A 109,055-nucleotide genomic window follows, 5' to 3' on the forward strand; every position below is an offset into this window, starting at 1 on the left:
ACGAACTCAACCCATAGGTCATCACTTGATGAGATGGAGAAACTTGCGCCGCGTGTTCTTGAATGCGCGAAACAAATTGCTACGGCCTCGGAAACATGGCGTTTTCCGGAGCACAACTAAAACCACTAAGGAGCCATGCATGTCTGGTCTTAAGCTTTCAAATATTATTAAAAAGTACGGCAAAGTAGAAGTCATACACGGTGTCGATTTAGATATTGATGATGGTGAATTTGTGGTTTTTGTTGGCCCGTCTGGTTGTGGTAAATCAACACTTCTTAGAATGATTGCTGGCCTGGAAGAAACAACAGGCGGTCAAATCGATATCGGCGGTAACGACGTTACACATGCTGATCCCGCAGAGCGTGGCATTGCCATGGTTTTCCAAACATATGCACTTTATCCGCATATGACCGTGGCAGAAAATATGGGCTTTGGTCTTCGTATGAACAAAGTGCCTAAGGATGTCATTGATGAGAAAGTGGCAAAAGCGGCGGCGATCTTGAAGCTTGAAGAATATATGGACCGTAAACCAAAAGCGATGTCTGGTGGTCAAAGACAAAGAGTAGCCATTGGTCGCGCAATTGTTCGTGGACCGGAAGTGTTTTTATTTGATGAGCCTTTGTCAAACCTGGATGCCGAGCTTCGGCTCGAGATGCGCGTCGAAATTGCCCGCCTTCATCGTGAACTTGGTACAACCATGATTTATGTGACCCATGATCAGGTTGAAGCGATGACGCTTGCTGATAAAATTGTTGTTTTGCGTGATGGTCTTATTGAGCAAGTTGGTGCACCGCTTGAACTCTACGAAAATCCTTGCAACCAGTTTGTGGCCGGTTTTATAGGTTCACCTGCAATGAATTTTGTTAGCGGTGAACTGAAAGCTGGAAGTGTAACAGCGGAAGCGTTAGCTGGAGCTAAACTGTCTCCAAAGTTTAAAGATGCCATCGCTGATGGGTCTGTTACAATAGGTATACGTCCAGAGCACATTGAAACTACTGACAAGCCAGGTAACTTAAGCGTTGATCTCGTTGAAGAACTTGGCGGCGTATCGTTTATCTATCTTTCGACCCAGTCGGGAGAAAAGATCATCGCGGAAAAGAACGGTCGAGCGAATGTCAAACTTGGTGATAGCGCCGGCGTTTCTTTTGATGAAAAAGATGTTCTTTACTTTGAAACTTCAACTGGTAAGCGTCTGTACTAAACGGTTTCATTTTAAGCACTATTGTTCAGATTATGAAAGGACAGGCGTATTTTATGTTAGATGATCGCAAAGACACAAGCCTAGACAGGGGCGAAGACACGTGGATTGCGGTTGATTGGGGTACCAGTAATTTACGTGTTTGGCTGATGTCATACAGGCAGGTGGTCGACGCAAAAACAGCAGATACAGGCATGAGTTCACTTGAACCTTGCGAATTTGAAGCCGCATTGCTTGAGTTGATTTCGGATTGGCTTGATGATCATTCAGGTACCAGAATGCAAATTGTTGCTTGTGGGATGGTCGGCGCACGGCAGGGGTGGATAGAAGCACCTTATGTGCAAGTCCCTTGCAATCCTGTTGCAAGTAAAATTGTTCAACCCAAGACACATAATCAACGTTTGGATGTGAATATATTATCTGGTCTCAGCCAAATGGACCCTCCCGATGTTATGCGCGGCGAAGAAACTCAGATTGCAGGTTTTATATCAGGTCGTGAAGACGTGTCGGGTATTCTATGTATGCCAGGAACGCACAGTAAATGGATTTGTCTTAATCGGGGTATGGTCGAACAATTTACGACAGCTTTAACTGGTGAGCTTTATTCGCTGATCTGTGAGCATTCTGTCCTAAAAACGCTGACAGATAAAAAAAGTGCCGATGCAGATGAATTTGCGAAAGGCATAGCAAGGGCTGTTCATGCGCCAGATATGGTTTTGAATAGTATTTTTTCCTTACGCGCTCGTGCTGTTTTGCAGGGAGCAAATCAAATTGAAACAGCTGCTTTTCTTTCCGGCTTATTGATTGGTTCTGAGATCGTATCGATTATGAAGAACATGCCGTCAGGAAAGCTCTATTTATTAGGGGCTGGCAAGTTAGGCGAGCTTTACAGTCAGGCTCTTCATATCCTTGGTCATGATTTTGAAAAGATAAATGTGACCGAACTCACGCTTAAAGGTCTAATTCAAGCGCGAGAAACTCTTACAAAGGTAAAATAATGTCAAGAAATTTGATCGCGATTTTGCGCGGTGTTGAAAATCATGAAGTGTTAGAAATCTGCCAAGAATTGGTAGCAATCGGGTTTAATAAGATTGAAGTTCCACTCAATTCACCGAATGCTTTGAAAAGTATTGAAATATTATCAAATGCCTTTGATGATGATATCATGATTGGTGCAGGCACTGTGTTAAGCGCCGATGATGTTCTCAACGTAAAGAAAGCAGGTGGTACTTTGATTGTCTCACCTGATTGTAACCCTGATGTGATTGATGCAACGATAGCAAACGGTATGGAAAGTTGGCCAGGTGTCGCAACTGCGACAGAAGCGTTTACTGCCATTCGTCACGGTGCAACAGGTTTGAAATTATTCCCCGGTTTTGCACTTAAGCCAGAAGGTCTCTCCGCACTAAAAGCAGTACTGCCGAAACATGTGCCTGTTTATGCGGTGGGTGGTGCAGGTCCGTCTAACTTTGCGGAATGGGTCAAGGCTGGTGCCTCAGGCTTTGGTCTTGGTTCAGCGCTTTATCAGGCAGGATTATCTGCGGGTGAAGTTGCCGCACGTGGCAAAGATATTCTTGAAGCTTACGACAAGGCATTTCAAAACTAACCCTTCCAGACACTCGTAAGATATATTATCCCTCTGACGGTCAGAGGTTTTTGTGCTGGTAATTTTTGTGACATACAAAAAGGGCGCTCTGTTTGATGATAACAGAGCGCCCTTAATATGTCGGTTCCTTTAAAATTGAGTCAGCAAGTATAAAGAAATGACTGACTCAGATAAGTGTTTAGTACATGGAACCTATGTCGCTTAGTAATGGTTGCATACTACTGGCTCATCCAAGCTGGCAGCCAAAGCACCAACTGAGGGAAGATCAATAGTAGGACCAGGCCGGTCAGCTGTACTAGCATGAACTGCATCATACCAAGATAGATGTCCTTAAGATCCCAGTTCGGTACAACCCCCTTCAAGAAGTAGGCCGAGAGAGCAACAGGCGGACTGAGCCAAGCTGTTTGCAGGTTCACCGCCACAAGGATGCCGAACCAGACCATCAGATCATAGCGATCTAGCCCATGCAGATCCAACGCTTGAACCACAGGTAACAGGATTGGAACAACGATTAGAACAATCGGAACCCATTCCAGTGGCCAGCCAAGCAAAAAGATCAGCGCCATCACCAGCAAGAGCATGATATATGGCGACAGATCCGTGCCAAGCAATATATCAGTCAACAATTGCGGTGTACCTAGTGAACTGAACTGTGCACCAAAGAAGTTGGATGCGGCCACGAGGAACATAATCAACACTGTTAGTTCCAGTGTTTTGATCATGCTATCAAAGAAGCCCTTGATGGTGAACTTTCGGTACCCGATGGACAGCAGAATCGCTCCAAAGGCACCCATTGCCGCAGCTTCTGCAGGTGTCGCAAAACCAAGTAGAATTGAACCAAGCGCAAACGAGATCAGGATCGTTGGCGGCATTAGCCCTGCAAAGAACTCATCCCAAAGCGGTGCAAAGTAGAATTTTTCCTCCGCCTCTTGGCTATAAATATGACGCCCCAAGAAAGCCAACAGCAGAATGAACGCGGCCATCACAATTGACATAACGGACAGGCTGCCATCATCACCACGGTTCGCAAAGACCATGTATAGGTGGAACAGAACCGCCACAGGCAGAGCTATGCGCAGTATAGGTAATTTGCGATAGGCCTGATAAGCAACCGCCAGCACGATCAACAGCGCAAGCAATCCACCAAATGGGATCACGCTAAACGTTCCGCCAATACCAAGGCCAAAGACCCTGCATATTGTCAAAACGCCCAGACAGATTAAAGCAACCTCTGCACCATAGAATTTGGACGTTTCAGGCTGATCTTCTTCCGAAAGGATAGGCCCCAAACTAGGGTTCAGCCAGCACCGTCCAAGCGTGTACAACAGATACAAGGCTGCGAGCATCGCACCGGGAACAAACGCCGCCCGGAATAAATCAAGCGTGGATACCTCAAGCACTGGTCCCAGCACGATTAGCATGATCGACGGTGGAATCAGAATACCCAAGGTTCCGCCGGCTGTAATGGTCCCTGCAGCTAGTTTCACATCATAGCCGGCGCGGCTCATCGTGGCACCCGCCATAATACCAAGCATGGTCACAGATGCACCAACAATACCTGTCGCTGCCGCAAAGATCGTAGACACGATCAACACGGCAATGAACAAAGCACCACGCACGCGTGACATGATCATTTGGATGGACGAGAATAGTCGCTCCATCAGGCCCGCATTTTCCATTACGATCCCCATCAGCACGAACAATGGCACCGCCATAAGTTGATCGTTTAGCATTGAAGAGTTAGTTTGGAGAGTGAAAATAAATGTCGTTTTCAAGAAGCTATCACCCCAGATCCCGAACACAAATGCCAAGAAGACAAGGGTAAACGCGATTGGGAAGCCGATGAAGATCACAAACAACATTGCAGCAAGCATGATGAGACCGATGATAGGCTTATCCAGAGACGATTTGGCTTTTGTTAAAGCCTCGAACCATTCACCACCAGGTACCATTTGTGGTTCAAACACTGCGAGCACGAGCCAAACTAAACCGATGAGATAAATTGGCAATAGTCTTACAAAGATGCGCTCTCGCTCTTTTCCCATTTTGTGGAACGCTCGGAAGATCTCAGGCAAACCCTGCAACAGCAATAGTGCACCACCAATTGGCATTGCTATACGCGCAGGCCACAATAGAGGGCCCCATGCACTATCCACTTGGTTTGTTTCTCCGTTAATGAAGGCTTTCCACCAAAATTCAGACGCCACCCATGTAAAGAAAATCATGGAAGGAATAAAGAACAGCAAATACAGGGAAGCATCGACTGTGGCCTGAGTTTTGTCCGACCAATTCCGATAAAGAAAATCAGCGCGGATATGTACGCCGCGCATTAGGCCATAGCCAGCCCCTGCCATCCAAAGGACACCCGCGATCATTCGACTCATGTCATAAGCGATCAATGTGGGTCCCAAGCCAAGGGCATCAGATATCCAGCCCAAGCCAGCATTCGTCAAAATTGAGTCACCATTACGAGAGAACACCTCCCAGACCACAATAGCGATTAAGGGCACCAACATCAGAGCAATTAGCTGACCCGCGCGATGGTTAATAACATCAATGACAGCTGTAATAGGGCGCTGCCAAGATGTCATATCCTCAGGTGTTTCCCCTGGCTCTTCTGCGCGACGTTCTGCAATCAGCTCGTCGGCAATTTCAAGATCTTCCGGATTTGGTTCCTCTGCGGCCATGTCTACACTCCCTCCCGTGGTAAGTCTTCAGATCTAAGATTTATTTGATCTGAGGTTTCCTTTTCGAAAAGGATCTTAATCCCTTTCGAAAAAGAAACACGAGGCCCTCAAAAGGGCCTCGCGAAACTATGTGAAAGTATTATTTCAATGTGTCAGCGTGGGCTTTGCCTAAGCTAGCATTTGATGCTTGTGCGCCAGCCCAAAATGGAACAGCGATATCAGCAAAATCTTTCTGCGACTGCCATACTTCAGCGAAGAATTCATTTTCGTCAGCTGCAGCTTGCAGAGATTTCTTCGCAGCAGCCATGTATTCTGTGAAATAATCAGCTGGTGTATCTTCAAGAATAACGCCATGGTTATCTGTCAAGTCTTTTAGAGCTTTACCATTTTCATAAATACGGTAAGACATAGACTTTGACAAAGACGCATTAGCAGCAACTTCAAGAGCTTTTTTCTCGATGTCAGTCAAACCGTCATAAAAATCACCGTTCACGTACAAATCAGCGTTCACAACAACTTGGTGTAGACCTTGCAAGTAGTAGTGCTTTAGAACCTTTTGGAAACCAAACACACTGTCAGGTTTTGGGCAACACCATTCAGCCGCGTCAATTGTGCCTTTTTCCAGAGCTGGTAGAATATCACCACCACCCATAGCAACAGCAGGAACACCGACTTCAGCGTAAGCGGCGCCAACCATTCCTGGAGGTGCGCGGAAACGCATTTTACGGAAGTCATCCATAGATGCGATTGGTTTTGGGAACCAACCTAGAGCTTCCGGGCCAACTGGTTGTAGCATGAAGCCTTTTACATTTACGCCCATTTCATCCCATAAACGGTCATAAAGCTCTTTACCACCGCCAAACTGGAACCAAGATAAGAATGCGATGTTGTCCATTCCAACACCAGCACCAGCAACTGGTGCACCAAACAGGTTGGCTGCAACGTGCTTACCACCCCAATAGTGGGTCCATGCAAAGCCACCTTCTACTAGGCCAGCATCAACTGCATCCATGATGTCGCGTGGGCCTACAACAGCACCAGCTGGCAGAACCTCAATCTTAAGCGAACCATTTGTTAATTCTGAAACATCGTCACCAAATGCTTTCAACATTACAACTTCGTCGGCTGTTGTTGGCAACACTGATTGAACGCGGATAACTTTCTCTGCCAAGGCAGAAGAAGCCATTAAAGTTAGGCCGACAGCTGTTGCTGCGATACCTTTAGTAAGTTTGGATAAATTCATTGATTTATTCCTCCCAATGTTACGCCTTCTCCCTAAGTCTACGGCCAAGACACGAAGGCATCTCTCTCAGCCTGATTTGGCAGTTCAATTATGTCTTAATTGAACTACAATTTCCACCATTAAATAATTGATTATTTTATCTTTTTAAGAAATAATCACAATTTAAAGGATACCTAACAAATGACCGACCCCGTTCGGTGCATCAAATATTCCACGTTTCATCATTTCGCCCGCTACATAGAGCAGAACGATAAGGCCCAGCCATGAAATCCAGGGGTACTTTGCAAGTAATTTCATAATAAGTGTGGCAGCAAATGCCATGAGGATAATTGCCAGACCAAGACCAAACACGAGCGTTGTAGTATTTCCATCTGCAATTGCTGCAACCGCAAGAACATTATCAAGTGACATCGAAACGTCAGCGATCGTGATGGAGACAAGTGCCGAGAACATTGTACGGCGCGGCGCGCCAGTATATCCTGCCTCCAGATTGTCTGCGATTTCCATCGCGTCTTCTGCTTCTTCAGATTGTCCTTCTCTGATTTCTTTGAAAAGGGTCCAGCATACCCAAAATAGCAGCAAGGCACCAATAAACAATATGCCCGGAACATCAAGAAGGCTGGTTGCAATAACTGCAAAAACGATACGCATAACAGCAGCAATAATCATGCCATAAAGAATTGCTTTCTTACGCAATTCCGGCGAAAGGCCAGCTGCCGCCATTCCAATGACCAAGGCATTGTCGCCTGATAAGATCAAATCAGCAATAATAATTTGACTGTAATCAATGATAAGTTCAAGCATTCGCAGCGTCCTCTAAAATCATGTCAGAAACTTTTTCACCAATCATAATGCATGGAGCATTCGTGTTGCCCGACATGATTTGGGGCATGATGGATGCATCGGCTACACGTAAACCTTTAATACCGCGGACACGAAGTCGTGCATCAACAACAGACAACTTGTCGCTTTCGGGACCCATTTTGCATGTTCCGGTTGGGTGATAAATTGTAACAGCGGTATTGCGAGCCCAATTGAGCGTGCCTTCATAATCGTCAAATGCGACTTCTTTACCGGGGGAAAATTCTTCAGTCACATGAGATTTCAACGGTTCGAAATCCGCAATTTTGCGAGCAATTTGAATGCCTTTTACAATGGTATCTTGGTCAAGTTGTGTCGCAAGATAATTCGGATGAATTTCCGGGTGGTCGCGATAATCGGCAGACTTAAGCTGTAAGTGACCTGCGCTTTCAGGCCGCATTTGCAGTACAGAAGCTGTAAAGGCTGAGAACTTATGTGGCCCATCAGCAGGATTAGTTGCACTAAATGGCTGAATATGGAATTGGATATCCGGTGTCGATAATGATGGATCTGTTTTTAAAAAACCAGTGCCAAGGCTTGCTGCCATTGCCATAGGGCCTGTCCGCTTAAGTGCGTATTCAAGAGCAATCATACCTTGTTTAAAGATGTTGTTTGTCTCGATGTTGATTGTCGATAGATCGGTCTTGAAAACAGGTCGTGCTTGCAAATGATCTTGCAGGTTTTTGCCAACCCCCTTGAGTTCAATTCTTGTCTCAATCCCAACGGCCGAAAGTTCCTCGCTTGCCCCAATGCCAGATAACATCAAAATTTGTGGAGAACCGATTGCTCCGGCGGATAAAATTACCTCTCGTCGTGCCTTGATGGTTTTTTTCTTGCCACGAGTAACTGCAGCTACACCTGTTGCACGTCCGTCTTCGATGATAACTTTTTCAACTTGGGTATTGGTAATAATTTCAAGATTCGAGCGATTTCGTGCAGGTTTAAGATATGCAACAGCTGAACTGCAACGTTTGCCATTGACCATGGTCAGTTGGAAATAACCAACACCTTCTTGATCGCCGCTATTATAATCTGAATTCTTTTTATAACCGGCAGCTTCTGCCGCATCGACCCATTTATCGACAACGTCACGTTTTAAACGAGTTGGCGAAACAGATAGAGGGCCGTTTTCACCACGGTCTTTATTTTTTTGCTCGCCAATCCACGATTCAGAGCGTTTAAAAAATGGGAGTACATCGTCCCAGGCCCAACCCTCGTTTCCTAGCTGACGCCAATGATTATAGTCTTCGGCCTGTCCGCGTACATACAAAAGTCCATTAATGGAACTAGAGCCACCCAACACTTTACCGCGGGGCCATGGGATGGATCGTCCATTAATACCAGGGTCATTTTCAGTTTTATAGCGCCAATCAGTATTTGGGTTGTTCATAGTTTTGAAATACCCAACTGGTATGTGGATCCATGGGTTCGTATCGCGACCACCTGCCTCAATCATAGCAACAGTATATTTACCATTTTCGGAAAGTCGGCTCGCAACTGCACATCCAGCGGAACCAGCACCTATAACAACGTAATCAAATTCCAAAAAACCCTCCAACGGTGAAAAATGAGACTTTTTGTCTTGTTTTTCATTATTTTTTACTTTATAGCCTTTTCATGGAGGATGTAAAGAGGGAGATAGGAAGGTGAACGAGGAAAATCGAATTCCGACGAATTTACGCACGCTTATGATTTTGGAAATCATGGGACGGAGCGAAAGTGCGATGACACCAACACAGATTAATGCTGAGTTAGGCTTGCCAAAACAAACAGTTCATCGTCTTTGTACGACGTTGGAGAATGAGGGTTATCTCGTGCGTGAGGCTGACGGTAAGCGTTTGCGCCCTTCAAGAAAACTTCGCTTAATTGCAAATGGTTTGCTGCATGCATCACGTTTTCATATTACTCGTCATCAGATTCTGGTGGATGTTGCAAATAAGGTGCAAGAAACTGTGAACATGGTCGTGCCTGAAGAAACAGGCATGAATTATATTGATCGTGTGGAAACCGATTGGCCATTTCGTATCCAGCTACCTGTTGGATCAAACGTGCCTTTTCATTGCACGGCAAGTGGTAAGACCTTTATGGCGAGTATGCCTAAATCAAAACGTGAACAATTTGTTGCTGGATTAAAGCTAAAAAAATGGACTGATAAAACACATCAGACTGCTGCGTCTTTGTTGGAGGATTTAAAGCAAACACGCAAGCGTGGATATGCCATCGATGATGAGGAGTTTATGGATGACATGGTCGCTATCGCAGTACCTGTCACGGATGCAAAAGGGCGTTTTGTTGCATCGCTTGCTTTCCATGGACCGATACAGAGAATATCAATTGATGAGATGATATCCCGAAAGCAGCATTTATTCGATGGGGCCGTGGCGCTTTCTACAGCGCTTTTCGATGATTAAATTGATCTGATGCTAAGGCTTGAGAACAATTTTTGGCGCGCAAACATTGCCAGCGAGAATATCCTCAAAGGCAGATTGCCCGTCACTTAAGTTGCGAAATTCAACCCAGTCGAGTGACCCTAAACCACCATTAAAGATTGCTTCGGCTGTCTCGCAAAAATGTTCGTGTGTATAGGTATAACAGCCAATGAATGAAATCTCTTGCAGAGTCATGCGTCTGATATCAAGGCCATCTTGACTGTCGCCTAAACCAATATGGGCAATCACACCGCCTGGTTTGGCAACACGGCAGGCCATCTCCCGTGTCGGCTTGATGCCAACACCATCAATAATCAAGTCAAAACATTGATCTTCGGTTAGTCCAGCAGGCGCAACAACTTTGAAATCAGTCTTTTCAGTTATAAAGTTACGACGTTTTTCATTTGCTTCGACAATAACTACATCCTGGTAGCCATTTGCTTTTAGACTCAAGGCTGCCCCCAAACCAATTGCGCCGCCGCCGATAGCTAGTGCGCTCGTGTTTTCATGTGAGGATGTTAGAACGCGTTCTGCCAAGCGAACTGCATGCCAACCGCAGGCAATCGGTTCGCATAATGCAGCTTGATCGAATGAAACATTGTCTGGAATTTCGACGAGGTTTTGCATAGGCATAGATATGTATTCTGCGAAAGCACCCTCGCGTGGTGGCATAGAAATGATCTGCCTGTTAGCGCAAATATTTCCGCGTCCATTTTTACAATTATCGCAGGTGCCGCAAGTCACAAGCGGGTTAACGGTTACGCGCTTGCCACTATCGGGGCCGGATACAATCGTTCCAGCCGCTTCATGACCCAGGATTAATGGGGCGGGACGTCGTTCATCGTGGCCAAGAAAAGCATGCATATCTGACCCACACAGACCAACACTTTCGACCTTAATGAGAACGTCGTTGTCAACGGTTTCAGGGTTTGGCGTTTCACGATATTCAAGTGTTTTTTCGCTCGTATAGACTAGTGCCTTCATTTTGCGGTAAATCCCCCATCAACCATCAGTATTTGCCCGGTTATATATGCTGAAGCATCAGAACTTAAGAAGAGGACTGGGCCGTCAAGGTCAGCCATTTCGCCATTGCGGCCAATGCATGTTTGTTCCGCATTGCGGTTAGCTCGTTCGGGATCGTCAAAAACCTTTGCAGTCAATTCTGTTTTAAAAAAACCAGGTCCAATCGCATTCGTATTGATACCATCTTTTGACCAAGCTTCAGACATTGCGCGGGTCATCTGTGCAACAGCACCTTTCGCTGATCCATAAGAAATACCATTTGGAAATGCGCGAAAACTTTGTAGGGACGCAAAATTTATGATGCGGCCCCAGCCTTTTGCTTTCATAGCTGGCACAAGTTTCTGACTGAGGAAAAATGGCGCAGCTAAGTTTACGGACTGTGTTAAGTCCCAAATTTCTTCAGTAACTTCATCCGCAGATGTGCGGGTGTTAATGCCCGCACCATTTATTAATATATCAGGTGCTCCAAATGGTTTGGAAACAAGTTGTGCTAGTTCCCCCATTCTGCATTTGTCAGACAGATCAAACGCAAGAGATGCGGTCTGTCCGTCGGTTTCATTTTCCCAAGCTTCAAGTTGGTCTGCCCTGCGTGCGACGCCTACTACTTTGGCACCGCGATTAGCAAGCATTGTTGCCGTATGACGACAAATGCCTGAGCTTGCTCCTGTTATGCAGACAACTTTGCCTGAAACATCAAACAATTGATCGCTTGTGTTCACAACTATTCCTCAGACGTAAGGTCAAACGTTTCGTTCGGGAAGTATTTCGCCAAGCGGATGTCAGCAGTACGAGCATGCCCTTCCATACCTTCAAGACGAGATATGCGTGCCGTTGCTTCGGCAACTGGCTTTGCACCTTCACGTGTTGCTTGCTGCCATGTCACGATTTTCATGTATTTATGAACAGACAAACCACCAGTGTAACTTGCAGCACCTGATGTTGGAAGCACATGGTTTGTGCCTGACGCTTTATCCCCAAATGCAACTGTTGTTTCTTCACCAAGGAAGAGTGAACCATAACATGCAAGGCGATCAAGCCACCAAGGGAGATCCTGCGCTTGAACAGTTAAGTGCTCGGGGGCATATTCATCACTTGTTGCGGCCATTTCTTCGCGGTTATCGCAAACGATCACCTCGGCATAATCACGCCAAGCTGCTTCTGCGTTTTTGCTATTGAGTTCAGGAAGGTCAGCGATAAGCGGTGGTACAAGTTCCATCACTTTTTCTGCAAGCGCCTTATCATCGGTCACGAGCCAAACTGGTGAATTGTAACCATGCTCTGCTTGTCCAACGAGATCAGCCGCAACAATGTCAGCATCCGCAGTCGCATCCGCCAAAATGAGACTGTCGGTAGGACCTGCAAACATATCAATGCCAACGCGGCCGAACAGAATGCGTTTTGCTTCGGCTACAAACTGGTTGCCTGGACCGACCAGAATGTCAGCTTTTGGCAAGTCAAACAATCCAAAAGTCATCGACGCAATTGCCTGAATTCCACCCATTGCCAGAATTGTATCTGCACCACATAGGTCTGCCGCATAGACAATTGCAGGTGCTATACCAACGCCTGGGCGAGGGGGGGAGCATGCCATAATATGATCAACACCGGCAACTTTTGCTGTTGTAACTGTCATAATGGCCGATGCAATGTGGCTATATCGACCACCTGGAATATAACAACCAGCAGCTTGAACTGGAATACTTTTTTGCCCTGCGGTTAAGCCAGGAACAACTTCAATAGAAATATCTTTAAGTGTTTCTTTTTGTGCTTCAGCAAACTTCTTTACATTCGCATGGGCAAACTGGATATCGCGCTTAAGTTTTTCTGGTACCAGCGCTGACGCAGCATCAATATCTGCACGGTTTAGTTTAAGCGTACCTTCATATTTATCGAATTTTTTGGCATATTCGAGTGCAGTTTTATCACCGCCTTTTTCGATATCATCCAATACCTGTTGAACAGTTGCGCGAACGTCACCTGCGTCGCTTGATGATGTTAGATCTGCTTTCTTTAAATATGTACGTGCCATTTTTATCTCTATCTGTAAAATTTGTCTGGCTAAATGTAAGCGCTTACATTTTGCTTGGCAAGTCTTTTTTTATAAGTTACATGTTTATTGTGAAAATGAAGGGGAATCCTGTTGAGAGGTAATGATTTACCGAAACTGGAAGATGTGGCGCGATTGGCTGGTGTATCAACCGCAACCGTTTCGCGTTGTCTTAATTCGCCTGGTCAGGTTGTTTCTAAAACGCGTGAGAAGGTTTTAAATGCAGTTAATGAGTTAGGTTATCTTCCAAACTCTAATGCAAGAGCTCTTGCTGCAAATCGTTCGAATATCATTGGTGCGATTATTCCAACCATGGAAAATTCTATTTTTGCGAGCGGCCTGCAGGCCTTTCAAGAGGTTTTAAATGGTGCAGGATTTGATTTGCTTGTCGCAAGCTCCTCCTATGATCAGGGAACTGAAGAAAAACAAATTCGATCACTGGTATCGCGGGGGGCAGAAGGACTTTTCCTAATCGGGACGGACAGAAGTTCTGCAATTTACGATTTTCTGAATGAAAGAAATGTCCCTTTTGTTGTTTCGTGGAGCCATCATTCATCAGGCAAGCGAAGAGAAGCCGGGCATTTTGTTGGATTTGATAATAGCGCGGCCATGCAAGAAATGACGGAAAAAGTTATATCATTTGGTCACCGTCGTGTCGCTTTAATTTCAGGCATATTAAAGAATAATAACCGCTCTGTTGAACGCGTTGCTGGATATACAAAAGCAGTTGAAGATGCTAATTTGCCGGTTCATGTTTATGAGAGCCCATTTGATTTTGATGCGGCTACAGAAGTTTTCAAATCGATCATGAAGGACGTAGATCCACCAACAGCCGTGGTTTGCAACAACGATGTTTTGGCTGCTGCGTCAGTCTTGGCTGCAAAGGCGTTGGGTCTGCGTGTGCCAGAAGATATATCCATTACTGGATTTGACGATATCCAGCTTGCATCTGTTGTTGAGCCTCATTTAACAACCGTTCGTGTTCCTCACCGAAGAATGGGTGCAGATGCAGCTAAGTCGCTAATAAGACAAATTTCCAATGATGCTGGTTTTGAAAATATCAAACTTGAGACACGCATAGTCGAGCGCGCATCATTAGCTCAGCCTCGCGCGCATGTAATTAAAATCTAGAGGCCCAATTCGGTTGCTATCTTTGTAAGCATGACGGCATTTCCGCCACCTGTTTTTTCTCGGATTGACATGCGATGGCTTTCAACTGTTCGTACCGAAATTTTCATACTATCTGCAATTTGTTTATTGGGCATGCCTTTCGATATCGCAGATAAGACCTGTTTTTCTCTGTTGGTAAGCCCGTAGTCAGACTGACCAGATCGCCCATTTGCGTTGCTATTCATGCTTTGTGATAGTGATTTGCTAAGCTTTGGTCCAAGATATGTCGCACCTGCTGACGCCATCGCAATCGCGTTGAGCATTTCCGCTTTAGATGCATCTTTGAGCACGAAGCCATTTGCACCAATGCGTAATGCCTCTTGCACGTATTCTTCATTGTCGTAGACGGAGAGGAACAAGATCTTTATGTCGGGCATGTCTTGTCGGATGATTTTAGCTGCTTCTAGCCCGTTAAGCTCGGGCATAGAAATATCCAGAAGTAACAGATCAGGTTCATATAGTCCGCACAATTCAACGGCTTCGCGCCCGTTCTTGGCTTCGCCAACAAGATCGATATTTGCCTCGTTCACAAGCCGCGAATGAATACCCTCACGAACAAGGTCGTGATCGTCAGCAATAATGAGTCTGATTTTCTGAGAGTTCATTGAAATACTATGTTCGCTCCCCACAACAATAGTGCCGTCACCATACATCACTTTTCCGTTTGCTCCAACTTCTTATCAATTGGAATCCCTATTTCAATGATCAGGCCGCTGGGAGTGGCATTTTTGAAACTTATTGTGCCCCCTATGGCGTCAATCCGCTCCTGCATATTGCGTATGCCGAGGCCAGAACCTGTTGGAGGCCATTTGGTGTGGTGGCTAATTCCGACACCATTATCTTCAAGCAATAACAAGAATCTTGAACGTTCTCGCTTCAAGGAGATGTTTATTTCTGTCGCCTTTGAATGACGATCGGCATTGGTTAAGGCCTCTTGGATGACCCGATAAACGGCAATACGTGTTTCATCGGTTATTAGTTTCTTAGGTTGTTTTGCATTCACATGGACTGAAATGCCTGTCTGTTTGGAATATTCTGCACCCAAACTTTTAACGGCTGAAACAAGGCCCATATCATCAAGAACGGAAGGTCGAAGCGCCATCGAGATTCGGCGAACTTCGTTGATTGTATCGTCGATTGTCTGAATAGACTTATCGAGTGGTTCGCGCACACCAACGCTTTTTGCTTTTGATACAGCGGCTTCAAGTCCGTATCGTGCTGAAACAAGTAACTGGCTGATACCATCATGTAACTCATGTGCCACCCGTTTTCGTTCTTCTTCCTGCACGTCGACAATTCTAGCTGTTAGTAATCGTAATCGTTCATCGGCAAAGCGTTGTTCACTAACTCTGGCCAGAGTCAAAATAATCGCTGTCAAGATAAGTGAGCCGAGTGCGAGTAATAAGATAATAAGTCGCGTTTCTCCGATTCTAATTTCCGTTTGATCTTGGATTTTCCTAATTTGATCAGATACGTCATCAAGATAAATACCAGTGCCCAACATCCAGTCCCATTTGGGTAGATAGACTGAGAATCCGAGTTTATCGACATATTCACCGCTGGAAGGTTTCTTCCATGTGTAGGTATAGGCATCGCCCGTTTTGGCACGTGCTATGAGGTCCTTGATTACGGTTTTGCCATTTTCATCGCGCAAACCTATCCAATTGCTGCCGATGAGGTGGGTATGCCGCGGGTTGACAATATTGGTTCCATTTCCATCATAAATATAGAAATAATTATCTTCACCAAAAGTCATCTTGCGAACAATTCGGCGTGCTTCATATTGGGCCTTGCGTTCCGACTTGAGATAGGAGCCGTAACTAGGAGTAAGAGCATTTTTTGCCAATGCGACATAATTTAGAAGTTCGGCTTGTTTTTGCTCTAGATAAAACTCTTCAATGGCTTTGGCCTGTGATTGCGCCAGACGGGATGCCAGAACATCGATAATATAGGTTGAGGCTAATGCAATTAAGATTGTTGGCAATACGGTGATGACAAGAAGTTTTGTTTTAAAATTCATAACCCATTCCAAAATATGAACGCATTTTATCAAGTTACATTGGCATAACTATAACAAATTTCCAAAAAATCCGTAGTTCTACCGATGTGAAGCGGTAGTAACACGTGTTGTTCTTTATTTCTTACATTTGTAAGGAGTGAGACAGGGTATCAAAACGGTGCTCTGGTTTTTTATGTTCTTGGGAGGACCTAATGGAACGTCGTAAATTTCTAAAAGGCGCAGCACTTGCTGGTGCCGCTACAACTCTTGCCGCACCTGCTGTTGCGCAAGGCAAAACCGAAATGGTTATCGTATCAACTTGGCCACGGGATTTCCCTGGTCTTGGGCTTCCAGCTCAGCGTCTAGCCGCACGCATTTCCGAACTGACTGATGGTCGTATTGATACACAGTACTTTGCTGCCGGTGAGCGTGTTGGCGCGTTTGATTCGTTCGATGAAGTCGCGTCCGGTAATGCGCAAGCGTATATTGGCGCTGATTACTACTGGAAAGGTAAGCACCCAGGTTGGGCTCCGTTTACTGCTATTCCGTTCGGCATGACTTACACAGAGATCGATGCATGGATTAAATATGCTGGTGGTCAAGAGCTTTGGGATGAGTTGGCAGGCGAATTTGGCCTTAAAAACTTTGCTATGGGTAATACTGGCGTTCAAATGGGCGGTTGGTTCAATAAAGAAATCAACTCACCTGACGACCTTAAAGGTCTTAAAATGCGTATTCCTGGTCTTGGTGGCGACGTTATGTCTAAATTGGGCGCGTCTCCTGTTTCACTTCCAGGTGGTCAGATTTATGAAAACCTTGTTTCCGGTGCGATTGACGCGACTGAGTGGGTTGGTCCATTCAATGATTACTTCATGAAGTTCTACGAAGCGGCTAAATATTATTACTGGCCTGGTATGCACGAACCAGGTGCTCAGCTTGCGCTTGGTATGAATGCGTCTTGGTGGGCTGGTCTGTCTAAAAATGATCAAGCTATCATTGAAGCAGCATGTAACGAAGAGAACGCGCGCACAATGGCAGAAACAAATGCCAATAATGGTGCATATCTCAACCGCTTGATCAACGATCATGGTGTCCAGCTTCGTGAATTCAACGATGACGTCTATGAAGCCTTTGGTGAAGCCGCTCAGGAAGTTATTGAAGAAGCACGCGATCATTCTCCACTATCTGCAAAAATTTACGATGCAGTGGTTGAAAAACGTGACGAGCTTGGTGCTTGGACATCCCTATCTGATATGGCTTACGTTCAAAAACGTAATGCTGTTCTTAATCAGTAGAATCAAGGTTTTAACGTAACCTTTGGTGAGGCGGATATCTGCCTCACCCTTTTATGCATGAGAAATGCATATGACGAATCAGGGGACCCATAATGGTTGATCAAGCGGCAACGCCTGAAGGCAGTGCTTCGGCGGGCAATGATGCGGTGAACAATACTTCATTTGTAATGTCTGATAGAGCTTCAATGCTTATTCGCCTTTTTGGGTGGACAAATCTGGCAATTATGCTCGTTTACCTCATTAACAATTTTCTATCAAATGGTGCAGGTTTCCCTGGCGCAGGTCTTGGCTTTGCGACAGGTGGAGATCTTGGCGCCGAGTTCTTTCAGTTTGCGCTATATCCTATCGCAATTGGTGTAACATTTGCTTATGTGCTGGTTTGCCGCCAAACATCATTACGAACCGATAGCTTTACCGTCTCATCACTCAATGCCTTCTTTATTAGAGCTGCATTCTGGGCAGTGCTTTTTGTCGGGCTTGCAGACACGTTAATTTCATTTTTGCGGATTGAGGGTTTCTTGGATGTATTCGTGAGTGAACAATTCTCTAAGGATCTCGGGCGGGCCCAATTTCGCGGCCCTTATGTGCATGTTCCCCTTATTGGTCTGGGCGTTGTCATGGCTTTTTTCACACGTACACTTGGTTTTCATTGGCTCGCTCTTCTCATAGTGGTGGCTGAGCTTCTGATTGTGTTCTCGCGGTTTATTTTTTCTTATGAACAGGCCTTTATGTCTGATCTTGTTCGTTTTTGGTATGGGGCACTTTTCCTTTTTGCCAGTGCCTATACATTGCTGGAAGAAGGCCATGTGCGAGTGGATATTTTCTACGCCGGATTTGAGGAGAAATCTAAAGGCTATGTAAACGCTTATGGTTCGGTTTTCCTAGGCATATCATTATGTTGGATTATCCTGTTTGTCGGCATGGATAATAAGGCATCAATTATTAACAGCCCATTGTTTAATTTCGAAACATCGCAATCGGGTTTTGGGCTTTACGTAAAATACCTTATGGCCGCATTCTTAAGTGTCTTCGCCATATCAATGATGATTCAATTTGTGTCCTATCTCTTCGGGGCTGTAGCAGATATACGCGGTGAAGCGGGCAAACATATGCCTAAACCATCAGACGCGCATTAGAGGAAGTTATTATGGAACTGTTTTTTCTCTTTCTCCTTGTCGTACTTATGGCAATTGCTTTGGGTGTCGGCTACCCGGTGGCCTTTGCCCTGCCTGGCTCATCCATCATCACAATCTTGCTGGCTGCGGGTGCCGGATATTTGTTTCTGGGCGATAGCGATATTTTCTTCGCGCAGGGTGGTCCCGCGCAATGGCTAAGTGCCGGTGTAACCAACCTTCGCGGGGTCTATTGGGAACCCGAACGAGACACCCTCATTGCCATTCCGCTGTTCATCTTTATGGGTATTATGCTTCAGCGTTCAAAAATCGCGGAAGACTTGCTCATCACAATGGCCAGACTTTTTGGTCCTGTGCCAGGTGGCCTCGGTATTTCAGTCGTTTTTGTGGGTGCATTGCTTGCTGCAACAACTGGTATTGTAGGCGCGACAGTAGTTGCAATGGGCCTTATCTCCCTGCCTGCAATGTTACGTAATAATTATTCGCAGCCTCTTGCCACAGGTACGATTGCGGCATCAGGAACATTAGGTCAGATCATCCCACCCTCTATTGTGTTGATTATTCTTGCCGACCAATTATCCAGTGCTGCGGATCAAGCTGGTACTGCGCGCAAAGCGCTCTTTAAAGATGCGACAGGCGAATTGTCTATGCCGTCAATTTTTGATGTCGTATCCACAAGCGCCGGCGAAATGTTCTTAGGTGCATTTGTTCCGGGCATTGTGCTTGTCGTGCTCTATATGGCCTATATTTTGATTTATGCATTTTTCAATCCAAAAGCGGCACCGCCAGTTGCTTCTGAAGGGAAGATTGACGGTGCGTTTTTAGTCAAAGTGGTCTTGACCCTGGTTCCTCCACTTCTTCTGATTTTCCTTGTTCTTGGTTCAATCATTGGCGGTATTGCAACGGTGAATCAAGCAGGCGCAATCGGTGCAGGCGGCGCACTCATAATGGCGGGTTATCGTCTCAGAGAAGGGCACTCCCGCGCCTATTATCCAGCATTGTTGGCCATTGCCTCGTTAGTTCTCATCACAATTACGCTTTCGCTCTACAATACCAATGTGAAAAGCATTAATTCAGCCGAAGACCAATTTGGTATCGCGCTCGCAATCATTGGTACAACTGGTCTGATTACAGCCCTTGTTTGGAGTGGTATTCGAGCACTCAAAATTGAAAATACGCTTCATGGCGTTATGATTGAAACAGCGAAAACGACATCACTTGTTTTCATTATTCTGCTTGGTGCGGCCATTCTGACAGCTGCCTTCCGCGCATTTGGTGGAGAGCATTTGGTTAAAGAGTTTCTCGAAGGATTGCCGGGTGGTTTTTGGACAAAATTCCTCATCGTCATGGCTGTGATTTTCGTCCTTGGTTTCTTTCTTGATTTCATTGAAATTGCTGTTGTTGTGGTACCAATTGTTGCGCCGATTTTGTTGGCTGATCCAGAGGCAAATGTGACTGCTGTCTGGTTGGGCGTGATGATTGGTCTGAACATTCAAACATCATTCCTCACACCGCCATTTGGGTTTGCGCTGTTTTATCTGCGAGGCGTTGCGCCGGCTGTGGTTAAAACGATCAATATGTATAAGGGAGTGATCCCATTCATCTTGTTGCAATTATCTGCTCTAGCCATTGTTGGCGCTGTGCCACAATTGGTAAATTACCTGCCAAATAGAGTGTCGTTGCTTTCGGAAAATTCCCCGCCCCCGCGCAACCCAAAACTGGGTTATTGTGTTGATAATTATCTGGTCAAAGAATTCGCAACAAACAAGGCTGGTTTGCTGCAAAATATTTCGATGGCGCGTAATATTGATTTATCCACATTGCCATCTGGTATGAGCAAAGATTTGGCTAAAAGTTTTGACAGTGCTGAGCAATCATTTGCACTTCTAGACGGCGCTATCGCAGCAGAGCAGGTTGTGCTTGATGCGTCTGATGCCTATCGTCCCGATCATCATTTTGTACGGGAAGTCGAACGCGATATCAGGCGTTTGGAAACTCATAAGGCCGAACTTGAGACTGAGTTAAGCCGTTTGCCTGAAGGTTCTGAAAAGCGAGCAGTGGCCATCAACCAAAAGCTAGAGAACATCGATAAAGATATTACTGAGCTTACAGCTAAAATTCCATCGGATTGGGAAGGAAAGTTTGAAACTTATAGCAAGCTACGAAAAACAGTAACTTCTGAAAGAGGTAAATTCTATCGTGCGTCTCAGGAAGGTTATGAGCCGGTGGTTGAGATGATGAATGTACTAAATTCGACAGATGCATTTAATGAGCTAAAAGATGAACTCTACGCGGCATCAGCACAAATTGAAGATAATCAACCTGTCGATATGGTAGAGCCTTTAGCTGCCCTTGCTAAAAAGTTTGGCGATGTTGCGGGTGCTGATAAAGTAAAATCAGCTATCTCCAAAGCCCGCCGCGCTATTAAGGCTAGAAAACCAAATAAAGAAAAGGCGCTTAAAGAGATTGCAAAAGCAGTTAAGCTTTATGATGAGCAGATTGAATGGCGTAAAGCAGGCGTGACGAATATTTTGCCGAAATTGGGCGAATATGAGCAATCAATTCGTCATAATATTGGTATTCGCCAGCAACCAAAATTGACAAGAGAGCAAGCGTTATCTGTGGCAGGTTGTCTGTCTGATCATCGCGATATTTCGTTGAACTTCTAAGAACCTGATTGGAAGGTATCTTCTTTAGATTAGTCTTTGTAGTTAAGTGATTAATCGAGTTCAGCGATGTCGCCCATAAGATATCGTGCGCCTGCACCTTTCTTTGCAGCGCGATCTTCAGCGTTGTAAAGTTTGCATTTGTCGAGTGATAGGCATCCACAACCAATGCAGCCGTCGAGTTTATCTCTCAATTGAATGAGGCTTTCAATTTTTGCGTCTATATTAGTGCGAAAGTTCTCACTCATTTCGGCCCAGTCTTTAGCGGTGGGTGTTCGCTGATTTGGCAGTCTGTTAAGCTGTTCTCGGATTTGATCGAGTGAAAATCCTAAATCTTGTGCGATTATTACAAATGAAAGACGACGTATGTCAGATCGTAGAAATCGCCTCTGTCCTCCATTATTTCTTTCAGAGTGTACCAATCCTTGTTCTTCATAGTAGCGAATGGCAGATACTGCCAAGCCAGTTCTCGCAGCTATTGCACCAATAGCCAAAGTTGTCTCAATTTTCTTCTTCATGGGGCTAAATAACCTCTTGACCTCAAGTTAACTTGAGAGATTACCATGCCTTCGATCAACATTAAAGAAGGAAAGATTACAATGACAATTGCGGAAAAAGTGCAAAATGAAACCTATCTTGAACATATCAATGTGACGGTGATCGATGTTGAAAAGACGGCAGAGACATATTGTAAATTATTTGGCTGGAAAGTTCGTTGGAAAGGAGATTCTATACATGGAGGAACATCGATTCATGTTGGAGGCGAGGGCAGTTACTTAGCTATTTATGAAAATGGCAACTCAAAAGGTTCAACAGAAGATACCTACCATCGTTACAATGGATTAAACCACATAGGTGTTGTTGTTGATGATCTTGACGATGTGGAGAAACGAATAGTTGATTTGGGCTATATCACCACGTCTCACGCCGATTATGAACCTGGTCGCCGTTTCTACTTTGATGATGAGAATGGCATAGAGATTGAGGTCATTAGTTATAACTAGATGAGTGATAGTGGAGGATTTCTTGGCTCGTAAGAAAGGGTGGTACTCAGGATTTTCTTAAGCATCGGAAATATTGGATTTTCCTATCCCATTAAAAATACTAGATTTTTGGTATTTTTATTGGGGTCCAAGATTAATCTTCTTTTTACTCATTTCAACGAAGCTTACTTAAACAATAAGTACAAATGTATTTGATGAACGAGTATAAATTTGTCTGAGAAGAACAATTTTCCAATGTTCCGAGCGTTAGTGATTAGCAGCTCGGATATCGATCAAGAGCTATATCAGGAACAATTGCGTTCTCTGAACATAGACAGCTGCGCGACTGAATGTTTAGCTGAAGCTCAAAAGGTAATAAACGTGGTCGCGGAAAAAAATATATCAGTAGATTTGATTGTGATTGACTGTGAACAGATTGAATCTATGCACGAAAAATTTGTCGCTGATTTAAGGAAACACTTGAGTTTTAAAAATACAGTAATTCTGCAGGCAACTGATGGCAACGCGACTGAAAGCCAGATCTTTTCTATTTCCAAGAATGTTGACGCGACATTCACTAGACCGATATCGCCATCTCTGTTTGAAGATAAAATCGTAGAACTTCTCAATATTCAGATGGCTGGTTCAGATGATCTACCTGAGGAAGAAACATCGAATTTCGGTCTTGATATTCTCATTGCTGAGGATAACGAGGTAAATCAAATCGTTTTTACTGAAGTATTAAATGATCTGGGAGCAAACTTTAAAATTGCTGGAAACGGGCAGGAAGCTGTTGAGCTTTGGAAGACGCATAATCCTGCCATCGTTTTGATGGATGTTTCTATGCCAGTGATGAGCGGACATGAAGCTACGAAAGCGATCCGTGCAATTGAAGAAGAAAATGACCTTCGACATACGCCCATTTGCGCGATTACTGCACATGCGTTGAAGGGTGATAAAGAAGATTGTTTCGCCGCCGGTATGGATGACTATCTATCTAAGCCCGTTAGCCCGGATATGATGGCAGCAAAAATTGGTAGTCTACTTCCAAAATCGCATCCATTAAATAAAACATTTGCGGTAGGAGAAGCAGCCTAAACTGCAGGTGATCATGCTTAAGCTAACAATTTTACTCCTCTAATCATATCTCGTTTGCCAGCATATCCTTGGTATTTTTTGATGGTAAATCCGGCGGCTTGCAGATTTCGGCGTACCCAGCCAGCAGCTGTATAGCTCGCCAATGTACCATTGGAATTGGTGTGATCCGATACGGCTTGCATGAGATTTTTATTCCACATGGCATGATTTCTGGCTGGTGAAAATCCATCAAGATACCAAGCATCTGCACGCAGGTCTGTTTGATGGATTATCTCATTCACATCACCAACATGCAGATGAAGGCTAATGTCTGGCTTAAATTGAAAAACTTGATACATCTCGAATGAAGAAGGCCAAATGTTCAGAAGTCTTTGTTTTTCTGCTTCTATTTCTGGCCATACCGCAAGCGCTTTATCAATCTCATTGCTCATCATGGGAAAAAGTTCAAAACTATGAAATTCAAGCTTGGCACCATCAGGTGCAAGGGTGTGGAACAGGCGAGTTGTTTCCAAAAAATTCAACCCCGTTCCGAAACCCAATTCGGCGATGACAAATGATTGTTCAGATGTAAAACGGGTTTGAAGGTCATTTCCATTTATAAAAACGTGGTTGCATTCTAAGCGGCCGTCGGTTTTTGAATAAAAATAGTCGCCAAATTGTGTGGAATAGGGCATATCACCCTCACGCCATTCAATTTCGTTTTTAATCTCTTCTTTTACTTCAAGGTTCTTATTCATGAGTTCAGGCGATAACGTTGGTTTTATTGATCGTCAAACAGAATTTGATGTTCTTGTGGTTGGTGGTGGTATTATTGGTTGCTGGACTGCCTATAAAGCCGGAAAACGCGGATTAAAAACATTGCTGATTGATCAAGACGAGGTCGGCGCAGGAGGAAGTGGTGGTGTCCTTGGCGCACTCATGCCACATATGCCTGAACGCTGGGATGGCAAGAAACAGTTCCAATTCGAGGCATTGCACGCGCTGCCAGAGGAAATTAAACTGCTGGAAGATGAAACATCGCTCTCATGTGGTTATAATAGGTGTGGCCGTGTTGCTCCTATTATGAATGATACAAAACGCGGGCAAATGGCGGGCCATCTGCCAAATGCGGAAAAACATTGGCTTGGCGTTTATGAATGGAAAATTCTGAACAAGTCACCGATTGACAATTGGCCAATTGCATCCAAGGCAGAGCATGGCGTTGTTTATGATACGCTGTCAGCGCGTGTTAATCCTCGTAGGATTTTGGCCGCGCTCAAGCAGGCTATTTTACAAGATAGCATGATTACACTTCGTGAAAATATTGGATTGTTGAAATATGATGAAACGGTATGCCGGGCGACATTGAGTGATCTATCAGAGATCAAATTCTCGCATATTGTTTTGGCAGCTGGTACCAACACATTTGGCTTCGTTGCGCCGTCATTGTCCGTACCAGTACTTGCATTGGGTAAACCCATAAAGGGGCAGGCGGCAATATTAAAGGCTGATCTTGATCCAACTTGGCCAATTATGTTCGATATGGGGCTTTACGTTATAGTTCATAAAGATGGTCATGTTGCCGTTGGAAGTACGAGCGAAATAGAATTTGATGACCCTATGAGCACTGATCAGCAGTTGGAAACGCTCATAAAGCGGGCGAGAGAGTTTTGCCCGCAGCTAAAAGATGCGGATGTGATGGAACGTTGGGCGGGCTTGCGACCACGAGCGATAGGGCGAGATCCTCTTATCGATCATATGCCTAAAGCAAAAAATGTTATTGTTGCAACAAGCGGCTTTAAAATTACTTTTGGTGTTGCGCACAAAATGGCAGATGTCGCGATTGAGCATATTTTGGATGAGAAAAGGACCGAAGTGCCTGAGAGTTTTCGAATTCCGGCCCATCTTGCCAAAGCTAGAAAGCAAGCAAGAAGGGCAGAAATATAAGACAAATTGTCTTTGAAAATTCAGCCACGTGGCAGTACATCCGTGCTCACGCAGCTTGCTCAGAACTATGTTCTAAGTGTCTTATTGTTACTACACTTAGTTAACAGTTTCTTGACAATCAAGGGAAGGTTTCACAAGTTATTGAAAGTATTGAGTTAAAATTTGTATTGGATGCAATATTTTAGCTGTGAATGTTCGAGATATTAAGAAATTCAGCGTCTAAATCAACAGATGAGTGTTTTCCAACAGCCTCAAAATGAGTTTGGCACCACTCTTTCGCTACGCCTCTGCCGCGATCTCGCAAGTCAGTCAAAAACGGCCAACTAATATCATATTTCGTCGCAACACTGAGATCATCAAGCGCATCATCTGAGTGTATTGAATGGACATAAACATCACGAATATTATTATGATATTCGTCTTTGAGCCAATGTTCCTGCACAAGTTTGCTCGCAAATTTGATAGCACGTAATTCACTGATAAGCGAACTATTGAAAGAAATCTCGTTGAGGCGGTTCATGATTTCAGGTGCGGTTTTTGGAATGCTCTCACGTCGCATCGGGTTGATGTGCACGATCAGAACATCTCGACTTTCGCATTTATAAAAGAATGGAAATAAAGCTGGATTGCCAATAAACCCACCATCCCAATATGCTTCACCATCTATTTCGACAGCCTTATACAGGCTCGGCAGACAGGCAGATGCCATGACAGCATCGAGACTGATATCAGACGTTTCAAAAATACGAGCTTTGCCTGTTTTAACGTTTGTTGCGTTGATAAACAGTTTCACATCTGTGCAGCATCGAAGCCGTTCGAAATCAACGCACTTTTCCAATAAATCGCGTAGTGGGTTGAAATCAAAAGGGTTAAGTTCATAGGGTGACATGGTTCGGGTCAATGTATCGAGCGCATTGTAAGTGGCTGCAACCATGGGACCAGTGCCGCCGAAGGAGGCACCAATCATTTTCTTCCAAGGTTCCATCATGTCGCCGAAAGGAGATGTCCCGGCTTCGCTCATAGCTTTCCAAAACTCGTCTAGCTTGGCTCGAGCGCCGTCGTGACCGCCAACTTGTAGACCGTAGGCTAGAAGAACAGAGTTGACCGCGCCTGCACTGGTGCCAGAAAGGCCATCGAGTTTTATTCTGCCATCTTCAAGCAAGTAGTCAAGCACACCCCAGGTGAAAGCTCCGTGAGCGCCACCACCTTGGAGGGCAAGGTTAATTGTTTTTGTCTGGGGCGTGGCCTTTGCCATTATTGTGCAGACCAACCGCCGTCAACAGGCAGGGCTGTACCTGTGATTTGGGCCGCATCATCGGACGTAAGATAAAGTGCAAGTGCAGCAACTTGATCAATTTGCACAAACTGTTTCGTGGCTTGAGCTTTGAGGATCACATTTTTGATCACCTCTTCTTCGCTCATTCCGCGAGCCTTTGCCGTGTCAGCAATTTGCCCCGTTACAAGCGGTGTTTCAACATAACCCGGACACACCGCATTTGCAGTCACGCCATGCTCTGCACCTTCAAGCGCGAGCGTTTTAGTAAGGCCCAAAATACCATGTTTGGCTGTCACATAGGCACTCTTATAAGGAGAGGCGATGAGACTATGTACCGACCCAATGTTGATAATCCGCCCAAAACCACGCTTCTTCATTCCGCCAAATGCGGCACGCGTGGTGTGAAATGCGCTCGACATATTGATCGCAATAATCGCGTCCCACTTGCTGGTTGGAAAATCTTCAACTTTTTCAACAAATTGTATGCCCGCATTGTTGACAATAATATCAACTTGACCAAACTTTTCTTCGGTCGATTTCACCAAATCTTCAATCTGATCAGGCTTCATCATATTCGCATCATGGAAAACAGTCTGGCCAGAACCCAGCGCATCGACCTCAGCGCGTACTGGTTCATTTTCTTCTGCGCTACCAAGTCCATTGATAACGACGTTCATGCCAGCTTTGGCAAATGCTTTCGCAATGCCTAGACCAATGCCACTGGTTGAACCAGTGATGATTGCAGTTTTTGTCATCTTGATACCTTTGCCTGCTAAGTAAATTTATATTGCGTTGCACAATTACTAGATAAAGCTCGTTATGGAAAGTGATAAATCTAGTTCGTGATCAAATGGTGATCACATTAATGTAGCTTGTTGTGTTTCCCGTAAGGTCTTATAAACAAGCAAAATTACGAATCGCGATGGTAATAATTGCGCGAATAACAAAAGGTTAAAATATTGTTTAGATCTTTTTTTCCAAGTCCGATTATATTCTTTTCATCGGTAGTCGTTTGGACGGCTGTTGCCATTATAATTTGGTTCGGATTTTTATCCGACTTTGTGCCAATGCTTGAATATTTGGAGGAGTTTGTTCCTCAAGCAGTTGAAGGTGAACGTCCACCATTTCTAACGGTGGATAAGCTTTCAATATACATCTATATTCTTGTGGCAGGCTTCGGGTTTACCTTGATTTGGTTTTTCATTGAACGCAATAAATGGTATGTATGGTCCGTCTTTGGTTCGACGGTTATCATCTTAGTCACCTATTATAGCGTTCAAATCTCTGTTTATTTCAACGGTTGGTTTGGTAACTTCTTTGACCTTATTCAAAAAGCTTTGACAGAACCTAACTCAGTAAAACTCTCAGTGTATTATGGCGAGTTAATAACAGTTGTACCAATTCTTATCGTCAGCATATCAGTTCTCATTTTACTTTCATTTTTTGTGAACCATTATGTATTTCGCTGGCGTACTGCAATGAATGATTATTATATGGAAAACTGGCCAAAGCTTCGCCACGTTGAGGGTGCGGCCCAGCGTGTGCAGGAAGATACGATGCGATTTGCCAGTATTGTTGAGGGGTTAGGTGTGGCCTTTGTGCGATCTATGATGACTTTAATTGCATTTTTGCCATTACTTTATAGTCTATCTCAGAAAGTTACAGAGCTGCCTTTCTTTGGTAGAGTAGATGGTTCTATGGTTTATGTGGCTATTATGTCGGCATTGTTGGGTACTGTGTTATTAGCTGTAGTAGGCATAAAGTTGCCTGGGCTTGAATTTAATAATCAGAAAGTTGAAGCGGCCTATCGTAAAGAGCTAGTTTATGGTGAAGATAGTGGTGATCATGCACAACCACAAACTGTTAAAGAGCTATTTGCTGCGGTCAGGAAAAACTACTTCAAACTTTACTTCAATTATTTGTACTTTAATTTAGCACGCTATGCGTATCTGCAAGGCTCTAACTTTATACCACTTGCCGTACTTGGGCCAACTATTGTGTCAGGTGCAATTACATTTGGTGTATTCCAACAGATAAGAGATGCATTTGATCGAGTGGAAGAGAGCTTTAAGTTCTTTGCAAATTCATGGACAACGATTGTTGACCTTATTTCAATTTACAAACGTTTGAGTGCATTCGAAAGTATCATTTATCAGGATGAAGTTGCGTCACACGATGATGCGCCCCAAAACGCCTAACCATTTTTATCTGACGTATTCTTGAGGCGTGAAAGCGCCTCTTGATATGTGATGCAGTCAACATCTGGCTTGTTGCACACATCTATCGCAAAGCGCTCAAGCGCACGCCAGTAGGCGCCCGCATTCATTTCGACAAAGTGATAACCAATTTGAAACGGTATGCGGTCGCCATTATATTGCTTTTCAAATGCTGCATTAAATGCATTTAAAGTGCGTGTTTCAAATTCCGTTGAGTGCGCGGCATTTTCCTCGGCCTTGGAATGTCTTACATATAGGTTGTAATCCATTGCAATAATAGGACGTTTTGAAGGCCCTTCCGGGATGAGGGGAAGCGCAAATTCCACAACATCCTTAGCCATGTTTGGTATTTTTGGTCCGCGTGATACGGTGCTGGCATCGTAGGCAAAGCCATTACTTTTGAGTGCTTTGAACAGGCCGTTGCCGACAGATAAATAAGGCGCACGAAACCCTTTAATCTCGTCTTTGACAAACTTTTTCCATCCAATGGGTTCAAGATGCGCTAATCCGTTGCGCGACCATGCAGAAGATAAGATATCGTTAAACTGCGCAAGCTCTGAAGACCATTGATCAGCACTCCAGTTCGCACCATCAAAATGCCCGCAAGTATGATTTCCTATCTCATGTCCAAAATTACGAGCAGCCCAAACGTGCTCAAGTCGTGTGGTAACGTCTTCAACAGAAGGAGCAAAACCAATATTGGATGTGCCTCTGGTCCTGCCTGGTGCTTTGTAAATGCCTTTGGCATCGCGCTTTTGCATATAAAACACACAGGAGAGAAAGTAGGTGAATTTTGCTGAACTTTGTTCTGCGATGTGTAGGCTTTTCTCCCATAATTTGTTGTCATGAGCGCCATCAAACGAGATCAAAATGATCTGGTTTTCTTTTGCATAAACAGGCTCGCTTTGGAAGCCAAACGCTAAACTCATGCTACATATACATGATAATAGGGGTAAGTTTTTGGTCAAAAAAATCTTTCAGATGGACGACCTCAATGAGGTGAGGTTGTCGCATAATTTTGTTATCTGTTGTGCATATATCAAACTAGAAATTATGGCAAACCTATGACTTGAGCTTGGATTCCCTATACATTTTCCGCACAAGTTACGCAGCGTTCCGCCATTGGGTCAATCTCAAGCCGTTTATCAGGAATTTCTTCGCCGCAATTGACGCAATAGCCATATTCATCTTCGTTCATTCTGCGATGAGCCATTTCAATACGCACGAGGTCGCGTGTGCGGTTGCGTTCCTGCGCTTGTGCCATGGCCTGCTGCTGCATAGAATCCATCCGCGATAAACGGCCGACCGAATTTTGATCAAGGATAACAGGTTCGCGAAATTCTGCCGACAGTTTAGAAAACGCCTCGAGTTCTTTTTGTACTCCATCCAGACGCATCTTGGCTTTTTTAATATCGATGGCCATGCTTGTGTCTCTCCCAAACGCCTGCAAATTAAACGTAATGTGATCATTTTACCGCATTTCTGGCGTTTAAGCACGTTAATGCCGCTCTTTTATCAAAAAGCTCTTTTAACTTTTCCAAAATCGTTTAGAAGGCGGCATAATCAATATTTTAAATAGAAGACGATCTTATCATGAGTAGTGAAGACGACAATTTTATTCGCGAAGTCAATGAAGAGCTACGTTCCGATGCTGCAACGGCCATTTGGAAGAAATACGGCAAGTTCATTATTGGTGGTGCTGTGGCCATCGTTGTCGGTGTGGCAGGCAATGTTGCTTATAAGGAATATACTGCCAATCAAGCCGCTGCATCAGGTGATATCTTCCTAGAAGCACTAACTGCTGCGCGAGAAGGTCGACAAGATGAAGCTATTGAAGGTTTTGATAAGCTTGAAGCAGAGGGATACGGTGCCTATCCTTTGATGGCTAAGCTCCGTGCCGCAACAGTGTTGGCCGATAAAGGCGACGCCAGTTCTGCGATTGCAGCCTTTCAGGCTGTATCTGGCGACAATGGTGTGCCAAAAGCGTTGCAAGATATCGCAAAAATTAGAGCTGCCTATCTGCTTGTTGATCACGGATCGTACGATGATGTATCGCGTGAAGTTGAGGTTTTAACCGATACAGAAAATGCAATGCGCCATTCTGCTCGTGAGGCGCTTGGATTAGCTGCCTATAAAGCAAATGATTTTGCCCGCGCAAAAGAGTGGATGCAGCTAATTGTTGATGATCGTCGTTCTCCGCAGCAGATGAGTTCGCGCGCGCAAGTTATTCTCGATCTTATTGCTGGTCGCAGCGCAGCATCGTAATTAAGCAATTAAATACCCAAACAGATATCTAAAATGATATGTGGGGCATGATTGGATGCACAAATGAGTTTCACACTAGCTATCGTTGGTCGCCCAAATGTGGGTAAGTCAACATTATTTAACCGTTTGGCAGGCAAAAAGCTGGCGCTTGTTGACGATACGCCCGGCGTTACGCGTGACCGGAGACCGGGCGATGCGAAACTTGTAGATCTTCATTTCCAGATGATTGATACAGCGGGCTTGGAAGAATCCGGCCCTGATACGCTTGAAGGCCGCATGCGCGCGCAAACTGAAGCTGCGATTGATGAAGCAGATATTGCGCTTTTTTTGGTCGACGCAAAAATGGGTATCACTCCTGCAGATGAAACGCTCGCAAAGCTTTTGCGCAAGCGTGGTAAGAAGGTGGTCTTGGTCGCCAATAAATCCGAGGCTAGGGGAGCTGAATCCGGCCTGCTTGATGCGTATCGCTTAGGCCTCGGTGAACCATGCCCAATTTCTGCCGAACATGGTGAAGGCCTGCTCGATCTACGTGATGCAATTGTCGACGCTGTGGGAGAAGATGTCGCATTTGATGATGACGAAGAGGATTTCGACGAAGCTGAAACCGATGTCGATGTGTACGATGATGACTTTGAAGATGATGAGGAAGAGCTCGAGATTGATACGAGTAAGCCACTTCGTGTCGCAGTTGTTGGTCGTCCAAATGCCGGGAAATCTACGCTGATCAACGAGTTTTTAGGTCAGGACAGACTGCTTACCGGACCGGAAGCTGGCATAACGCGCGATTCTATTTCTGTCGAATGGGAATGGAACGATCGCAAGATCAAGATGTTTGACACTGCTGGTATGCGTAAGCGTGCTCGGGTTCAAGAAAAGCTTGAGAAACTTTCAGTTGCAGATGCATTGCGTGCAATCCGGTTTGCAGAAGTTGTTGTCGTTGTCCTCGACGCAACAATTCCTTTTGAGAAACAGGACTTGCATATTGCTGATCTGATTATCAAAGAAGGCCGTGCATGTGTGATTGCGATAAATAAATGGGATTTGGTGGAAAATCGCCAAGAGCATTTGAAATATCTGCATGAAGAAACAAGACGTCTTTTGCCGCAAGTGCGCGGAATACTGGCTGTGCCAATTTCCGGTCAGATGGGCAATGGGCTCGACAAGCTTATGCAAGCAGTGATCGATACCCATAGAATATGGAACCGTCGTATTCCAACCGCACGGTTGAACCGTTGGTTGAATATAACAACGGCGCAGCATCCGCCACCGGCAGTATCGGGCCGCCGTTTGAAATTGAAATATATGACACAGGTTAAATCACGCCCACCTGGTTTTATGATCTCCTGTACTCGCCCAGATTCTTTGCCAACATCTTATTCACGTTATTTGATCAATAAAATGCGTGAAGATTTTGATATGCCGGCCATTCCGATCCGCATACATTATCGATCTGGTGATAATCCGTTTGAAGGTCGCCGACGCCGGCGTTAATTTAAATGGGTGAGATTATCCATTTAGGCTTTTTCTTCATTCTTTAAAAGGATAAGAAGCGCGATTGTTGTAATGGCAACGCCAACACTTATTTTTAGGTCTGGCAGACCATTACCAATCACCCACTCCCATAAAATCACCCAACTTGGGACAAGATATGTGTAAGCCATGACTTTTGCAGAGGGAAGGCGTAATGCTGCAAATTGTGTCAGAAAAAATGTCAGCGATGTTGTAATAAGCACGAGATAGGTAAAAATGAGCCAGAATCTTGCCGGAAGTTCTAACCAGTTCGTATCAAGAATATTTTGATAGCTATAGATTATAAGAGCAATAGCACCTCCTACCATAACGCCAAATGTCGAAACAGTGACAGGTTCGCCTCGGTTTAGTTTTCGAAACAGTACAGTATAAAGCGCATGCGCGGCTGCGCCAAAGAAAAAGATAAATTCTCCCAAACCAAGATCAAATTTCACAAACGCGTTCAGATCAGCTTTAAAAATTACCCATAAAGCTCCAAAAGCACCGATAGCGAGTGCCAAGGCCATGCGTTTTGTCATAGCTTGTCTAAGTAGTGCATAGCCGAAGATAGCCGTCATGAGCGGAATTAGTGTGGCGACTGCGCTTGTCGAAACCGGTGCCGTTATTTTCAATGCTTCAAACATGGCGACGAAATAGACAGAGAAAACCGCACCCAATAATAAAAAACGCCATGGTGCTGCAAAATGTCTGCGTTTTGCCTTGCCATTTAGTGTGATGATACATCCCATAAATATTGCGGCAGCTACAAAGCGTACCGCCGTAAGTGCATCTGGTAAAACAACGTTTGCAATTTCTGATCCAAGACTAAAAGATCCAGCGATGCAGAAAGACATAAGGAGCATAGCGAGATGGCCGTGGAGTTGTGATTTTGGCATGGGCTACTTTTGTTTAGTAAGGTTCTGAAGTTTGGATCATATGTTATTGCTAATATATCTCAAATACCCACTAATTTAGGTATCTCCCGCATGGATAAAAATTTTGTCGCACCATGAGATATCAAATCATTTGCATTAGTATCCGCTGCATAGCCTAAACATTTCATATCAGCACGCTTTGCTGCCAATGCTCCTGTTGGACTGTCTTCGATGACAATACACTCGGAAACATCTTCACGCATCTGACCCGCTGCATGTAAAAAAAGCCCCGGGTCTGGTTTCCAAACACCCACATCGTGTGCTGAATAGATGTATTCATCAAAATGACTTAGTAGCCCGCTTGCACCGAGCATGATCTCCATTTTTTTTCGGCTTCCATTGGAAGCGACGCAGATCTTTATTTGTTCTGCTTTGATTTGTTTTAAAGCATCCTCGATGCCATCTATAAGTGGAACACCCTGTTCGAGGCGTGTGAAAATCTCATAATAGATTTCGTCTAGCCAGTGGTCAGGTAATGATGCACCAAGTTTTTGTGCTGCATTGCCAATTTCAGACATTTTTCCTGCACCGAGTTTGTCGCGACAGTCAATCGGACTGATCTCTAAGCCGTATTTTGCAAAGTTCGCGGATAAGACTTCGCAATGCGCCATCACGCTGTCTACCAGCACACCATCGCAATCAAATATAATGAGATTAGGAGTTGTCTTTGTCACGTATCTATTCCGTACCTGAGGCTTGCTTTGACAGATGATGCTCACGATATAGTGTGTAAATACCGGATGTGCTGATTATTGCTGCTCCAACCCATGTCCAAATATCGGGCAGATCATTAAATATAACATAGCCATACATCGTACCCCAGATGATCAGACTATAATGAACAGGGGCTACAATTACAGCTTCGGTGAACTCCAGAGCCTTGATAATGCAGATTTCCGCAGCGGCTGCGATGATTGCCAATCCAACAAAAATCAAAACTGCCTGACCTGTTTGAGGCGTTTTCCACACAATTGGTAGTGCTGTTGACAGTATCGCGCCACTGACAAGAGCCGTGTAAGCAATGGTTGTCGTTGTCTTATCATCACTCAATGCACGTGATAGAATCTGCCGTGTGGCAAATAACCCAGCGGCGATAAGAACCAAAAATACGGCCGGATGGACAGCATCAGCACCTGGGCGTATAACAACAAGTGTGCCTAGAAATCCAATAATGACAGCCGTCCAACGCCTGATGCCAACCTTCTCGCCTAAAAAGAGTGCGCCCATGATGGTGACCATAAACGGTGCAACAAAGCTAACGGCAACCGCATCCGCCAATGGCACATAGGCGACTGCGAAAATAAATATCGTCCCAGAACCAGCAGCCGCTGCGCCTCGTGTGATTTGAAGACGTGGATGGGTTGAACGGAAAACAGATAAACCTCGGAAGGCAATTAGAATGACAACGCCTCCCATAAGGCCTGCCTGTCTTGACCACATGATTTGAACTGCGTGGAAGTCTGCAGTCAGGTATTTCGCGAGCATATCGCCTGCCGAAAATAAAAACATTCCGACTGCCATAAATATAAGCCCACGGGTCGCGCTGGATCGTGGTTTAGTTTTAGAAACTGGATTAATAACTGTATCGCTGATTTTGATGTCGGACATATGTTAAATTGATGCGCCTTTATTTTAAGAAGAGCAATTGTTTTTTTAAATCCCGACGAAAATTCCTGAACTTGGAAATTAATCCGTTCAATCGTGACTGCGAAAGCCTCGCTTTGGTCATAATTATCATCGCTTATCAAATTGGGGAGCGGCATATTAACTTTCCATCAAGGTTAACCGATTATGATCCATTTCAGTAAAGTAAAGCGTATTTGTATCTGTTGGAGTAGTGTGTTGCGTAAGAATAGTTCTTTGGCGAGCCGGGTGTTGGCACGCATAAGCGCCGTAGTTGCGCCTGTCTTATTCGGTCTAGCCGGATTTATGATGTCCCCCACAGTTGTTGCAAATTCTGATACAGCATCAATCCTGGCGCAGATGTCTGGTAAAGGTGATCGCTGGAAAATGCACATCACGTCAGCCCCCGCAGGTGCAATTCAAAAAGCTGAGATGGCGTTTGCTGATCCTATTTTGACCGGTTCAACCGTTCCCGCCGCTAGCCTAAGTCTTGGTAATGGTGAGACAGTTTCTTTTAACGCCAAAATTGGTATTTCTGAAATTACTCCTGACGAAAAGCGTGTGACACGACATCTGAAAAAAGGCCGGGTGATGGCGGTATCTCCATCGCAACCACCTAAGAATTTTTCTGCCGGATCGATCATAGGAGAGCAAAGTTCGCTTCAGCTCCCGAGAGAGAGTAAAGATGTTACAATGATTTTTGAAAAATCAAAAATCCAAGGGCGCGAGATTGAAATTGCCTCTGCCTTCTACAAGAAGGGAAAGCCCAAAGTCTCCAAAAACGTGCCTAAAATACTTAGGTCACTTATAACCAATAATAATGCAGACATTCTAGCAACTGCCTATGCTCCGCCTCCGGCGGATTATGCGCGTGAAACGCCCTTTGCTTCCATCTTAACTGAGAAAGCTAAGCGTGGTCGTTTTATTCCACCAATCGAAAAAGGTGATCACGCCTGGGCTGCCAAGCCGCTCCCCGCGCGGGTTTTTGCTGCAAGTGAGCAGCGTTGCCTTGCCGCAGGGATATATTTTGAAGCCCGCGGTGAACCCATAAGAGGGCAGGCAGCCGTTGCTCAGGTGATTCTCAATCGCGTTAGAAACCCGACCTATCCAAATACAATTTGCGGCGTTGTGTATCAAAACAAGAGCTGGCGCAATCGGTGTCAATTCTCGTTTGCGTGTGACGGTATTCGCGACCGCGTAAAATCACCCAAACTATGGAATCAGGCCGAAGAGGTTGCGCTTGCCACAACGGCTGGCAAAATCTGGTTCAAAGAAGTTGGCTCTTCCACACATTATCATGCGACATATGTCCGTCCAAGATGGGCAAAATCTATGCGCCGCGTTGGAAAAATAGGTTTACACATCTTTTATGTGACCTATGGCGGTGGTTGGAGTTAGATTCTCCACCCTCAAGTCTCTGATTTACTGTGTAACACTGTCGCAATTTCCATCTCGTTTAGCAGCTTTGAGCTAATAAAAATACGTCAATCGGTTAAGTCTTTGATTTATAAAACTTAATCTTTTGTGTTTTTGGTCGCTACAACGGCTTGACTATAAGCACTTGTAAAACTATGTTGCGGCGAAATTCGACAATAGCCTTACGGGCTGTTTTTCGCATGTTCAATAATAAGGGAATGTGGTTTTATGGGCTACTTCTTTGGAGATGCAGGCAGACGTAAAGTGAGGTCAAATGGTAGATAGTCTTGAGACCCGTCGCCAGAAGCTGGAAGACAAACTTGCAGCTAAAAAACTGGATGATGAAAACGAGGCAGCTGATAAATCAGAAGAGCGACAGGGCTATGGCCTTGCTATTAAGCTCTCAAGCGAATTTATAGCTGCAATATTTGTTGGTGCTCTTTTAGGTTATCTGCTGGATACATATGCAGGCACTGCGCCATGGGGAATGATTGTATTTCTTCTTTTGGGTTTTGCCGCAGGTGTATTGAATGTTTTACGCTCCATTGGAGCGGTGGAAAAACCTAAAGTGGGTTATTCCAAAAAAGAAGATTAATGCCTTAGAGGCAAATGTATTTAGACCGGTTAAACCCGGAAAATGAGGAGAAACAAACGTGGCTAACGATCCTATCAGCCAGTTCCAGCTTTCAAGACTTGTTCCGATCGAGATTGGTGGCATGGATTTTTCCTTCACGAATTCTTCATTGTTTATGGTTGCAACAACAGTTGTCGCTGCTGGATTCTTGATGGCAACAACAGCTAACCGTGGATTAATTCCAACGCGCTTGCAGTCCATCTCTGAAATGGCTTACGAGTTTGTTGCTTCAATGCTGCGAGATGGCGCTGGATCGCAAGGTATGCGTTTCTTCCCACTTGTCTTTTCATTGTTTATGTTCGTTCTTATTGCCAACTTAATTGGCATGTTCCCTTATTTCTTCACAGTCACAAGCCATCTAATTGTAACCTTCGCACTTGCTATGCTCGTCATCGGCACTGTTGTTGTCTACGGCTTTATGAAGCACGGTTTGGGCTTTTTAAAATTATTTGTGCCATCGGGGATCCCTGGGGTCCTTATGCCATTGGTCGTTATGATTGAGGTTATTTCTTTCCTCTCACGTCCGATTAGCCTTTCTGTTCGTTTGTTTGCGAATATGTTGGCCGGCCACATCACTTTAAAAGTGTTTGCTGGATTTATCGTTGCTATGGGTGCTCAAGGCGCACTTGGCTTCATGGGTGCTGCACTGCCATTGTTTATGACGGTTGCACTTACAGGTTTGGAATTCTTAGTAGCTTTCTTGCAGGCTTATGTCTTTGCGGTACTGACTTGTATGTACCTCAATGATGCTTTGCACCCTAGTCACTAAGTTGAAGTTGCAGATAGGCATGTCGCTTATTTGAAAATATTTGAATGAATAACATAATTTCTAAGGAGTTTAATTATGGAAGCAGAAGCAGCTAAATACATCGGCGCAGGTATTGCATGTCTAGGCATGGGTGGCGCAGGTATCGGTCTTGGTAACATCTTTGGTAGCTACCTCTCTGGTGCACTTCGCAATCCTTCAGCAGCTGATGGTCAATTCGGTCGTTTGATCTTTGGTTTTGCTGTGACAGAAGCTTTGGGCATTTTCTCATTGCTTGTTGCACTTCTTCTTCTTTTCGCTGTTTAATATTTAAGCGAATAGAAAATGTTTGGTCGCGTGGGGCATTTGCCCCCGATGATCACACTATTTGGAGGTGAGATATGTTTGTGACCGCCGCACATGCGGAGTCCAATACGACTCAAAACGCAAATACTGAAGTTGCTGGTCACGGCGAAGGTGGCGGAGGTTCGTTTCCTCCGTTTGATCCTGGTCTATACCCATCACAGCTTTTATGGTTAGCAATTACGTTTGGTATTTTTTACCTGCTAATTTCCAAAGTTATTTCACCACGTATTGGTGGGATTTTGGAAACACGCCATGACCGTATTGCAGAAGATTTAGATGAAGCCAATCGGCTTAAAGACGAATCTGACGCAGCTGTGGCTGCATATGAGCAAGAACTAGCTGAAGCTCGTCAAAAAGCATCAGATATTGCTGCTAGCTCTCGTGAGAAGGCTAAGTCAGAATCTGAAGCTGAGCGTGCAAAACACGAAGCAGCGTTGAATAAGCGTCTAGCTGAAAGTGAAGCACATGTTGCTGACGTTAAAGCGAAAGCATTAGCCGAAGTCGACGGCATTGCTGGTGATACAGCTCAAGCTGTTGTTGAGCAATTACTAGGTGCAAAGCTAACCAAAGCAGAAGTTTCTGCAGCGGTTCGTAGCGCAGCTAAATAGGAGATAAGATTATGCATATCGATGCTACATTTTTCGCATTTGTCGGTCTTATCATATTCCTAGGCATAATTTTTAAGGCTGGAGTTCCGGCAAAAATTACAGCTGCTTTGGACGGCAGAGCGGATAAAATTCGCGATGAACTTGAAGAAGCTAAACGTTTGCGTGAAGAAGCCCAGCAGTTAATGGCTGAATATCAGCGTAAGCGCAAAGAAGCCGAAGAAGAAGCCAAGGACATTCTGGAGATTGCAAAACGAGAAGCTGATTCTATGAAGGATGAAGCTCGTCGCAAGTCCGAAGAGTATGTTGTCCGTCGTCAGGCAATGGCAGAACAAAAAATTGCTCAAGCTGAAAATGATGCTGTTGCAGAGGTTCGTTCTACAGCTGTTGAAGTTGCAATTTCTGCTGCTGAAAAGTTGATGAGCGATAAGATTACAACGCGAAATCATTCAGATCTTTTCAAGGCTTCGTTAAGCGAAGTTAAAGAGCGCATGAACTAGCGTTTATATATTTGAATTTTGAAAGCCCGCTGATATGTTCTCAGCGGGTTTTTTATTTTGGAGATCAAGATGCCGCATATAGTTTTAGAATATTGGTCGGATTCTATTGATGACGATCAACTAAATAATGCGCTAGAAAGCTGTTTTGATACGTGCATAGAGTTTGATTGCATCCGCCCTAAAGCTTTAAAACTGCGTGCGCATGCCATCCTAAATGCTTATTATGGAAATCAGGCTGATAGCTTTGTGCATGTAACGGCTCATCTTTTGAAGGGGCGATCGACTGAAAGAAAATCGGCTATCTCAAAAGCTATTCTGGACAGCGTGATGAAGTCTTTGCCGCAAATCGATACATTCAGTGTTGATGTTCTGGAGATAGATGGTGACGTGTATCACAAGAATAAGTGACGTAAGCTCAATCTTTGCGAAGAGGGCGAAATGTCATTCTGTGAAGGATTGATGCGCCATGCTCTTTGATTGCTTGTTTGTGTATCTTCGTTCCATAACCTGCATGTCTCTCAAATTTGTATTCAGGTAATGTAGTGGCAGCTTGTTCCATCATATGGTCTCTGGTGACCTTGGCGATGATAGATGCTGCGGCTATTGATATCGAGCGCGCATCGCCTTTAATGAGAGCGTCAGCAGGTATGGATAGTTTTGGTGGAATATCTCTTCCGTCCACAAGTGCATAATTCGCAGTAACCGCTAGCGCATTTAGTGCCCGTCGCATTGCATCTAATGAAGCTTTCCTGATGTCCGTTTGATCAATAGTTTGTGCACAGTTTGAGCAGATAGCAACGGTTGCAGTATCAAGTATCTGAAAGAAGAGCGCTTCACGTTTTTTATGCGAAAGCTTTTTACTGTCATTAAGCCCTTCGGGGATATTATTTTCATCAAGGATGACTGCAGCGGCAACAACAGGACCTGCCAATGGGCCGCGTCCTGCCTCATCAAGTCCAGCTACTGGCCAAATACCACGCGTCTTAAGATCTAGCTCAAATTGGAAGTTTGGCTTCTCTGGCATATCAAAAAGACTATCTCTTGTTTTTGGTTTAATTTTTTGAGGCATCGAATCGGGTGAGTATTACAATCTGTAAGGGGACAATTGCATACCCACCCGATCTCTCGCAAGGTCCACAGCCAGCGGCTAAGATGACTGTGGTGCAGATCACTCAGGGGACAGAGAACGATCTGCTTGGCGCATCGGTTTGTTCTCATGAGGCGGTGGAGAGAATAAACCCGTATGATGCGCAAGGGGACGCGTAAATTAGAAGAGTTTAAGTTGAGTGTTTTCCCCTTCAGGCGCGGTAAAAAGATCGGTACGCGGTGTAGAAAATCGCTTAGAAAGCCCCAGACGTTTGCATGTCATTTCAAATCGGCGTTTGATCTGCCACGCATAAGGACCATTCCCCCGCATACGTGAGCCGAACTCCGCATCATAATCTTTTCCGCCCCGCATAGATCGAATAAGCGACATGACGTGACGGTACCGATCTGGATAATGACGTAATAACCAATCTCTGAAAAGAGGACTAACCTCACGTGGCAAGCGAAGAAGGATATAGCTAGCCTGCTCGACACCCACACTGTGAGCGCTATCCAAAATGCGCTCAATCTCAAAATCAGTCAGACCGGGTATAACCGGAGCGATCATAATTGATGTGGGAATACCAGCCTTCTTCAAAGTATCTAACGCTTCGAGACGTTTTGTCGGTGTTGAAGCTCGCGGTTCCATAGCACGTGCTAACTTGCGGTCAATTGTGGTAATCGACAAAGCCACTTTTACCAGCCCATCTTGCGCCATTTGAGATAAGATATCGATATCACGTAAAACCAATGCAGATTTCGTAACTATACCAATAGGGTGCTTTGCTTCTGCAAGGACTTCCAAAATCTGACGCATGATCCGCATTTTGCGTTCTATGGGTTGATAAGGGTCTGTATTCGTTCCTATCGCAATGCTCTTGGGTATGTAGTTATCTTTCGCAAGTTCTCGCTTTAAAAGCCGTGCCGCATCTGGTTTGGCAAAGAGTTTGGATTCAAAATCCAGACCAGAGGAAAGACCAACATGGGCGTGAGAAGGACGAGCGAAACAATAAATACAGCCATGTTCGCAACCTCTATAAGGATTTATAGAGCGGTCAAATGGAATATCAGGTGATGTATTGCGTGTGATGACACTGCGTGCCCGTTCAACCTGTACGTCGGTTTTAAAAGGTTCAAGTTGTTCCAGTGTTTCCCATCCATCATCAAAACCATGGCGGGACTGAATTTCATAACGTCCGCTTGGGTTAAGGCCTGCGGCACGACCACGGCGGCGGGTCTTGTCCACCTTAATGCTCTGGTCAGCCAATAGTTGCCGCGTGACATCAGCGTGATTATAGCCCGGTGACATATCCTGATTGTGGTTGTTCATTTTGTTCTCCCGGCGCATGATTTTTTGATTCCGCCTGTTGAATATATTCCTAACATGGAAAATAGAACATATCAAGAACAAAGTGCAGATTATATTCTATGGATTTTCATCCTGTCATCAGTTAGAACGCAGCTATGATCTCTGTGTTTGTTCAATGCCATAACCAAGAAGCTGAGCTTGCTCGGACTCTAAGTGCGCTTATCTCTGGTGCTGTTGAAGGTCTAATATCTGATGTGACGATACTGGATTTGGGATCAAGTGATGGAAGTTCCATAGTTGCAGACGCTGCGGGCTGTAATTTCTGTAGTTTAGCTCAGCTTGATCATGCCGTTCAGAAAATGAGAGGTGAGTGGGCTTTGTTAATTGAGCCTGGAGCACGTCCTGCGATAGGTTGGATTGATGTATTGGGTGAACATATAGCAACGTCTGATGCGAGTGCGCGGTTCTGCGCATCTAAAACTTATAAACTTCCCATTATGAAACGTATATTTGGACCTAAGACCCGACTACAACATGGTGTAATCGTTCCGAAACATAAATTCCTTGGAAGAGCGGTATCTGCTCCGGATTTGGAGCAGCTTGTGAAAGGTCTAAGAACCATCAGGCTGGAATGCGAAATGGTGCCAGCTGCTTATTTGAAGGTGGCAGTTTAGAGTTGCTTATGAGCCAGCACCGCGTTTTAAATGCTCATCAAGGCGCGGCATAATTTCTACGAAATTGCAGGGCAAATGACGGTAGTCGAATTGCTTCTCTAGAATGCCATCCCACGCATCTTTGCAAGCACCTGGCGAACCTGGAAGAACGAACACAAAAGTACTATTGATTAGACCAGCCGTGGCACGAGATTGGATAGTCGATGTGCCGATCTTTGTCTCTGAGAGATTGTGGAACAGGGTTGAAAACCCGTCCATCCGTTTTTCAAACAATGGTTCCAGTGCATCAGGTGTAACGTCTCGTCCGGTAAAACCGGTTCCGCCAGTGGTTATAATGGCGTCAATGTCGTCCTTTTTACACCAAGACAAGACGCGAGCAGCTATCTTATCCTTATCATCGGTAACAATGTCCCGATTGATAAGTGTGTGACCTGTTTTTGCGATACGATCTACGAGTGTTTGACCTGACCTGTCGTCATCAATCTTTCGCGTATCTGAGATCGTTAGAACGGCAAATTTAACCGGAATAAAAGATCGTGTTTCATCTATGCGTGACATTATGAACCTCTTAAGGGTGTGGCGGTGGTAAACCAATTTGGGTATTGAGATTTGACCAGGTGGTAAGCCACCTGCGCGTTGTCCATATCTTTATATATAGCAAAACAACTAGCACCTGAACCTGACATACGATGGAATAGAGGCTTTGTTGAACATAATGCATCAAGGCATTGCTCGATCTCTGGCGCCACGTCTATTGCAGGCTCTTGTAGATCATTTCGGTAGCCATTTAATACTGAAAGAAAATCATCCAAACCGCATGGCACTTCAACATGATCAAAACCCGGATTTGATTTTGATTTGAGTTTTGAAAAAATTCCAGGCGTTGAAACTTCAATCAGAGGGTTCGCAAGAACCAACGCAAATTGTGGAAGGTTTGAGACCACATCAATTTCTTCGCCGATGCCTTTCGCAATCAATGGAATGCTACTGAGGCACATCGGAACATCCGCTCCAAGTTTGAGCGCAATGGCGGTTAAGTCAGTTTCGGCAATATCCAACTGCCAAATTTTTATCAGTAATCGCAATGTCGCCGCAGCATCCGCCGAACCACCACCAAGACCTGAAGCGACAGGAAGGTTTTTTTCACATGTAAGAGCTATAGGGGGTGTGCTAATGCCATGTGCAAGAGCAAAATCTGCAAGAGCAGTACGCGCTTTATAAATGAGATTATCTGAGGGTTCGCAGGCGTTCATCTCCGTAGAAAATGGGCCAGTTATTGAAAGGTTATTCTTATCGGAAATTGATCCGCTAATTCGATCACCAAATTTAGTGAACACAACAAGGCTTTCTAAAAGGTGAAAGCCATCGGCACGTTGGCCAGTCACATGAAGTGCGAGGTTGACCTTTGCTGGTGCATCTTCAAATAAAACCTTATTAGCCATCGTTGGCAGCAGTTTTGTCCGTTAAGCCCTCTTTGAGCTTTCGTTTTAAGATAGGCACTTGGCTTTCGTCGAAGTCCGCCATTGAAAGTAGTGCACGTTCCCACTGAAATTTTGCTTCAATCTTGCGTCCAACCTGCCAAAAGGCATCGCCTAAATGATCATTGATGGTTGGATCAGCAGGGCGAAGTTCAACTGCACGCTCGAGTTCACGCGTCGCCTCTTCATATTTTCCTTGGCGATAGTAGGCCCAGCCGAGAGAATCCACTATATAGCCGTCGTTCGGACGAAGATCGACGGCAGCCTTGATCATATCTATACCTTCCTCGAGTTTGATATTCATATCAACCCAAGAATAGCCCAAGTAATTCATGACGCTTGGTTGGTTTGGCGAAAGCTCGAGTGATCGTAAGAAAGCTTTCTCAGCTTTGTCCCAAACCTTTAAGCGCTCGTAACCAATACCCAATTGATAAAAGAGATTCCAATGGGTGCGATCATGAATTGGTCCAACGGCCTTAATTGCGTTCTCATAATTATCAACAACGGCTTGATAATTCTTCTCGCGCGATAAAATATTACCATAACCAAGATAGGCGCGGATATCGTTTGGATAAGCTTTAATGAGCTCCGATATATGCGCAAGGGCTTCCTCGACTTGGCCCACATCAGCAAGATTGAGGCCTAGCTGTAACTCTGAAAGCCGTTTCATAGGTGAGTTGTCCGGTACAGTGCGGTAAATAGCAATTGCTTTGTCCGACTGTCCTAGTTGTTCTTTTAACTCCGCAAGCATAACCAAGGCAGCTGCATTTTTGACATCAAGTGCGCGGGCGAATTGAAGATACAGAGCGACAATATCTTCATTACCTTCACGGTTCAGTGCAGCGCCAATTGTATAAAGGGCAAAGGATGCACCAGATTGGGCATTAGCGACAGAATAAGGGGTTTCAATATCTTGTTCTATTTTCTTTTTAAGCGCATCAGCTGGTGCAAATGCTGCGCGGATAGTATCGGTTAAAACAGCAAGTGCTTCATCTTTCTTACCATCCTGATTGTGCAAAGTAGCTAGAGCCATAACCCCTTGAAGGTAAGTATCGGGCGCGATTTGAATTGCATCTTGATTTGCGATTAAGGAACCAAAATATGTCTTCGCCGCTTCATAGTCGCCAGAGGCTGCTGCCATCATACCAAGATTGAAGTCTTGAAATGCCGAATACCATGTTGGTCCTTCAAGGCCTTTAACCTGAGCAATGGCTTCCTTTACTTTATTATCACCAAATTTGGCCCACGCAGAAAGAAGTTGGTTGATTAATTTATCGACCGGATTAGTCTCTTCGAGATCTAAAAATTTATCTGCTCGACGATATTCACGCTTTTGTATTGATCTAACGGCTAGCGCACGTTCGGCCAGCATAGCAACTTCGGCATCATCCTTTAAGGTTTCTGCAAGACCGCTTGCTGTTTCAAAGTCGCCGGAAATAATAAGTGTTGTAAACAGTCTTCGTTTTGCTTCGCGATTTTCAGGGTCAAATTCTAACGCACGGTTATAAAAATCAATTGCGTTTTCGATGTCACTATCTGAATCCGCTATTTGGCCCGATAGATATGCGCCTGTAAATGAAGGAATATCTGCCGCAACAAGGTCAACGACCTCTTTTTCACTCTTGGCCGCACGCACATCGTTGAAAGAAATTGTCGTGGCGGCGGATGCCATCAGAACCATCAGTGACAGCGATATGGAGGAGCGAAGCAATTTGTTGCGCATAAACGAAGCCTTTATTAACTCAATGATTCGACATTGTTACCAAACGTGATGGCGATATTATGCACAAATCATGGAGTTTTGAAGGTCATATCGCAATTGATTTCAAGAAAATGCAACTTTCTTCAAACAATAAGTCGCGCGAGAATGGCAACATCAACGATTTATTTTCAAAATGTCGGCCACTATCAGCGAAATTGATTAGCTAACGCGGCTAAGACAGAAATCAACAACTTCTAAAAGTGCTGCTTTTTCGGGCGTGTCGGGCAATGGCGCTAATGCATCCCGTGCTTTAGCACTATAAAGTTCAGCGCGTGCAATTGTGTCTGTTATACCGGAATATTTTGCAATCAACCCAGTTGCGCGTTCTAGTGCAGCATCATCAGTGTTGTCATCTTCAATCGCACTTTTCCAAAATGCACGTTCTTCATCATTGCCTCTGCGATAGGCGAGAATAACGGGAAGTGTAATTTTGCCTTCGCGGAAATCATCACCAGTATTCTTACCCAGATCTTTTGCTGAACCGCCATAATCAAGCGCATCATCTATCATTTGAAATGCAAGGCCAAGATTTGTACCAAATGACTTAAGCGCATCGCGCTCAGCCTTAGGGCTCTCAGCAATGATTGGGCCAACTTCGGCTGCAGCGGAAAATAAAGCTGCGGTCTTTGCGTGAATAACTTCTAGATAATCATCTTCAGTCGTTTCCATATTCTTTGCTATAGAGAGTTGTAGCACTTCTCCCTCGGCAATAACGGAAGCAGCTGAAGATAGAACATCCAGCGCGTCGAGCGAGCCGACTTCAACCATCATTTTAAACGCCTGACCGAGCAGAAAGTCACCAACAAGTACACTCGCTTGGTTGCCCCATATCATGCGAGCGGTAGATTTTCCTCGTCGCATGTCGCTTTCGTCTACCACATCATCGTGCAAAAGGGTTGCTGTATGCATGAACTCGACGCTCGTGGCCAAACGAATATGACCTTCGCCTTTATATCCAAGCATATTAGCGGCAGCGATTGTAAGCATTGGGCGCAAGCGCTTGCCGCCCGACGAGATCAGATGTTCAGCGACTTCAGGAATCATCTCAACGTCTGACCCTGCTTTGGATAGAATCAACTTATTGACCAAATCCATGTCAGGTTTTGTTAAATCAACAAGCGGTTTAACTGATGCTTTAGAGTTTTTCTTCTCTTCCAGTGAAATTACGACGCCCAACTGATTGATCTCCTGCGAAATATAATTAGGTTGAAACATAATTGCCTAGCTAACATGGGGCAAGTGGCGAATTGGCGCGGTTCATATCAATTCACCATAAAAATATAACATCTTCGCGAGAAGTCATGACAGTTGAGAATTGGGGGCGCCATTTTGGACGAATTAATGAGAACGAATAATGCCGTTACACTTTCATTGGCGCAAACCCTTCTGAAAGATGCGGATATCATATTTTTGCTTGCCGACGAGAATATGAGTATTTTGGAGGGATCAATTGGTCTTCTGCCAAAACGTTTATTGGTCGATTCTGATGAAATTGTGCGCGCGCGCCGTTTAATGAGCGATGCAGGTCTGGGCAATGAGCTGCGAGATAAAAAATAACGATGCCCGAAGCAGAGATAAGTGAACTCCCCCAATCTACAATTGATGCCTTTCACAACGGCAAGTTTTATATCGAGCAACCAAAAGGTGTTGGCCATCGATCAGGTATCGATGCGATGTTGCTTGGTGCGACAGTTCCACTTGATGCGACAGGAAAATTAGCAGATTTAGGTGCAGGAGCTGGCGCGGCTGGACTAAGCGTAGCCTCGCGGTCAGGCGTTGAAACAGTTCTGGTTGAAAAAACGGAGATCATGTCTGACTTCGCTCGGCGCACTCTAGCGCTCGATCAAAACAGAGACTTTGCCCAGCAATGTTCGGTCCTAAACGCTGATGTTGAATTATCGGGGTTAGCTCGTTTGAGTGCTGGATTGTTAGATAATCATTTTGACTTTGTGATCATGAACCCACCTTTTAACGAGACTGCAGACCGGACAACACCCGATGCACTGAAAGCAACCGCCCATGCGATGTCAGACAATATGTTTGAGAAATGGATTAAAACTGCCGCAGCAATTTTAAAAGCAAGAGGGCAATTGTCATTGATTGCGCGACCTTCTTCGTTGCAAAATATTTTGAATGCTTGCGAAGGGCGCTTTGGTCAACTTGAAATCACCAATGTTTTTCCGAGGTCTGATGGTGATGCAATTAGAGTTCTAGTTACAGGTGTGAAATCTAGCAGAGCAAGACTAACGCTCCGTCCGCCGCTAATTATGCATGAGCAGGCCGATGGGACAAGCTCGGGCAAAGGCGTTTATACTCAAGCTGCTGACGATCTCATAAATGGGCGTAAATTTTTGTAAAGATGCAACAAGTGCATTGTTTTTGGTGTAAAAACACCTAAATGAGGTGCAAGATTTAAATTATGGAGCTTAAGGCATGCGCCGATTGAAAAAACTACTACCAAAAAAGTTTCGCAGCGAAAATGTAGAAATCCCTGTGGTTCGACTACACGGCGCAATTATGTCAGGTGGTAACCAATTCAGCCGGAACCTTAATTTGGCATCTGTTGCCACTCTTCTCGATAAAGCCTTTTCGGATAAAAAAGCACCTGCTGTTGCCTTTAGCATTAATTCGCCTGGTGGTTCGCCTGTTCAGTCGCGTATGATTTACAGCCGTATTCGCCAGTTGGCAGAAGAAAAAGACAAAAAAGTTTTGATGTTTGTTGAAGATGTAGCGGCATCCGGCGGCTATATGATTGCCTGTGCTGGTGACGAGATTTATGTCGACCCATCATCAATTGTCGGTTCCATTGGTGTTATCTCTGGTGGGTTTGGTTTTCCAGAACTTTTGAAAAAAATCGGTGTTGAACGACGTGTTTATACCGCAGGCAAAAACAAATCGACGCTTGATCCTTTCCAGCCTGAAAAGAAAGCCGACATTGAACGATTAAAAAAATTACAGCTCGAAATTCACGATGTCTTTATCGACATGGTGAAAACCTCTCGTGGCGACAAGTTAGTGGATACAGTTGATCTATTTACGGGTGAGTTTTGGACTGGAATAGAAGGTAAAGAGCGAGGTCTTGTAGATGATATTGGTGATCTACGGTCCGTCTTGAAAGACAAGTTTGGTGAAAAAACGGAAATGAACCTCATCAGCGCGAAACGAGGCATTTTTGGTGGGCGCCCCACACCCGGAATTTCAGGTTTAACGAGTATGAATGGTGAGATGATTGCTGCCGGCTTGTCGCAAGGCTTCGCTACAACTGTGGAAGAGCGTGCATTGTGGGCGCAATACGGCCTGTAGAAATAGAAAAAGGGGAGGGTTATGAACGGAATTATACTACTTGGTGCTCTTAGTTTGATCGGATATTGGGGGTATAAAAACCTGACCAAAACAGCCGAAAAGGTCTCAAAACGTGTAAAAGAGGCCGAAAATGAGCGAAGAACGGGTGCTCAGGGTACACTTATTCAAGATCCTGAGACAGGCGAATATCGTGTGAAACGAGAAGATGAATAAGGTTTATTTTGATAATGCGTCATTTTGGCGCAATTTTCTGTGACTAATTGCAAATATTTCTTCCTACTTCCCAATATGTCTTGCTGGCCACAGGCTGAGTTCTAAACTGCAATTAGCTCAGCAGTGGGGTGCTGTTGGCAAAAAAAGCAGGGAACAGAAATCATGGCAGACAATTCAATAGGGACGGCTGAACAGCTTAAAGATCCCAATTATACGCCGCCGCTGGCAAAGGCGATACCGCTTGGTATTCAACATGTGCTTGCGATGTTTGCAAGTAACGTAACGCCAGCAATAATCGTCGCAGGTGCAGCCGGTATTGGTTTTGGATCAGACCAAGGTGCGCTTGGTTTTCCAGATATGACATATATGATCCAGATGTCTATGTTGTTTGCAGGTGTTGCGACGCTTATTCAAACGATCGGCATGGGGCCTGTTGGCGCTAAGTTACCAATTGTTCAAGGCACGAGTTTTGCATTTCTACCGGTGATGATCCCAGCGGTGGTCGGCGCCGGTACTGCGGGGCTGGCTGGGTTATTTACCGGTGTGTTAATCGGCGGACTATTTCACTTTTGTATAGGTTTCTTTATCGGTCGCATTCGTTTTGCACTGCCGCCACTTGTAACAGGTCTTATTGTTTTGATGATTGGTTTGGCATTGATTAAAGTCGGTATTCAATACGCGGCCGGTGGCGTTCCGGCCATGGGTAAATTGGCCGCTGCAAAAGCCGCTGGTGGAGACATAAGCGGCATGACATTTGGTTCGCTTTCAATGTGGATCCCGGCTCTGGTTGTTATCATTGTCACACTAGCCTTGAAGTTTTTCACGAAAGGTATGACGGCAGTTGCCGCGGTTCTTGTCGGTATTATTGTTGGTTACATTGTCGCCTATATGATGGGCCAGGTGAGTTTCGGTAATGTTGGTAAAGCAGCAGCTTTTGGCCTTCCAAACCCATTTAAGTATGGATTTGAGATTAATTGGGCAATTATCATCGGCATGATTTTAATGTCATTTATTTCCGCAATAGAAACTGTTGGCGATGTTTCTGGTATCACAAAAGGTGGTGCAGGACGTGAGGCAACGGATAAGGAAATTCAAGGCGCAACGTTTGCAGATGGTCTGGGTACAGCCGTCGCTGGTGTATTCGGTGGTTTGCCTAATACATCTTTCTCGCAAAATGTCGGTTTGATATCGATGACAGGAATTATGAGCCGTCATGTTGTGACTATCGGTGGAATTTTCCTTATTATCTGTGGTCTTTTGCCAATTGTTGGCGCGTCAATCAATACGATACCAATTAATGTTCTTGGTGGCGGTGTTATTGTTATGTTTGGTATGGTTGCGGCGGCCGGTTTAAATATGTTGTCTGACGTTGTCTGGACACGCAGAAATATGGTGATCCTTGCAACCGCCCTGTCCGTCGGTTTGGGTCTTCAATTGGTGCCGGACGCACTGATCCATATGCCTAAGACCATGCAAATACTACTTACATCTGGTTTGTTACCTGCGGCAGTGATTGCAATTGTTCTTAATTTGGTCATTCCAGAAGACGCTGAGTAAACCTAAGAAATCTAAGTAAAAAGGCCGGGCTTAATGTCCGGCCTTTTTGGTTTTCATCTTGACCGCAAGCCTTGCTCATGCGAATGAGCGACAACGAATATTCATTGATTAAGATTGATTATGACCACACCAGCTAAAGACCATATGGACCCGAAACGCTCTTTTCAGGGCCTGATTTTGACGCTTCATAATTATTGGGCAGATTATGGCTGTGTGATCTTGCAACCGTACGATATGGAAGTTGGCGCTGGAACATTCCACCCGGCAACAACGTTGCGTGCACTTGGTCCCAAACCTTGGAATGCCGCATACGTTCAACCATCGCGCCGCCCAACTGATGGGCGCTATGGCGAAAACCCAAACCGTTTGCAGCATTTTTACCAGTATCAGGTGATCTTAAAGCCAAACCCTTCCAACTTGCAGGAATTATATCTTGGCTCGCTTGAGGCTATTGGCCTTGACCCGTTGGTTCATGATGTGCGCTTTGTAGAAGATGATTGGGAAAGTCCGACACTTGGCGCTTGGGGTCTTGGTTGGGAGTGCTGGTGCGATGGTATGGAAGTCTCGCAATTCACGTATTTTCAGCAGGTCTGTGGTATTGAGTGCACGCCCGTTGCTGGCGAGTTGACTTATGGTATCGAGCGCTTAGCGATGTATGTTCAAGGCGTTGATAATGTTTATGATTTGAATTTCAATGGCCGTGAAGGTGATGACAAAGTTACCTATGGCGAGGTGTTCCTTCAAGCTGAACAAGAGTATTCGCGCTATAACTTTGAATATGCCAATACTGCCATGTTGCTAAGGCACTTTGAAGATGCTGAAGGCGAGTGCGAAGCACTTCTTAAGGCTGGCGATCCAGGTGAAACTGGCAATCTGCACAAATGCGTTATGCCAGCTTATGACCAATGCATCAAAGCATCGCACGTGTTTAATCTGCTCGATGCACGAGGCGTGATTTCAGTAACTGAACGTCAGAGTTATATACTGCGTGTACGCAACCTATCCCGCCAGTGTGGTGAAGCTTTCTTGCAGACCGATGCTGGTGGTGCATTGGTTAAAGCTTAAGTCAAAGATCGAAACGACTCATTTTTATTTGATTTGCGAAAATTCATAAGAACATTATCCTGTCTAGAAAGGATAATGGGAGTTCGTCATGAAGCTTGGAAATTTTTCAACCAGTCTTGTCGTCAAAGACATAAAGATATCTATTAAGTTTTATCAAAACATTGGTTTTGATATTTTCCACGATCAATCTCAACAGGGCTGGGCAATTATGAAAAACCAATCCTGTGTGATTGGGTTGTTTCAAGGTATGTTTGAGAAAAACATTCTTACGTTTAACCCCGGTTGGGATGCGGATGGGCAAGCGGTGCCTGATTACACCGATATTCGGGATATCCAGAAAGAGTTAAAATCCAAAGGCATCAAAATTGCTGAAGAAGTGGACGAAAACACATCTGGTCCAGCAAGTTTTGTCGTTGAGGATCCGGATGGTAATCCGATTATGTTTGATCAGCACGTATAGTAGCACTTATCCAATTTATAAATTTCATGCCGAAAGAGGAGCTGTTTTGTTTTTGGGTGACATCTGATCGAACTCTTGTTAAATGCTGGCATAGGTAAAATAACCAGCGGCGAGAATGTAATGGCAAAAGCAAAGCTCATATCTCAGGCACCTGTCCTTATTGTTTCGGACTTTAAAAAAAGTGTTGCCTACTGGCAGGATAAAATTGGGTTTGACGCCCGTCTTTGGGGCGAACCCGCGGATTTCGCAATTTTGCGTCGCGATGCCTGTTTTCTGATGCTAAGCCAAAAGCCTGAAGATCGTAAAACAGAACCAAATTGGCAAATCGTGGAAGATATGTGGAACGCCTATTTCTGGGTGGATGATGCAAAATCACTCTATGAAGAACTAACTGCAAGCGGAGCGGAAATAGACTATCACTTGCATGAAAAGCCCTACGGTGTATTAGAGTTCGGGATTCAAGATCCAGATGGTCATGATATTGGCTTTGGCCAAGATTTAAATGCCTAAAGCACATAACACAAACAAGATTTCGAGTTAACTTAAATGCCTGATTTATTACTAGAACTTCGCTCTGAAGAAATTCCTGCTCGTATGCAGCGTAAAGCAGCTGGCGATTTAAAGAAACTCGTGACTGATGCGCTTGTTGATGCTGGCCTGACTTATGAAGCCGCACGTGAATATTGGACGCCTCGTCGTTTGACGCTTGATGTGCGCGGTGTAACGGCAAAGTCTGCGGATATTCGCGAAGAACGCAAAGGCCCACGTGTCGATGCCCCTGAAAAAGCTATCGAAGGATTCCTGCGTGGAGCGGGACTGTCGTCTGTTGAGGATGCGCAGGTTCAATCAGATCCTAAGAAAGGCGAATTTTATGTTGCGGTGATTGAGAAACCCGGTCGTAAAGCAGAAGACATTATTGCCGATGTTATGCCAGCAATTATTAAAAATTTTCCTTGGCCGAAATCTATGCGTTGGGGTGAGGCTTCCAGCCGTGCTGGCGCGCTAAAATGGGTTCGCCCTTTGCAGAGTATCATATGTACATTTGGTCCAGAAACAGAAGAGCCAGAAGTTATTGAATTTGAAATTAGTGGTATCAAATCAAGTAACCTAACATATGGCCACCGTTTCCATGCATCAGAAGCGATTGAAGTCAGACGTTTTGACGATTATGTATCGGCACTGGAAAAAGCCAAAGTGATTTTGGATGCTGATCGTCGCAAGGAAATCATCAAATCCGATGCGCAAAATCTTGCTTTTGCATCTGGCTTTGAGCTTGTCGAAGATGAGGGTCTGCTAGATGAAGTTTCAGGACTTGTGGAATGGCCCGTTGTCTTGATGGGTGAATTTGAAGAAGAATTTTTGGCAATTCCCGATGAAGTCATCCGCCTGACGATTAAAACAAACCAGAAGTGCTTTGTATTGCGTGGCAAAGACGGGGCGCTTGCAAACCGCTTTATTCTGATATCAAACATCGAAGCGGCAGATGGAGGCAAAGAAATTGCCTATGGCAATGGAAAAGTTGTTCGCGCCAGATTATCAGATGCACTTTATTTCTGGCAAACTGATCAGAAGGATCTACCTGATTTAGCAGAGATTGCAAATTCTGCTGATAAATTTGATCTTGATATGAAGAAGCCTCTTGATCAGCGCATGGCGCGTTTGGATTGGTTAAACGTGACGTTCCACGCCAAAATTGGTTCTCAAGGTGCACGCGTTGAACGTATTGCAGCACTGGCTGAACAACTTGCAAATATAACTGGAGCGGATGTTATTGAAGTTAAGCGCGCTGCATATTTGGCAAAGGCTGATTTGCAGACTGAGGCTGTATTTGAGTTCACCGAACTTCAAGGTCTTATGGGCCGTCGTTATGCTGAATTACAAGGCGAGACACCATCTGTTGCTGCTGCCATTGAAGAGCACTACAAGCCACAAGGTCCATCAGATGCTGTACCAACGAACCCTGTCGCTGCTACGATTGCGTTGGCTGATAAACTCGATACGCTTGTCGGATTTTGGGCAATTGATGAAAAGCCAACGGGATCAAAGGACCCTTATGCGCTTCGACGCGCAGCGCTTGGCGTCATCCGTATAATTCTTGAAAATCACCTTCGTGTTGATTTACGTAGTTTTATAAAAACAACACCGGATTTACTCTCGTTTTTCCATGATCGTTTAAAAATTTATCTTCGCGACAAAGGTGCTCGACACGATCTAATTGATGCAGTTCTGACGGATAATTCTGGTGATTTGGTTTCTTTAACCAACAGGCTTGTTGCGCTTGCAGACTTGGTCGAAAGTGATGCAGGTAAAGACTTACTTGCAGGTTATCGCCGCGCGACAAATATACTAGCTGCCGAAGAGAAAAAGGGCATGGTGATTTCCGATGCTATTGATGAAAAACTCTTTGAGGGTGATGCGGAAGCTAACCTTAACAGCGCGGTGATTGCTGCACAAAAAACCTCATCTTTAGCACTTGATAAGGAAGATTATGCTGCGGCAATGACAGCGCTTGGTGCGCTAAGAGCGCCAATTGATGATTTCTTTGATAATATTTTGGTGAATGTCGATGATGAAACCATTCGCAAAAACCGTCTCGCTTTGCTTGCACAGATTAGAAATAGTATTTTGCTTGTTGCGGACTTTTCAAAGATATCAGGCTAGCTCGAAGTTAATTTAATCGAAGCTCAAGAGTAGTTGCATCAAATTCAGTTGATTTTTGTGGTACAATTTCTTTTGTCTCATCTACCGATGCCATAACGGGGTCTGTATCCGTCGTGTTTAAGACGGCTAAACCTTCGGTGCTGTCTTGTTCAGAGTTAGCTCTTCTAGGTCCAATAATATTAGTATCCAGCATTTTTTGATCCCCGATTGAGGCAACTGCTTCTGTATCAAGAGGTGTTGGCAAAGGCGTTATATCAAGAGGGCCCTCAACCAACGCAGAAAAACGCTTGTCATTTGGATTGGACGGCATGTGAATATAAGAAACAGGGCTGCCACCAAGCCAATTTTCGGTGCGATAAATTTTTAGGTTTTCGCCAACTTTTCGAACATCCAAAATTTGAGAACCTTGCTCCAGCACGACTTCCTCAACTTCAACCTCTGGTTCGCACTTCGGACATCCAAATATGATCATGCTCCCTTTATTGGTCTCAAGCAAAGGTTTCTTCTCGTCTGCGTGTGAGTATGACGCTATGGAAGCGAGTAAAACTAAACTGATAGCAAGTTGCCTGATCATGATAAAATCCACCGAAAACAAAATTGTTCTCGGTGATAATATCAGAGCGAAGTTAGAGCTTGGTGAGCAGACGTGGTAAATTAATACTTAATCATGTTGGCAAAATGCGACCTTACTTCTGCAAACGTTCAATGGCGCGCCAGCCTATATCTCTACGATAAAAACCTTCAGGCCAATCAATCAAGGACACTGCGTTATAAGCCTTTTCATGTGCTTCGAGAATATTATTACCGGTGGCTGTGATGTTTAAAACACGTCCGCCATTTGCGATAAGCTTTCCCTCTTTTATGGCTGTACCAGCATGGAAAACCTTAACGTCTGGATCGTTTATTTTTTCAAGCCCAGTAATTACAGAACCCTTTTTGGGAGAAGTTGGATAACCATCTGCCGCCATAACGACCGTTAGCGCAACACGATCATCCCATGATGCTTTTTTACCCGCAAGCGTTCCATCGGCTGTGGCTTTTAGAAGTGGTAATAGATCGCTCTGTAAGCGCAGCATTAGGAGTTGGCATTCTGGATCACCGAAACGAACGTTATATTCGATAAGTTCAGGGCCCTTTTGAGTTATCATAAGGCCCGCAAAAAACACGCCCTTAAAAGGATGGCCATCTTTTGCCATACCGTCGATGGTAGGTTGAATAATTTCATCCATTGTACGCTGGATCATCTCATCGGTCATGATAGGGGCAGGAGAATAGGCACCCATTCCGCCAGTATTAGGACCTGTGTCACCTTCGCCAACACGTTTATGATCTTGTGCATCAATGAGGGGCAGCGCATTCTTGCCGTCACATAAAACAAAAAAGCTTGCCTCTTCGCCGTCGAGATATTCTTCGACAACGACTTCCGCACCAGCTTGGCCAAAGGCTCCTTCAAAGCAATCGTCGATAGCGGCAAGTGCTTCATCCATTTTCATTGCAACCGTCACACCTTTGCCCGCAGCCAAGCCATCCGCTTTGATCACAATCGGAGCGCCTTGTTTCGTTGCATAGGCTTTGGCAGAGGTAGCATCATTAAAGCGTTCATATGCACCCGTTGGAATTGCATATTTCTTGCAAAGGTCTTTGGTAAAACCTTTTGAACCTTCAAGTTGGGAGGCCGCCTTACTGGAGCCAAAAACGCTGATGCCAGCGGCATCCAGTGGATCGGTAATACCGTCTACTAACGGGCCTTCTGGCCCAATTACAACAAGGTTGATATCTTGTAACTTGCAAAAGGCAACGACTGACTGGTGATCGCTAACATCTAGTGCAACAGCTTCACCATGTTCGTTCATGCCCGGATTTCCGGGAGACACAAATAACTTGGTCAAAAGAGGTGATTGGGCAATCTTCCAAGCAAGAGCATGTTCGCGTCCGCCAGAGCCGATGAGGAGTACATTCATAGCCAAGATCCCAGTATTGTGTTGATGTTGTTCTTGCCTAGAGTTTGCAAAGCTTTCGGTCAAGAGCGCGTTAAAATTACCCACTGACCATTGATGAAAAGATATGATAGATGTGGGTAATCACGCGGTTGAATTATTTAGAAAAGATGGCCTCAAACTATGAATGATGAAGCTCTTGCAAGTGGCAAAGTTGCCGATGCCCCATCTGATAACTGGGTCTATAAACTATTACCCCAAAAAGCATGGCCCTATGCGCAGTTAGCGCGATGGGACCGCCCAATAGGGTGGCAACTATTATTGTGGCCTTGCTTATGGTCCGCTACGCTCGCAGCAAGCGTTTTGGTAAAATCTAATCCAGATTTTCATCTACTCATTCAGGCACTTGTCTTCCATTGTTTACTCTTTACCGTTGGCGCGATTGCCATGCGTGGTGCTGGCTGTACATTTAATGATTTGGTTGATCATAAGCTTGATGCGAAGGTTGAACGCACTCGCTCTCGGCCATTACCCGCTGGCCGCATAAGCCGTAAACAGACGAGATTATTTATATTTGCGCAAGTCATAGTTGGTGCGTTGGTTGTTTTACAGTTCAATTGGTTTACAATTTTTCTGTCTATCGCTTCGCTTGTAATTGTAGCGATTTACCCTTTTGCAAAACGCTTTACCGACTGGCCCCAGTTCGTCTTAGGTCTTGCATTTTCATGGGGTGCCCTTGTTGGTTGGGCCGCTGTTTTTGAAGAAGTGAGTTGGACTTCTATTAGTCTTTATATTGCCGCAGTTTGTTGGACTGTTGGCTATGATACGATCTATGCACATCAGGATAGAGATGACGATGCTCTTATTGGAGTGCGTTCCACCGCAAGGTTGTTTGGTGATAAAACTAAATCATGGCTCATGGTATTATATGGGCTAACGCTTTTGTTTCTTACTCTGTCATTTATGTCCGCAGGTGTGGGGCCGGTGGTTTATTTGGGTTTGCTCGTGGCTTCTATTTTATTTATTTGGCAAATTAGAGTGTTGGATATTGATGATGGAGATCAGTGCCTTGCATTGTTTAAGTCCAATAGCAAAATTGGATTGGCAATTTTTTTAAGCCTGCTCGCAGGCTTATTTTTATCGTGAGCATTCTGTAATGAAATTAGGCATCTTATTCGTCGCTACATCCGCAACGCTTGCAGGTACATTGGGCACATTTGGCACCGTTTTGTTCGATGCAGGTTTTTCTGGTTTTCAAGTTGCTTCTATTCGTATGCTAATTACATGTGTCGTCCTTTTGGCAGTCTATCCCGTTGTTTTTCATGGTTGCTTTGCAATTATGAGAGATAATTGGAAACTATTGCTACCTCATTCAATCGCTGTTGTATTTGGTTTCAGTATGCTGTTTTTTATTGCAACAGAATATCTAGGCGTGACGCTCGCGGTAGCACTTCTATATACTGCACCCATTTGGGTGATGATTCTGGCCAGTTTTTTTCTCGGTGAGATATCCGGTCTTGTTAAATGGGCACTGGTTTTTTGTTCTGTTGCAGGTGTTGCATTTGTTCTGAACACCCAAGGACAAGAGATAAAACTTTCGCTTCTCGGCCTTTGCTTTGGTTTCGGATCTGCCATTGGGTACGCAATTTTTGCAGTTTTGGGTAAGATCGCTTTACGGACAATAAGCGCGAAAAATCTTCTGTTTTCAGCGCTTACCTTTGCAATACCCTTGCTTTTGCTTTTCCCATCCACATGGCAAGGCTTGGAACAATTATCTCAATCAAGAGATTTAAATGTTTGGGGCTCATTCGTTGCGGTTAGTTTGCTTGGTACACTTCTGATGAATGTTCTTTATATGAATGGTCTGACCAGAATTAATGCATCGACGGCGACAGTCATTACAACCATAGAGCCTCTGGTTGCAACCTTCTTAGCTGTTTTCATCGTCCAAGAAATACTAGCGCCCTCACAATATTTTGGTGTCCTGCTTATTATTGTCAGCGCGACACTTATTGGAATATTAGATGGGCGCATAAAAAAAGAGAGCAAGAATTAATCTTTGCTCTCTTTTATGGCTTTATGTATCGGGAGGTTGATACACTTTAAGCGCGTGCGATGATCTCTCTACCTGAAATCTGCATGCGACAACCCAGATCTCCTGTTTTGCGACGAAGAAGAAAACGTGGGCGGCGTTTTGCTGATGATGTATTTCTACGGCGCTCATTTGTTGTATGAGTTGCCTTGGCACGTTCTTCGGGAGCTGCATTTGTGCGAGCCATATCTTCATCAAGAGGGCGAGCAACACCATCGGCCTCGACCAAAAGCATCGGTATATTGTAAGCTTCTGACCAGGCGCGCCAGTCATCAGCTATGTTATATAATTCTGTATCAACAAGAAGGGGAATGCAAAGGTCCGCATCATCATGGTGAAGTTCGAGCGTAACTGTTGATTGCCCGGTACCATCATCAATTGCGCGAGCGGCAATACCTCTAAACTGTGTTGTTGGAAGTGCGACAGAGATGGGCAGATCTGACTTTTCCAATATTCTATCTATCACAGCGCCACGTTCACTTAATGTAACGTGGATGTCTTTCTTCGAGCCAGCCGATTTAAAGCTGAAACGGTGCGGGAATTGTCCCGGCAAAATTCTAAAATCAAAACTAGCCCATTCGGGCTTTCTTATAGTCGTCGCCATTATATTCGCCTCTTAAACTCTTGAGCGCCCGTTTTCGGATCTTCTCATTAACTGGAGCTTTTGCTCTCTCGTTGATATGCAATTTACATGAGAGCAGTTTGAGACCACTTAAATTTCAAGGTTAAGAAATTCTGAGTTTTCAAGATGGTTATCAAAAGTAAACCAAGGGCTTAGACTTTTATTTACTTTATGAGGCAGGACTATATTAACGCTGCAAAACCTTGTTCGGATTCATAATGCCGTTGGGGTCAAAAGTGCGCTTAATGCCCTGCATTAGCTCGATTTCGATGGGCGCGCGTATCGCCGCAAGTTCGTCTCTTTTAAGCTGTCCAATACCGTGTTCGGCTGAAATTGAGCCGTTCATTTGCAGAACAATATCGTGAACGATCTTATTCATAGCTGCCCAATGAGACAAAAATTCTTGTTTGTCCGCGTTAACAGGCTGAGAAATATTATAGTGAATGTTACCGTCACCCATGTGGCCAAAGGCACAAATTCGGATTCCTGACATATATTTAGAGACTGCATCGGAGGCTGTTTCTAAAAAATCAGGAACCTTTGCAATCGGAACTGAAACATCATGTTTGATTGAGCCACCTTCTGGCTTCTGAGCCTCCGACATAGACTCGCGCATATTCCAAAAAGCTTGTTTTTGGCCCTCGCTTTCCGCCATTGCACCGTCTTTAGCAAAGCCTTTCTCATAGCCCTCCATAAAAAAAGCTTCTGCAAGATCACGTGCAGCTTTTTCTGATTGGCCGGATGATATCTCAACCAGCACATACCAAGGGTGAGGATCGCTAAGTGGATCTCGGCAACCATCTATATGTTTGATGGTAATTTCAACACCAAAACGCGGCATAAGTTCAAAGCCCGTCAGTGATGGACCGCAAAGTCTACGCGCAATATTAAACAATTCCAGTGCTGCTGATGGACTATCAAGACCGACATACATAACCTCGCGGCCAATAGGTTGCGGAACAAGTTTTAAAACGGCGGCCGTGATAATGCCTAATGTGCCTTCGGCCCCAATAAAAAGATCACGCAGATCATAGCCGGTGTTGTCCTTCTTAAGACGCCTTAGCCCATTCCAAATTTTCCCATTGGGTAGAACAACTTCCAGCCCCATGCACAATTCACGAGAATTACCGTAGGCTAATACGCCTGTGCCACCCGCATTGGAGGAAAGATTGCCCCCGATTTGACATGTGCCTTCTGAGCCAAGCGAAAGTGGGAAAAGAAGATCGTGTTCTTCTGCTGCAGCTTGTGCGTTGGCAAGAACAGTTCCCGCTTCAACCACCATGACACTGCCTAAAACATCAACTTCGCGGATTTTATTCATGCGCGAAAGTGAGATGATTATGTCGCCATCAGGAACTTGCCCACCGACAAGGCCAGTATTGCCACCTTGCGGAACGACGGAAATTTTGTGTTCGTTTGCAAGCTTCACTATCGCGCTAACCTCAACTGTTGAGCCGGGCTTGAGTAAAAGCGGCGAATTGCCATGATATAGACCGCGGTTCTCAACCAAGTGTGGTGCGATATCATCCTGATTGGTTACAGCATTATTTACACCAACAATATCGCGAAATTGTTCGATCAGTTCAGATGAAAGTTCCATTAGCTTTGGTTTTCTAATCTCGTGGTGCCGCAGCACGTTTTAAACGGTCATTGATGGCTTCGCCCAATCCATCATTCGGGATTGGGGCAACAGCTATCATATCCGCCTCGACTTTATCAGCCATGATCATCATATCAAACAGATTGTGTGCTGCTTCTTTTAAATTGCCCGAGGTGCTGAGGTTGAATTGCGCACGCGCAACATCAGCATCTATGATTTTCACGTCACCAAATGTAATGAGCACGTCTTCGGGTGATACAGCGTTCACGTTCAATCGCATCTTAGCATTCGGAGCATAATGTGATTGGAGCATCCCGGGAGCCTCTATGTCTACATTCTCGTCTAAGCGCATCAGGGGTTTACCGACGACATTTTCTATATCGGTTGCAGAAATACCCCCCGGACGCAAAAGATATACATCATCCCCCATAACTTTGATAATTGTGGATTCAACACCAAGTTCGCATGCCCCTTGATCGAGGATAAGTTCTATTTTTTGTCCCAGATCATCCTGCACGTGCTGTGCAGTTGTTGGGCTTATTTTACCGGAAGAATTTGCGCTCGGCGCTGCCAATGGTTTTCCAAATTTAGCGATCAGTTTTGATGCAGAACCTTTGGGAACACGAATGCCAACAGTATCAAGACCAGCTGTTGCAAGTTTGTGAATGCCGCTGTCTGCTTTAAGTGTTAATATGATAGTGAGCGCACCCGGCCAGAAAGTTTTGGCCAACTTAAGCGAAAGAGCATCAAATTCGGCATATCTCTTCGCCATGATAAGATCCGACATATGGCAGATGAGTGGGTTGAATTGTGGTCGACCCTTGGTTTCATATATCGATGTGATGGCCTCAGGGTTTGTTGCATCTGCCGCAAGCCCGTAGACGGTTTCAGTCGGCATGGCAATTGGCTTGCCACGTTGCAGGAGCTCGATAGCTTTTTGCAGTGCGCTGTTTTTATTATCAGTTAGCGATAGAATGCGTGCCATTATTTGCGCTCTAACAATGCCACGACCTCCACATGCGCGGAGAATAGAAATTGGTCAATTGCAGTAATTGATTTGATTTTAAATCCCCCGCCTGTCAAGATTGTCAGGTCGCGTGCCAGCGTAATAGGATTGCATGATACTGCTGCGATCTTCTTCACAACCGAACGCGCGAGTTGTTTGGCCTGTGTTTCGGCACCAGCGCGCGGTGGATCAAATACAACACCTTGGAAGTGCTTCAATTCATCTCGCATGAGCGGGCGGCGGGCTAGATCACGTCGTTCGGTTGTGATTTGTTTTAGGCCTTGTTGAATTCGAAATGCATTGTCAATTGTATTGAGCGCGGCTCCGCTCATCTCTACCGCATGTACCTGACTCTTTTTCGCCAATGGAAAAGTAAATGTGCCGCAGCCAGAAAACAGATCAGCGACCTTTTTCGAGCTTTTAAGATGTTTGCTTACGATATCCACCATCAACAATTCGGCGCGTTTGCTGGCTTGCAAAAATGAACCGGATGGAGGGTATACCGTAATATCGCCGAAACTTGTGGTGAGTGCTTCGGTTTCAACTAAAGTTTGATCATTGAAGGCAAGTCTTTTGATTACCCTACCTGCAACTACCTTCTTGATGACAGCTTGAATCTCACTCTCGCCAATTCTTGTTTCAGCTGAAACGGCAATATCGAGACCATTATCCAAAGAGGTGATCGTTAAATGTGCTGGTTTTGAATGAAGTGTAAGTATTCGTGCAACATCATTAATGTGGGATAGGTGGTCGACAATTCTTCTTGAGGCAACAGGGCATTCTTCAATCGCAATAAGATGATTGCTTGCGGCCTTGTGATATCCCAGCTCTGTACCTTTATTTGTCTTATTAGCTGTCAGAGTAACACGTCGTCGTTCACCCACCTGGCAATCGCTTATCATTTCAATTGGTGTGTCGATGTCAGCTTTTTGGAGTGCATCCTTTACAATGCTTAGCTTCCAGTCTGAGTAAGTTTCTGCATTCATATGTTGGGTTGCGCATCCACCACATTCACCAAAATGCTTGCAGATAGGAGTTACACGTGATGGACTTGCATCCAGTATTTGCAATACGTCGCCGCGAGAATTTGAAACATTTGCCGATACATGTTCCCCTTTAAGTGTAAATGGGATGTAGATTGGACCTTGATCATTTTGCGCAATTCCGTCACCACGAACGCCCAGGTGATCAATTGTAAGTTCTACTGTAGTCAAATTTTGACGCCCCCGATAAGAAACTCTCTATTACCATCTCCACCTAAAATGGGAGACGGGATAACGTCTAATGCAGACCAATTGGGCTGCGCGTCAAGCCACAGACGTAAATCTTCTGCTATTTTCTCCGCCAAGGTGGGGTCTTTTAGAAGTCCACCCTTTCCAATTGCATCTTTTCCAGCCTCAAATTGTGGTTTGATGAGCAAAATTGCGACGGCTCCACTCTTGGCTAGAGATAGGGCAGGCGGCAGTGCCAGTTTTAAAGATATAAAACTCACGTCGCTGACCACAATATCTATCTGATGCCCAGTAAGGTGTTCAATACCAAGTTCACGCGCGTTGAGCCCATCATATTGTGTAATAGACGGGTGATTAACTAATGATGCGTGCAGTTGGTTATGTCCGACATCGACAGCAATGACGTGTTTTGCATCTTGTTCCAGGAGCACTTGCGTAAAGCCACCTGTAGATGCCCCGATATCAATCGCTGTTTTGTCTGCAACGTCAAAGCCATAATATTCAAGGCCAGCTTTTAGTTTAAGCGCTGCTCGGGATACATATGTGCTTGCGGGATCATCAACGTTGATATCGGCATCGTTGCCAACTTTCTGTCCTGCTTTTTTTGCCGTATTTCCGTTTATGGACACCGCACCGCGAGAAATAGCATCGCTTGCCCGTGCGCGCGTTTGATAATAACCGAGTTCGACAAGTCTTTGATCAAGTCGCATGACGCTTCCTCTTATGAGGCGGTATTAAGCTCCAGAGAGCGGCAGAATTTTCCGCTCTGCACCCAATGCTTTAAAGGCGGTATCTATGATACCCGCACGATCAAGACCTGCTTTGAGATACATATCTTCAGGCTTAGCTTGGTCCATATAGATATCAGGCATAACAAGGGGACGGAATTTAAGACCGTGATCGAGCAAGCCTTCATGAGATAGGAAATGCGACACATGTGAGCCGAAGCCGCCAACAGCTCCTTCTTCGATTGTAATTAAAACTTCGTGTTCTTTTGCAAGCCTGCGAATAAGGTCATGGTCCAAAGGTTTTGCAAACCGTGCGTCGACTACAGTTGTTGATAGTCCGGCTGCATCTAAATCTTCAGCTGCCAATACGCAATCTGCCAAACGAGTGCCAAAAGATAGTAGCGCAACTTTTGTACCCTCTTTGACGACGCGGCCTTTACCGATTTGAAGAATTTGCCCACGATCAGGCATTTCCACACCAACGCCCTCGCCACGCGGAAAGCGGAATGAGATCGGACCTTCATCATATTCCGCAGCGGTACGCGTCATATGCATAAGCTCTGCTTCGTCACTCGCTGCCATGACAACCATGTTGGGAAGCGTTGCAAGGTAAGTTGTATCAAAGCTACCTGCGTGAGTTGGGCCGTCTGCACCAACAAATCCAGCGCGGTCAATAGGAAAGCGCACTGGTAGGTTTTGGATCGCTACGTCATGCACGACTTGGTCATAAGCGCGTTGCAAGAAGGTTGAATAAAGTGCAACGAAAGGCTTTAAACCTTCGCTTGCCATGCCGGCCGCAAATGTCACAGCATGCTGTTCGGCGATGCCCACATCAAAACAACGTGACGGATATTCAGCAAGAAATTTGTCCAAGCCTGTACCAGATGGCATTGCTGCAGTAACGGCGACGATCTTTTCATCAATCCCACCTTCTTGCACGAGTGATTTTGCAAATACGCTGGTGTAGGATGGTGCATTTGGTATCGACTTGCTTTGTGTCCCAGTTATGACATCAAATTTGCTGACGCCATGATATTTATCACTTGCTGCCTCGGCAGGTGCGTAGCCTTTGCCTTTTTGTGTCATAACATGAATAATGACTGGCCCATTTGAATGATCCCGAACATTACGCAAAACAGGAAGAAGATGTTCCAGGTTATGCCCGTCAATTGGACCTATATGATAAAAGCCAAGCTCTTCGAACATTGTACCACCGGTGACATAGCCACGCGCATGTTCAACAGCTCGTGTGATAGCACGATCGATCGTTTGTCCAAGATAGGCGGTCATTTTTTTACCGATATCGCGCATGCCCAAATAAGCACGGCCTGACGCGAGGCGGGCGAGGTACGCACTCATGGCACCTGTGGGTTGGGCAATCGACATGTCGTTATCATTAAGAATGACAATGAGACGAGCATCTAATGAACCCGCATTGTTTAATGCTTCATAGGCCATACCGGCGCTCATAGAACCGTCACCGATGACGGCAATTACATTGCGTGGATCGTCCTGAATTTCACTTGCGACCGCCATGCCGAGGCCCGCAGAAATAGATGTTGATGAGTGGGCTGCGCCAAACGGATCATATTCACTTTCAGCACGTTTGGTAAATCCCGATAAACCTTCTTCCTGACGAAGCGTGCGGATACGATCACGACGACCTGTTAGAATTTTATGTGGATAGCATTGGTGCCCGACATCAAAAATCAAACGATCATGCGGTGTGTTAAAAACTTTATGAATTGCCAACGTTAGCTCAACAACGCCGAGACCTGCCCCAAGGTGCCCACCCGTTTGGGAAACGGCGTCGATCATTTCAGCGCGAAGCTCTTCAGCCAGTTGCGGAAGATCAGCATCTTCAATGTGCTCAAGGTCATCGGGTTCGAGAACTTTATCCAGAAGTGGTGTTTTAGGCGGTTGTTTCACAAATATTCCTCACATCTAGATAAGGCCTAAAGGTTCAGCCTTGTTCTGTAAATAGGAATTCATAGATGAACGTTGCGTCAAATCAGCTTACGAACCCAGATTAACAACAAAAAGGGGAGTAAAAGAGGCCTTTTATTGATTATTCAGCATCCAAAGGCTCTGTACCCTGCGGTGCGCCAGATTTATCAAGTCGAATTTTTTCAATTCGTTTTTCCGCAGCATCAAGTAGCTTCTTGCTGTGCTTTTTTAAAGCTTCACCGCGTTCGTAAATCTCGATTGATTTCTCAAGCTCAACATTGCCGCTCTCAAGTTTGGTGACAATGTTCTCAAGTTCAGAGACGGCTTGTTCAAAACTCATCTGTTCGATGTCTGAATTATTTTCGCTCATATCAACCTCTCATCAAACGATAGATGTGTGCCCCTGCCGACTCGGCAAGACCGAGAAGATCATACCCCCCTTCAAGCACGCTGACGAGACGATTATTGGCAGTTTTTTCAGCTATATCCATGATTTTCCCTGTAGCCCAGTCAAAATCATCGGCAACAAGATTAATTTGCGCCAGTGGATCGCGGTGATGTGCATCAAATCCAGCAGAAATCAAGATAAGATCCGCACCTGCTTCTTCTAATGCTGGCAATATGCGCGTCTTAAACGCTTCACGGAAATGATCGCTCCCATCATTGGCTGACAGCGGAGCGTTGGTTATATTACCTTTACCTGTCTCGCCTTTTGCACCTGTTCCCGGAAAAAGCGGCATTTGGTGTGTCGAACAATATATGACGCTCGCATCATCATAGAAAATATCTTGAGTTCCATTCCCATGGTGAACATCAAAATCTACAATAGCAACGCGTTCGGCACCATGTTTTTGTTGTGCATGACGAGCGGCAATCGCGACTTGATTGAATAGGCAAAACCCCATGGCAGTATCACGCTCCGCGTGATGGCCCGGTGGACGCGTTGCAACAAATGCGTTATCCGTCTTCTGTTCAAAAACGTCATCAACCGCTTTCATCGCACCACCAATTGCGGTGAGGGCAGCTTCATAGCTAAACGGTGACATGGTAGTCTCGCCGTCTATTTTAATGATACCGGTTTCTGGAACTGCATTCTGAACTTTTTTTAAATGATGCTCTGGATGTGCCAGTAATACAGCGTCTGGAGACGCCGCCTTTGCCTCGCAAGTGACAAGAGTTTGAAAGTTTTCATGTTCAAAAAGCTGTTCAAGTGCACGCAATCGATCAGGGCGTTCGGGATGGCCGACGGGGACAATATGCTCAAGGCAAATTGGATTTTTGAAAAGTTCAGTTGTCATACAACCTTATCCATACGCGTTGAGCCATATAATTCCATATGCGACCAATATTAAGTTTCGACAATTTCAGTTTCAGAAATCTTAATACCAAATCCCTCTAAACCGACATAATGCCGTTCTTTTGATGCTAGCAGGCGAATAGACGTTGTGCCAAGATCTTTTAAGATTTGTGCGCCAAGGCCAATTTCAAGCCATTCTTCTTCGCGGCTTTGCGCTTCTGCGTGGGCTTCTTCACCGGAAACTTCCAGTCTCCGCGATGCTTCTTTACCAACACCAACTGAACCTTCACGAAGATAAACTACGATCCCGCGATCATGCTCAGAAATTTTCTTCATGATGTCTTGAAGAGGTGGCTTTCCTCCAAATACATCTTCTGCAACAGATTCAAGATGTAGTCTGACAGGTATATCCACACCATCGCGAATGTCGCCAAAGACAACAGCCAGATGTTGCATTGGGTCCCACGGCAAAGAATAAGAATGTGCTGTTGCCGGACCGTTCGCTGTTTCTATTGTAAAGCTTTCATTGCGAACAATAAGCGTTTCTTGTCTTTGGCGGTAGGCAATTAGATCCGCAACAGATACTTCTTTTAGTCCATTTTTTGCAGCAAAATCACTAACTTGTACGCCGCGCATAACAGAGCCGTCATCATTAACGAGTTCGCAAATAACTCCGACCGGTGGCAGATCTGCCAGTTTGCATAGATCAACAGCGGCTTCGGTGTGTCCGGAACGCATGAGAACGCCACCTTCTCGCGCGACAAGCGGAAAAATGTGACCCGGTCGGACGAAATCTACGGCACCAGAGTTCGGGTTTGCCAAATTTCTTACCGTTAATGTGCGATCCTCAGCAGAAATTCCTGTCGTTGTCCCATGTTTATAATCAACAGAAACAGTAAAAGCCGTCGAATGCGGTGCATCATTCTCAGCGACCATTGCATTCAGGTTGAGCCGTTTAGCTTCCGAGCGCGGCATAGGCGTGCAGACAATACCCGATGTGTGGCGAACAATGAAACCCATATTTTCCGGTGTACAATGGACGGCAGCCATAATGAGGTCACCCTCATTCTCGCGGTCATTATCATCTGTAACAACAACCATCTCTCCACTTTCAATTGCACGGATAGCTTCGACGACTCGAGTTTGATCATATGACATTGAACGCTTATTCCTATCTTCTAATCTAAAGTTCTAGATTGCCGTTAAGTCGACCAGTTTGGCCTCGATCTCGTAAGTAATGATCTGCAATCGCACATGCAACCATGGCTTCTCCAATTGGCACAGCGCGGATGCCAACGCACGGATCATGTCGTCCTTTGGTGCGAACATCAACTTCATTACCGTCTTTGTCTATGCTTTTTCGTGTCGATAAGATTGATGATGTTGGTTTGACTGCAAAGCGAGCAACAACAGGCATACCCGTTGAAATTCCGCCTAAAATTCCACCAGCATTATTAGACAAAAATTCAGGCTTGCCATTCTCTCCGATGCGCATTTCATCGGCATTTTCTTCGCCAGTTATTCTTGCTGCTTCAAAACCATTTCCAATTTCAACGCCTTTCACCGCGTTGATGGACATTAGATTTGCCGCGATATCGGTATCAAGTTTTGCGTAAATGGGGGCGCCAAGTCCGACAGGGACATTTTCTGCGACAACTTCAATAATTGCACCGACAGATGATCCTTTTTTACGAATATCATCTAGATATTCTTCCCATATGGGGACGATATCTTTATCAGGTGCAAAAAAAGGATTGTTGTCAACTTCAGACCAATCCCAATTATCGCGATTAATGGCTTTGTCGCCAATCTGGACAAGTGCTGCGCGAACACTAAGATTGGGAACGACGCGACGCGCAAGGCCACCAGCAGCTACGCGAGTTGCTGTTTCTCGGGCTGATGAACGTCCACCACCCCGATAATCACGTAAGCCATACTTCTCATCATAGGTGTAATCTGCATGGCCAGGGCGATACCGTTTCGAAATTTCAGAATAATCTTTTGAGCGTTGATCTGTATTTTGAATTTCAAGTGAGATAGGTGTGCCAGTTGAGATAAATGAACCATCTTCCTGCGGTAGAACACCTGAGAGAACGCGTACTTCATCGGCTTCGCGTCGTTGGGTCACAAAACGAGATTGACCAGGTTTGCGTTTATCAAGCCAGTGTTGCAATTCTTCGGTAGTGAAGTGAATGCCGGGAGGACAGCCATCAACAACACAACCAATGGCAATGCCATGGCTTTCGCCCCAGGTTGTTACTCTAAATAGATGTCCAAATGTGTTGTGAGACATGAAGTTATACAATTCTGTTTGTAAAAGTTTGGTCTGTTAAATGAAACCTCGACCGAGTTAAAATAGATCTGAGTGATCTTTTAGGTTAATTTATCTGATTGTGGAATAGCTGCGCATGTAATTTCATTCATCCAGCATGAATTTTAAATCCATTCCGCATTTGTGCCTTTGATGCTCAAAAATTCATCTTGAGGTATTTGAGTAATCGCAGCATTGTGACCGAAAACTTCACCTTTGATTTGCAACATCACGCGCATCACACCCCCATGGCAAACACAAATTGTAGGTTTTTGAAATTCTTCAAACACAGGCGTAATCCGTTCAGCTAAGCTGGCATAACTTTCTGCACGTTCACCTGGGGGCGTAAATGTCCATTTATTCGCCTCCCGTTGAGCGTAAAGTTCAGGAAATTTTTGCTCCAGTTCATATGCAGTATGACCTTCCCAATCGCCGAAATTAATTTCGGTTAAGCGCTTATCTATTCGATAATCTGCTTTTGGCAACTCCAATTCAGATCGAATGATCTCCATTGTTTCACGCGCACGACCTAACGGGCTGCACACGAAATCAAACTTAGAACTATTTCCCCTTAGAATTTCATTCAGCTTCTTACCATTCCTTAAGGCTTGGCCTCTACCGATATCATTTAGTGGAATATCCATACTGCCTTGGAAACGGGCTTGCGCGTTGAAATCGGTTTGGCCGTGTCGAATTATATATAGTGACATTTAATAACTCTGATATATTGCAACTTTAAGTTTTTCAGACAGTAAAAAGGGGCCCGAAGGCCCCTTGAAAACTCGGTCATTTAGACTGTACTAATGTCGGGCGCATCAACTGCTTTCATACCAACGGTGTGATAACCGGAATCGACGTGATGAACTTCGCCTGTTACCGCAGATGATAGATCCGACAATAAATAAAGTGCCGAGCTTCCAACTTCTTCAATTGTTACGGTGCGCTTAAGTGGCGAGTTATATTCGTTCCATTTCAGGATATAACGGAAATCGCCAATGCCAGAAGCTGCTAGTGTTTTAATTGGGCCGGCAGAAAGAGCATTCACGCGGACATTGCTGCTACCTAAATCAACGGCTAAGTAACGAACACTCGCCTCAAGCGCAGCTTTTGCAACACCCATAACATTATAATGCGGCATAACACGCTCAGCGCCATAATAGGTCAGGGTCAGCATCGAGCCACCATCAGCCATCAGTTTTTCTGCACGCTGAGCTACGGCGGTGAATGAGTAGACGGAGATGTCCATCGTTTTCATAAAATTATCGTGGCTTGTGTTTACATAACGGCCAGTGAGTTCGTCTTTATCAGAGAAAGCAATGGCATGAACAAGAAAATCAATCTTGCCCCATTCTGCTTCTAATTTGGCAAAAACATCATCAATAGTGCTTTCGTCCGTGACATCGCAATGTCCCGCAACAATTGCGCCCAGTTCATCAGCTAGCGGTTCGACCCGTTTTTTAAGAGCTTCGCCCTGATATGTTAGCGCTAATTCCGCGCCAGCGTCTGCGCAAGCCTTTGCGATACCCCATGCAATTGACCTGTTATTGGCAACGCCCATAACCAAGCCGCGTTTGCCTTTCATAAGGCCATTTGTATCTGTCATTTAGTTATCCTCGTGCTTCAATGATGAAACCATGCAATATAAAAATGGCTATGACACAGCAAGGCCATGCATTCAAGCGTTGAAGCAGTTTCATTATGCCTTGCTAAGTGTTTAAGCTAAAAAAGTGACTATGGTTTTCCTGAAAGTACTTAGAATTTGATGTTTTCTATACAAACCAGCTTTTACGGGTCGATTTAAGGATTGTTTTTAAGTCTTCGTTTTGTCGTTCAGGTAAAAGGATGCAAACATTTGCACATAGATCGCCCCTTTCTCCATTCAAACTCGGTAAACCTCGGTTTGGAATACGGATTACATGATTTGAGCTTGTCCATTCGGGCAATTGAAATGTTGCCGGTCCTTCGGGTGTTTGTGCTACAACTTCACCACCGAGAACTGCATCAGCAAGATCAACAGCGAGGTGCGTATGTAGTTCACCATTTCGTATCCAAAATTTTTCGTTCGGACGATAGCGCACTTTCACAATTATATCACCAGGAATCTCTCCTTTTCGGCAATCTCCCATGCCAGCCAGGCGTACTTCGCCACCATCAGGCGTTCCAGCGGGAATATGAACTTTTACGCCATTTTTGCGCTCTGGTTGAACAGGAAGCGTAACACCTGTAAATATATCTGCCAGTTCGACATCGAGAATGAAGTTTCGGTCTGGAGCCTGTGTTGTTGATTTTTCTCTGTGCCGTTCAAATTTTGTAAATGCGCTATCAAGTGCTGAGATGGCTTCATGTTGGTAGTTTTTTTCACGTTCAGCTGCAATTTTTCTTGCTTTCGCTTCAAATGCAACACGTTCTTCTTCTGTACCAAATATTTGGCCAATCATGTCACCAAAAGAGGCATTTGCAAATGGATTTTCAGTTTCATTGCGACGTTGTTCTGTTGAAGGTTTCGTCGCAGATGCTTGCTTTGAAGCCGCTGATGTAGTGTTTGTATTTACACTAGCTTTCTGCTTTTTCTCAGTTTTTTCGTCGTCACTGGCCGCTGTTTTTGATTTTGCAAACGGATTAAAACCTTGATTTACAAAAGTATGTTTCTTCTTACGTCGACCATTCGCGTCAATTTTTCCACCATCGAAAAGTTTTCGACGCGGACCATCTGTTAAGAGTTGGTAGGCATTATTAATCTCGGAGAAAACTTCAGCAGCTTTCGGGTCAGACGGGTTTTGATCAGGGTGCCAAATCTTTGCCAACTTGCGATAGGCGGTTTTGATATCATCGTCTTTTGCAGACTTATTAATACCCAATACAGAATAGGGGCTACGCATTACTCATACCTTTAACTAACTACAGAGCTAAGTTAGCAAGTAGATATTAACCACAAGTATATGAGAGATGCTCAATAGTAATTATGCGAAATCAGGGAGACGTTGCTTTATGCTTAAATGACGGGATAGAAACTGTGAAGCTTCCAGCCTCCATTAGATGTGCTGCAACTAACACCTTTGTAACTCGATACACCTTCAAAGCTTAGTCGAGTTGATTTGAAGTGTTTGCAGACGCCATTGCCGGATGCTTTTTCGGATAAATAGGAGATCTCACCCTGGCTACCAGTTACATTATTAGACCAAAAGAGGGGTGAAATATTTGAGTTATCTACTGAAGCTAAAGTATCAATATTAAATGGTTTTGCCTTTGATACTGCGTGCTGAATGCTCATCGCATCGGCTAAAATTTCATCTGAAAGATCAAGATCCTGCAAAGCAGCTATCGAATAATTACCAATTTGTTGTGTTGCCTGGACTGTAGGTCCAACCGAACTCATACAGCCTCCAAGTGCGAATACGCTCACTATGAAACACAATTTTGCGACAAGACGGCACATTGTACTTTTAGTGGAAATACTGGATTCTACGGCGAGACTCATTCAACAAACCTAAAAAACAAATGAACTTGTTAAGCAATTGGAAAGCATTATGACTGAGAAAATGTTAACAAATAATGACTTCACACAATCTGATGACCCGTTTGAGCTGTTCGCAACGTGGATGGCCGATGCAAAAGCAAGCGAGCCGAATGACCCAAATGCGATGTCGGTCGCAACAGTAGATGAAGACGGCATGCCAAATGTGAGAATTTTGTTGCTCAAGGATTTCAGTGTTGATGGCTTTACATTCTACACCAATTTCGAAAGCACCAAAGGGTTAGAGCTGCTTGCCTCAAAAAAGGCATCTCTTTGTTTTCATTGGAAAAGTCTGCGTCGTCAAGTGCGTATCCGTGGTGGTGTTACGCAAGTATCGGAAGCCGAGGCAGATGAGTATTATAACTCTCGACCAAGAGGTAGCCGGGTAGGAGCTTGGGCATCAGCACAGTCGCGAGAGTTATCCGAACGTAGTGAATTGGAAGGTCTTGTTAACCAGTTTACCGAGAAGTTTGGTGATGGTGATATCCCCCGTCCTTCACATTGGTCTGGCTTTAGACTAACACCGCTTTCGATTGAGTTTTGGCATGATCGTCCATATCGGCTGCATGACCGGATTGTGTTTGAAAGAGCAGCAAGTTCTGACGATTGGACGACAAAGCGCCTTTTTCCATAACGGTTATCCAGCCTTCATAAGCTTAAACGGAATGCCAGAAGCTAGTGCTTTAACATATCGGCTTCGCTGATAATATCCGTTGAGTGAAATGCGTTTGAGTGCGAATAGGTTTTGACAGGCGGTTTGATCAAGCACATTTGGCTCAGTGGTAACAGATAAATCAAAACCCGAGTTGCGCGCCTTCTCAAATTCTCTTTTGCCTGCATTTTCTAGTTTTCCATAAGGGAAAGCGAAATGGGGAGCAGGCATGCCCGTTATTGTTTCAATGTGGTCTTTTGAAAACGCCATCTCAAAACCAAGTTTCTGATCATTTACCAGTGCCAAATTGGCGTGACTGATAGTGTGCGCGCCAATGTCTGCCAATGGTTCTTTAGATAGGTTTCGCAATTCTTCATCTGTTAAAATGAGAGCATTGGTAATATTTTGAGCATTAATTCCGTGCTCAGAAGCGAGTTGATCCAATCTTTCGACAGCAGCACTATGCTCTAGCATTGTCATATCTTGAGATATTTGCTCGAATGCGGCATATTTTTGCGCAGCCGATTTTACTTCAAAACGACGTTCGCCCTTACCAATGTCGTAGTTGAGTTCATCAACTTTCATCAATAATTCAGCGGTTGTTTCCCACCACATGGTATGGGAACGCTCAACGAAACCACTACAGGCAAATACCGTGAAAGGTACATTGTGCTTTTTAAACACCGGCAACGCATATTCGAGATTATTTTTATATCCATCATCAAGAGTAAAAAACATCGCAGGTTGGCGAGGGTTTGGGTCTTTTAAATAGGTCTTTAAATTGTTTAGTGAGTGAGCGCGGTAATTCTTTGCTTTCAATGCCAGAATTGTTTTTTCCAAAAAATCCGGGGTCACGCTCAAATGCGCACTTGGGTTAAACAATGGGTCAGGTGTGGGTTCAACCCGGTGCATCGTGAAAATAGCGCCAATGCCTGATAATTCAGACATCATACCTAAGCTATTGATCCCGGAAATTGTTTCCAAACCAGCTTGAATCATTGCCTTTTTCATTGATCTGCGAAGAGCTATCGCAAGGGGTTTGTTCATTTCATATGGCCTTGAGCTAAGATACTCGCGATAATAAATGAATTCTATTAAGTTAGATTGAATTTGAAACGCATTTACGCTTTATATTGCAGAACCTGTCTTTGTAGTTAAAATCGAGTAAATCATTTTCATGCCAGATGTACCTGTAAAATCAAGATTAGTCTTTAACTTTCAAGGGTTTGAAGCGAGTGCGGGTGAGAAGATGCTTGGTCGTGTGGTGTATTGCGCAAAAAAAACAAGTGAAGTTTGGGGTATTTCGACGGAACAAAAAAAGCAAAACCAGCATTTAGATGAGCATTTCGTTGAATGCGATTTAGAAATCATAGGAGAAAAATGGCAGGTTAATACCCGTGTTATCCAGTTTTCATTTGGTGATATTGTTGCGCCGTATTTGGATGGTTTCATAGTTGGGAATATGTTGAAAAATGTTCCAAAATATCTGGCGTTTTTCTTTGATGGAACGGTTTTTAGATACTTCAAACAAAGTAAACTTTATGGTGGTTTTGCACTCTTCCCAATTATAATGATGATACTCTTTGCCGGTCTGTCGTATGGTGCTACCTCCTCGCTTGTGGGCATGCTTAATTTTGATGACCAGATACAAACCGTTTCCATTACCATCCTTTCCATCATTCTGTTTTTTGTATTTTGCAAATGGCCTGGCGATAGGTTGCTTTTCCCACTAACAATAGGACATTGGGGATATGCAAGAGATATGGCTGTCGGTGCCAATGAGGATATCGAAAAACGCTACGAGATTTTCGCGCAGGTGGTGTCCCGTGAACTGACAATAAGCCAGCACGATGAAGTGGTTTTTGCTGGGCACAGTTTCGGTGCGGTTTGGGTGCCCATAGTTTTGGCAAAAGTTCTAGATCAAAATCCATCTTTATTGGAAGGGCGACGCGTTACTTTCTTGAGCATGGGTGGAAGTCTGCTGAGTACTGCATTGGTTCCAAAGGCGTCGTTTTTTAGAGAAAAGATAAGCAAGCTTCTTAAATTAGAGGAGCTGTTTTGGCATGATTATCAATGCAAAGATGATCCTGTTTGCTTCTATAAATCTGATATGTTCAAAGCTTTAGGATTAGGTGCTCCTGAGGGAGGATATCAAATTTCTCGTGTAAATTTCAAACATTCGATGGATATAAAACGCTACCGTAAAACGAAGAAATCGATTTATGATATTCATCGTCAGTATGGGCTTTATCAAGACAAATGCATTTCATTTGATTATTTCCTGCGCTTGCTTGGCCCGGTTTACTCTGACGATCTTGCAAAACAGCCCAGCAAAGCAAAGTTTGTAAATACAAAGAAAGACGTGATCGTGCAGGATGGAATTATCCAGCACCACTAACACTAAGTCTGTGTACCACCAATTGTCATCTGATCCATACGAAGATGAGGCTGCCCAACGCCAACTGGAACGCCTTGGCCTTGTTTGCCACACATACCAATGCCGGTATCAAGCTCCATATCATTGCCAACCATTGATACGCGATGCATCGCTTCGGGGCCATTGCCAATCATCATAGCACCCTTGACAGGTGCACCAATTTTCCCGTTTTCAATCATATAAGCTTCTGTGCAACCAAAAACGAATTTACCTGATGTAATATCAACCTGACCGCCGCCAAATGAGACGGCATAGATGCCATTTTTAACGGATTCAATAATCTCCGCAGGCTCTTTATCTCCACCCAGCATGTAGGTGTTTGTCATGCGCGGCATAGGTTGATGTGCGTAACCTTGGCGGCGACCATTTCCAGTAGGTTTTACGCCCATAAGACGCGCATTCTGCCGATCTTGCATATAGCCAACGAGTTTTCCATCATCGATAAGAACATTATAGCCAGTGGGTGTGCCTTCATCGTCAACAGAAAGAGAACCTCGACGGTTATCAATCGTGCCGTCATCCACGACGGTGACACCTTTTGCTGCAACTTGCTCACCCAAAAGACCAGCAAACGCCGATGTCTTTTTACGATTAAAATCGCCTTCCAGCCCGTGGCCCACTGCCTCATGTAACATCACGCCAGGCCAACCAGCGCCAAGAACAACATCCATTGTGCCAGCGGGCGCGGCAATTGCTTCAAGATTGACCAATCCTTGGCGTAGCGCTTCGTCGGCACCATGTTTCCAGCTATCAATTGCAATGAACTCGCCGAAGTCCTGACGCCCGCCAATGCCAAATGAACCTGTTTCCTGACGGTCACCTTTACCAACAACGACCGAGATATTCATTCGCGTGAGAGGGCGAATATCGCGCACAATATGGCCATCAGCGCGCAGGATATTCACAACCTGCCAACTTGCACTTAGCGAAGCGGTAACTTGTCGAACGCTTTCATCCTTATCGCGCAGATAGGCATCAATATCCTGCAGAAGAGCGACTTTTGCTTCAAAGTTTGGTGAGCTAAGGGGATTGTTTTCTGAATAAAGTTTGCGGTTGGTGCCAACTGGCGGTTCGGAATATGTACCTTTGTAACCACGTGTAACCGCGCTGACGGAATCAACAGCCCTCATGAGCGCCTGTTCTGTCATCTCACCAGAATGCGCATAGCCAGTTGCTTCGCCTGCGACAGAGCGTAGTCCAAAGCCTTGATCACTATGAAAGCTGCCGCCTTTGAGACGACCATTGTCAAACGTAAGAGACTCAGCTTCCGAATATTCAACATAAAGCTCGCCATCATCTGCGTTCGAAAGGCTGTTTGCCACAATCGACTGAATCCTTGCTTCGTCGATGTCAAAATTTTCAAACAAATTGTCAGCCATTACGAACTCCGTATTATCGTTTGTGCGTACATCAATGAACTAATATGGAGCTGAACCTTTGAAAGTACAAATATATTCAGCTCATGATAGCTTCAAATAGGTGTGAACTTATTCGAGTGCTTCAAAGCCTTTTGAAAAACCGGTTAGGTCAACTGGTAGGCCTATGCCTTCTTCTTCGCTTTGGAAAATGAAAAAGATAGCAGTATCTCCGCTTTTCAATGCGTTAAGCATATCATCATCCATAATAACTTGAACAAAGCATCCGTCCGTAAAGCAACGTGTGAAATAAGCGCGACCAAGATCTTTACCGTCAATGATAAGACCTAAACCATTGGGCAGAAGAACACCGAGCGGAGCCAAGATGCGAAGAATACGTGCCTTTTTATCCGCTGTTTTAATTACAATGACTGAAAGGCCAACGTCAGCTCTGTCATCGGCGACTACATTCTGCATTAGAACACATTGATCACCGGGTGCCCCCGCAGGTTGGTCACAAACTAGATGCCACTCGCCAAATTTTTCCTTGATATAGCCAGGAGGTTGACTGCTTGTGCCATTAGGGTTTGGAATAACTTGCCGCTCAGGGTTGGCTTCAGAAGTTTGAGCCATACTATGAAGAGGAAATATCAAAGACAAAAACATTGAAAGGCAAACAGCAATTTTGGAAAGGCGCATCGAGTTTCTCATCATCAAAATTAATTAAGCCCCCATTCAGGCGAATCAGTACTCTACTGTTGATTTATATGTGCATAAAAGAAAATGCATATTAAATCACTATATTAGTTCTTTTCCAGCTTGATAAGGGTTTTGAAATTCGTCCAAATTGAGGAATTCCACGTTTTTTTTAATAATTGGAATTCTTTTTTGTAAAGTTGACGCAAACCTTTGCTGAAATGATGGTATAAATATGCTCACAATTGTGGATTTATAAGGGTTTTTGGGCCCCCGCGCAAAAATGCCGCATGAATTCAGCAATACGTATATTGCGATAGAGGCCATTGTGTGGTTTTAACAGCAACAATTATTTTGGGATTCTGCGTGGTTTTCTGACGCGCAGATGTATGTGAGGGAGACCTAACGTGAAAAAATTGGCTTATGCAGCTATGGCTATTTCAAGCTTGCTGCTTTCAGTGACCGCGGTGTTTGCGGCGCAACCAGTCGATTGGCAAACGCGATTGCAGCCTGCTGCAACCGATATGATGAGTCAAATTATTGGATTTGAAGTTTACACTTTGTGGTTCATCATTCCAATTACATTGTTTGTGGCGGTTTTACTGGCTTATGTAGCTTGGAAATTCAGCGCAAAACGTAATCCTGAGCCCTCCACTACATCGCACAATACTGCGATTGAAGTTGTTTGGACTTTAGGCCCTGTTTTGATCCTCCTTGCAATTGCGGTTCCGTCATTCAATATTTTGACACAGCAACTTGTACCTGAAGAAGAACCTAAGATTACAATCAAGGCAACTGGATACCAGTGGTACTGGGGCTATGAGTATCAGACGGAAAACGAAGTTTCCTTCGATGCGCTGATGTTGCAAGAGGGTGACCGTGTGGAAGCTGGTAAAGAAGATAAAGCAGCGTATCCTCGTTTGTTGGCTGTCGATAATGAAGTTGTCGTTCCTGTGAATACTCAAGTTCGGCTGATTGTAACAGCCGCTGACGTAATCCACGCATTTGCGATGCCTTCATTTGGCGTTAAGATTGATGCCATCCCAGGTCGATTAAACGAAACTTGGTTCAACGCTCAAAAAGAAGGCTTGTACTATGGTCAGTGTTCGGAGCTTTGCGGCAAGGATCATGCATATATGCCGATCGCAATCCGTGTTGTCTCACAAGAACAGTATGACACTTGGTTAGCTGCAGCTGCAGACGACATTGAAGATGCTAATAAAGCCCTTATGGCTTCCGTAGAGACTGGCAAGTCAAAAGTTCAACTTGCTGCTTCTCAGTCTGAATAAAGAAGGCGATAGAGGAAATTATGACAGATACTACTGCTTCTCATGATGATCACAATCACGGCGTGCCTCAGGGCTTTGTCCGCCGGTGGTTGTATTCAACAAATCACAAAGATATTGGTACGCTTTATCTGATTTTTGCGATTATTGCCGGAATTATCGGTTTTGCGCTTTCAGTTGCGATGCGTATGGAATTGCAAGAGCCGGGAATTCAATACTTCCACGGCTTTGCACAAATGCTATATAGTGACGTAACCGAGGCAAATTCTATAGATGCTGGTAAACATATGTATAATGTGTTTACAACGGCGCATGCTTTGATCATGATTTTCTTTATGGTTATGCCTGCGCTTATCGGTGGCTTTGCCAATTGGATGGTTCCAATTATGATTGGTGCGCCGGATATGGCATTTCCGCGCATGAACAACATCTCATTTTGGTTGTTACCACCTGCGATTATTCTGCTTCTTCTTTCAATGTTTGTCGAAGGTCCGGCAGGCTCATATGGTACTGGTGGTGGTTGGACAATTTATCCGCCATTATCAACAACTGGCCAACCCGGTCCTGCTATGGATTTTGCAATCCTTGCGCTTCATGTCGCTGGTGCTTCATCCATCCTTGGTGCAATTAACTTCATCACAACCATCTTGAATATGCGTGCCCCTGGTATGACATTGCACAAGATGCCATTGTTTGCTTGGTCAGTGCTTGTTACAGCTTTCTTGTTGTTGCTTTCATTGCCAGTTCTTGCAGGTGGCATCACAATGCTCCTAACCGATCGGAATTTTGGGACGGCCTTCTTCAGCCCTGATGGCGGTGGCGATCCAATTTTGTTCCAACACTTATTCTGGTTCTTTGGTCATCCCGAAGTTTATATTTTGATCTTGCCTGGTTTTGGTATCGTTTCGCACATCATTTCAACATTTTCTCGTAAGCCAATCTTTGGCTATATGGGTATGGCTTATGCAATGGTTGGTATCGGTGTCGTTGGTTTCGTTGTTTGGGCCCACCATATGTACACTGTTGGCCTGTCACTCAATGCACAGCGCTACTTTGTATTTGCAACAATGGTGATTGCTGTTCCAACAGGGATTAAAATCTTCTCATGGATTGCAACAATGTGGGGTGGTTCAATTACTTTCCGCACACCAATGCTTTGGGCAATTGGTTTCATTTTCCTATTCACTGTTGGTGGTGTGACGGGTGTTCAGTTGGCTAATGCTGGCCTGGATCGTGCTTATCATGATACATATTATGTGGTTGCTCATTTCCACTACGTGCTATCACTTGGTGCTGTGTTTGCGATCTTTGCTGGTTGGTATTACTGGTTCCCTAAAATTACGGGCTATATGTACAATTCATTCCTTGCTAAATCGCATTTCTGGGTGACGTTTATCGGAGTGAACATCGTATTCTTCCCGCAGCACTTCTTGGGTCTTGCTGGCATGCCGCGCCGTTACATCGATTACCCTGATGCATTTGCTGGCTGGAATGCAATCTCATCATACGGCTCATACATTTCGGCTGTCGGTGTTGTGATCTTCCTCGTATGTGTATGGGAAGCGTTCGCGAAAAAACGTGCTGCTGGAAACAATCCTTGGGGTGAAGGTGCTGATACTCTTGAGTGGGAATTGTCTTCTCCTCCGCCGTATCACCAGTGGGAACAGCTTCCGAAGATTAAATAATCTTCCAAAAACGAGAATTTGAAACCGCCTTTTGGCGGTTTCAATATAAATAACAAACTGATTTTTGGATCATTCGTCAAATGGCAAGTAGTCAAAATATAGAACTAACCGCAGAGCTGCCCGACACTCATTTGTCCGAGGCTTTAGCTGGTGACTATTTTGAGTTGTTAAAGCCACGTGTCATGTCGCTTGTCGTATTTACTGCCGCTGTAGGTTTGATTATTGCCCCGGGGAATATTCACCCGGTTATTGGTATCATTGCGATTCTTTGTATTGCCATTGGTGCTGGTGCCAGTGGTGCGCTCAACATGTGGTATGATGCTGATATTGACGTCATCATGACACGTACTCAGAAGCGCCCGATTCCATCAGGACGAATTACTGGTCAAGAAGCACTTGGTTTTGGTGTCGTTTTATCAGTCTTCGCGACAATTATCCTCGGCCTTGCCACAAATTGGTTAGCTGCCGGTATTCTAGCGTTCACTATCTTCTTTTATGCTGTGGTTTATACTATGTGGCTTAAGCGTTCGACACCGCAGAATATTGTGATTGGTGGCGCAGCTGGTGCATTTCCGCCAATGATTGGTTGGGCCGCTGTGACCGGCACTGTCACGCTTGAGAGTGTTGTTCTCTTTTCTATTATTTTTCTGTGGACACCGCCTCACTTTTGGGCTTTGGCACTATTCAAGCAAACGGATTATGAAGCCGTTGGTGTTCCAATGATGCCGAATGTTGTTGGCGCGCATAAAACTAAAATACAGATGCTAGCATATGCCATCTTAACCGCAATTTGTGGTGTTTTACCAACCCTTATGGGCTTTGCGGGGCTTGCATATGGCGCTGTTGCACTTGCTCTTGGTTTGGGTTTTGTTTTTTACTCCTGGAAAACTTACAGGATGGACGAAGCGGATTCCAAGATGACAGCCGCTAAGAAGTTGTTTGGCTTCTCTATTATTTATCTATTTGCTATTTTCTCAATGTTAATCATTGATCGCGGCATCGAACTTGCTATCGGAGTTCTTTAATGTCTGAGATTGAAAAAGTAACTCTGACCGAGAAACAGGCAAAAGCTAGGAAAGCCCGCTCTGTAGCTCTGGGAATTGTGCTGATTGTTTTTGTCGTCATAGTTTACATTCTAACCGTTGTTAAAATTGGTCCTGATGTTGCATCAGGAAAGTTTTAGGAAGCTGTCATGACTGATAACCAAGCAGAAAACAAAGCAGTTAAAAACAGCAATGGTAAAGTCGCCATCGCCTGTGTAGCTTTTGTTGGTGCTATGGTTGGTGTGAGCTATGCTGCTGTGCCGCTTTATGAAATTTTTTGTCAGGTTACGGGGTATGGTGGTACTACATCTCGTGTTGAGCAGGCATCTGACGTTATTCTTGACCAGAAAATTAAAATTCGTTTTGACGCAAATGTTTCAGGAGATCTACCTTGGGATTTCAAACCCAAGGTTCGCGAAATTGAGATTGCAATTGGCGAAACAGCTCAAATTGAGTATTTGGCAAAGAATATTGCTGGCATGACAACGAATGGACAAGCTACATTTAATGTGACGCCTCAATCTGCTGGTGCCTATTTTAATAAGGTGGAGTGTTTCTGCTTTACTGAAACAGACTTAGAGCCAGGTGAAAGCTTGGATATGCCGGTGATATTTTTCGTTGATCCAGAAATTGTTGATTACGAAGAAACTAAGGACATCAAAACCATTACACTTTCTTACACTTTTTTCTCCCATGAGAGTGAAAAACCTGTTGCAGCTTTGTCTGAAACGGTGGATGCGGAGAAGAAATTATGAGATATGAACAATTAACATATTCGTTTTATACGAATTTTGCGATTATGACCTGCGCTTGTGGCGTAGATAAGACCATTGAGGGGTAATTCTTATGGCGGGAACTAAAAATCACGATTATCACATCATCGACCCGAGCCCTTGGCCGTTTTTGGGTTCAGCCAGCGCTTTAATCATGGCTATTGGTGGTATCGGCTATATGCGATATCTATCAGATGATACAACTGCCTTGTTCGGCTTGGAGTTCTTAGCTACTCCTTGGCTCTTTTTCATCGGCCTTACCGGTGTGCTGGCGACAATGGTGTTCTGGTGGGCTGATACGATCAAAGAAGCGCATGAGGGGCATCACACACGAGTTGTGTCCATTCACCTTCGCTACGGCATGATCATGTTCATTGCATCAGAAGTGATGTTCTTTGTCGCCTGGTTCTGGGCGTTCTTTGATGCAAGTCTTTATCCGGCTGAAGCTGTACAGGAAGCACGTGTTGCTTATACGGGGGGGCAGTGGCCTCCTGCGGGTATCGAGGTTCTCGACCCACTTCATTTGCCGCTTTATAACACTGTGATCCTGCTCTGGTCTGGTACAGCCGTGACTTGGGCTCACCACGCATTGCTACATGGCGATCGTAAAGGCCTTATATATGGTCTTTTGGCTACAGTTGTTCTTGGTCTTTTATTCTCAGGCGTACAAGCTTATGAGTATGCTGCTGCACCATTTGCATTTAAAGATTCAATCTACGGATCAACATTCTTCATGGCGACAGGCTTTCATGGTTTCCATGTGCTTGTTGGAACAATCTTCCTGCTCATCTGCTTGATCCGTGCGCTTAAAGGCCACTTTAAAGAAGACCAGCATTTTGGCTTTGAAGCTGCTGCTTGGTACTGGCACTTTGTTGATGTTGTCTGGCTATTCCTGTTCTTTGCGGTATATGTTTGGGCCTCTTGGGGTGCTGCTATCCACTAGTTGGAAAATGTATTATGATAGTTTTGGAGGGCGGCTTTTTGGTCGCCCTTTATTATTTGGAAAGTAATTTAAGCGGAAATGCGATGGGCGATGATCATGCAAGATATGCACCTGTTGATCCTGTTTCAACCGGGTTCAAAGGGAGGTGCCCGCGTTGCGCCCAAGGGCAGTTGTTTGACGGTTTTCTTGCGCTGAAGAAAGAATGCCTAAATTGTAAGCTCGATTATGCATTTGCTGACTCAGGTGATGGACCTGCTGTTTTCGTTATGACTGGTTTAGGGTTTGTTGTCGTTGGGTTGGCCTTATGGCTTGAAGTAAATTATTCGCCGCCCTTATGGCTTCACCTTGCCATATGGTTCCCACTCACCATCGGACTAGGTCTATATCTATTAAGAGCAATAAAGGGCATAATGATTTGTTTGCAATATAGAAATAAAGCCGCTCCGGGTGAAATTGATCGGGGATAACTACATGGAACAACAGAAAACTCAAAAATTCTCTATCGCTAACTTACTCATTTTGACCTTAACGATAATAGTGTTTGCGACCCTTATCGTGCTGGGGACATGGCAGGTTAATCGGCTGGAATGGAAAGAAAATCTTCTTAGCCAGATAGACGAGAGACTTAAGTCGCAACCAGTAACGATTGATCAGATTATCGAGAATGTAAAAGATGAAAAGGCTTTTGAATATCAACCCGTCACGGTTGAGGGTGTTTTTGATCATTCCAAAGAACAGCATTTTTTTGCCACGCATCAAGGCCGCACGGGGTATTATGTTTATACGCCATTGAGCTTTGAAGGTGGCACCGTGTTCATCAATCGTGGTTTTGTTGAATTTGACCTTAAGAATCCGGAATTACGTCCGCAAGGACAAATTACAGGTCGTGTGTCGGTCACAGGTCTTGCTCGAAAAATGTTAAATGAAAAACCATCCAGTTTGGTTCCTGATAATGATCCGGTTAAAAACATATTTTATTGGAAAGATCTCATTTTGATGACGAAGATGAGTGAGTTAACGATCGCAGATGATCAGGTGCAACCGTTTTTCATCGATGCCGTTAAGTCAGATATTCCTGGCGGCTATCCAATTGGTGGTGTGACACTTATTGATCTTCCCAATAACCATCTATCATATGCTTTCACCTGGTATGGACTTGCTGCAACATTATTGGTTATCGCTGGTGTATTTTTGTTTCGGCGCAAGACATTGAAAGCTTAAAGATCATCGTTGCTTCCTCTTGACATCGTGAGGCAGGCCACCCACTAAGGTTATGAAAATAGGATGTAACTTTGATGCAAAAATCTGAATTGACAATTCGATTATGTGGCCCGCGCGGATTTTGTGCAGGTGTGGATAGAGCTATTCAAATTGTAGTGCTTGCGCTCAAAAAATATGGAGCGCCCGTTTATGTGCGCCACGAAATTGTGCATAACCGTTTTGTTGTCGAAGGGCTCGAGCAACTTGGCGCAATCTTCGTTGAAGAACTTGATGAGATACCGACAGAACACCACGATCAACCGGTGGTTTTCTCGGCTCATGGCGTACCGAAATCCGTGCCAGAAGATGCTGTTGAGAGAAATTTATTTTATCTAGATGCGACCTGCCCGCTGGTGTCAAAAGTCCATAAACAAGCCATGCGCCATGTACGTTTGGGGCGTCATGTTATCTTGGTTGGACACAAAGGTCACCCTGAAGTCATTGGAACAATGGGGCAGTTGGAAGCAGGTGAAGTTACACTTATCGAAACGGTGGAGGACGTGGACGCGTTCTCGCCAAGCGATCCAAATGCTTTAGGGTTTGTAACGCAGACCACACTATCGGTCGATGATACACAAGATGTGATCAAACGGATGAAGGAGCGCTTTCCGAATATTCATGCACCTGCTGCTGAATCGATTTGCTACGCGACAACCAATCGCCAAGAAGCTGTAAAACAGGCCGCGGAAGGTTGTGATTTCTTCATTATAGTTGGCGCGCCGAATTCGTCGAACTCCAAGCGTCTTGTCGAAGTTGCTAAGCGAGCAGGGGCAAAGAATTCGCTTTTGGTTCAACGAGCATCAGAAATCAATTGGGATCAATTTGAAGATGTACGCACGCTCGGCATGTCGGCCGGGGCCTCAGCACCCGAGGTTATTGTTGATGAGATTATCGAAGCATTCCGCGAACGGTTTGATGTTAAAATTGAGCTTGCCGAAATTGTCAAAGAGACCGAGAATTTTCTTGTTAACCGCGAGATTAGAGATGTCGAACTTACGGTTCAAGACATGGCTTTTGTGAACGGGCAGTAGAATGGCAGTTTATACAGATATTAATGAAGTTGAGTTGGCGGATTGCCTCAAAAAATATGATATTGGAACGTTACTCTCCTACAAAGGGATTGCCGAAGGCGTTGAAAATTCTAACTATCTGTTACGTACAACAGAAGGCACCTTTATTCTCACCCTCTATGAAAAGCGGGTTAATAAGGATGATTTACCGTTTTTCTTGGGATTGATGGAACATTTAGCGGCGCGCGATGTGAGCTGCCCACTGCCTGTTCATAGAAAAGATGGGGAGATCCTGTCAGAGTTAGCTGGTCGCCCAGCCGCAATTATTACCTTTTTAGAAGGCATGTGGCTCAGAAAACCCCAAGCCAAGCATTGCCGTGAACTAGGTGCAGCCATTGCAAGTTTCCATCTCAAGGGGCAGGACTTCCCGATAAGGCGAAAAAACGGGCTTGAGCTTTCAGATTGGCGACCTCTTTGGAATCAGGCACGAGATAAAGCCGATACGGTTCAAAAGGGCTTGGTTGCAGAAATAGACGGACAGCTTGATGAGTTGGAAAATAATTGGCCAAGGGGGCTACCAAGTGGAGTTATCCATGCAGATCTCTTTCCCGATAATGTCTTTTTTATCGGCGATGACCTGTCTGGCCTGATAGACTTTTATTTTGCTTGTAACGATACATTTTCCTATGACATTTCCATCTGCATAAATGCATGGTGTTTTGAGGTTGATGGTTCTTTCAATATGACCAAAGCTATGGCTTTTTTCAAAGGGTATGAAAGCATACGCAAGCTGGAGCCAGCAGAGCGTGATGCGATGCCGTTGCTCGCTCGCGGGTCAGCCATGAGGTTCTTCCTCACCCGCCTTTACGATTGGATCAATGTTCCCGATGGTGCCTTTGTTGTAAAAAAAGATCCGCTTGAATATCTGCGTCGGCTGCGTTTTCACCAAAGTATCAAGAGCCCATCTGAGTACGGGTTGAATTAATTCATGAAACATATCGAAATTTATACAGACGGCGCCTGTTCCGGTAACCCGGGACCAGGTGGTTGGGGTGCGATCCTTCGTTATCAAGATAATCAAAAAGAATTAAAAGGTGGCGAAGCCAACACCACCAATAACAGGATGGAATTAACCGCTGCAATCGAATCATTGAATGCTTTGAAGCAAACCTGCAAAATTGATCTATATACAGATTCTGTATATGTGCGCGATGGAATTTTGAAATGGATTGATGGTTGGAAGAAAAATAATTGGCGCACAGCTGCCAAGAAACCAGTAAAAAACGTAGAGCTTTGGCAAGCGTTAGATGAGGCGCGTAGTCGCCATGATGTGACATGGCATTGGGTCAAGGGGCATGCAGGCCATCCCGACAATGAACGTGCTGATGAGCTCGCTCGTGCCGGAATGGAGCCGTTTAAAAAATCGTAATTTAAAGTTGCTCGAGCAGTTTTACTGCGCCCGAACTAACTGCTTCGCTTGGCACATCTTCGACATTGAGCGCAGTAACTTTGCCATTTTCAACGATCATGGAATAGCGCTTGGAACGAATGCCCAATGTTCCTGCAGAAAGATCAGTTTCCAAACCAATTGCTTTGGTAAAGCTCGCATCCCAGTCTGATAGATAACGTATTTTATCTGCCCCGCCGGTAACATCTGCCCATGAACCCATAACAAAAGCATCGTTGACGGAGACAACAGCAATGTCGTCAACGCCTTTGGCTTTGATCGCATCGTGATGTTCAAGGTAGCCGGGGAGGTGATTTAAATGACAAGTAGGGGTAAACGCGCCTGGTACTGCAAAAAGAACAATTTTCTTGCCGTCAAAGATGTCATTTACACTGACTTCGGATAATCCATCGGGCGTTTTCTCTTTAAAAACAGCTGTTGGGAGAGAATCACCAATTGAAATTGACATACATATTTCCTTACAAATTTTATTTAACGAAGATAGTGGAGCTTGTTCGCATAATCTAGTTATATGACCAGAGCGGCGTAGGTTTGGATGTTAGAAACTTTAATTTAGCGTGTCCAGATTTATAGAGGTTTCTACAGATCTTTGTCCGAGCTTTATTAAAACATACATCTCTCCAGATAGGGTCTCATCTACTTTTAGTTTTTTGAAGAGCTTTGTTTTAAATTTGGCTTGAGTCTCATTGATCTCTATAAGTTGGGGTTGGGACAACGATAATTTTGACGGCCCATGCAAAAATACTTCTGGTTTGAATGATTTGGGATAAAAGCTTGGAAGTTCTATATTCAAATCAATCGAATTTTCCACGTTATTAAAGCTTGCTTTATTAAGTTTGAGATCATCGCCTTGTTTAAGCGGAAGCCCTATGCGAGCCAGTTCGATGACTTCTTTTTCCGCTGCATTTGTCTGCAAATTAGATAAGTCGAGATCGATTTTGGCAGAAAAAGGGACGCATATATGGCTGCAAACACCAATAAAAATATCTGAAATTAGATGCAGATTCTCACCATTGCTTTTAATTTCAATTGGCAAAGCAACGGATTTTTTATAACCCGCATATCGTGAATACCCATCGTCAATCATAACGGGTGTGGGGAAAAGCACGCGTGCTTCTTTGATGTTTTTACTTTGGGAAAAGTCAATACTGGGAGGAATTCCCGAAGAACCTGGTTCCCTCCAATAGGTTTTCCAACCGGGTTCAAGCTCGATCTGCAACACAGCATCAATTATGTCATTACTATTTGGAATAGTTTCCGAAATAAATCGAAGCTTAGCACCGTCTGTCTCGAACCAATCGGTACTTGCTGCCAAACTGGGAAGAGTTGGAAGACACAGCGCAAGAAGAATGCATGTGAAATATGACTTAATACGTTTCATACCCTTTACCGTAAACCACGCTTGTTAATAATACCAATCAAATAGAATTGACTAGCTTGTGAGATTATAATTTGTATATCCTTATCAAAAGCTCAGAGAATAGTTCTTGTTTTGTGAACAGTTTGCGTGGAAAATAAAGTCTGCTAGGTTATCAAATATGGATAGATCAAACGATATATTACAGCGTGGGGGTGGTTATTTAGAGAATAACCTCCTTATTGCCATGCCCGGACTTTATGATACGCCGTTTGCACAAAGTGTTATATTGATTTGTTCTCATTCAGATGACGGTGCGATGGGATTTGTATTGAATAAACAGTCTGATATTCTGTTTTCGGAATTCATGCAGAAGCTTCAGGTCGAAGCTAAACCTCGCGTCATTTTACCAGAAGATGTTAGCGATCTGTTGCCAGTTCATATTGGTGGTCCAGTTGATAGTGGGCGTGGGTTTGTACTTCACTCAGATGATTATACCAATTCCTCGTCCATGCATCTATCTGCCGGGCTGGCCGTTACCGCAACGCTAGATGTTTTGACGGCTATCGCAGCTGGTGTCGGTCCAAAAAAAGCTGTGCTTTGTCTAGGTTATGCGGGTTGGTCGCCAGGTCAACTTGAAGAAGAAATCGAAGCAAATAGCTGGCTCAGTTGCCCGCTAAATGAAGAAGCCGTATTTGATCCTGATATCGATAAAATTTATACGAACACGCTCTCAGCCATGGGTGTAGAGGCTGCACAATTGTCAAGCTTCAGCGGTCGTGCATAGGTTTGGTTTAGCTTTTTACATTTGATGAAAAACGTTCGCGTAGTAGTTTGAGCGTTTCGTCGGAGCTGCCTGGTTTTCCGAGCAGATAACTTTGGCCATAATCACACCCAAGCGCTGAAAGCTCCTCAACATCACTTGTTGTTTCAACACCTTCTGCAACAATTTGTAGATCTAGGTCTTTAGCGAGATTAACGATTGATTTTCGCATCTTGCTGTGTTTTTCACTTTTGCCCACAATGATGTTACGATCTATCTTCAAAACGTCAAACGGGAATTGTGTCAGATATGACATTGATGAATAGCCTGTACCAAAATCATCAAGGGAAAGTCCCATACCTGCCTGTCTGATTTTCTCGAAGGTCGCCGCAGCGATATCTGGGTTACCCATCACAACCGTTTCGGTTAGCTCAAACTTAAATTTTGAGGCAGCGCATTTTGAACGGCTAATTTCCGCTTGAATATCGTCAAACAGATCTGTCTTCATTAACTGGGCCGCTGATAAATTGATGGACATAAAAATTGGTAGGTCCCCCAAAATTGAGTGCCAGCTAGACATATCTTCAACAGCAGTTTTTAGTGCTAGGAGACCAAGTTCAAATATATAGCCATTTTTTTCTGCGAGCGGAATAAATTCAGAAGGTGGAATAATGCCTTTTTTAGGGTCTTCCCATCTTAGAAGAGCTTCAAAGCCACTAATCTCTAAGCTGTCCAATTTCACGATGGGCTGATAAACAACAGTTATCTCACCGCGGGCAATCGCATTTTTCATGTTCTCTTGCAGGCTGAGGAAACTAAGACCGGTTGACCTGTAAGCAGGTTTAAATGGTTCAATGCGGTCACCACCAAAACGTTTTGCATGTAGCATTGCAAGTTCAGCATCTGCCAATATTTCCGTCGCCGATGCATTTGTATTCACAACTGTGAACATGCCTATTGAAGCGGTGACACTGAACGCTTTTTTTGCAAAATCTATTGGGGCTTTAACCGCTTGGCTGATTGCATCTGCAAGCTCGGCTATGTTTTTTGGATCAGATTCAGACATTAAGATTACGCCAAATTGATCTCCACTCATTCTCGCCATCAGATCTTCTTCTTTGAGTAGTCGCCTGATGCGCCTTGTTAACGCCAGCATGATTGTATCACCAGCGGCCATACCAATAGCCTTATTGACCTGTTTAAAGCTATCCAGATCAATTATTAAAACGGTCGGTAGAAGGTTACTGTCGCGATTTCCCATCACAAGATGCGTTTGAAGCCTATCCAGAAAGAGCTCTTCATTTGGAAGCCCCGTCAAACTGTCTGTAACAGCATTTTTCAGAAGGCGTGCCTCGATAATTTTTTGTTCCGTAATGTCTTGAATGGTTCCCACGCAGCGAAGGATTTCACCATTAGCACCTATCACCGGGCGCGCTTTTAATGAAAACCAATGGTAATGATTGTCCGAGGCGCGAATACGAAACTCCTGATGAATGCGACCTTTCTTGACCTCAAGCATGATATCCAGTGTTGTGCTAAAGGAATCGCGATCATTTGGATGCATCAAGGGAAGCCAGTTTCGCAATGAACCGTGGAGGCTGTTTGGCGCAAGCCCGAGGGGTTTTGATATGTCAGGGTTTGTTGTCAGACGATCTCTTGCGACATCCCAATCCCAAACTATATCGCCGGATCCTGTAAGGGCAAGCGATTGACGTTCTGCATCTGAAAATAAACCCTGTTGGTATATGCCGCTTGTAAAAACATGCTGCATCACAGTGAAACTTAGGAGTAATACGACAAGGACCATGCCCCCGCCGAGAGCTGGTTGTAAAATGTCATTATCATACTGACCTGTAATCGTCATACCGGCAGCGAGTAACCAACATAGGAGTAAAAGCCATGTTGGGATGAGCATAACTGCGCGATCATATTTATGGTAAGCAAGAAAACCAATAACAAAGACACCAAGCACAACTGTAGTCGCTAACGAAATACGTGCAATGCCAGAAGCAACAGCAGCATCGATTAAGATTATCGAAAATAAACCCGCAAGACCCAGGAGCCACACAAGAGTTAAATATGACAAATTTGTATGCCAGTTATGAAGGCTCAGGTAAGTGAAGAGGAAAATAATTAAACTGCCTGCAAGTAAAACCTCAGCGCCAGCACGCCAATATTGAAGCTCTTCTGGTCCAATGCTCAAAAGTTCAGGCAGAAAGCCAAAATCAACACTGATATAGGTCAAAACTGTCCATGCCAGCATTGCAGTTGCGGGCAACATAGCTGTCCATCGGACGATAAAAAGATTTGTAAGAAATACAGCCAGCAAGCCTGCTATACCGATCAAAATTCCCTTATATAAGGTGAATGAGTTGACTGTATCTTTGTATGCTCCTGGTTCCCAAAGATACATTTGCGGCAAATTATCACTGGTGAGTTCAACGACAAACGTAACAACGGTTCCCGGATTAAGCGTAATTCGGAAAATATCGGCATCATCACTTTGTTCCCGGTCAAGAGCAAAACCTTCGCTGGGTGTAATGCTGTTAATACGTTTCGAGCCTAAGTCAGGCCAAATAATTCCTGCATTTACAATGCGATAATGTGGTGCGACAATTAACCGATCAATCTGTTCACTCGTACCATTTGCGAGCACAAACACGGCCCAGTTCCCTGCATGTTGCTCGCCAGTTGCACGTACTTCAATCCGGCGGACAATACCATCAGTGCCGGGGGCTGTGGAAACTTGAAAAGCAGCCCCCTGCTGCGGAAATATCTCAACAGCACTCGTTAAATTAATAGCCCTATCTTCAGAGGTGATTTGAACTGGATCATAGGCAAGAACTTGATTTGGTACAGTAATAATTGAGAATAGTAACAAAATTAGAACTAGTAAAAAGGCATGGCCATTGGCAGCCAGAGAGCCTTTTAAAGCCTTACCCTTATTGCAAAAAAATGGCGTCATATAGGGCCCTTATGGCGCTTTACTCAGCTGCATTTAGCATTGAGCCTGGCGTTTTGAGTTGCTTCTCAAGATCTTCAATACCAGCGAGATGGTCAATTGGACCTACTGCCGATGTTGTCATTTTTTGACCAAAAAACAAGCGCTGGGAAAGGTCTGTGAGACGATCAGGTGTAATGTTCACAAGTCTTTCCATTAATTCTTCATTTGAAATTGGGCGCCCAAAGAGCATCATTTGGCGCGCAATCTGACCGGCACGAGCTGCGGGGCTTTCGTGAGTCATCAAAAGACCCGCACGAATTTGTGCTCGTGCGCGGTCAATTTCTTGTTCTTCAACATGTTCAGAGATTCGTACAAGCTCTTTCAAAATGAGAGGTATGAGAGCCTTAACATCTTCTGAGCCAGTTGCCGCTTGGATGCCAAAAATCCCGCAATCAGATAAGCCCCAATGAAATGCATAAATCGAATAACATAAGCCGTGGCGTTCTCGTACTTCCTGAAAAAGACGCGATGACATGCCGCCGCCTAAAATATTTGCAAGCACTTGTGATGCATAAAAATCACGTACATGGTATGCTCGACCTTCGAAGCCAAGTAGTATATGTGCATCCATTAAGTCGCGTTTTTCGCGAAACGTGCCACCTGTGTAGATAGCTGCTGGATATTCGCGGCCCTTATCGCTGGCTGGATAAAATGCTGTTCCATGATCTTCAAGCAGTTTGCAAATTTCATCGTGATCTACTGCACCAACTGCCACAAATGTGAGGCGGTCGGCGGTGTAATTTCGCTTCATGTAGTTACGAATCTGATCGGGCGTAAAACTTTCAACAGTTTCCGGTGTTCCTAAAATCGGCCGCCCGACTGTTTGATTTTTGAAGGCGGCAGAGGAAAATCTGTCAAAGACAATATCGTCAGGTGTATCATTTGCAGCGCCAATTTCTTGCAAAATGACGTGTTTTTCCCGCGTAAGTTCATCTTGCTCAAATGTTGAGTTTGTCAAAATATCAATCAGAATGTCAACGGCCAGCGGGACATCATCTTTCAAAACACGGGCATAAAAAGCTGTTGTTTCTGTCGATGTAGACGCGTTGAGTTCACCGCCGACATTCTCGATTTCTTCAGCGATTTGTCGAGCCGTTCTCTTGCCCGTACCTTTAAAAGCCATGTGTTCTAAAAGGTGGGCAATGCCGTGCTCTTCGTCTGTTTCATCACGCGAGCCAGCTTTGACCCATATTCCTAAAGCTGCACTTTCAAGATGCGGCATATATTCGGTAACAACTGTCAGACCATTGTTAAGTTGGGTTGTTTTAATACTCATATAGTGTTTAAATTCAAAGGCTTGCACGTGTATGCATTGAGATAAATTCCTCCACGAATTTTAACTCTGCTGGCAATACTCTAAACGTTTCCTCCCGTTGCATCAGATCGCTTAACCAGTTTGGCAGTGCTGGGTCAATTCCGCAAGCGGTTTTAACCGCTGTCGGAAACTTTGCCGGATGTGCTGTTGCAAGAGTAATCATAGGCGCTGTAGGGCGTATATTCTTCTCGGCAACATACATGCCAACGGCAGTATGAGGGTCAAGCAAGTAACCATTTTCCTGATGATATTTCAAAATCGTGGCGTCGACATTTTTACCAAGTGCTTTTCCTGTTGCAAATTCTCGGCGGATAGCTTTAAGAATGTCATCTTCAATCGTAAATGAACCGGATTGTTTTAGTGCGTCCATCGCGTTGCGAATTTTCACACCATCGCGCCCATAGGCTTCAAAGAGTAAGCGTTCAAAGTTCGATGAGATTTGAATATCCATCGACGGAGAACTGGTTGCCGAAACACTCTTCATTTCATAGGTGCCGGTTTTAAGTGTGCGAACGAGAATGTCGTTGTCGTTGGAGGCAATTGTCAATTTGGCGATCGGTAGCCCCATTTTCTTTGCTGCATAACCTGCAAAGATGTCGCCGAAATTTCCAGTTGGAACGGTGAAAGATACTTTGCGATCAGGCCCGCCTATGGCTAGGCTTGCTGTGAAATAGTAGACAATTTGAGCCATTATACGACCCCAATTGATGGAATTCACACCAGAAAGCTGTACATCTTGTCTAAAGTCGGAATGATTAAACATTGCTTTGACAAGGTTTTGGCAATCATCAAATGTACCTTCAATAGCAATGGAATGCACATTTTTTGCTTTTGACGTTGTCATCTGGCGTTGTTGCACGGGCGAAACCCGATTATGCGGGAACAAAATGAACAAGTCTGTACGATCTCGATTAGCAAATGCTTCAATCGCTGCACCGCCAGTATCGCCTGATGTCGCGCCAACTATTGTTGCACGCTGGTCGCGTTGCTCAAGCACATAATCCATCATGCGACCGAGTAATTGCATAGCAACATCTTTAAATGCCAATGTCGGACCATGGAATAATTCAAGCAAATAAGAATTATCATCCATCTGAATAATTGGTGTTACTGCATTGTGGCGAAAGCCTGCATAAGCTTCATCGATCATTTTCTTTAACTGATCATCGGGAATATCACCGTCAACAAATGGCTGCAAAATCGTAAAAGCAACATCGGCATAAGGCTTGCCGCGTAACGCTTTTATTTCTCGTTTGCTAAATTCTGGCCATGTTTTAGGAACATAAAGGCCGCCGTCTGTTGCAAGACCTGCGAGAAGAGTATCGCTAAAGTCTAATTCAGGTGCTTCACCTCGCGTGGATACATATTGCAAAGCTATTTTCTCCATGTGCTAGCATCAAAGATTATTTTTATAGATGCTCTGCATCGATTTTTTGTTCAGGCGCTGATATAAACTAACATGACAGACATGCAAAGCCTTTGCGTCATGCATGTTACAATTTAAAATTTTGAAAAAAAGTAGAGTTTGTTCCTGTGTTCCATATAATTCGAAATTCATTACCAATTTTATCAGTTTTTTTGATACTCTCAGGTTGTAAATCAACAGAGCCGGCAAATACGTTAGATGTTGCAAATACAGCGGAACAGACAGCGCCAATTATTCAGGGTAGCTGTCCGCGCGTAAGTTTCCGAGAGGGTACAACATATTACCGCGCTTATACCCGAAAAGGTGAGGGTGATCCATCCAAGATCACATATCAGTCCTCATTGGCGGATGCGACGAGATCTTGCACTATTTCGGGCGGACAGCTCAATGTAAGTGTATTTGCTGCGGGTCGTTTACTTGCAGGGCCTCAAGGCAAGGCCGGCGAGGTTCAATTGCCTATTCGTGTCGTTGTGGTCGATAAAAAAACAAAGAGTGTCCTCTATTCAGAACTTTCAACGCAGGTTGTATCTTTAATTGGCCCGAATTTGACAGCTCAATTCGTATTTAATGACCCCAATGTTATAATTCCTGCGGGCGCTGGCGGCGAAACAGAGGTTTTTATCGGTTTCGATTCAGGTCCAAAAAGCTAGAGCGGCTATTTAAGTTCGGTCCATTCAGCCAGAACTTCGATCATTTGTGGCAAGTCTGACATGCGGTTAATGACCGTCTCAGCGCCCGCATCGATGAGCTTGTCTGAATGGCTTGGATAGCTGTGAGAAGCGCCGGTAAAGCCAATGACACGTGCGCCTGCAGCCCTTGCCGCTTTGACGCCCGATTCTGAATCCTCGATCACGATTGTATAGTCGGGTTCTGCATCGAGCACATCGATCGCGTATAAGAAAACATCAGGATGTGGCTTTGGTCGCTTCTCTCCCACGTTTCTTGATGAATAGATGCGGTCACCAAAATAGCCAATGAGTTGATTTTTGGTCAACATCATCTCAAGGCGACTTTCTGGCGAGTTGGAGCAAACACACATTTGGGTCGTTATTTTTTTAAGTGCATCCGCTGCACCTTCAATGGCAGTCGCCTCTGCTGGGATGCGTCTATTCAAAATATCATGTGTCTCTTCCAGCAGCGTCGCTTGAAGGGGGATATTTTCCTGTCGCTCAACTTCCATCATGATATTCTTGGTCGTCATTCCTGCAAAGCGTTCAGCAAACTCCTCAACGGGGATGTCAAAGCCAGCCTGTCTTAGTTGTTCTGATTCTATCTGCGCCGCTAGAAATTCGCTGTCGATCAGCGTGCCGTCACAATCGAATATGATGAGATCAAGGTCAGCCATTGGAAATCCGTTCAAGTAGATGGAGTTTAAGGTGCCCGTTTTTCCTTATTCCAGTTCATAAAGCAAGTCACTGTGGGATGTTTTTAGACGTTCATTTTCTGTTTACCATGTCCAGTAATTCAATATTTACCGTAAGCAGTAACAATGTGCTCATTATGTTTTGAGTATTTGTGTGAGTATCCCATGTCGTCTGTTGTTTCTCTGAAAGAAATCCGGTCCGCTTCTGAAGATAAGGCCCCTTATCTGAACTCAATTATCAAGGGTGATTGTGTCGCAGCTCTTGAAGCGCTTCCTGATAATTCTGTCGATATGATATTTGCCGACCCACCTTATAATCTGCAGCTCGGTGGTGATCTTCATCGCCCGGACCATTCAAAAGTTGATGCTGTTGACAATGCTTGGGATCAATTTTCATCATTTGAAGCCTATGACAGCTTTTGCCGTGCTTGGTTGTTGGCCTGTCGCCGTGTTTTAAAGCCAAATGGCACAATTTGGGTGATTGGATCTTACCATAATATATTCCGCGTTGGTGCTATTTTACAGGATCTAGAATTTTGGCTACTGAATGATGTGATCTGGCGTAAAACAAATCCGATGCCAAATTTTCGTGGCCGTCGTTTTCAAAATGCACACGAAACCATGATTTGGGCAAGCCGCGATGAGAAAGCTAAGGGTTACACTTTTAACTATGACGCGTTAAAGGCGTCAAATGACGATGTGCAAATGCGTTCTGATTGGTTATTTCCGATCTGCAATGGTGGTGAGCGCCTTAAAGGTGACGATGGTAAAAAAGTCCATCCGACACAAAAGCCGGAAGCATTGCTTGCACGTGTGATCATGTCATCCACAAAACCTGGTGATGTTATTCTGGACCCATTCTTCGGTTCTGGTACAACGGGCGCCGTAGCTAAACGTCTTGAGCGTAATTTCATCGGAATTGAGCGCGAGCAAGACTATATTGATGCCGCAACAGCCCGTATTGATAGTGTTACACCACTTGGCAAAGCAGAGCTGAAGGTCATTACCGGCAAAAAGGCCGAGCCACGTGTCGCATTTCTCACGCTTTTGGAATCTGGACTGATCAAACCTGGTACAACGTTGACGGATTCAAAGCGTCGTCATACGGCAAATGTGCGTGCTGATGGTACGATTGAAGCAAATGGTGAAGCTGGTTCCATCCATAAAATGGGTGCAAAAGTCCAGGGCTTTGATGCTTGCAACGGATGGACATTCTGGCATTATGAGGATCAAGGTAAACTCAAGCAAATTGATGAGTTTCGTACGGTTATTCGTGCTGAAATGGCAAAGGCCGGGTAGTTTTACCGCAAGTTGACCGGGCCGACTATTAGGTCGGTCCTTCTTACAATCAGTAAAACCTTCACTGCTTTGAAGATATTATTGTTACGATATCTATGTGGTATTATCGAAATCTACTTTCGTTTTCGATCAGTCGCTTTTAAAATAACTTTTTTCATAAGATTTGGTAACGCTTCACCTTCAATTTCATTTTGTGCAGACCACCAACCGTTTAACGTAGGTCGTATGTCCACTTTTATGTGGTAGACAATCAGACTAAGTTCAAAATGGGTAAATACATGCCTGATTTCTCCCCTTTTTTGCCAATCACCACTAAACGGAGCAGACTGGATATCAGTTTCTCCGTCTTGATTTGAGTTCCAATCTGTCGTTGGAACTTCGCTCATACCGCCAAGAAGTCCGGTTTCAGGTCGCTTCTGTAGATAAATTGCACCATCCATATCTTCGATAACGAATGCCGCGCCCCTGCGCTTTGGTTTAACTTTTTTAGGGGTTTTTACGGGATAGCTTTCTTGAGAGCCAAGTTTTGAAGCTTTGCAGATATCCTGCAACGGGCAGGGCAGGCAATTGGGTTTTTTAGGTGTACAAATTGATGAGCCTAGATCCATAAGCCCTTGTGCAAAGTCACCGGGTCGCGCCGCGGGTAAATGCTTGGCCACTTTTTCTTTTATCGGTACTTTGGCTTGTGGTAATGGGGTATTAATCGTGAAGAGACGCGCAAAAACTCGCTCGATGTTGCCATCAACTACGGCTACGGGTTGTTGAAAAGCAATGCTGGCGATTGCTGCTGCCGTATATGGGCCAACACCTGGTAGCTTGATTAGTTCGGTTTCATTGTCGGGGAAGCGACCTTGGAGCTCGGAAACAACATATTCGGCGCATTTCTTTAAATTTCGCGCGCGGGAATAATAGCCTAATCCGGCCCATGCTTGCATAACGCTTTCGTTGCTAGTTTCAGCTAAAGCTGTGATATTTGGCCAGAGTTTTAAAAACTTCTCATAATAGGGTTTCACTGCAGTGACCGTGGTTTGCTGCAACATAATTTCTGATAGCCAGACATGATATGGATCAGGTAAAATACCTGATTTACTATCTCCTGGCGGTATTCGCCACGGCAGAGTGCGGTGGTATTTATCATACCATACCAGTAGCTTGCCAGAAATTTCACTCAATCTGATTACCTTCTAAGTTAGGTATTATTCATTGCGATGCTACTTATATTACGAATTCACTTCTTTGTAAGATCAAGTGCTTTTAAAAAGTAGCAAAACCCCAATAATGCGTTTAATGATGAGTTGAATATAAAGCAAAACTCGAACATAGGATCGAATGCCTTGGCAGGGAACTATAAAAAAAACGGATATGGAGGCAAACCAGCCTCACAAATTGCCGAGATTGCCAATGTCTTAATTGATCCAATTTTGGCTAAAAAAGCTGGCATTAATACGATGCTAATCGGTGTTTGGGATGAAATTGTCGGTCCTGAATTTGAGGAATGTTCACGCCCTGAGAAAATCATCTGGCCACGCCAAAGAGGGCATCTACAGTCTGATCCTGAAAGTGGCGGCGGCTTGGAGCCAGGGCAACTAACGATAGCCTGCGAAGGGTCTCGCGCACTTTTTTTGTCTCATCAACAGAATGAAATTATCTCGCGGATCAACTCGTTTTTTGGCTTTCCTGCCATCAACCGAATAAAAATCATTCAAAAAGCAGTACAAAAACACGACAAAATTCGTAAAAAACCTCGAAAATTACAAAAAAGCGAAAAACAAGAGCTCAACAATATGCTTGGTGGTGTTGAAGATTCAAACCTAAAACAGGCATTGACAAAATTGGGCGAGGCTGTTTTGTCAAAGCGACAGAAATAATCATTGAGACGGGTAATAGAATTGGGTCATGAAAATGCCTCAAACTTGTCCTCTTTAGTTTTCGACGGTTAAGTTAAAGTTGTGAAATGGTTGGATGGGCCGGTTTGCAATTTTGGTTGGCTATGTAAAAGCAATTGAATGCTCTTTAATGCTCAATAAAACTCTCTGGGGGGAGGGTAAGAGTAAGGTGGGCACTTTAGAAAGGGTTATAAATGTTGGTTGAAATGGGCAAAAATTTAAAGAAATTCTCTGGCAACGGTATCCGCATTGGTCTCTTAGCAGGTGTGGCGCTTACACTTGTGGCCTGTAGCGAAGCGCAGGATGTATCCGAAGCATCTGGCGAAGCTGACAGTTCAACAGTGCAAGTAACAAATGATGCAACTGCGGAAGCTACAAAAATTGACAATATCACAACATCAGCGGCTGATGTTCCGCCTTCAGATGGTGATGTCGATATGGCCGAGGTCTTAAAAGCAAGCCCACTTAAAGAGATGGAACTGGGTGATGCAAATGCACCTGTCACGATTGTGGAATATATGTCTATGACATGCCCACATTGTGCGAATTTTCATGCTAGAACGTTTAAAGAAATTGAAAAGAAATATATCGAAACTGGTAAAGTTCGCTTTATTTTACGTGAATTCCCGTTCGATCCACGCGCTGCGGCAGCTATTATGCTGGCACGTTGTGCACCAGAAGAGCAGTTTTTCCCGATGGTTGATATGTTCTTTCAACAGCAATCTTCATGGTCAAGAGCCGAAGATGCGCGTGCTGAACTCCTAAAATTGACCAAATTGGCTGGTTTTACACAAGAGACATTCAACACTTGCTTGACGAACCAACAGCTTCTTGATGATGTTACAGAGGTTAGAAATCGCGGCGCGAACGATTATGGTATTCAGTCTACGCCAAGCTTTATTGTGAATGGGAAGCGCTATTCGGGGGATATGTCTGTTGAATCAATGTCGGCGCTTATCGACAGTTTCTTATAAGACCCAAATTTTTGGAGCCGGATACGTGTGCCTAGTGCCCGGCCTTCTATCGAAAAGCTTGAAGTTGTGCTTCATGACGAAGGGATTTCGTCATGAAGTTTAATAAATTACGACTATTAGGGTTTAAGTCTTTTGTTGAACCTTCCGAGTTTGTAATTGAACGTGGGCTAACAGGTATTGTTGGCCCCAATGGTTGCGGCAAGTCTAATCTTGTGGAAGCCATGCGCTGGGTTATGGGTGAAAATTCATATAAAAACATGCGTGCATCCGGCATGGATGATGTCATTTTCTCAGGTTCTGGCAATCGCCCTGCACGAAATACTGCTGAGGTTGCTTTATTTCTAGATAATAGTGATCGCACGGCACCAGCTGCCTTTAATGATCAAGATGAAGTACATGTTTCGCGTCGAATTGAGCGCGAGTCTGGCTCTGCCTACCGTATCAATGGGAAAGACGCACGTGCAAAAGACGTTCAATTGCTTTTTGCGGATGCATCAACCGGTGCGCGTTCGCCGTCTATGGTCGGACAGGGGCGGATTGGTGAACTTATTCAGGCAAAGCCTCAAGCGCGCCGCCAGTTGCTTGAAGAAGCGGCCGGCATATCAGGATTATACTCTCGCCGACATGAAGCTGAGTTGCGGTTGCGAGCTGCAGAAAATAATCTTGAACGTTTGGAAGATGTCACAGGACAGCTCGACAGCCAGATTGAGAGCCTGAAACGTCAATCGCGACAAGCCAATCGCTTTAAGTCAATTTCAGCTGACATTCGCAAAAGCGAAGCAACTCTGTTGCATATACGTTGGCAACAGGCCAAGAAAACGGAAGCGCAATCCCAGTCTGATTTGTCAGAAGCGACGAAAAAAGTTGCTGAAATGGCTGCAAAGCAAAGCGAAGCCGCGCGAAATCAAGCTGTTGAAGCACATAAATTGCCGGAACTGCGCGATGCTGAAGCAAAAGCTGCTGCCGTATTGCAACGTTTGCAGATCAGCAAAACACAGTTGGAGGAAGAGGCAAAGCGCCTTGAACGGCGAAAAAATGAGTTAGATCAACGTCTCATGCAGTTTGGTGCAGATATTAATCGCGAGAAGCAAATGGTTGCCGATAATGCTGAGATATTAGCGCGGCTGAATACAGAAGAGGCCGAACTATCCGAGCTTTTGGCTAATAGCGACGCGCATGCTGCCAAATTGAAACAGGCGTTTGAAACCGCTGGCGCTGCCCTTTCTGCCAGCGAAACAGCTTTAACGGCAGTTACCTCCGAACGTGCGGAAGCTGCGGCGAGTAAATCTCAACTTGAGCGACGGAATTCAGAACTATCTGATCGTAAGGCACGAATTGAACGTCAGATGACGGATCATCGTGCTGAGCTTGTTGGAATTGAATCACAAATCGCTGGCTTGCCAGATCCGCAAGTTAAACAAACTGAACTTGAGCAAGCAGAGGTAAATGCCGAAACTGCTGGCAAGGCATCGAGTACTGCGGAATTTGCGCTAGAGGAAGCGCGGCAGGCGGAAAGTCAATCGCGTCAACCAGTAACTGACGCAAATGCACACCTGAATGAGATTGAAACCGAAGCCCGCACCATTCGTAAAATTTTGAATGCAGGAAGTGAAACGGGGTTATTCCCACCAATTGTAGATAAGCTTGATGTCGAACGTGGTTTTGAAACAGCGCTTGGGGCCGCCATTGGCGATGATCTTGATCTGCCAATGGACGCGAATGCACCCGCATTTTGGCAAGAGATAGATGGGCCAGATATTAACCAGAAATTGCCGGAAGGCATAAAGCCACTCTCAGCATTTGTAAAAGCGCCAAAAGCGTTGGCTCGCCGTTTATCCCAGGTTGGTGTGGCTGACACAGATGCGCAAGGGGAACGATTACAGTCTCAACTTTTACCTGGTCAGCGATTGGTCACCATTGAGGGTGCATTATGGCGTTGGGATGGTTATGTAGCATCCGCCGATGCACCAACGCCTGCGGCTATGCGTTTGGCGCAAAAAAATCGTTTAGCAGAACTTGATCGAGAAGCCGTTGAAGCTACAAAAGCTCTTCGCAAAGTTGAAGAAAGTCTTGAAGCTGCGAAAGTTAAAGTTACGACAGCACAGCAAGATTTGCAGACAAAGCGGGAAGCTATCCGAACCACAGCTGATATTGTCATACGCGCCCGCCAATCCTTGAAAGAGGCACAAGATGCATCTGGGGCATTATCAAATCGTGCAGCTGTTTTGCGTGAAGCGGAAAATCAATTTGTTATACAGCTGGATGAAGTCAAAGGCGCATTGGTAGAGGTGGAAGCTGTATTGTTGGCGGCACCAGATCTTAGCCAGCTTGAAAAGAACTTTAATGACACAAGCACAAAAGTTGCTACCGATCGCGGTGCTTTAGCAGAAGCGCGTGCTGCGCATGAAGGCATGGAGCGGGAGAATCGTTCTAGGCAGCAACGCATAGACTCAATCAAGATAGAGCGTGAAAACTGGACACTCCGTGCAAAAAACGCAGAGAGCCAAATCTCATCGTTGAAAGAACGCTCATCGGTTGCGGAAGAGGAAGCTAAAACACTCGCTGATGCACCAGATAATATGTCCCAGCGCCGCATTCAACTAATGAACCAGCTTACAGAAGCTGAAAGTCTGCGAAAAGAAGCTGCCGATATATTAGCTGTCGCTGAAAGTAAATCTAAAGAGGCGGATAGGCTTGCAACGGAAGCAATCTCAGACTTATCAACAACACGAGAAGCGCGAGGACGAACGGAAGAGCGTACGGTCGCGACAAAAGAACGTCGTCTGGAAAGCGAAGCCAGAATTCGTGAAGCACTGAACTGCGAACCACACGAGGCAATGAAACTGGCACAAATCGAAGGAGATGAGAACAATCTCGATCCGGATAAAATTGAACGCTCTCTGGAGCGATTGAAAGTCGAACGAGAGCGTTTGGGTGCTGTGAACCTTCGTGCTGAGGAAGAACAGAAAGAACTCTCCGAACAGCTAAATACGATTGTTTCCGAGCGAGAAGATGTCATAGAGGCAATTCGTAAGTTACGATCTGCTATTCAAAGCTTGAATAAGGAGGGTCGCGAACGATTACTTGCAGCATTTGATGTTGTTAATGAACAATTTAAGCGCCTCTTCACGCATTTGTTCGGTGGCGGAACGGCTGAGCTGCAGCTTGTGGAGTCTGATGATCCACTTGAGGCTGGACTTGAGATTTTAGCTCGCCCGCCCGGCAAGAAACCACAAACCATGACGCTTCTTTCTGGCGGCGAGCAGGCTTTGACCGCTATGGCATTGATATTTGCGGTGTTCCTTACAAATCCTGCACCCATTTGTGTGCTCGATGAGGTTGATGCACCGCTTGATGATCATAATGTTGAGCGCTTTTGTAACCTCATGGATGAAATGGCATCATCAACAGAAACGCGCTTTGTATTGATTACGCACAATCCTATTACCATGTCACGCATGAACCGCCTGTTTGGTGTTACAATGGCTGAACAAGGTGTCTCCCAACTTGTATCGGTTGATTTACAAACGGCTGAAGGTATGCGTGATGCAGGGTAATCAGCATGACATTGAGATGGAACATCGTTGATGAAATGCCTTGTTGTCATTGCTCATCCTCTTACCGAAAGTCTTTGCAATTCACTAGCAGCAGAAGCAATCGAGCAACTTAATAGAAATGGTCATAAGGTTGTTGAAGAAAATCTATATGATGTTGATTTTAAACCAGCATTAACGGCAGATGAACGTCTCTCATATTACGGTAATTTTGATACTTCTGGCTTGGATGACAGCGTTTCCAGATTGCAAGAAGCGGATGCTCTGGTTCTGGCGTTTCCAACATGGTGGTTTGGTTTTCCCGCTATTTTAAAAGGCTGGTTTGACCGGGTATGGGCACCTGGAATTGCATTCGAAAATGCAGATGATCTGGATGCGATAAAGCCAAAATTGGATGGTCTTCGGAATGTTTTGGTGATCACCACACTAGGATCTCCCTGGTGGGTGGATCGATTGGTGATGTTCAGGCCAGTTAAACGGATCGTAAAGCATGCCTTACTTGGCGCGTGTGCAAAAAATGCCAAGCTGGATTATTTATCACTCTATCGCAGCGAAAAGCTTGCGCCGGATGTAGTCGAAAGATTTAAGGTTAAAATCGCGAGGAAAATTGACGCGTGGCCGCGATAATAGACTAGCAAATTTGCTCTTCAAAAAAGAAATCGATCTCGTAAAACACCTTTAACTGGTGTATTAATTATCGTGATGCATTTTTACTGAGCAAATAGGAAACGTTATGAGCCTAAAGAACGATGAATTAGACGCTTTTAGGCTTGTCTTTGATCACTCAATTTCATATCGCAACGGACTATCAGATCGTCCGATAGAGCCGCGAATTGATGCTGCAGAAGCAGCCCAACGGTTTAGCGGTGACCTTAATGAAGTTGGTGAAGCCGCGGATGTTGTTATCAAGGATATCATTAGCAAAGGTGAAGACGGTCTGATGCGAATGATCTCACCACGTTTTTTTGGTTATGTAATTGGCGCTTCTCATCCGGTCGGAACGGCAGCTGACATGCTCTCATCCAGCTGGGCGCAGGTGAGTGGTTATGCAGAGCTTACGCCAACTGTTTCCATTATGGAAAATAAGGTTTGCGAATGGATTATCAATCTTCTAGCGCTTCCAAAGGAGAGCGGGGCAGGCATTGTTACTGGCGCAACACAAGGAAATGCGGTCGCTGTGATGGCGGCTCGAAATGCTTTGCTTAACCGACATAACTGGGATGTCGAAAAACAAGGTCTGTTTGATGCGCCTAAAATCCATGTTGTGATTGGTGATGAAGCACATTCTGCGACCGCTGCGGCTTTACGTTATGCAGGTCTAGGATCTGAGCGGGTTCATAAAGTCAAAACGAATGAACAAGGTTGTATTCAAACAGAATATTTTCGCAAGGTTATACAACAGCTTGATGGGCCAATTCTGGTTATTCTACAAGCTGGCCATATAAATTCAGGTGGGTTTGATCCATTTTCTGACATTATCCCGATAGCCCGCAGGAAGAATGCTTGGATACATGTGGATGGTGCGTTTGGCTTGTGGATACATGCTGTTCCGAAGCTAGCCCATCGACTCGCGGGAGTAAATGAAGCAGACAGTTGGGCTGTCGATCTGCATAAGTGGTTGAACGCACCATATGATGCAGGGATGGTTATCACGCGTGATCGCGAACCGCTTGTTGCTTGCATGTCAGCCAAAGGAGCATATCTTCCAAGTGTAAGCGATGCGTGGGACCCGAATGATTCAACACCTGAATTATCCCGGCGCGCGCGCGGCGTTCCCAGCTATGCAATCTTGCGTACGCTCGGAAAACAAGGTGTTCGTGATATGGTGACTGGGCATTGTGAAATGGCAGAATGGGTTGGTGAGCAACTTAGGCAAATACCGGAAGTAACCGTTCTTAATGATATCACCTGTAATCAAGTTGCCTTTTATTGCGGTGAGGGGGATGCTCGCGATGAGACGACACAGAAAGTACTTGAAGCAATCCATGACGAGGGTCGTGTATACCCTACCCACGGTCAATGGCGTGATGGTGAAATTATTCGGGTGTCAATCATTGGGCATCAGACGAGCAGATTGGATGTGGAGGAGCTGGTTACTTCCATCCAAAATGCAATACGCAAGGTGATGGGGTCTGCATGATTGTTCTGCTTGTTTCTTGAGGCTTCATTAACCTGCTATTCGCCTGCTGCATAGCTGGTGTTAATTATCAACGCTTCTCATTTTCCCTAACTCTATTATATTGAGGAGGCTACAAAAGATAAGATATAAGCGAGAAACATTATGAAATTCTTTGATTTGTTTAACCATGATAAACACCGTCGCGATGCTGAAAATGAGTATCTAAATACAGCTAGAAATCTGGTAGACCTTGAAAACCGTATGCGCGAAATTGACCGTGGTAAATTCCGCAATGGTAACCCAATCTACCGCTAGGCTGAAATTGGTACTGGTTTAGTTTAAAGCCTGCTTGAAAAAATCAACGGCTTTCTCCTCACTGCCAAATTTTTCCAGGTCGCTATGCCGACCGCCTATAATTTCGACGAAATTTGTTCCTTTAGGCGCCGCTTCCAGTAGGCGCCTTCCGTGTTTTATGGGAACTGTTGTATCCAAATCACCATGCATAATGAGTATTTTCGCATCAAGGTCTTTGATATAGATATCTGATTGAAATTTATGTTTGATAAGCTGCCAAACTGGTATTAACGGATAACGATCAGCCGCTACTGCAGCCAATGCATCAAATGGACCTTCAAGAACAAGTGCAAAAACATCTCGCTCAGACGCTAAGTAGGTAGAGACGCCTGATCCAAGTGAATGACCATAAAGGCCAATTTTCTGGGGTCTTTGTTCGATTATGTAATCATAAAATGCCAGAGCGTCGGTGAAAAGCCCAACCTCACTTGCTGTCCCCGTGCTGCCGGGGTAGCCACGGTATTCCGCCAAGAGCACACCGAAGCCCGCCTTTATAAGTTTTAGCCCACGTGATTTTTGATGAATAGCTGCATCACCATTTCCATGAAATACGATGATCGTCGCCTCATTTTTTTGAGAGGGGTGATGCAATGCAAATAGCTTCTCCCCATCTGGCGTTTGCACTCCAATTTGTACGAAATTTTCGTCTGCTTCAATGCCAATCTGGTCGCCAGGAGCAGGAAAGATCATTCCATCTTGGAAGAAATAAAGATAACCAGTAGCTACAATGTAGATCGCTACAAGAATTGTGACTATTGATTTTAAAAATTTCATGGCCATACAAGTCCATTTAAGGTACGGAAACAATCTATCATGGTTTTACTGCAATAGAACCGGAATATAATGATTAGAAACGTTCATCCCTGAGTACTTCAACATCACTGATACTGACGATGCCGATATGATCACCTAGTAGATCAGACAATTGTTCGAGTGCTTTTGTCGCTGTTTCTTCTGTTGTTATGGTGACAATGGTCACCATGTCGCGGCTGCCAGAAATATCAGTGTCACGTGACCACATACCACTGTCACCAAAGCCTGCGAGAGCAGGCGAGACCGTATAGCCTGTTACACCTGCACGTTGCAAAACACGGCCTGCACGTTTGTAGGCAGGTTTTTCAATAATAATTTCAATTCGTTTTTTTGCATACATGTTTTGGGTTCCTATGCCGATACAAACTCAGCGAGCAAAATATAGATTGGAATGCCTGCAATAATATTAAATGGAAATGTTATGCCAAGTGACAATGTTAAGTAAATTCCAGGCTGCGCAGCCGGAAGAGCGAGACGCATTGCAGCTGGCACCGCTATATACGAAGCAGAAGCTGCAAGCACAATAAGAAGCGCCGCATCACCTGTGCTGAGTCCCAGGATGTAAGATGTGCCTGCCGCAAAAACAGCAGAAATCAGCGGCATGTATATCCCAAACATGATGGTGGTCCATTGCAATTGTTTCCAACCTTGACGTAAACCACGGCCAGCTGAAAGCCCCATATCAAGCAAGAATAGGCACAGAACACCTTGAAAGGGTGATACAAAGAATGGTGCAATTTTTTGAATACCTTCTTCTCCATTAATCCAGCCGACTGCAAGAGCACCTAGGCTCAGGACCCATTAATTATCTTGCAAAGTTACATCAGCTCTGATTCATTTTATTGACTAAGATGGAGTTTATAATGAGCAATCTTTACTGGTTAACTGAGGTTCAAATGCTGCGGCTACGGC

At 44.7% G+C, this 109,055-nt stretch carries 110 protein-coding genes (1 of these 110 cut by a window edge); 57 read left to right on the forward strand and 53 right to left on the reverse strand.

What is annotated here, in order from left to right:
* The 4 genes in view from AB2J24_RS13320 to AB2J24_RS13335 are tightly spaced (at most 53 nt apart) and all read left to right on the forward strand, a layout consistent with a single transcriptional unit that may run on beyond the window.
* A protein-coding gene (locus tag AB2J24_RS13320) for an IclR family transcriptional regulator (RefSeq protein ID WP_162652025.1) crosses the window boundary here: on the forward strand, positions 1-120 show its 3' portion. Its footprint begins 675 nt before the window's first position; 120 of the gene's 795 nt are visible here — the last part of the coding sequence; its start codon lies off the left edge, out of view; the stop codon is at positions 118-120.
* 19 nt (positions 121-139) lie between these two features.
* Complete coding sequence (locus AB2J24_RS13325; RefSeq protein WP_162652024.1) at positions 140-1,201, forward strand: ABC transporter ATP-binding protein; 1,062 nt, start codon at positions 140-142, stop codon at positions 1,199-1,201.
* A 53-nt stretch (positions 1,202-1,254) separates the two neighbouring features.
* On the forward strand, positions 1,255-2,196 hold the full coding sequence (locus tag AB2J24_RS13330; RefSeq protein ID WP_367385810.1) for a 2-dehydro-3-deoxygalactonokinase: 942 nt from the start codon (positions 1,255-1,257) through the stop codon (positions 2,194-2,196).
* The gene (locus tag AB2J24_RS13335) at positions 2,196-2,804 is read left to right on the forward strand and encodes a 2-dehydro-3-deoxy-6-phosphogalactonate aldolase (protein ID WP_162652022.1); all 609 of its coding nucleotides are present in this window, start codon (positions 2,196-2,198) and stop codon (positions 2,802-2,804) included. The genes AB2J24_RS13330 and AB2J24_RS13335 overlap by 1 nt, the downstream gene beginning before the upstream one ends.
* A 218-nt stretch (positions 2,805-3,022) precedes the next feature.
* On the opposite strand, the gene AB2J24_RS13340 is transcribed toward AB2J24_RS13335, so the two are convergent.
* The 4 genes from AB2J24_RS13340 to AB2J24_RS13355 all read right to left on the reverse strand — a co-directional run bounded on the left by AB2J24_RS13340 (position 3,023) and on the right by AB2J24_RS13355 (position 9,141).
* The gene (locus AB2J24_RS13340; protein WP_367385811.1) at positions 3,023-5,491 is read right to left on the reverse strand and encodes a TRAP transporter large permease subunit; all 2,469 of its coding nucleotides are present in this window, start codon (positions 5,489-5,491) and stop codon (positions 3,023-3,025) included.
* Positions 5,492-5,630: 139 nt separating this feature from the next.
* Positions 5,631-6,734, reverse strand: a complete 1,104-nt coding sequence (locus AB2J24_RS13345) for a TRAP transporter substrate-binding protein (protein WP_174244211.1) — start codon at positions 6,732-6,734, stop codon at positions 5,631-5,633.
* 162 nt (positions 6,735-6,896) lie between these two features.
* Positions 6,897-7,538, reverse strand: a complete 642-nt coding sequence (locus AB2J24_RS13350) for a TerC family protein (RefSeq protein WP_162652020.1) — start codon at positions 7,536-7,538, stop codon at positions 6,897-6,899.
* Complete coding sequence (locus tag AB2J24_RS13355) at positions 7,531-9,141, reverse strand: GMC family oxidoreductase (protein WP_367385812.1); 1,611 nt, start codon at positions 9,139-9,141, stop codon at positions 7,531-7,533. Before AB2J24_RS13355 ends, AB2J24_RS13350 begins: the two co-directional genes overlap by 8 nt.
* A gap of 100 nt (positions 9,142-9,241) precedes the next feature.
* On the opposite strand from AB2J24_RS13355, the gene AB2J24_RS13360 reads away from it, so the two are divergent.
* Entirely contained in the window at positions 9,242-10,006 is a 765-nt protein-coding gene (locus AB2J24_RS13360) for an IclR family transcriptional regulator (protein WP_174244210.1), read from the forward strand.
* 12 nt (positions 10,007-10,018) lie between these two features.
* On the opposite strand, the gene AB2J24_RS13365 is transcribed toward AB2J24_RS13360, so the two are convergent.
* From AB2J24_RS13365 to hisD, 3 genes are read right to left on the reverse strand one after another with little or no spacing between them, the layout of a single operon-like run.
* A complete protein-coding gene (locus AB2J24_RS13365) occupies positions 10,019-11,008 on the reverse strand; it encodes an alcohol dehydrogenase catalytic domain-containing protein (protein WP_367385813.1) in 990 nt (329 codons plus the stop codon).
* On the reverse strand, positions 11,005-11,766 hold the full coding sequence (locus tag AB2J24_RS13370) for an SDR family NAD(P)-dependent oxidoreductase (protein WP_367385814.1): 762 nt from the start codon (positions 11,764-11,766) through the stop codon (positions 11,005-11,007). The genes AB2J24_RS13365 and AB2J24_RS13370 overlap by 4 nt, the downstream gene beginning before the upstream one ends.
* A 2-nt stretch (positions 11,767-11,768) precedes the next feature.
* A complete protein-coding gene (hisD, locus tag AB2J24_RS13375; RefSeq protein ID WP_367385815.1) occupies positions 11,769-13,076 on the reverse strand; it encodes a histidinol dehydrogenase in 1,308 nt (435 codons plus the stop codon).
* Between the two features lie 111 nt (positions 13,077-13,187).
* Here hisD and AB2J24_RS13380 point away from each other — a divergent pair, with 111 nt between their 5' ends.
* Positions 13,188-14,225 (forward strand): LacI family DNA-binding transcriptional regulator, encoded by a 1,038-nt coding sequence (locus tag AB2J24_RS13380; protein ID WP_367385816.1) that lies wholly within the window; start codon positions 13,188-13,190, stop codon positions 14,223-14,225.
* Here the strand turns inward: AB2J24_RS13380 and AB2J24_RS13385 are convergent.
* A complete protein-coding gene (locus AB2J24_RS13385) occupies positions 14,222-14,917 on the reverse strand; it encodes a response regulator (protein WP_367385817.1) in 696 nt (231 codons plus the stop codon). The genes AB2J24_RS13380 and AB2J24_RS13385 overlap by 4 nt on opposite strands.
* The gene (locus tag AB2J24_RS13390) at positions 14,917-16,284 is read right to left on the reverse strand and encodes a cache domain-containing protein (protein WP_367385818.1); all 1,368 of its coding nucleotides are present in this window, start codon (positions 16,282-16,284) and stop codon (positions 14,917-14,919) included. The genes AB2J24_RS13385 and AB2J24_RS13390 overlap by 1 nt, the downstream gene beginning before the upstream one ends.
* Positions 16,285-16,475: 191 nt before the next feature.
* On the opposite strand from AB2J24_RS13390, the gene AB2J24_RS13395 reads away from it, so the two are divergent.
* The 3 genes from AB2J24_RS13395 (at position 16,476) to AB2J24_RS13405 (ending at position 21,360) form a co-directional block, all read left to right on the forward strand.
* Complete coding sequence (locus AB2J24_RS13395) at positions 16,476-17,558, forward strand: TRAP transporter substrate-binding protein (RefSeq protein WP_162652013.1); 1,083 nt, start codon at positions 16,476-16,478, stop codon at positions 17,556-17,558.
* Positions 17,559-17,650: 92 nt separating this feature from the next.
* Positions 17,651-18,694 carry a TRAP transporter small permease subunit gene (locus AB2J24_RS13400; RefSeq protein ID WP_367385819.1) on the forward strand — a complete coding sequence of 348 codons (1,044 nt, stop codon included), beginning with the start codon at positions 17,651-17,653 and terminating at the stop codon, positions 18,692-18,694.
* An 11-nt stretch (positions 18,695-18,705) separates the two neighbouring features.
* Positions 18,706-21,360: a TRAP transporter large permease subunit gene (locus tag AB2J24_RS13405; RefSeq protein ID WP_367385820.1), complete on the forward strand. Its 2,655-nt coding sequence runs from the start codon at positions 18,706-18,708 to the stop codon at positions 21,358-21,360.
* A gap of 50 nt (positions 21,361-21,410) precedes the next feature.
* Here the strand turns inward: AB2J24_RS13405 and soxR are convergent, their stop codons facing one another.
* Positions 21,411-21,875, reverse strand: coding sequence for a redox-sensitive transcriptional activator SoxR (soxR, locus tag AB2J24_RS13410; protein ID WP_162652011.1), 465 nt, complete (start codon positions 21,873-21,875; stop codon positions 21,411-21,413).
* A 45-nt stretch (positions 21,876-21,920) separates the two neighbouring features.
* Here soxR and AB2J24_RS13415 point away from each other — a divergent pair, with 45 nt between their 5' ends.
* Positions 21,921-22,361 (forward strand): VOC family protein, encoded by a 441-nt coding sequence (locus AB2J24_RS13415; protein ID WP_197742789.1) that lies wholly within the window; start codon positions 21,921-21,923, stop codon positions 22,359-22,361.
* A 459-nt stretch (positions 22,362-22,820) separates the two neighbouring features.
* Positions 22,821-23,438 (forward strand): response regulator, encoded by a 618-nt coding sequence (locus AB2J24_RS13420; protein WP_244627836.1) that lies wholly within the window; start codon positions 22,821-22,823, stop codon positions 23,436-23,438.
* 17 nt (positions 23,439-23,455) lie between these two features.
* On the opposite strand, the gene mnmD is transcribed toward AB2J24_RS13420, so the two are convergent.
* On the reverse strand, positions 23,456-24,175 hold the full coding sequence (gene mnmD, locus AB2J24_RS13425) for a tRNA (5-methylaminomethyl-2-thiouridine)(34)-methyltransferase MnmD (protein WP_367385821.1): 720 nt from the start codon (positions 24,173-24,175) through the stop codon (positions 23,456-23,458).
* On the opposite strand from mnmD, the gene AB2J24_RS13430 reads away from it, so the two are divergent.
* The gene (locus tag AB2J24_RS13430) at positions 24,174-25,364 is read left to right on the forward strand and encodes an NAD(P)/FAD-dependent oxidoreductase (protein ID WP_367385822.1); all 1,191 of its coding nucleotides are present in this window, start codon (positions 24,174-24,176) and stop codon (positions 25,362-25,364) included. The two genes, mnmD and AB2J24_RS13430, sit on opposite strands and share 2 nt — an antisense overlap.
* Before the next feature lie 181 nt (positions 25,365-25,545).
* Here the strand turns inward: AB2J24_RS13430 and AB2J24_RS13435 are convergent, their stop codons facing one another.
* Together AB2J24_RS13435 and AB2J24_RS13440 are read right to left on the reverse strand one after the other, a co-directional pair.
* Positions 25,546-26,619, reverse strand: coding sequence for a patatin-like phospholipase family protein (locus AB2J24_RS13435; RefSeq protein WP_367385823.1), 1,074 nt, complete (start codon positions 26,617-26,619; stop codon positions 25,546-25,548).
* Positions 26,619-27,395 (reverse strand): 3-hydroxybutyrate dehydrogenase, encoded by a 777-nt coding sequence (locus AB2J24_RS13440; RefSeq protein ID WP_367385824.1) that lies wholly within the window; start codon positions 27,393-27,395, stop codon positions 26,619-26,621. The genes AB2J24_RS13435 and AB2J24_RS13440 overlap by 1 nt, the downstream gene beginning before the upstream one ends.
* A 204-nt stretch (positions 27,396-27,599) precedes the next feature.
* On the opposite strand from AB2J24_RS13440, the gene sbmA reads away from it, so the two are divergent.
* Positions 27,600-28,838, forward strand: coding sequence for a peptide antibiotic transporter SbmA (gene sbmA, locus AB2J24_RS13445; RefSeq protein ID WP_367385825.1), 1,239 nt, complete (start codon positions 27,600-27,602; stop codon positions 28,836-28,838).
* Here sbmA and AB2J24_RS13450 read toward each other — a convergent pair.
* The gene (locus tag AB2J24_RS13450) at positions 28,835-29,785 is read right to left on the reverse strand and encodes a polysaccharide deacetylase family protein (RefSeq protein WP_367385826.1); all 951 of its coding nucleotides are present in this window, start codon (positions 29,783-29,785) and stop codon (positions 28,835-28,837) included. The two genes, sbmA and AB2J24_RS13450, sit on opposite strands and share 4 nt — an antisense overlap.
* Before the next feature lie 155 nt (positions 29,786-29,940).
* The gene (locus AB2J24_RS13455; protein WP_162652004.1) at positions 29,941-30,279 is read right to left on the reverse strand and encodes a TraR/DksA family transcriptional regulator; all 339 of its coding nucleotides are present in this window, start codon (positions 30,277-30,279) and stop codon (positions 29,941-29,943) included.
* A gap of 170 nt (positions 30,280-30,449) precedes the next feature.
* Between AB2J24_RS13455 and AB2J24_RS13460 the strand changes: the two genes are divergently transcribed.
* Both AB2J24_RS13460 and der read left to right on the forward strand, forming a co-directional pair.
* Positions 30,450-31,121 (forward strand): tetratricopeptide repeat protein, encoded by a 672-nt coding sequence (locus AB2J24_RS13460; RefSeq protein ID WP_162652003.1) that lies wholly within the window; start codon positions 30,450-30,452, stop codon positions 31,119-31,121.
* 63 nt (positions 31,122-31,184) lie between these two features.
* Positions 31,185-32,612 (forward strand): ribosome biogenesis GTPase Der, encoded by a 1,428-nt coding sequence (gene der, locus AB2J24_RS13465; RefSeq protein WP_367385827.1) that lies wholly within the window; start codon positions 31,185-31,187, stop codon positions 32,610-32,612.
* A 23-nt stretch (positions 32,613-32,635) separates the two neighbouring features.
* Here der and AB2J24_RS13470 read toward each other — a convergent pair whose 3' ends face one another.
* The 3 genes from AB2J24_RS13470 to AB2J24_RS13480 are packed head-to-tail and all read right to left on the reverse strand — an operon-like array spanning position 32,636 to position 35,173.
* Positions 32,636-33,526, reverse strand: coding sequence for a DMT family transporter (locus AB2J24_RS13470; RefSeq protein ID WP_367385828.1), 891 nt, complete (start codon positions 33,524-33,526; stop codon positions 32,636-32,638).
* Between the two features lie 59 nt (positions 33,527-33,585).
* On the reverse strand, positions 33,586-34,239 hold the full coding sequence (locus AB2J24_RS13475) for an HAD family hydrolase (RefSeq protein ID WP_367385829.1): 654 nt from the start codon (positions 34,237-34,239) through the stop codon (positions 33,586-33,588).
* 4 nt (positions 34,240-34,243) lie between these two features.
* Positions 34,244-35,173: a DMT family transporter gene (locus AB2J24_RS13480; protein WP_367385830.1), complete on the reverse strand. Its 930-nt coding sequence runs from the start codon at positions 35,171-35,173 to the stop codon at positions 34,244-34,246.
* A 234-nt stretch (positions 35,174-35,407) separates the two neighbouring features.
* On the opposite strand from AB2J24_RS13480, the gene AB2J24_RS13485 reads away from it, so the two are divergent.
* The 7 genes from AB2J24_RS13485 to AB2J24_RS13515 all read left to right on the forward strand — a co-directional run bounded on the left by AB2J24_RS13485 (position 35,408) and on the right by AB2J24_RS13515 (position 39,862).
* The gene (locus tag AB2J24_RS13485) at positions 35,408-36,586 is read left to right on the forward strand and encodes a cell wall hydrolase (protein ID WP_420883655.1); all 1,179 of its coding nucleotides are present in this window, start codon (positions 35,408-35,410) and stop codon (positions 36,584-36,586) included.
* Positions 36,587-36,878: 292 nt separating this feature from the next.
* Positions 36,879-37,199: an AtpZ/AtpI family protein gene (locus AB2J24_RS13490; protein WP_367385831.1), complete on the forward strand. Its 321-nt coding sequence runs from the start codon at positions 36,879-36,881 to the stop codon at positions 37,197-37,199.
* A 58-nt stretch (positions 37,200-37,257) separates the two neighbouring features.
* On the forward strand, positions 37,258-38,007 hold the full coding sequence (locus tag AB2J24_RS13495; RefSeq protein WP_162651997.1) for a F0F1 ATP synthase subunit A: 750 nt from the start codon (positions 37,258-37,260) through the stop codon (positions 38,005-38,007).
* Between the two features lie 75 nt (positions 38,008-38,082).
* On the forward strand, positions 38,083-38,310 hold the full coding sequence (locus AB2J24_RS13500) for a F0F1 ATP synthase subunit C (RefSeq protein ID WP_007196430.1): 228 nt from the start codon (positions 38,083-38,085) through the stop codon (positions 38,308-38,310).
* A 74-nt stretch (positions 38,311-38,384) separates the two neighbouring features.
* Positions 38,385-38,957, forward strand: coding sequence for a F0F1 ATP synthase subunit B (locus tag AB2J24_RS13505; protein WP_367385832.1), 573 nt, complete (start codon positions 38,385-38,387; stop codon positions 38,955-38,957).
* Positions 38,958-38,974: 17 nt separating this feature from the next.
* On the forward strand, positions 38,975-39,454 hold the full coding sequence (locus AB2J24_RS13510) for a F0F1 ATP synthase subunit B (RefSeq protein ID WP_162653559.1): 480 nt from the start codon (positions 38,975-38,977) through the stop codon (positions 39,452-39,454).
* A gap of 69 nt (positions 39,455-39,523) precedes the next feature.
* Positions 39,524-39,862: a hypothetical protein gene (locus tag AB2J24_RS13515; protein ID WP_367385833.1), complete on the forward strand. Its 339-nt coding sequence runs from the start codon at positions 39,524-39,526 to the stop codon at positions 39,860-39,862.
* Positions 39,863-39,869: 7 nt separating this feature from the next.
* Here the strand turns inward: AB2J24_RS13515 and AB2J24_RS13520 are convergent, their stop codons facing one another.
* Positions 39,870-40,511, reverse strand: coding sequence for a ribonuclease HII (locus AB2J24_RS13520; RefSeq protein WP_367385883.1), 642 nt, complete (start codon positions 40,509-40,511; stop codon positions 39,870-39,872).
* Positions 40,512-40,531: 20 nt separating this feature from the next.
* Here AB2J24_RS13520 and AB2J24_RS13525 point away from each other — a divergent pair, with 20 nt between their 5' ends.
* A complete protein-coding gene (locus AB2J24_RS13525) occupies positions 40,532-40,720 on the forward strand; it encodes a hypothetical protein (RefSeq protein ID WP_162651994.1) in 189 nt (62 codons plus the stop codon).
* A 1-nt stretch (position 40,721) separates the two neighbouring features.
* Here the strand turns inward: AB2J24_RS13525 and AB2J24_RS13530 are convergent, their stop codons facing one another.
* On the reverse strand, positions 40,722-41,870 hold the full coding sequence (locus AB2J24_RS13530) for a PA0069 family radical SAM protein (protein ID WP_420883656.1): 1,149 nt from the start codon (positions 41,868-41,870) through the stop codon (positions 40,722-40,724).
* Positions 41,871-42,004: 134 nt separating this feature from the next.
* Here AB2J24_RS13530 and AB2J24_RS13535 point away from each other — a divergent pair, with 134 nt between their 5' ends.
* Positions 42,005-42,523 carry a glycosyl transferase gene (locus AB2J24_RS13535; protein ID WP_367385834.1) on the forward strand — a complete coding sequence of 173 codons (519 nt, stop codon included), beginning with the start codon at positions 42,005-42,007 and terminating at the stop codon, positions 42,521-42,523.
* Positions 42,524-42,529: 6 nt separating this feature from the next.
* On the opposite strand, the gene moaB is transcribed toward AB2J24_RS13535, so the two are convergent.
* The 4 genes from moaB to AB2J24_RS13555 form a co-directional block, all read right to left on the reverse strand.
* Entirely contained in the window at positions 42,530-43,081 is a 552-nt protein-coding gene (moaB, locus tag AB2J24_RS13540) for a molybdenum cofactor biosynthesis protein B (RefSeq protein WP_162651991.1), read from the reverse strand.
* Positions 43,081-43,965, reverse strand: coding sequence for a 4-(cytidine 5'-diphospho)-2-C-methyl-D-erythritol kinase (locus AB2J24_RS13545; protein ID WP_367385835.1), 885 nt, complete (start codon positions 43,963-43,965; stop codon positions 43,081-43,083). Before AB2J24_RS13545 ends, moaB begins: the two co-directional genes overlap by 1 nt.
* Positions 43,958-45,724 carry a tetratricopeptide repeat protein gene (locus tag AB2J24_RS13550; RefSeq protein WP_367385836.1) on the reverse strand — a complete coding sequence of 589 codons (1,767 nt, stop codon included), beginning with the start codon at positions 45,722-45,724 and terminating at the stop codon, positions 43,958-43,960. The genes AB2J24_RS13545 and AB2J24_RS13550 overlap by 8 nt, the downstream gene beginning before the upstream one ends.
* 198 nt (positions 45,725-45,922) lie before the next feature.
* Positions 45,923-46,939 carry a polyprenyl synthetase family protein gene (locus tag AB2J24_RS13555; RefSeq protein ID WP_162651988.1) on the reverse strand — a complete coding sequence of 339 codons (1,017 nt, stop codon included), beginning with the start codon at positions 46,937-46,939 and terminating at the stop codon, positions 45,923-45,925.
* A 153-nt stretch (positions 46,940-47,092) separates the two neighbouring features.
* Between AB2J24_RS13555 and AB2J24_RS13560 the strand changes: the two genes are divergently transcribed.
* The 9 genes from AB2J24_RS13560 to glyS all read left to right on the forward strand — a co-directional run bounded on the left by AB2J24_RS13560 (position 47,093) and on the right by glyS (position 55,022).
* The gene (locus tag AB2J24_RS13560; RefSeq protein ID WP_367385837.1) at positions 47,093-47,320 is read left to right on the forward strand and encodes a DUF2007 domain-containing protein; all 228 of its coding nucleotides are present in this window, start codon (positions 47,093-47,095) and stop codon (positions 47,318-47,320) included.
* A 17-nt stretch (positions 47,321-47,337) separates the two neighbouring features.
* On the forward strand, positions 47,338-48,120 hold the full coding sequence (locus AB2J24_RS13565) for a tRNA1(Val) (adenine(37)-N6)-methyltransferase (RefSeq protein ID WP_367385885.1): 783 nt from the start codon (positions 47,338-47,340) through the stop codon (positions 48,118-48,120).
* A gap of 76 nt (positions 48,121-48,196) precedes the next feature.
* A complete protein-coding gene (locus AB2J24_RS13570; protein ID WP_367385838.1) occupies positions 48,197-49,066 on the forward strand; it encodes a S49 family peptidase in 870 nt (289 codons plus the stop codon).
* Between the two features lie 21 nt (positions 49,067-49,087).
* A complete protein-coding gene (locus tag AB2J24_RS13575) occupies positions 49,088-49,279 on the forward strand; it encodes a hypothetical protein (RefSeq protein ID WP_162651985.1) in 192 nt (63 codons plus the stop codon).
* A gap of 162 nt (positions 49,280-49,441) precedes the next feature.
* Positions 49,442-50,836: a uracil-xanthine permease family protein gene (locus AB2J24_RS13580; RefSeq protein ID WP_367385839.1), complete on the forward strand. Its 1,395-nt coding sequence runs from the start codon at positions 49,442-49,444 to the stop codon at positions 50,834-50,836.
* A 120-nt stretch (positions 50,837-50,956) separates the two neighbouring features.
* A complete protein-coding gene (locus AB2J24_RS13585; protein WP_367385840.1) occupies positions 50,957-51,901 on the forward strand; it encodes a glycine--tRNA ligase subunit alpha in 945 nt (314 codons plus the stop codon).
* An 88-nt stretch (positions 51,902-51,989) separates the two neighbouring features.
* Complete coding sequence (locus AB2J24_RS13590; protein ID WP_162651982.1) at positions 51,990-52,361, forward strand: VOC family protein; 372 nt, start codon at positions 51,990-51,992, stop codon at positions 52,359-52,361.
* Between the two features lie 120 nt (positions 52,362-52,481).
* Positions 52,482-52,871 carry a bleomycin resistance protein gene (locus AB2J24_RS13595; RefSeq protein WP_367385841.1) on the forward strand — a complete coding sequence of 130 codons (390 nt, stop codon included), beginning with the start codon at positions 52,482-52,484 and terminating at the stop codon, positions 52,869-52,871.
* 36 nt (positions 52,872-52,907) lie between these two features.
* Complete coding sequence (glyS, locus tag AB2J24_RS13600) at positions 52,908-55,022, forward strand: glycine--tRNA ligase subunit beta (protein ID WP_367385842.1); 2,115 nt, start codon at positions 52,908-52,910, stop codon at positions 55,020-55,022.
* Positions 55,023-55,029: 7 nt separating this feature from the next.
* On the opposite strand, the gene AB2J24_RS13605 is transcribed toward glyS, so the two are convergent.
* The gene (locus tag AB2J24_RS13605; protein ID WP_367385843.1) at positions 55,030-55,596 is read right to left on the reverse strand and encodes a hypothetical protein; all 567 of its coding nucleotides are present in this window, start codon (positions 55,594-55,596) and stop codon (positions 55,030-55,032) included.
* Between the two features lie 112 nt (positions 55,597-55,708).
* Positions 55,709-56,983, reverse strand: a complete 1,275-nt coding sequence (purD, locus tag AB2J24_RS13610; protein ID WP_367385844.1) for a phosphoribosylamine--glycine ligase — start codon at positions 56,981-56,983, stop codon at positions 55,709-55,711.
* A 159-nt stretch (positions 56,984-57,142) separates the two neighbouring features.
* Between purD and ubiA the strand changes: the two genes are divergently transcribed.
* Both ubiA and AB2J24_RS13620 read left to right on the forward strand, forming a co-directional pair.
* Complete coding sequence (gene ubiA / locus AB2J24_RS13615) at positions 57,143-58,105, forward strand: 4-hydroxybenzoate octaprenyltransferase (RefSeq protein ID WP_367385845.1); 963 nt, start codon at positions 57,143-57,145, stop codon at positions 58,103-58,105.
* A gap of 10 nt (positions 58,106-58,115) precedes the next feature.
* Positions 58,116-59,015: an EamA family transporter gene (locus AB2J24_RS13620; protein WP_367385846.1), complete on the forward strand. Its 900-nt coding sequence runs from the start codon at positions 58,116-58,118 to the stop codon at positions 59,013-59,015.
* Positions 59,016-59,061: 46 nt separating this feature from the next.
* Here AB2J24_RS13620 and AB2J24_RS13625 read toward each other — a convergent pair whose 3' ends face one another.
* The 14 genes from AB2J24_RS13625 to AB2J24_RS13690 form a co-directional block, all read right to left on the reverse strand.
* Positions 59,062-59,655, reverse strand: coding sequence for a DUF6101 family protein (locus AB2J24_RS13625; protein ID WP_367385847.1), 594 nt, complete (start codon positions 59,653-59,655; stop codon positions 59,062-59,064).
* Between the two features lie 205 nt (positions 59,656-59,860).
* The gene (locus AB2J24_RS13630) at positions 59,861-61,273 is read right to left on the reverse strand and encodes an FAD-binding oxidoreductase (protein WP_367385848.1); all 1,413 of its coding nucleotides are present in this window, start codon (positions 61,271-61,273) and stop codon (positions 59,861-59,863) included.
* Between the two features lie 13 nt (positions 61,274-61,286).
* A complete protein-coding gene (locus AB2J24_RS13635; protein ID WP_367385849.1) occupies positions 61,287-62,258 on the reverse strand; it encodes an L-threonylcarbamoyladenylate synthase in 972 nt (323 codons plus the stop codon).
* Positions 62,258-63,493: a class I SAM-dependent RNA methyltransferase gene (locus AB2J24_RS13640; RefSeq protein WP_367385850.1), complete on the reverse strand. Its 1,236-nt coding sequence runs from the start codon at positions 63,491-63,493 to the stop codon at positions 62,258-62,260. The genes AB2J24_RS13635 and AB2J24_RS13640 overlap by 1 nt, the downstream gene beginning before the upstream one ends.
* Entirely contained in the window at positions 63,490-64,221 is a 732-nt protein-coding gene (locus AB2J24_RS13645) for a TlyA family RNA methyltransferase (RefSeq protein WP_367385851.1), read from the reverse strand. Before AB2J24_RS13645 ends, AB2J24_RS13640 begins: the two co-directional genes overlap by 4 nt.
* Positions 64,222-64,245: 24 nt before the next feature.
* Positions 64,246-66,168: a 1-deoxy-D-xylulose-5-phosphate synthase gene (gene dxs, locus AB2J24_RS13650; protein WP_367385852.1), complete on the reverse strand. Its 1,923-nt coding sequence runs from the start codon at positions 66,166-66,168 to the stop codon at positions 64,246-64,248.
* Between the two features lie 139 nt (positions 66,169-66,307).
* Positions 66,308-66,556: an exodeoxyribonuclease VII small subunit gene (locus tag AB2J24_RS13655; RefSeq protein WP_162651969.1), complete on the reverse strand. Its 249-nt coding sequence runs from the start codon at positions 66,554-66,556 to the stop codon at positions 66,308-66,310.
* A gap of 1 nt (position 66,557) precedes the next feature.
* The gene (locus AB2J24_RS13660) at positions 66,558-67,484 is read right to left on the reverse strand and encodes a histone deacetylase family protein (RefSeq protein ID WP_367385853.1); all 927 of its coding nucleotides are present in this window, start codon (positions 67,482-67,484) and stop codon (positions 66,558-66,560) included.
* A 50-nt stretch (positions 67,485-67,534) separates the two neighbouring features.
* Positions 67,535-68,641, reverse strand: a complete 1,107-nt coding sequence (ribB, locus tag AB2J24_RS13665; RefSeq protein ID WP_162651967.1) for a 3,4-dihydroxy-2-butanone-4-phosphate synthase — start codon at positions 68,639-68,641, stop codon at positions 67,535-67,537.
* Positions 68,642-68,666: 25 nt separating this feature from the next.
* Entirely contained in the window at positions 68,667-69,776 is a 1,110-nt protein-coding gene (gene aroC, locus AB2J24_RS13670) for a chorismate synthase (protein ID WP_162651966.1), read from the reverse strand.
* Between the two features lie 143 nt (positions 69,777-69,919).
* On the reverse strand, positions 69,920-70,504 hold the full coding sequence (locus AB2J24_RS13675; protein ID WP_367385854.1) for a histidine phosphatase family protein: 585 nt from the start codon (positions 70,502-70,504) through the stop codon (positions 69,920-69,922).
* Between the two features lie 80 nt (positions 70,505-70,584).
* Positions 70,585-71,397, reverse strand: a complete 813-nt coding sequence (gene fabI, locus AB2J24_RS13680; RefSeq protein WP_162651964.1) for an enoyl-ACP reductase FabI — start codon at positions 71,395-71,397, stop codon at positions 70,585-70,587.
* A gap of 166 nt (positions 71,398-71,563) precedes the next feature.
* A complete protein-coding gene (locus AB2J24_RS13685; RefSeq protein ID WP_367385855.1) occupies positions 71,564-72,673 on the reverse strand; it encodes a DnaJ C-terminal domain-containing protein in 1,110 nt (369 codons plus the stop codon).
* Positions 72,674-72,786: 113 nt separating this feature from the next.
* Positions 72,787-73,170, reverse strand: coding sequence for an RT0821/Lpp0805 family surface protein (locus AB2J24_RS13690; protein WP_367385856.1), 384 nt, complete (start codon positions 73,168-73,170; stop codon positions 72,787-72,789).
* Positions 73,171-73,321: 151 nt separating this feature from the next.
* On the opposite strand from AB2J24_RS13690, the gene pdxH reads away from it, so the two are divergent.
* Entirely contained in the window at positions 73,322-73,942 is a 621-nt protein-coding gene (gene pdxH, locus AB2J24_RS13695; protein ID WP_367385857.1) for a pyridoxamine 5'-phosphate oxidase, read from the forward strand.
* A gap of 3 nt (positions 73,943-73,945) precedes the next feature.
* On the opposite strand, the gene AB2J24_RS13700 is transcribed toward pdxH, so the two are convergent.
* A complete protein-coding gene (locus AB2J24_RS13700) occupies positions 73,946-75,007 on the reverse strand; it encodes a polysaccharide deacetylase family protein (protein WP_367385858.1) in 1,062 nt (353 codons plus the stop codon).
* Positions 75,008-75,137: 130 nt separating this feature from the next.
* Here AB2J24_RS13700 and AB2J24_RS13705 point away from each other — a divergent pair, with 130 nt between their 5' ends.
* The gene (locus AB2J24_RS13705; protein WP_367385859.1) at positions 75,138-76,358 is read left to right on the forward strand and encodes a hypothetical protein; all 1,221 of its coding nucleotides are present in this window, start codon (positions 75,138-75,140) and stop codon (positions 76,356-76,358) included.
* Between the two features lie 2 nt (positions 76,359-76,360).
* On the opposite strand, the gene tldD is transcribed toward AB2J24_RS13705, so the two are convergent.
* Both tldD and AB2J24_RS13715 read right to left on the reverse strand, forming a co-directional pair.
* Positions 76,361-77,776: a metalloprotease TldD gene (gene tldD, locus AB2J24_RS13710; RefSeq protein WP_367385860.1), complete on the reverse strand. Its 1,416-nt coding sequence runs from the start codon at positions 77,774-77,776 to the stop codon at positions 76,361-76,363.
* Between the two features lie 108 nt (positions 77,777-77,884).
* A complete protein-coding gene (locus tag AB2J24_RS13715) occupies positions 77,885-78,451 on the reverse strand; it encodes an invasion associated locus B family protein (protein ID WP_244627835.1) in 567 nt (188 codons plus the stop codon).
* Between the two features lie 404 nt (positions 78,452-78,855).
* Here AB2J24_RS13715 and coxB point away from each other — a divergent pair, with 404 nt between their 5' ends.
* The 11 genes from coxB (at position 78,856) to rnhA (ending at position 87,877) form a co-directional block, all read left to right on the forward strand.
* Positions 78,856-79,737, forward strand: a complete 882-nt coding sequence (coxB, locus tag AB2J24_RS13720; RefSeq protein ID WP_162651956.1) for a cytochrome c oxidase subunit II — start codon at positions 78,856-78,858, stop codon at positions 79,735-79,737.
* 20 nt (positions 79,738-79,757) lie between these two features.
* Positions 79,758-81,419: a cytochrome c oxidase subunit I gene (ctaD, locus tag AB2J24_RS13725; protein WP_162651955.1), complete on the forward strand. Its 1,662-nt coding sequence runs from the start codon at positions 79,758-79,760 to the stop codon at positions 81,417-81,419.
* Positions 81,420-81,499: 80 nt separating this feature from the next.
* Positions 81,500-82,444, forward strand: a complete 945-nt coding sequence (locus tag AB2J24_RS13730; RefSeq protein ID WP_367385861.1) for a heme o synthase — start codon at positions 81,500-81,502, stop codon at positions 82,442-82,444.
* Positions 82,444-82,602, forward strand: a complete 159-nt coding sequence (locus tag AB2J24_RS13735) for a hypothetical protein (RefSeq protein WP_174244209.1) — start codon at positions 82,444-82,446, stop codon at positions 82,600-82,602. The genes AB2J24_RS13730 and AB2J24_RS13735 overlap by 1 nt, the downstream gene beginning before the upstream one ends.
* Positions 82,603-82,611: 9 nt before the next feature.
* Positions 82,612-83,217 carry a cytochrome c oxidase assembly protein gene (locus tag AB2J24_RS13740; protein ID WP_162651953.1) on the forward strand — a complete coding sequence of 202 codons (606 nt, stop codon included), beginning with the start codon at positions 82,612-82,614 and terminating at the stop codon, positions 83,215-83,217.
* 91 nt (positions 83,218-83,308) lie between these two features.
* On the forward strand, positions 83,309-84,178 hold the full coding sequence (locus tag AB2J24_RS13745; protein ID WP_162651952.1) for a cytochrome c oxidase subunit 3: 870 nt from the start codon (positions 83,309-83,311) through the stop codon (positions 84,176-84,178).
* Between the two features lie 83 nt (positions 84,179-84,261).
* Positions 84,262-84,645, forward strand: a complete 384-nt coding sequence (locus AB2J24_RS13750) for a DUF983 domain-containing protein (RefSeq protein ID WP_367385886.1) — start codon at positions 84,262-84,264, stop codon at positions 84,643-84,645.
* A 4-nt stretch (positions 84,646-84,649) separates the two neighbouring features.
* Positions 84,650-85,399, forward strand: coding sequence for an SURF1 family protein (locus AB2J24_RS13755; RefSeq protein WP_367385862.1), 750 nt, complete (start codon positions 84,650-84,652; stop codon positions 85,397-85,399).
* Positions 85,400-85,473: 74 nt separating this feature from the next.
* Positions 85,474-86,469 carry a 4-hydroxy-3-methylbut-2-enyl diphosphate reductase gene (ispH, locus tag AB2J24_RS13760; protein ID WP_162651950.1) on the forward strand — a complete coding sequence of 332 codons (996 nt, stop codon included), beginning with the start codon at positions 85,474-85,476 and terminating at the stop codon, positions 86,467-86,469.
* Position 86,470: 1 nt separating this feature from the next.
* Entirely contained in the window at positions 86,471-87,433 is a 963-nt protein-coding gene (locus AB2J24_RS13765) for a homoserine kinase (protein ID WP_367385863.1), read from the forward strand.
* Positions 87,434-87,436: 3 nt separating this feature from the next.
* Positions 87,437-87,877 carry a ribonuclease HI gene (gene rnhA, locus AB2J24_RS13770; RefSeq protein WP_367385864.1) on the forward strand — a complete coding sequence of 147 codons (441 nt, stop codon included), beginning with the start codon at positions 87,437-87,439 and terminating at the stop codon, positions 87,875-87,877.
* 1 nt (position 87,878) lies between these two features.
* On the opposite strand, the gene AB2J24_RS13775 is transcribed toward rnhA, so the two are convergent.
* Positions 87,879-88,364, reverse strand: a complete 486-nt coding sequence (locus tag AB2J24_RS13775; RefSeq protein WP_162651947.1) for a peroxiredoxin — start codon at positions 88,362-88,364, stop codon at positions 87,879-87,881.
* 99 nt (positions 88,365-88,463) lie between these two features.
* On the reverse strand, positions 88,464-89,297 hold the full coding sequence (locus AB2J24_RS13780; RefSeq protein ID WP_367385865.1) for a protein-disulfide reductase DsbD domain-containing protein: 834 nt from the start codon (positions 89,295-89,297) through the stop codon (positions 88,464-88,466).
* A 157-nt stretch (positions 89,298-89,454) separates the two neighbouring features.
* On the opposite strand from AB2J24_RS13780, the gene AB2J24_RS13785 reads away from it, so the two are divergent.
* Positions 89,455-90,060 (forward strand): YqgE/AlgH family protein, encoded by a 606-nt coding sequence (locus AB2J24_RS13785; protein WP_367385866.1) that lies wholly within the window; start codon positions 89,455-89,457, stop codon positions 90,058-90,060.
* A 7-nt stretch (positions 90,061-90,067) separates the two neighbouring features.
* On the opposite strand, the gene AB2J24_RS13790 is transcribed toward AB2J24_RS13785, so the two are convergent.
* From AB2J24_RS13790 to thrC, 3 genes are read right to left on the reverse strand one after another with little or no spacing between them, the layout of a single operon-like run.
* Complete coding sequence (locus AB2J24_RS13790) at positions 90,068-93,001, reverse strand: EAL domain-containing protein (protein WP_367385867.1); 2,934 nt, start codon at positions 92,999-93,001, stop codon at positions 90,068-90,070.
* A gap of 19 nt (positions 93,002-93,020) precedes the next feature.
* The gene (locus AB2J24_RS13795; protein ID WP_367385868.1) at positions 93,021-94,316 is read right to left on the reverse strand and encodes a M16 family metallopeptidase; all 1,296 of its coding nucleotides are present in this window, start codon (positions 94,314-94,316) and stop codon (positions 93,021-93,023) included.
* A 13-nt stretch (positions 94,317-94,329) separates the two neighbouring features.
* The gene (thrC, locus tag AB2J24_RS13800) at positions 94,330-95,742 is read right to left on the reverse strand and encodes a threonine synthase (RefSeq protein ID WP_367385869.1); all 1,413 of its coding nucleotides are present in this window, start codon (positions 95,740-95,742) and stop codon (positions 94,330-94,332) included.
* A 146-nt stretch (positions 95,743-95,888) separates the two neighbouring features.
* Here thrC and AB2J24_RS13805 point away from each other — a divergent pair, with 146 nt between their 5' ends.
* Positions 95,889-96,431, forward strand: coding sequence for a hypothetical protein (locus AB2J24_RS13805; RefSeq protein ID WP_367385870.1), 543 nt, complete (start codon positions 95,889-95,891; stop codon positions 96,429-96,431).
* Positions 96,432-96,436: 5 nt separating this feature from the next.
* On the opposite strand, the gene AB2J24_RS13810 is transcribed toward AB2J24_RS13805, so the two are convergent.
* Positions 96,437-97,126 (reverse strand): HAD family hydrolase, encoded by a 690-nt coding sequence (locus tag AB2J24_RS13810; protein ID WP_367385871.1) that lies wholly within the window; start codon positions 97,124-97,126, stop codon positions 96,437-96,439.
* A gap of 183 nt (positions 97,127-97,309) precedes the next feature.
* Between AB2J24_RS13810 and AB2J24_RS13815 the strand changes: the two genes are divergently transcribed.
* The gene (locus tag AB2J24_RS13815) at positions 97,310-98,443 is read left to right on the forward strand and encodes a site-specific DNA-methyltransferase (RefSeq protein ID WP_367385872.1); all 1,134 of its coding nucleotides are present in this window, start codon (positions 97,310-97,312) and stop codon (positions 98,441-98,443) included.
* A gap of 113 nt (positions 98,444-98,556) precedes the next feature.
* Here the strand turns inward: AB2J24_RS13815 and mutY are convergent, their stop codons facing one another.
* Positions 98,557-99,615, reverse strand: coding sequence for an A/G-specific adenine glycosylase (gene mutY / locus AB2J24_RS13820; protein ID WP_367385873.1), 1,059 nt, complete (start codon positions 99,613-99,615; stop codon positions 98,557-98,559).
* A gap of 162 nt (positions 99,616-99,777) precedes the next feature.
* Between mutY and AB2J24_RS13825 the strand changes: the two genes are divergently transcribed.
* The 6 genes from AB2J24_RS13825 to AB2J24_RS13850 all read left to right on the forward strand — a co-directional run bounded on the left by AB2J24_RS13825 (position 99,778) and on the right by AB2J24_RS13850 (position 107,291).
* Positions 99,778-100,311, forward strand: coding sequence for a DUF721 domain-containing protein (locus AB2J24_RS13825; protein ID WP_367385874.1), 534 nt, complete (start codon positions 99,778-99,780; stop codon positions 100,309-100,311).
* Positions 100,312-100,535: 224 nt separating this feature from the next.
* Positions 100,536-101,303: a DsbA family protein gene (locus AB2J24_RS13830; protein WP_162653553.1), complete on the forward strand. Its 768-nt coding sequence runs from the start codon at positions 100,536-100,538 to the stop codon at positions 101,301-101,303.
* Positions 101,304-101,395: 92 nt separating this feature from the next.
* A complete protein-coding gene (smc, locus tag AB2J24_RS13835; protein WP_367385875.1) occupies positions 101,396-104,860 on the forward strand; it encodes a chromosome segregation protein SMC in 3,465 nt (1,154 codons plus the stop codon).
* Between the two features lie 30 nt (positions 104,861-104,890).
* Positions 104,891-105,484 (forward strand): NAD(P)H-dependent oxidoreductase, encoded by a 594-nt coding sequence (locus AB2J24_RS13840; RefSeq protein WP_367385876.1) that lies wholly within the window; start codon positions 104,891-104,893, stop codon positions 105,482-105,484.
* 106 nt (positions 105,485-105,590) lie between these two features.
* Positions 105,591-106,997 (forward strand): pyridoxal phosphate-dependent decarboxylase family protein, encoded by a 1,407-nt coding sequence (locus AB2J24_RS13845; RefSeq protein ID WP_367385877.1) that lies wholly within the window; start codon positions 105,591-105,593, stop codon positions 106,995-106,997.
* 141 nt (positions 106,998-107,138) lie between these two features.
* Entirely contained in the window at positions 107,139-107,291 is a 153-nt protein-coding gene (locus AB2J24_RS13850; protein WP_162651935.1) for a DUF3563 family protein, read from the forward strand.
* Positions 107,292-107,309: 18 nt separating this feature from the next.
* On the opposite strand, the gene AB2J24_RS13855 is transcribed toward AB2J24_RS13850, so the two are convergent.
* The 3 genes from AB2J24_RS13855 to AB2J24_RS13865 all read right to left on the reverse strand — a co-directional run bounded on the left by AB2J24_RS13855 (position 107,310) and on the right by AB2J24_RS13865 (position 108,938).
* A complete protein-coding gene (locus AB2J24_RS13855; RefSeq protein WP_367385878.1) occupies positions 107,310-108,104 on the reverse strand; it encodes an alpha/beta hydrolase in 795 nt (264 codons plus the stop codon).
* A 73-nt stretch (positions 108,105-108,177) separates the two neighbouring features.
* A complete protein-coding gene (locus AB2J24_RS13860) occupies positions 108,178-108,483 on the reverse strand; it encodes a DUF190 domain-containing protein (RefSeq protein ID WP_162651933.1) in 306 nt (101 codons plus the stop codon).
* Between the two features lie 11 nt (positions 108,484-108,494).
* A complete protein-coding gene (locus AB2J24_RS13865; RefSeq protein WP_367385887.1) occupies positions 108,495-108,938 on the reverse strand; it encodes a sodium-dependent bicarbonate transport family permease in 444 nt (147 codons plus the stop codon).
* Positions 108,939-109,055: the final 117 nt, after the last annotated feature.

Source organism: Lentilitoribacter sp. EG35 (assembly GCF_040784015.1).
Taxonomy (GTDB): domain Bacteria; phylum Pseudomonadota; class Alphaproteobacteria; order Rhizobiales; family Rhizobiaceae; genus Lentilitoribacter.

Bases quoted from the DNA above. Each gene is read 5' to 3' on its own strand.
- AB2J24_RS13325 (WP_162652024.1), top strand. From the start codon at position 140: ATGTCTGGTCTTAAGCTTTCAAATATTATTAAAAAGTACGGCAAAGTA.
- AB2J24_RS13330 (WP_367385810.1), top strand. From the start codon at position 1,255: ATGTTAGATGATCGCAAAGACACAAGCCTAGACAGGGGCGAAGACACG.
- AB2J24_RS13335 (WP_162652022.1), top strand. From the start codon at position 2,196: ATGTCAAGAAATTTGATCGCGATTTTGCGCGGTGTTGAAAATCATGAA.
- AB2J24_RS13340 (WP_367385811.1), bottom strand. From the start codon at position 5,491: ATGGCCGCAGAGGAACCAAATCCGGAAGATCTTGAAATTGCCGACGAG.
- AB2J24_RS13345 (WP_174244211.1), bottom strand. From the start codon at position 6,734: ATGAATTTATCCAAACTTACTAAAGGTATCGCAGCAACAGCTGTCGGC.
- AB2J24_RS13350 (WP_162652020.1), bottom strand. From the start codon at position 7,538: ATGCTTGAACTTATCATTGATTACAGTCAAATTATTATTGCTGATTTG.
- AB2J24_RS13365 (WP_367385813.1), bottom strand. From the start codon at position 11,008: ATGAAGGCACTAGTCTATACGAGCGAAAAAACACTTGAATATCGTGAA.
- hisD (WP_367385815.1), bottom strand. From the start codon at position 13,076: ATGGCACGTACATATTTAAAGAAAGCAGATCTAACATCATCAAGCGAC.
- AB2J24_RS13385 (WP_367385817.1), bottom strand. From the start codon at position 14,917: ATGTATGGTGACGGCACTATTGTTGTGGGGAGCGAACATAGTATTTCA.
- AB2J24_RS13390 (WP_367385818.1), bottom strand. From the start codon at position 16,284: ATGAATTTTAAAACAAAACTTCTTGTCATCACCGTATTGCCAACAATC.
- AB2J24_RS13395 (WP_162652013.1), top strand. From the start codon at position 16,476: ATGGAACGTCGTAAATTTCTAAAAGGCGCAGCACTTGCTGGTGCCGCT.
- AB2J24_RS13400 (WP_367385819.1), top strand. From the start codon at position 17,651: ATGGTTGATCAAGCGGCAACGCCTGAAGGCAGTGCTTCGGCGGGCAAT.
- AB2J24_RS13405 (WP_367385820.1), top strand. From the start codon at position 18,706: ATGGAACTGTTTTTTCTCTTTCTCCTTGTCGTACTTATGGCAATTGCT.
- soxR (WP_162652011.1), bottom strand. From the start codon at position 21,875: ATGAAGAAGAAAATTGAGACAACTTTGGCTATTGGTGCAATAGCTGCG.
- AB2J24_RS13415 (WP_197742789.1), top strand. From the start codon at position 21,921: ATGCCTTCGATCAACATTAAAGAAGGAAAGATTACAATGACAATTGCG.
- AB2J24_RS13430 (WP_367385822.1), top strand. From the start codon at position 24,174: ATGAGTTCAGGCGATAACGTTGGTTTTATTGATCGTCAAACAGAATTT.
- mnmD (WP_367385821.1), bottom strand. From the start codon at position 24,175: ATGAATAAGAACCTTGAAGTAAAAGAAGAGATTAAAAACGAAATTGAA.
- AB2J24_RS13435 (WP_367385823.1), bottom strand. From the start codon at position 26,619: ATGGCAAAGGCCACGCCCCAGACAAAAACAATTAACCTTGCCCTCCAA.
- AB2J24_RS13440 (WP_367385824.1), bottom strand. From the start codon at position 27,395: ATGACAAAAACTGCAATCATCACTGGTTCAACCAGTGGCATTGGTCTA.
- AB2J24_RS13450 (WP_367385826.1), bottom strand. From the start codon at position 29,785: ATGAGTTTAGCGTTTGGCTTCCAAAGCGAGCCTGTTTATGCAAAAGAA.
- AB2J24_RS13455 (WP_162652004.1), bottom strand. From the start codon at position 30,279: ATGGCCATCGATATTAAAAAAGCCAAGATGCGTCTGGATGGAGTACAA.
- AB2J24_RS13460 (WP_162652003.1), top strand. From the start codon at position 30,450: ATGAGTAGTGAAGACGACAATTTTATTCGCGAAGTCAATGAAGAGCTA.
- der (WP_367385827.1), top strand. From the start codon at position 31,185: ATGAGTTTCACACTAGCTATCGTTGGTCGCCCAAATGTGGGTAAGTCA.
- AB2J24_RS13470 (WP_367385828.1), bottom strand. From the start codon at position 33,526: ATGCCAAAATCACAACTCCACGGCCATCTCGCTATGCTCCTTATGTCT.
- AB2J24_RS13480 (WP_367385830.1), bottom strand. From the start codon at position 35,173: ATGTCCGACATCAAAATCAGCGATACAGTTATTAATCCAGTTTCTAAA.
- AB2J24_RS13490 (WP_367385831.1), top strand. From the start codon at position 36,879: ATGGTAGATAGTCTTGAGACCCGTCGCCAGAAGCTGGAAGACAAACTT.
- AB2J24_RS13500 (WP_007196430.1), top strand. From the start codon at position 38,083: ATGGAAGCAGAAGCAGCTAAATACATCGGCGCAGGTATTGCATGTCTA.
- AB2J24_RS13505 (WP_367385832.1), top strand. From the start codon at position 38,385: ATGTTTGTGACCGCCGCACATGCGGAGTCCAATACGACTCAAAACGCA.
- AB2J24_RS13515 (WP_367385833.1), top strand. From the start codon at position 39,524: ATGCCGCATATAGTTTTAGAATATTGGTCGGATTCTATTGATGACGAT.
- AB2J24_RS13530 (WP_420883656.1), bottom strand. From the start codon at position 41,870: ATGAACAACCACAATCAGGATATGTCACCGGGCTATAATCACGCTGAT.
- AB2J24_RS13535 (WP_367385834.1), top strand. From the start codon at position 42,005: ATGATCTCTGTGTTTGTTCAATGCCATAACCAAGAAGCTGAGCTTGCT.
- moaB (WP_162651991.1), bottom strand. From the start codon at position 43,081: ATGTCACGCATAGATGAAACACGATCTTTTATTCCGGTTAAATTTGCC.
- AB2J24_RS13545 (WP_367385835.1), bottom strand. From the start codon at position 43,965: ATGGCTAATAAGGTTTTATTTGAAGATGCACCAGCAAAGGTCAACCTC.
- AB2J24_RS13550 (WP_367385836.1), bottom strand. From the start codon at position 45,724: ATGCGCAACAAATTGCTTCGCTCCTCCATATCGCTGTCACTGATGGTT.
- AB2J24_RS13570 (WP_367385838.1), top strand. From the start codon at position 48,197: ATGCGCCGATTGAAAAAACTACTACCAAAAAAGTTTCGCAGCGAAAAT.
- AB2J24_RS13575 (WP_162651985.1), top strand. From the start codon at position 49,088: ATGAACGGAATTATACTACTTGGTGCTCTTAGTTTGATCGGATATTGG.
- AB2J24_RS13580 (WP_367385839.1), top strand. From the start codon at position 49,442: ATGGCAGACAATTCAATAGGGACGGCTGAACAGCTTAAAGATCCCAAT.
- AB2J24_RS13585 (WP_367385840.1), top strand. From the start codon at position 50,957: ATGACCACACCAGCTAAAGACCATATGGACCCGAAACGCTCTTTTCAG.
- AB2J24_RS13590 (WP_162651982.1), top strand. From the start codon at position 51,990: ATGAAGCTTGGAAATTTTTCAACCAGTCTTGTCGTCAAAGACATAAAG.
- AB2J24_RS13595 (WP_367385841.1), top strand. From the start codon at position 52,482: ATGGCAAAAGCAAAGCTCATATCTCAGGCACCTGTCCTTATTGTTTCG.
- glyS (WP_367385842.1), top strand. From the start codon at position 52,908: ATGCCTGATTTATTACTAGAACTTCGCTCTGAAGAAATTCCTGCTCGT.
- AB2J24_RS13605 (WP_367385843.1), bottom strand. From the start codon at position 55,596: ATGATCAGGCAACTTGCTATCAGTTTAGTTTTACTCGCTTCCATAGCG.
- purD (WP_367385844.1), bottom strand. From the start codon at position 56,983: ATGAATGTACTCCTCATCGGCTCTGGCGGACGCGAACATGCTCTTGCT.
- ubiA (WP_367385845.1), top strand. From the start codon at position 57,143: ATGAATGATGAAGCTCTTGCAAGTGGCAAAGTTGCCGATGCCCCATCT.
- AB2J24_RS13620 (WP_367385846.1), top strand. From the start codon at position 58,116: ATGAAATTAGGCATCTTATTCGTCGCTACATCCGCAACGCTTGCAGGT.
- AB2J24_RS13625 (WP_367385847.1), bottom strand. From the start codon at position 59,655: ATGGCGACGACTATAAGAAAGCCCGAATGGGCTAGTTTTGATTTTAGA.
- AB2J24_RS13630 (WP_367385848.1), bottom strand. From the start codon at position 61,273: ATGGAACTTTCATCTGAACTGATCGAACAATTTCGCGATATTGTTGGT.
- AB2J24_RS13635 (WP_367385849.1), bottom strand. From the start codon at position 62,258: ATGGCACGCATTCTATCGCTAACTGATAATAAAAACAGCGCACTGCAA.
- AB2J24_RS13645 (WP_367385851.1), bottom strand. From the start codon at position 64,221: ATGCGACTTGATCAAAGACTTGTCGAACTCGGTTATTATCAAACGCGC.
- AB2J24_RS13655 (WP_162651969.1), bottom strand. From the start codon at position 66,556: ATGAGCGAAAATAATTCAGACATCGAACAGATGAGTTTTGAACAAGCC.
- AB2J24_RS13660 (WP_367385853.1), bottom strand. From the start codon at position 67,484: ATGACAACTGAACTTTTCAAAAATCCAATTTGCCTTGAGCATATTGTC.
- ribB (WP_162651967.1), bottom strand. From the start codon at position 68,641: ATGTCATATGATCAAACTCGAGTCGTCGAAGCTATCCGTGCAATTGAA.
- aroC (WP_162651966.1), bottom strand. From the start codon at position 69,776: ATGTCTCACAACACATTTGGACATCTATTTAGAGTAACAACCTGGGGC.
- AB2J24_RS13675 (WP_367385854.1), bottom strand. From the start codon at position 70,504: ATGTCACTATATATAATTCGACACGGCCAAACCGATTTCAACGCGCAA.
- fabI (WP_162651964.1), bottom strand. From the start codon at position 71,397: ATGACAGATACAAATGGCCTTATGAAAGGCAAACGCGGCTTGGTTATG.
- AB2J24_RS13685 (WP_367385855.1), bottom strand. From the start codon at position 72,673: ATGCGTAGCCCCTATTCTGTATTGGGTATTAATAAGTCTGCAAAAGAC.
- AB2J24_RS13690 (WP_367385856.1), bottom strand. From the start codon at position 73,170: ATGAGTTCGGTTGGACCTACAGTCCAGGCAACACAACAAATTGGTAAT.
- pdxH (WP_367385857.1), top strand. From the start codon at position 73,322: ATGACTGAGAAAATGTTAACAAATAATGACTTCACACAATCTGATGAC.
- AB2J24_RS13700 (WP_367385858.1), bottom strand. From the start codon at position 75,007: ATGAACAAACCCCTTGCGATAGCTCTTCGCAGATCAATGAAAAAGGCA.
- AB2J24_RS13705 (WP_367385859.1), top strand. From the start codon at position 75,138: ATGCCAGATGTACCTGTAAAATCAAGATTAGTCTTTAACTTTCAAGGG.
- tldD (WP_367385860.1), bottom strand. From the start codon at position 77,776: ATGGCTGACAATTTGTTTGAAAATTTTGACATCGACGAAGCAAGGATT.
- AB2J24_RS13715 (WP_244627835.1), bottom strand. From the start codon at position 78,451: ATGCGCCTTTCCAAAATTGCTGTTTGCCTTTCAATGTTTTTGTCTTTG.
- ctaD (WP_162651955.1), top strand. From the start codon at position 79,758: ATGACAGATACTACTGCTTCTCATGATGATCACAATCACGGCGTGCCT.
- AB2J24_RS13730 (WP_367385861.1), top strand. From the start codon at position 81,500: ATGGCAAGTAGTCAAAATATAGAACTAACCGCAGAGCTGCCCGACACT.
- AB2J24_RS13735 (WP_174244209.1), top strand. From the start codon at position 82,444: ATGTCTGAGATTGAAAAAGTAACTCTGACCGAGAAACAGGCAAAAGCT.
- AB2J24_RS13740 (WP_162651953.1), top strand. From the start codon at position 82,612: ATGACTGATAACCAAGCAGAAAACAAAGCAGTTAAAAACAGCAATGGT.
- AB2J24_RS13745 (WP_162651952.1), top strand. From the start codon at position 83,309: ATGGCGGGAACTAAAAATCACGATTATCACATCATCGACCCGAGCCCT.
- AB2J24_RS13750 (WP_367385886.1), top strand. From the start codon at position 84,262: ATGGGCGATGATCATGCAAGATATGCACCTGTTGATCCTGTTTCAACC.
- AB2J24_RS13755 (WP_367385862.1), top strand. From the start codon at position 84,650: ATGGAACAACAGAAAACTCAAAAATTCTCTATCGCTAACTTACTCATT.
- ispH (WP_162651950.1), top strand. From the start codon at position 85,474: ATGCAAAAATCTGAATTGACAATTCGATTATGTGGCCCGCGCGGATTT.
- AB2J24_RS13765 (WP_367385863.1), top strand. From the start codon at position 86,471: ATGGCAGTTTATACAGATATTAATGAAGTTGAGTTGGCGGATTGCCTC.
- rnhA (WP_367385864.1), top strand. From the start codon at position 87,437: ATGAAACATATCGAAATTTATACAGACGGCGCCTGTTCCGGTAACCCG.
- AB2J24_RS13775 (WP_162651947.1), bottom strand. From the start codon at position 88,364: ATGTCAATTTCAATTGGTGATTCTCTCCCAACAGCTGTTTTTAAAGAG.
- AB2J24_RS13780 (WP_367385865.1), bottom strand. From the start codon at position 89,297: ATGAAACGTATTAAGTCATATTTCACATGCATTCTTCTTGCGCTGTGT.
- AB2J24_RS13785 (WP_367385866.1), top strand. From the start codon at position 89,455: ATGGATAGATCAAACGATATATTACAGCGTGGGGGTGGTTATTTAGAG.
- AB2J24_RS13790 (WP_367385867.1), bottom strand. From the start codon at position 93,001: ATGACGCCATTTTTTTGCAATAAGGGTAAGGCTTTAAAAGGCTCTCTG.
- AB2J24_RS13795 (WP_367385868.1), bottom strand. From the start codon at position 94,316: ATGAGTATTAAAACAACCCAACTTAACAATGGTCTGACAGTTGTTACC.
- thrC (WP_367385869.1), bottom strand. From the start codon at position 95,742: ATGGAGAAAATAGCTTTGCAATATGTATCCACGCGAGGTGAAGCACCT.
- AB2J24_RS13810 (WP_367385871.1), bottom strand. From the start codon at position 97,126: ATGGCTGACCTTGATCTCATCATATTCGATTGTGACGGCACGCTGATC.
- AB2J24_RS13815 (WP_367385872.1), top strand. From the start codon at position 97,310: ATGTCGTCTGTTGTTTCTCTGAAAGAAATCCGGTCCGCTTCTGAAGAT.
- AB2J24_RS13830 (WP_162653553.1), top strand. From the start codon at position 100,536: ATGGGCAAAAATTTAAAGAAATTCTCTGGCAACGGTATCCGCATTGGT.
- smc (WP_367385875.1), top strand. From the start codon at position 101,396: ATGAAGTTTAATAAATTACGACTATTAGGGTTTAAGTCTTTTGTTGAA.
- AB2J24_RS13840 (WP_367385876.1), top strand. From the start codon at position 104,891: ATGAAATGCCTTGTTGTCATTGCTCATCCTCTTACCGAAAGTCTTTGC.
- AB2J24_RS13845 (WP_367385877.1), top strand. From the start codon at position 105,591: ATGAGCCTAAAGAACGATGAATTAGACGCTTTTAGGCTTGTCTTTGAT.
- AB2J24_RS13850 (WP_162651935.1), top strand. From the start codon at position 107,139: ATGAAATTCTTTGATTTGTTTAACCATGATAAACACCGTCGCGATGCT.
- AB2J24_RS13855 (WP_367385878.1), bottom strand. From the start codon at position 108,104: ATGAAATTTTTAAAATCAATAGTCACAATTCTTGTAGCGATCTACATT.
- AB2J24_RS13860 (WP_162651933.1), bottom strand. From the start codon at position 108,483: ATGTATGCAAAAAAACGAATTGAAATTATTATTGAAAAACCTGCCTAC.